Below are 96440 nucleotides of genomic sequence, written 5' to 3'. Positions count from 1 at the left end.
AGGGCCAAATCTGCTTCCACAGCGGCGACGAAGCCGACTTCATCGCCCGCCGGGAGACTTCTTCAACGGCCTGCTAGAGCGCGTTGGGCGAAAGTGTGAGCGGTTTCGCCCGCTAAACGCGCTCTAAATGTTTGAATCTAGGTCCTGTTCATCGAGATCAGATGATTCCATCTGATCCCGACAGGCTCTAACGCGCGAGCTGGAGCGCGGTGGCCTGGTGCGGTTTCTTCCTACTGGAGCCCAAGAGATTTGGGAGGCCCACGCGCCTTATCAAACAGGATAGACGTCGAGGACGGCCTACCGCCGTTTTGTCGATTTTCTTGTGGATCGACGATGTGGGATCTTCGCGCCGCCTTGGTTCTCGGCCGGGGGAAGCGATCAGGAAAGCTCGGTCAGGAGTCTTCGGGCTTTGCGCAGGTCACGCGTCTCGTATTCGCCTGCAAAGCGCTCACAGATTGAAGCCAGGTCGCTCAGGCATCTCTGCGCCAATCCCATACCTTGCGATAGCGACGCCAGGTCGCTCACGGCGCGAAGAGTCCAGGCGATAGAGCCGCTCATCCGCGCCGCCTCCACCGCCGAGGAAAGCAAGTCTCGTGCATGGCTCGTGCGGCCGTGCATCTGCTCAACCGCGGCCTTCAGGCGGAGGAGTTCGGACTTCCCCCAGGGTTCGGCGCTCGTGTCGAACACGTGCTGGATGACTTCGGCGGCGTCGCCTGTCTGACCATTGGCGATCATCGCGTCCGCGATCAGCGTGAAGCGCGCATCGTGCCGAATCTGAACGACTCCTTCGCGCACGCTGTAGAATGCGCTGCGGAGCCGCGCCGGATCGGGCTTCTGTCCGAGATAGGCGGCGATGGCCGCGGAATAGGTGTCCGCAACCGGGATCCACGCCGCGACGCCGTGACGATAGATGGCGCTTCGAAGCGTCTCGATGTGCGGCAGCACGGCTTCGTGCTCGCCGGCCTGTATGAGGGTCCAGACGACGCCCTGCGCCAGGCAGTGGACCAAGGTCAGGCCATGCTGGACCTGCTGCGCGTCCACGGCGGCCATCTCCGCGACACGGATGGCGTCACGCGAGCGACCGGTCAGCCAGCAGAGCGCCGCCAGCTGGACCTGAACGTTCATCTTCTGGTGGATCTGGAAGCTCGGGACAGCCCGCTGAGCCTCCCCCTGCATTTCCCTGAACAGACGTTGGACGCGCGCGTGAGCGGCGTCGAAATCGCAGATGCGTATCTCATACTGCGAGCGAAGTTGTTCCTCCTCCCAAAGCGCGGCGGGCTGGTTCGCTCGCGAAGCCGCCGGTCGCATGGCCATGAGCGCGCCCGCCACATTGTTCACGCGGCCGCGCATCAGCTCGTAAGTCGCGAACGCGCCGAGGGCGCGACACTCCGCCTGGGAATCTTCTGTTGCGCGCGCCAGCTGGATCGCTTTCTGGAAAAGAGCGCTGGCTTGGTCTGGGTCGGTGGCGAGGTAGGTGCTGACCGAAGCCAGCCCGACCACCAATCTAAGCTCAAGCGAGGGCTCACAAACGCCCAGGCGTCGGAGTTCCGAAAGGGCGAGTTCGCAGTTGGCGCGTATCTCGCTGCTGAGCGAGAGGTCGTGGCACAGCGGCAGCCCGGCGGCCACCAACTGGACTCCCAGAAGTCGATCGGCCGACCGATACAATGTCCAGTCGATCGCCTTCCGCATATCGTAGATCAGGTTGGCGTACGCCGCGCGCCAAGGGCGCGGCGACATCGAAGATTGGTCGGCCGCCGCCTGACCCAACATCTTGAGAACCCAGCGCGCGTGAGCGGAATAGGCCGAAGCCGCTTCATCACGGCGGTCGAGCAGAGCCGCAGCGAATGCGCGCGTGCTGTCGAGCAGGCGATAGGCCAATCCGCCCTCGTGGTGCTCCGCAGCGACCATCGACTTCGACCTGAGGCCGGAGAGCGCGTCGACGATTTCGATCGGCGAAAGCGCGACGCTCGCCGCCAGTTCCAGGACCGCCTCGGGCCCGAACACGCCGGCGAAGACCGAGCACGCTTGCAGCGCCGAGGCCTCCTGCGTCGTGAGCAGGGAATAGCTCCACTTCAGGGTGTCCAGCAGCGTGCGCTGGCGACGTGGTTCCGCGCCGTGACGTCGCCGCCGCAGGACCAACAGGTTGTCCTTGAGTTCCGCCAACGCCGTGATTGCGCCGCGTGCGGCGACGCGCGCCGCGACAAGTTCGATGGCCAGAGGCGAGCCGTCCACCTCGCGACAGACTTGGACGAGCGCTTGCGCGTCGGCGTCGTGAGGAGAATGGCCGCGCTCCTCATAGGCCCGTCGAACCAGGAGTCGCGGCGCGGCGTAGCTCAACACGGGTTCGATCTTGTCGAACTGGTCGCCGGACGGGACGGCGAGAGCGGTAAGCCACAGCACCCGCTCGGATCGAGCGCGCAGCACCTCACGACTTGTCGTCAGAATTCGCAGATGCGCGGTCCGCGCGAGCAGAACCTCGCAGATGTGCGAGACGGCGCTGAGGACATGCTCGCAGGTATCGAGCACAAGCAGCATCCTTTGCCGCGCCAGGATCGAGCACAAACCTTGAAGGCTGGCGCCGCCCGAGCTCACGCCGAGCGCCGTGGCCAGCGCGTCGGCGACGAATTCCTCGCGGCTCACCCGCGAGAGATCGACGAATGCGACGGACCCGCCGGGCTCCGCCGCCAGGTCGTGTGCGACCGCCCCCGCCAGGGTCGTCTTGCCAATCCCGCCGCCCCCCACGACCGACACAAGGCGGCTCACCTCGAGCAGGCCTTTGACGCGGGCGATCTCAGCGTCGCGTCCGATGACGTCGTGGAGCTGCGGAAGCGGCGTGGCGGCGAGCGTGGCGTCCTCGGGCGGATAGCCTTCCCCGGCCGAACCGTCAGCGCTGAGCCAATAGCCTCGCCCCACGACCGTCTTGATGAATTCACCTGCGGGCGCGTGGCGACGAAACGCGCGGCGGAGGTATGCGACCGTCACCTTCAGATTGCCTTCGTGAACGAAGGTGTCCGGCCAAGCCGCCTGCATCAGGTCCTGCTTGCGAACGAGCTGGCCTTGCCGTTCGGCGAGCGCCACCAGGACATCCATTCCGCGGCCGCCGATGCGGACCTCCTCCGGTCCGCACAGCAGTTTGCGGTGCAGCTTGTGGAGATGAAAAGGGCCGAACCCGACGATCTGGTCTCGTCCGCCCGCCGCCGTTTCGAAGGTCGGATCGTGTCCCAAGCGGCAGGAGCCCTCTTCCGCGCACGATGTCGCCTCAAGCTATCATGGTTGTTGGCGCGTCACAGAGCGGAACGAGCTTCGCGCGCAAGCCGCCCAGACCAATGCCGACTCTTTACCCCGTTTAACCCCGGCGCTTCGCGACCTCGGGCTAACCTGGCCAACGTCGGTTCCCGAGGACGCCGCGCTTGCCGGCCCGACGGGGAGAAAGCGGACGGAGGAAGATCATGTCGAAAGGCAAGGTGCTGGTCGTTGGCTCGAACGCCACGCGGATCGAAATCCAGGGCGGCGGCACGGGCCCGACCGGCCAATATCTGAACGAACTTGTCGTGCCGGTGATGGCGTTGTTGGCGGCCGGCTACGACATCGCGTTCGCGACCCCCAACGGGACCAAGCCGTTCATCGATCCGGTCTCTGATCAGGCCGTCCACTTCGACAACGACAAGGCCGCGCACGAGCGGGCGCAGGACTTCTTCGCCAACGATCGGGCCATGAACAGTGTGAAGACGCTGCGAGCCGTGCTCGACGGCGGGCTCGACCAATACGTCGCCTTCTTCACCCCCGGCGGTCAGGCGCCGGTCGTCGACCTCATGCAGGATCCTGAGCTGGGCGAGATCCTGCGCCACTTCCACGCGCACAAGAAGCCCACCGCCTACCTCTGCCATGGTCCGATAGCGTCGATCTCGGCGATGCAACACGCCCGGGAGTTCCGGGCCGCCCTCATCGCGCGCGACAAACCCAAGGCGGCGGAGCTCGCACAGGGCTGGCCGTACGCCGGCTACCGGATGACGGTCTATTCGGCGAGCGAGGAGAAGCCGATCGAGGACAACATCCTGCACGGCAAGCTCTACTTCGACATGCCGGAAGCGCTGACCACGGCGGGCGGCATCGTGGATGTCGGGCCCGATTTCGCTCCGCACGTGGTCGAGGACCGCGAACTGATCACGGGCCAGAACCCGCGCTCCGATCACCAGATCGGCAAGGCGCTGATCGCCGCGCTCAGCCGTGTCTCGGTCGACGCCTGATCGTGGCGCGAAGACCGCGTCTGGCCCCCAAGGCCGCGCCTAGGAATGGAAGACTCCGATGAAACAATTGCTCGCGGGTGTGCTCATGACCCTTGCCACTATTTCGTCGTCCGCGGCCCAGCCGAGGCCGTCGACCCAACCCGTCTCGATCGTGCTGGTGCATGGCGCCTTCGTAGACGCCTCGGGCTGGAGGGCCGTCTACGACATCCTGACCCATGACGGCTACGAGGTGCTGATCGTCCAGAATCCGACGATCACGCTCGAGGGTGATGTCGCGTCGACCCGCAGGGTCATCGCCGCGGCGACAAAGCCGGTTCTGCTCGTCGGCCATTCCTATGGCGGCGCGGTGATCACCGAAGCCGGGACCGATCCGAAGGTCAGGAGCCTAGCCTATATCGCCGCGTTCGCCCCCGACGCCGGCGAGTCGGTGTTCGAGCTCGCGACGCGACCCGCGCCGGAAGGCGGCGCACCGCTGCTCCCGCCAAGCGATGGCTTCCTCATCGTCGATCCGGCGAAGTTCCCGAGCGCCTTCGCGTCCGATGTCGATCCTGGCCTCACGCGCTTTCTTGCCGCGGCGCAGGTTCCGTGGGGGCTCGGCGCCGTCCAGCCCAAGCTCACGACGGCCGCCTGGAAGGACAAGCCGGTCAACTACATGCTGACGACCGAAGACCACATGGTCGCACCGACCACCCAGCGCTTCATGGCCACGCGGGCCAAGGCCAATCTCGTCGAGATCAAGAGCAGTCACGCGGTCATGCTCTCGCATCCCCGCGAGGTCGCCGCCTTCGTCGAAAACGCAGCGGCGGGGGTCAAATAGGCCAGGTCGGCGCCAGGCCGGCCGGTCGACGCCGATCGGAGAGCGCGCGTCATGACAGGCAGGGTGAAAACCATCGCTGTGCTCACCGCACGCCCCGGCAAAGCCGATGCGCTGCGGGACCTGATGGAACAACTGGTCGAACCGAGCCGCGCTGAGCCGGGAAACCTACGCTACGAACTTTGGGCCGCCCCGGCTCAACCAGGCCTGTTCGTGCTCGATGAGCTCTATGTCGATCACGTCGCGGTCGAGGCGCACCATGCCACGCCTCACTTCCAGAACTACCTCCTGCGCATTGCCGACTTGGCGGAGCGCTCCGTCTGGACGCTCGATGAAGTCGTCGTCGCCTGACCGGATCGGCGTGCGAGCCTGGCGCGCTGCGCCTTCGGTCTGTTCCGCGCCAGACGCGCCACAAGCAGACTCGAGGATCGCGCCAGGAAGCGGACCTTAAGATCGGCGCGTCGGCGCTCTTTTGCGTCCTTGCGAGGGGATATTTTACCGCTACCAATATCGCAACGACAATCAGGGGAGCCCAGGATGACCGCCAGATTCGATCGCCGCGCCCTCCTCGTCGGCGGCCTCGCCGCGTCGGCCGCTGCCGTGACGCCCCTCAGCGAGGCCTTCGCCCAGCGCCGCCGCGTGTCCGCCAACGACAAGGTCCAGGTGGGCGTGATCGGCTGCAAGGGCATGGGCTGGTCCAATCTCACCGCGATGGTCAAGGGCGCCGACGTCACGCCCGTCGCCCTCTGCGACGTGGACGCCAGGGTCCTCGCCGACCGCGGCGCCGAATTGCAGAAGGCCTCCGGCCGCGCGCCACGACTTTACGACGACTACCGCCGCATGCTGGACGACAGGTCGGTGGATGCGGTGATCATCGCCACGCCCGACCATTGGCACGCGCTCCAGCTCATCGACGCCATGTCGGCGGGCAAGGACGCCTACTGCGAAAAGCCGCTCGGCAACTCCATCGCCGAGTGCCGCGCGATGGTCGCCGCCCAGGCGCGCCACAATCGCGTTGTCCAGGTCGGCCAGTGGCAGCGCAGCAACCAGCACTGGGCCGACGCCATCGCCCACGTGCATTCCGGCGGCATCGGCCGGGTGCGGAAGGTCAAGGCCTGGGCCTATATGGGCTGGATGAAGCGCGTTGCGCCTCAGCCGGACCAGGCGCCACCTCCGGGCGTCGACTACGACCGCTGGCTGGGCCCGGCACCGCAGCGCGCCTTCAACCCCAACCGCTTCCACTTCAGCTGGCGCTGGTACTGGGACTACGCGGGCGGCCTGATGACCGACTGGGGCGTCCACCTGATGGACATCGCCCTGCTGGGCATGAAGGCCCAGGCGCCCAGTTCCGTCAGCGCGCTGGGCGGCGCGTACGGTTATCCGGGTTCGGCCATGGAGACTCCGGACACCCAGACCGCCATCTTCGACTTCGGCGACTATTCGGTGGAATGGGAGCATGCGGTCGGCATCAGTCGCGGCCCCTACGGCGGCCATGACCATGGCGTGGCCTTCGTGGGCGAGACCGGCACGCTGGTGGTGGACCGCAGCAAGTGGTGGGTCTCGCCGGAGATGCGCGACGGCAAGGCCCTGACCCCGGAAATTCCCGTAACCAGGGCTTCGGACAACGGGCTTGATCGGCACACGGCGGATTTCATCGCCTGCGTGAAGGATCGCGCCCGCACGCCGGCCTGCCCCATCGAATCGGCGGCCAACACCGCCACCGTCTGTCAGATGGGCAACGTCGCCTGGCGCACGGGCCGCAAGGTCCACTGGGACGCCGCGGCGAGCCAGTTCAAGGACGACGCCGAAGCCAACGCCCTGATCACGCCCCGCTACCGCGCGCCTTACCGCCTGCCGGTATAAGCAGCGTCACGGAGCCCCCCGGCGTCGCCCAGAAGGTAGAGCAGCTGTCGCCTATCGAAGCGCGAATCTGCGGATCGAAGGTCGAATTGCTCGGAACCTTGGCGTCCACGAGTAGCGTGGAATCAGCGGCTCTAGCGGCTCCGGGCTTTGCACGGGAATGGCGCGCCATGCTGAATGAAGCCGAGAACTATGCCTTCACTACGACACTATAAATCACGATTTTCTGTCATTTTTGTTGATAATGATTTCCCCTTAGAAGAATATCTTGCTTCCATATGGCCAAATCGGAATCCTAACAACTTTACCCTGGACCGAAGCAGGCACGCCTTAACCGCACAACTACATAGTCCATTGCTAGTCCGCGCCTCCGCCACCTTATAAGACGACCGCTTCGCGCCAAGAGGAGACATTGGCGTCGCTCCAGGAACTGAACATTCAGCGACCGGCGCGGCCAGCATCCGCTCGTCAGACCTTGCGATCGTTGGCCTCCTGAGGGCGGCGGCGCCACTCATGCCCTTCTCGCATCGAAGGCCGCACGTGCGGCCTCGATGCGTTCGATGTTCTTCTCCGCCCACATCCAAACGCCGCAGAAGGCCTCGGCCAGGGTCAGGCCGAGATCTGTCAGCCGGTATTCGACCTTGGGCGGAATCACCGGGTGGACCGTCCGGACGACAAGCCCATCGCGTTCCATCCGCCGCAACGTCTGGGTCAGCATCTTTTGGCTGATGTTTCCAACCCGTTCGCCAACGCGGGTGAAACGGGTCTCGCCATGCTCGGCCAAGACCTCCAGGATCAGCATGGTCCATTTGTCCGCGACCCTGCCGATCACCTCGTTGACGAGCGCTTCGACGCGCGGATCGGCATATTCGCCGGTTTCAGGACTCGCAATTCTCGCCGGCGGCGGAACCGTCATTCCAAATTCTTTCTGCTGGGTAAGTATGGCGACTTCCGGTGCCTACTTTCCAATGGAGAGTGACACTCATACCTGGTCTCCAGCGCTTGGGCATCCTCTTGGAGACAACCATGAACATCACCGGGAACACCATCCTGATCACCGGCGGCGGCAGCGGCATCGGCCGGGCCCTAGCCGAGGCCCTGCATGCGCGCGGCAACCAAGTCATCATCGCGGGGCGCCGCGAGGGCGTGCTGAAAGAAACCGCAGCCGCCAATCCGGGCATGGCCTGGGCGACGCTGGACGTGGAGGACCCTGCCGCCGTCGCCGCCTTCGGCGCTCGTATCGTCAAGGACCATCCAGGCCTAAACGCCGTGATCCTCAACGCCGGGATCATGAAGGCCGAGGATCTCACGGCCGAACCGTTCGATCTGGCGACGGTGGACGCGACGATCACGACCAACCTCCTGGGGCCTATCCGGCTGACGGCGGCCCTGCTGCCGCACTTGCGCGCCCAGCCGAAGGCGACGGTGATCACCGTGACCTCAGGCTTGGCGTTCATTCCGCTCGCGGCGACCCCGACCTACAATGCGACAAAGGCGGCCATGCATTCGTGGACCCAGTCGCTTCGTCATCAGCTCCGCGACACGGCCGTGGAGGTTCTGGAACTGGCGCCCCCCGCCGTCGCCACCGATCTGATGCCGGGTCATGCCGAGAATCCCAACTCCATGCCCCTGGCCGACTACACCACCGAGGTCCTGGGCCTGATCGAAGGGGGCGACACCCCGCGCGGCGAGATCCTGGTCGAACGGGTCAAGCCGCTGCGCTTTGCCGAGATCGGCGATTACGAGGAGATGTTCCACAGGTTGAACCGGGCTCACTGAAGGCGTTCGGGGAGCTGGAAGTCGCCGGAGCACGACGGCTTCCAACTCACCGAACAGATCCTTCGCCCCTGGTCGCGACAGCGCCAGAAGCGGAACTTGGCGCCACTCCGGGAACCAGACGCTCAGTGCGGGCAGAAGGCCGCCGGCGGCTCCCCAACCGGGTCAATATACTCGGCTCTACGGTTGCTCTTCAGCTTCCGGACGGAACGCCCCCGTCTCCCATCCGCGGATGGCGCCGTATCCTGCAGCAGCGCTGCATGGTGTCCGAGGACCTGTCCGCCGATCCGCGCTTCGCGGACAATCCGGCCGTCGTCGACGCGCCGCACTTTCGGTTCTACGCCGGTTGCCCGATCGTCGACCCCGACGGCTTCACGCTCGGTTCGCTCTGCGTGATCGACACCGAGCCGCGCACCCTGGACGAGACCCAGCAGGCGATCCTCACCAACCTGGCGTCCCTGGTGTCGGACGAGATCAAGCTGCGCGTCACCGACGGACGTCTGAAACGGGCCATGGACGTCCTGGATCGCAGGCCGCGCTCGTGATGCGTTGTTGTTGCTCCACGCGCCCGCCAGGCAGCGGGGCGTGGAGCACTCCAATCCATCAGACTGTCGGAACGGTCCCGCCATCGATGACAAACTCGGCGCCGTGGATCGCGGCGGCGCGATCCGAGGCCAGATAGGCGATGACGTCGGCGACCTCATGGGGGGCGGCCGGACGCCCGATTGGGATCCCGCCCAGGCTGTCGAGGACGACTTGCCGCGCCTCCTCGATCGTGCCGCCATTGGCGGCCTGCAGGCGTTTCAGCAGGTCCACGGACGACTCGGTCATGATCCAGCCGGGAGAGACGGCGTTGACCCGCACGCCCTTCGGACCCAGTTCCTTGGAGATGGACTTGCTGTAGGTCCTCAGCGCGGCCTTGGCGGCGGCGTAGGCCGTGGTCGCCTCGGGAAGGGGCAAGACCGACTGAATGGAGGTGACGTGCACCACCGCGCCAGCGCCCCGCTCGATCATCTGCGGAACCAGGAGGCGATCAAGGCGAACCGTGGCCAGTAGATTCAGGTTCAGTTCGGAGAGCCAGTGATCGTCCGTCAGGGCGACAAAGCCGCCGCCCGGCGTGGACGAACCGCCGATCACGTGGGCGAGGATGTCGACGCCGCCCAGACGCTCTAGCGCCGCCTTGGCCAGGACTTCGCCGCCCTCGGCCGTCGTCAGGTCCGCCTGGACGAACTCGACGCCATCGATGGGTTCCAGGGCTCCGCGGGCGGCGGTGATCACCCGGGCGCCGCCGGCCAGGAAGCGGTCGACGGTGGCGCGGCCCAAACCCTTGGTGCCACCGCTGATGAGCACGCGCTTTCCCGCGAACTCGGTCGGATCAGCCTTGATGGTCATGCCGTGATCTCCAACGCCTTGATGGCGTCGTTTTCGAGCGTGAAGCGGTAGGTGAAGCGGATTGGGCTGCCCTTGAAGTCGCCATGGGCGGGGCCTTCGACGACGACCTGACCGTCCTCGCGCCGGACGGTGTCCGGTGTGAAGATCGCCTTCACGGGGATCACAGCCTCTTCAAACAAGGCGCTGATTTCGGCATGGCCCCACAGAACGGCGCCGTTATCGCGAACGACGGCGTCGGCTGCGAAGGGTTCAAGCATGCCGTCAGCGTCCAGGCGGGCGTTGGCGGCCACATACGCGGCGATCGGGGATGGAAGGTCGAGCGACATTGGTCTTGTCCTGCTTGCTGCGGTCGCAGCCGCGGCGGCTGCAAGTGCGCTTGCCAGGCAAGGTAGCGATGGACAGCTGCATGATAATCAGGACAATTCGCGATGCTTCATCACAAAAATCGGGACAATAGTGCAAAGCAGCCTGACGGAATTGGACGCCGTTCTCATGGTCGCCCGGCGGGGCAAGTTCCGCACGGCCGCGCTTGAGCTCGGGGTTTCAACGACCGCGCTCAGCAATGCGGTCGGAAAGCTGGAGCGCACGCTCGGCGTAAGGCTTTTCAACCGGACGACGCGAAGTGTCTCCTTGACGGAGGCAGGCCAGCAATTCGTCGCGCAAGTCGCGCCCGCCGTGCGCGACATTCATGAGGCGATGGACGCTGCGCGCGCTCAACAGGCCACGCCTTCGGGCACACTGCGCATCAACGCCTTCCCGACAGCGGCGCGGGAGATCTTCTCCTGGCTCGTCCTGCCGTTCCTGCGCGCGCACCCTCAGGTCCACATCGACATCGTCACGGAGGGTCGTCTGGTGGACATTGTCGCGGGCGGCTTCGACCTCGGCGTCCGTAGCGCCGACCTTGTGCCGGCCGACATGATCGCACTGCCGTTGGGGCGCGCGCGGCGCAATGTCGTGGTGGGCGCACCGAGCTATTTGAAAGCGCACGGGACGCCCTTGATCCCCCAGGACCTCGCCGAGCATACCTGTCTTCGCGTCCGGCTTCCCAATGGCGCGATCTACCGCTGGCCTTTCGAGAAGGATGGACAATCGGTCCACATCGACGTTGAGGGCGCCATCACCCTCGACGAAGCGAGCCTCGCACGCACCGCGGCCCTCGCCGCCGTCGGCCTGACCCTGGCGATGGAGTCCGATGTGCGGGACGACATCGAGGCAGGCCGCCTCGTGCGCGTGCTTGAAGATTGGACGCCCACCCTGGCCCCCTTGAGTCTCTACTATCCGAGCCGGCGCAACCCGACCGCCGCGTTCAAGGCGTTCATCGACTTCGCGCGGCGACATGGTGGGACCAGCGACGCCCTTAGGCCGTTTATGGCCTGAGACGCGCCAGCGGCAGACATTAGCACCCGCCTGGTAAGCGGACTCCAAGATGGGCCCTAACGCGGCCAGCTATGGAGCCGATTGAAATGGGCCAAAGATTGCGACCACTCGATCGCCTTCGTCGCGGTTGTCGGTAATCACCTGCGATGGCTGGTCCCTCCTGGCGCGACCCGCACTACTACGTAGCCGGAGCGACTGCTCAGGCGATCCGTCAGGCGCTTGTTGGCCAGTTCGTTGGCCACCGACAAGCCCGTGGCGAATACCTCGCGCGGACCGGCATAGAGCCTGTGTCTGAACATCCGCTCGAGCGTGGTGATGCTGGGATGGGCCGCGTGGGTCACCCAGGTGCGAGAATGCAGCGCGCGGATCGCGTCAGGCCCCGTGGCGTCGAACATGCCGTGGTGCGGGGCCACCGCGACCTCGACCCGTCCGGCCGCCCGGGCGGCGGGGGCCTCCAGGCCGGCGCGGTGATCTATGCGGCGGAGCACGCCTCGCCAATCTTCCGCGGAGACATGGACATGGCTCGCGCGGAGCTTGAAGCGGCGCTCGGATCGGCGCCTCGACGATAGGCGCGCTCGCCCGATGACGGCCTGCCAGGACAGGTTCGAGGGAAAGGACCCTGGCGTCATCCAGCCCTAAGGCGCGTCTCGTCGTCGACTATCCGGCGTCAAGGCGACCATCACCTGATCGAACGCCCGACTGTCTCTAAACTATCAGCGATTTTTAGAATCTCCTGCACGCGGCACCTGATATTTAAGGTATAAATTCGAAACACAATACGGCACGCCAAACAGAATATATTTAAGATTATTCTTAATATGCCAAATTATATCCCTCAAACAATTACAAGTTGTGCAAACAACTACACATTTACCTAATCCATGATATTAATTTATGCATTTTCGCCCTAAATGAGCAGCCGATATCGATAAACAGCTCCCACCGTACATCTTATGGTTAACTATTTGTTGACGCCCCGGCTGCTCGCTCCACGGTACGTGCCACCTAGGCGGGAAAATTAAGCGATTTTGAGCGTCGCAGCAGTCACCGCCTGACGGGAGCTCAGAATAAAGATGATTGAAGTATTGGCGGGCCATTATTCCCGACGCCGGGCCTTCGCGGCCGTCGCCGGGCTCGCGCTCATCGGCAATCTCTGCGCCTTCGCCCCCCTCGCCGCCGCCGCGGCCGCGGCCAAGGCGCCCGCGAACGTCGAGGTCTTCCGCGAGCAAGCCAACAAGGTCGGCGCGCGGAGCTGCGCGGATCTCTACGAGGCGCTTGGCCAGGGCCTGACCCATGGCGCGACCTTCTCGGTGAAGACCGAGGCGGACAAGGCCGCGCCCGACGCCCATCTCGTCCAAGGCGTCCTGGGCATGACCTACGACCTGCCCGACCTCAAGGGAGCAGCGGGCGGGGTGGTGGTCGCCGCGCCCGGCGAGGGCGGATGCGAAGGTTACATGGTGCGCGTGGCGCCCTTCCAGAAGCCCTGCGCCGAGGTCGTCAGCCTCCTGCCGGCCGGAAGCACGGCGGGGCAAGCCCTTTCGGGCGTCTGGCGATACCAGCTGGCCGGAAGCCAGGGACAGGCGCTGATGATTCCCAGCGGCGCCGCCTGCGTGGTGGTGACCCTTTCTGGAATGACCCAGCGCCGGTGAAGTCCGCGCCCGCCAGCCGGGCGAGGCCAGCTTGCGAGAACGATCGTGCGGTGACTTGGCCCGCCCGCACGGAAGACGTGAACCGGGCCAAGTCACCGCGCTCGCCGACGCTCCAAAAAAGGGCTGGCCAGCCGACATTGAGGGATAGGGCCATGGTTACGGGCATGTCGAAGGATCACCGCGCCGGCTTCGCTCGCGACAGGATGGGCGGGGAAAACGGACGAGGCTGGTCGCGGCGACGCCGGCTGATGGCCATCCTGCGCAGAGCCCATCAGGTGCTCGGCGTCAAGCGCAGGGGCCGGGGGCTCGGAATCTTGGGCGTCGACGGCGGGCAGCGCCCGATCAGCGCCATCGGCGGCTTGGTCGCGATCATGGCGCTCGGCCTCTCCGCCCCGGCCCAGGCGCAATACAACGCGGGCGGCGCCATATCATCCGCCACCAACGCCATTGCTATCGGCAACATGGCCCAGGCGAATGGCCTGAGCAGCGTAGCCTTGGGCGACTCCAGCATTGCAACGGGCAACACTTCGATCGCCATCGGTTACTTGATGAGCGTCAATGGCCCCAACGCCATTGGCGTCGGCATCTCCGCGAAGGCGACCGGCGTCAACGCCCTCACCATGGGCAGCAACGCTCGCTCACTCACGGACGGCGCATCGGCTTTTGGTGTCAACTCCACTGCAAGCGGTGCGAACTCGACCGCCCTCGGCTCCACGGCCACGGCTGGCGCCGCCAATTCTGTCGCGATCGGCTACCTCAGCCAGGCGACGAACAGCGCCGCCACCGCCGTCGGACGTCAGGCCATTGCCTCTGGGGCCAACGGCGTGGCCATCGGCAGCTTGGCGCAGGCCACCGCAGGCAACGCCGCCGCCCTAGGCGTCCGCGCGGTGGCAAGCCAGGTAAACGCCCTTGCCCTGGGCGCGGACGCCAGCGCCGCCGGTGTGAACAGCACGGCGATCGGCGCTGCGGCGACCGCCACCGGAGCTCAGGCGGTCGCCTTGGGCGTCTATGCCAACGCGGGAGGCGTGGACGCGATTGCGGTCGGCAGATTGGCTAATGGCGGCGGGCTGCGCGCCCTCGCGCTAGGACTGAGGGCGAACTCATCCGGGATTGATTCGATCGCGCAAGGCAATTCGGCCGCCGCAAGTCAGCAGAACGCCGTAGCGATCGGCTTCGGAACAATCGCTTCAGGGATAAACTCAGTCTCTCTCGGCTCTCGCACCGCCCTCGGAACAGGCGCCCTCGCCGAGAGCGCCATCGCTATCGGCACGGATGTGACGGCCTCCGCGAATGACGCGCTTGCCGTCGGGCGCGCGAGCCAGGCGACCGTCGCGCGCGCCACCGCGCTCGGCGTTAGTGCTTCAGCGACCGGGCAGAGCGCGCTGGCCGTCGGCGACACGGCGGTCGCCAACAACGCCGGCGACGTGGCCCTGGGCTCGGGCTCGACGACCCTGGCGGCGGTGGGCACGGCCAGCACGGTGATCGGCGGCGTGACCTACGATTTCGCCGGCGCGACCCCGACCAGCACGGTCAGCGTCGGCGCGGGCGGGGCCGAGCGGACGATTACCAATGTCGCCGCCGGCCGGATCTCGGGCTCCTCGACGGACGCGGTCAACGGCTCGCAACTGTTCGCCACCAACCAGCAGGTGACCCAGAACACCACCGATATCGCCAACCTGGGGACCACCGTCACCAACCTTGGAAACGATGTCACCCAGAACACGACCGACATCGCCAATTTCGGCGGCGCGCTGACCAGCATCGCCGGCGACACGACCAGCGTCTATACCAACGCCAACGGCCAGGGCGTCCGCTACGCCCGCACCAACGAAACCGGGCTCGCGCAAAGCGACGCGTTCGCCCAGGGTGTGGGCTCGACGGCGGTGGGCTACGACGCCCTGGCCACGGCCGACAGCGCGCTGGCGCTGGGACGCGCCGCCCAGTCCAGCATCCTGGGCGGCGTCGCGCTCGGGTCCGGATCGGTGTCCGACCGCGCACTGGCCCCGACCTCGGGCAGCATTATCGTCGGAACCAACCTGGCGCCCTACAACACCAGCGACCTGACGCTGCTGGGCGCTCTGTCGGTGGGCAACGCCACCAGCTATCGCCAGATCACCAATGTGGCCGACGCCACGTTGGACCAGGACGCGGTGACCCTGCGGCAGCTGAAGGGGGCGATGAGCTCGTTCTCGGTGACGCCGATCCAGTACTTCCACGCCAATTCGACGGCGTCGGACTCCCTGGCCGTCGGCGCGGACTCGGTGGCCATCGGCCCGCGGACCACGGTCAACGGCGACAACGGCGTCGGGCTGGGCGACGGCGCGGTGGTCCAGATCACCGCGCCCGGCGGCGTGGCTCTTGGTCAGAACGCGACGGTGAACCTGGCCGACGGCGCGGCGCTGGGGACCAACTCGGTCGCCAACGGCATACAGGCCATCGCCCTGGGGGCCGGCGCCAACGCCAGCTTCGCGGGCAGCGTGGCCCTGGGCGCGGGCGCGACCACGATGGTGGGCTCGCGGACCGGCTATGCCGGCTACGGCCTGGCCGCCCCGCAGAACTCGGTGGGCGAGGTGTCCGTCGGCGGCCCCGGAGCCGAGCGGCAGATCACCAATGTCGCGGCCGGTTCGGCGCCGACCGACGCGGTGAACGTCAGCCAGCTCAACCAGGTGGCCCAAAACACCGCCAACGCCCTGGGCGGCGGGGCGACCTATGATCCGACCACCGGGACCTATACCGCGCCGACCTATACGGTCGCGGGCAATACCTACAACAACGTCAACGCCGCGCTGCAGGCGCTGAACCAGACGGCGGCCGCGCGGAACATCCAGGCCAACCGCGCATCGGCCGCCAACGTCCCGTCGAACGGCACGCTCAACGTGACCGCGGGCTCCAACACGGTGGTGACGCTCAACGGCGACCAGCTGCAGATCGCCATGGCGGACAACCCGACCTTCAGCGGCGTGATCAGCGCCAATGGTGGCCTCGCCGTCGGCCAGAACACCACCGTCGACATGGGCGGCAACCTGGTCCGCGACGTCGGGGCCGGCGCGGTGACCGCCACCTCGACCGACGCGGTCAACGGCTCGCAGCTGCACGAGGTCCAGCAAGTGGCCAGCAATTCGGTGCAATATGATGCCGGCGGCGGGTCCGTGACGTTCAATCCCGGCGGCCAGGCCGCGACGCTGCACAATGTCGCCGCCGGCGTCGCGCCGACCGACGCCGTCAACGTCCAGCAGCTCAACGACGGGCTTACGAACGCGATCTCGACCGCCAACGCCTATACCGACGCGCGGCTGCAGGGTTTCGTGGTCGACATGTCCAAGGCGCGACGCGAGGCCTTCGCGGGGAACGCGGGCGCGCTGGCGGCGGCCGGCCTGCCCCAGGCCTATGAACCGGGCCGCAGCATGCTTTCCCTGGGCGCGGGCACCTATGGCGGGCAATCGGCCTTCGCCATGGGCCTTTCGCGAATCATGGACGACGGCCGCACCATCCTCAAGGCGGGCGCGACCTACGACACCCAGGAACGCACCGGCGCCAATCTCGGCATCGGCTTCCAGTTCTGATCCGCATCGTTCATTCGATCATCCAAGGAGGACACGATGAAAGCCAAGCGCCTCCTCGGGCGTCAGGATCGGTCAGCGAGACCTGGCCGTCGGGCGAGGCCGCGACCCGCGCCTCCATGGCCTTGAGCATCTTCATCTGCTCGCGCAGCCGTTCGACCTTCTCCTTCAGCCGCTCCGAGCGCGCCTCGACGGCCTGGCCCTCCTGGCGGTCGGCGGTGTCCAGGTCGCGAAGATAGCGGGCGATGTGCTCGGCCACCTGTTCCAGGCGCTTCTTGAGCTTGTTGGCGGTGAAGTTCTTGTCGCGGGTGTTGACCCCTTGAACTTGCTGCCGTCGATGGCGACGAGAGCCGACCCCAACAGGCCGATCTGGCGGCACAGCACCACGAACTGGGCGCAGGCGGCCTGGATCGCCGGGCCGTTGTCTTTCCTGAAGTCGGCGATGGTCTTGTGGTCCGGCGCCAGCCGCCCCGTCAGCCACATCAGCTCGACATTGCGCCGCGCCTCGCGCTCCAGCCGGCGGCTGGACTGCACCCTGTTCAGGTAGCCGTAGACATAGAGCTTCAGCAGCATGGCCGGATGATAGGCCGGCCGGCCCGTCGCCGCCGGCGCCACGCCGTCAAAGCCCAGCGCGCCCAGGTCCAGGTCGTTGACGAACACATCGACCACCCGCACCGGGCTCTCCTCGGCCACGTAGTCGTCCAGACATTCGGGGAGCAGCGTCGGCTGCCGGCGGTCGCAACCCTCAACGAAGCGGCTCAACTCCACCTCCCGACGGCTAACGTCAGGAGTCTAGCTGATCTGCGAGGGTTCCACACAGCCTCGGTCAATTGCTGCCGTTAGCGCATCTCCGGAAACTGGACATTCAGCGGCGGCCGGCAGCGGAGATTGGCCAAGGCAACGGCCAGTTCGCGTCAGACTGACCGCGCTTCCGAGGCGCCGCAGCATCTGTCGGCGATGGGCGTTCATCGCCTATTTGACGGCGATGAAGATCGGATTGGCGTAAAACCACAGGTCGGACCACGGATCCTCGCCCAGCGGATCCGGCGACGGCTCGGCCTCGTCGCCACTCGCGCCACGGACCCGGATGTAGGTGGGACCGCGCACGTTCTTCAGCACGTGAACCATCGACAGCACCTCGCCCTCGCGCGCCCAGGACGTCGGGGTGAAGACTCGGACGACCCGGGTCGAGGGATTGGCGTCGAGCGTTCGATCCCCGGCCGGACCGGTGACGCCGCCCTGAATCAGGCCGATGTGGGCGACGCTGGGCGAGAATCCGCCGAAGTTCTTGCCCGCCGGATCGCGCACGCGGATGACCACCGTGACGTCCGAACCCGCCGGGACCTCCAGCCGACCGCCGATCTCGGCCTTGGCGCCGCCCGCGCTGGCGGTGACGTCGACCTCTGAAACCAGGTCCCCCAGGGTCACGAAGATGCGGCCGCTGCGCAGCCCATCCAACACGTCGTCATAGGTGTGGACGGCCTTCACATAGGTCTTGGAGTACTCGCCCGGCCAGAAGTCCTCCCCGCCATCGGTGTAGTGACGATGGGAGTCCGAGGTCGAGGTGACCCACCAGGACCGCCCCTCCCCCAGCATGGCGTCCCAGAACCCGCCCATCTTGGCGGTCATCTGATCGAAGCCGCCCATGGTCGGCGCGCGCGAATAGCCGCCGCGCTCGCCCCGAGGCTTCTGGGCGCCGTCGGGCTTCAACGCCGCCGCCTGGTGCCCGGGCGCGCCTTCCATGCCGACGGCTACGTCGGGCGCGGTGTCGTTCCAATTGCGCAGTTCGGACGGCGAGACCAGGCCGTAGCGACCAACCTCGGTCGCCGACCTGGACGGATGGTTGGCGATCACCACGGGCGGTCGCGGCAGCGCCTTCATGTGACGCAGAGCGTCCAGCATGAAACCCTCCTGGTCGCGCGCGGAGTCGGCCGGCCAGGGCTCACGCCGGTTGTAGCGGCTCTCGATCCCGAACAGGGCGTCGCGTTCACTCGCGGTGCGCGGCAGGATCAGGCTGGAGTGCTCGGCCGCCGGCGTATCCAGCTCCATGCCCCAGAACTGCAGGACGCCGGGTGTCTGGCGCCGCGAGCGCACCAGCTCTGGATAGGCCTCGTCCCGGTTCAGCTTGGAATGGTTCGGACCGCCGTGGTCGGTGGCGACCATCCACGAGAGACCGTGTTTGGCGGCCATGCGGGCGTTGGTGGTGATCGGATTGCTGGCGTCGCCCGCCTTGACCAGGACCGGCGGCCGCGACGGATCGGCGGCGGGCTTCACCGAGACGCTGAACCAGCTGTGGACGTGATGGTCGCCGGCCAGCCAGCGACGCTCGGAGGCCTTGGCGGCTCGGCCGGCCTCGCGCGCCGGCGCGATCGGCTGCACGGCATGGCCGGAATGGGCCAAGGCTGTCGTCGCCGAGACATCCGCCAGCAGGACCATCGCCATGACGGCGCGCGAAACGCCTTGTCGCGTCTTTGCGGAGAACATGGGCATGGAGACGTCCTATAGCATCGTGCGGAAAAGTGGTTGCCGGTTTTCCGCGAAAACGATGCGAAAACAAAAACCTAGAGCAAGTCGCGTGATTCCTATATCGCGCGACTTGCTCTAGCCGGCGGTCATGACAGTTGCGTCGCGACACCTAAACGACACGGGCCCGCGCGGCGAGACGCGGGCCGGTCCGAACGCGACGATCGGGTTTCAGGGCGGCTAGAACTTGGCCCGCAGGCCGAAGCTCACCGTACGGCCATAGTTGGTGTATCCGCCGAACCAGCCGCCCTTGATGAACTGCCACTGCGAGGCTTTCGTCAGGTTCTGTCCCTCGATCGCCGCCGTGATCCGCGGCGTGATCTTGTAGCTGACGCTGGCGTCCAGCGAGCCGAACGCCTTGTCGTTCAGCGCGGACAGCCCCGCCCCGCCGACGTCCTGCAGCACGTCGTCGATCCAGCTGTAGCTGCCGCGCGCGGCGAAGCGGTCCTTCTCGTAGAAGGCCGTCACGTTGAAGCTGTTCTTGGCGACGTTGACCATCTCGTCCTTCAAGCTCGGCGAATAGGTCGCTTCGGTGTCGGTGTAGGTGTAGTTGGCCAGGAAACCCAGGCCGTCGAAAGGCGCCGGCAGGCTCTTGAACAGGTGCTGGTAGGCCAGCTCGACGCCCTTGATCGTCGCCTTGCCGCCGTTGGTCGGCGAGGTCAGCACATAGGTCTGGCCATCCACGACGATGTTGGTGTTCTGGCTGTAAACGAAGGTCGTGATGTCCTTGTAGAACGCGCCGCCGATCAGCGCGCTGCCCGGCGCGAAGTACCATTCCAGGGTGGCGTCATACTGCCAGGCCTCGAACGGCTTCAGCAGCGGATTGCCGCCCACCGCCGTCAGCAGGGTCCCGGAGTTCAAGGTCAGGCGCGGCGCCAGGTCGGCGAGCGATGGCCGGGTGATGACCTTGGCGGCGGCGACGCGGATCTGCATGTCCTCGAAGGGTTCAAGCGCGAAGTTCACCGTCGGCAGGACGTCGGTGTAGGTCTTCTCGAAGCGGACGGGCAGCGCGGCCGTGCCGTTGTCGGCGTGACCGGCCGAGACCTGCTTGGTCTGCGCGACGCGTACGCCGACCTGACCGCGCAGGGCCGCGCCGAACAGGCTCGTGTCGATATCACTGAGCGCGTAGCCCGCCCCGATCTTCTCGGACACGCGATAAGAATTGCGCTGGTCCGCGCGGGCCGTGCCCCGTTGGTTGGGGTCGCGCAAGGCCCAGAAGGCGGCCGGATCCGGCATGGCCCAGGTCGCAGGCAGGCTGCCCGAGACGCCGCCCAGGAAGTCGCTGACCGGGAAGGGATCGAAATAGTCCGCCCCGAAGAACTTGCCGGCCAGATTGGTCGTGTAGTTGATGTCGGCGCGGTTATAGGAGCGCTCGCGCTCGCGGAACTTGACGCCGAACTGGAGGCGGCTGAGCGGCCCCCAGCTCACCGGCCGTTCGGCGTCGAACTGCAGTGCGGTCTCGTCGTCCGTGGCGTTATTGACCCGCCATTCGATACCGCGGCAGGGTCCCTTCGCCGTGCTCTGGCGCACAGGATCGTACAATCGGCGGGGTTGGCGCGCCATGCTGAATGAAACAGAGAACTACGCCCTCGCCATAGCACTCTAGGCTACAATTTTCCGTCATTTTCGGTGGTCATGATTTCTTCTTCGGCGGAGGTCTTGCTTTCAGATGATTTAGATCGCAACCCAAACCACTTGAAATTGGACCGAAGCGCGCACGTCTTAACCGAACATCGACCTGACGCACTACGGATCTTTGTCTCATGCGGTCTATCCGTGGGCCGCGCCCGGCGAAAACCGCGCCATCAGGTCATAGACTTCACCTGGAAATAGCAGCCGAACACAGGTGATCTGGTCATTGCCTCGCCACGTGCGCCGCTCCAGCGCCAAGCAAGCCGCACTGGGGTGGACGCCAAGCAAGGCGGCCGTGGCGCGCGAGACGTTGACGGCGCTGATGCGATGCTCGGCCTCGGTCCAGGCCACCGTCCCGAGCAGCCAGGCCCCCGGCGGCGCGCCTGAGAAATCCGCGTCCGCGGCGTCAGGCACGGCCGTCAGATTGATCACCCGTTCCTCAAGCGCGAACGGACGCTCGTTGGAGCGATGCAGGCACGTCAGGGCCAGGACCCTGCTGGAGGCGGCCAAGTCGAGCTTGGTCATCTCGACGCGATCGGGGCGTCGCAGCTGGCGTGAAAGAAGTTCGTAGCGATAGGCCGCGCCGCGTCCGGTGATCTCGTTCTGGATGTCGGGGATATCCAGAACGACGGAGTGGACCCTGGGGTGGCAGACAAAGGATCCGGCCCCGCGCTGTCGAGCGATCAGGCCCCGTTCAGCCAGCGGCGACAGCGCCTTGTTCACCGTCATCCGCGAGCAGCCGTACTGCGCCATCAGGTCGAGCTCGGACGGGATCCGATGGCCCGGCGGCCAGGCGCCGGATCGGATCCGCTCGCCGATATCGGCTCGGATCCGCTTATGCAGCGTCGCGGTCGTGTCGCGGGCCATGGCCAAGGTGATCTCATCGACGCAAGGGACAGGGGCGCGCGGGACGCCGCGCGCTAGCGTGAGCGCAAGCGCTCCAGTCCGTCCAGAGCCCAGGCGAAGTCCGATCGGCGGAAACTGCGAAGGAGCAGGATGACCCCGCTGAGGGTCAGCCACGCGACGCCCGTCGCCACCGTGATGATCAGTGGATGGTTGAAGCTGGTGCGGCTCGAATAGTCCATGATGTGCAGCATCCAGAACACGTCCCACAAGCGCCAGCTATCGGTCCGCCGCTCGACTACGTCGCCGGTGGCGGCGGCGACATAGAGCGTGGTGGTTTCGGCGTCGTCGAAGCTGGCCTTCCACAGGGGCAGGACCAGCCCGCGCGTCTCAAGACCGTGCCGGGTGACCGGCTCAACGGCGGTGATCCTGCCCTCGCCGGCATAGGCGGCGGCGGCCAGGCCACGCGCGGCGGCGGCGTCGACGACCACGGCCTGGCCAGTGACGGCGTCGACCATCGACGTCCCTGCCGCCGTTTTCACCTCGTAGACATAGCGATCGTTCAAGGGCCGAAGCTTGACGCCGACGACCGGCCCTCCGGCCGTCGGCGCCAGCTGGCCGACCGGCACGAGCTTGGCCGGCGCCGCCAGCGGAACGGGGTCGCGCACGCTGTGCTCGCCGGAGACCTTGTGGTGGTCGAGCAGGGCCATCATCGCCCCGCTGACCGACCACAGCAGGAACTGCAGGCCCAGGACCAGGCCAAACCATTTATGCAGGGTGCGGATCAGCAACATCTCGGCCTCACGCGGCGGCTTTGCGGGCCCGCCGGCGACGGCGGAAACTGAAGATCAGGAGCCAGGCGCCGCTGGCGCTGCTGACCACGGCGGTCCAGGTGGCGATGCGCAACAGGGTGTTGTTGACGTTCTCGCGCTCCTGGTAGTCCATGATGTGGAACATCCACACGAAGTCGAAGATGCGCCACAGATCGTGGCGCTTGGCGACCAACTCACCGGTCTGGGCCGAGATGTAGAGGGTCGGCCGCCACCAGCCCTGGAACTCGACGCGCCAGAGCGGCGCCGGACGACCGCGGATTTCCGGCGGGGCCTTGCTGAGTTGCTCGACGGCCTTGACCGCGCCGTCGCCGGCATAAAGCGCCCTGGCGCGGGCCTCCGCCGCGGCCCGACCCAGCGGCGACAGCTTGTCGCCGGTGCGGGCGTCGAACAAGGCGCGCTCGGGCCCGCCCGTCACGACATAGACCGGCCGGCCCAACTGGGTCTCCAGTCGCACGGCCTGGCCGGGGGCGGCCGTCATCACCGCGCCGGGCTCGACCAGGTCGGCGAGATCGAGCGGCGGCGACGGCGCATGGCGCACCAGGTGATCGCCATGGATGATGTCGAGATGGACGGCGGTCATGTACAGGCCGCTGAAGGTCCAAAGGACCGCCTGCACGCCGATGACGAGGCCGAGCCATTTGTGGGTGTTCCGGGCGAGGGCCGGCCAACGCATAGTCTTCACCTGATCGAGAGGCGCCTGGCCGGCCCGCGAGGCCGGCCAGGCAGGAGACGGGTTAGTTGAACTTGTAGCTCAGCCGCACATAGCCGCGCCGACCCAGCAGGTCGTAGGTCATGGTGTCGGTGTTGCCGTCGGTCCAGCTCTGGATGAACGGCGCCTTCTTGTCGAAGAGGTTGTCGACGCCAAGGGCGATGTCGGCCTTGTCGCCCAGCCGATAGGCGAACTGGGCGTTGTGGTAGAAGACGTCGGGCGACTTGTAGCCGATCTCGTCAGGCGCCGCGTTGAAGTCGGTCGCCTTGCCGATCCACTGCACCGAATAGGTTCCCGTCCAGCGCTCGGCCATCAGCGAGAGGCTGCCGTTCGAGCGCCAGTGGGGATAGCCGCCGTTGCCGCCGCCGATATGGCCGTCGAAGATGATCGGATCGGCGCCCTGGAACGGGGTCACGACATAGCTGTCGAGATAGGTGGTGTTCCAGTCGAGGCTCGCGCGCAGGCCGCCCAGGTCGAACTCGTAGCGGATGCCTACATCGACGCCCTTCATCGTCTCCAGGCCCGCGTTGGTCGGCTGGGCGGACAGATAGGTGATCTCCCCGGTCAGGGGGCTGCGCGTGAAGTTGGACGCGCCGCAGAACGGATGGGCCAGGTTGGGGGTCGCGTAGCAGACCGCCAGCTTGGTCGAACCCGGGATCGAGCGAATGGCGTCCTTGATCTCGATATCGAAGTAGTCGACCGTCACCGAGAGGCCCGGCACGATCGGCGGCTGCAGCACCGCGCCCAGGGTCAGGGTCTTGGCGGTTTCGGGGCTCAGGTTCTGGTTGCCGCCGACGGTGGTCAGCACCGTGTTGCCCAGTTGGACGTAGTTGGCCGGCACGCCGGTGGCCTGGCAGTTGGCGATCAGGGTGGCGTTGCCGCTGCTGGCGTAGCGGCTGCACGGATCGGTGGTCGTCAGGTTGCCCTCGGCCACCCCGCCGAACAGTTCGGGCACGCTGGGGATGCGAAAGCCCGTCCCGTAGGTGGCGCGCAGCCTCAGGCTTGGAACCACCGCCCAGTTCAAGCCAACCTTGTAGGTCTCGTTGGATCCGAACAGGTTGTAGTCGGAGTAGCGAACAGCGGTGTCCAGCTCCAGGCGCTCCACCATCGGCAGGTCGGCGAGCAGCGGCGCGGACAGTTCGAGGTAGGCTTCCTTGGCGGTCACCGAACCGGAGATGGGGTCCTGCTGGTTGGTGTTGGCGATGCCCAGCACCGTCAAGGCGTCCGGATCACGCCAACCCTTTTCCTGGCGATAGACGACGCCCGCGGCGACCGCCAGCCGGCCGGCCGGCAGATTGAAAAGCGTGCCGGTGACATCGGCCGTGACGCTCTTTTGCGCGTTGCCGCCGGTGTCGCGGGAATTGAACAGGATGTACTTCAGGGCCGCAGGCGTCACATCGCCGGCGCCGAGATAGTCGATACAGGGGATCGCCGCGCCGGGCGTGGTGCTGCAGACGCTGGTGTTGACCGAATTGCGCACACGCTCGAGGTTGGCGATGTTGCTCATCGCATCGACCCCGGTGTTGCGTCCCCAGTTGGCGGCCGCTTCCCAGGTCCAGTCGCCTTTCAGCGCGCCGCGGGCCCCGCCTACGAACCGATAGGTGTCGGTTTCCTGTGAGAAAACCCGCGGACCGGGTTCGGCCAAGCGGCGTTGCAGGAGGGTGATGTCCTGGCCCGTCGGATTGGTCGGATTGCCGGCCGAGATGGCCAGGTTGCGCAATGTGCCTGGCGTGGCGATCTGATGGCTCTCGCGGTGCGTGAAGAACAGCTCGCCAAACAGGGTGACGGAATCGGTCAGCCTGTAGTCGGCCAGGAAGGCGGTGCTGATCCGCTCGATCGGACTGACCGCATTGAGGAACGGGTTCGAGTTGAAGTTGTGCTTGGCGGCGCTGTAGGGCTCGTAGAAATTGCCGTCGCCGCCGGGGGTCTGGTTGAAATTGATCTGCTGGCCGCCGGGCAGCACGGCCCGGCCGCCGATCGTCGAGGCGCTTGAGACGCAGACCAGTTGTCCGCCGGACTCACCCAGGCCGCAGGGCGCGCGACTGGCCAGGTTCACCGCCTCGGTCTTCTGGTAGGTCAGCCCCGCGGTGACGCCGCCGCGCTCGTTGTGCAGGCCCCAGAGGACGTCGACGGCGTATTCCTGGCCGTCGCCCTCGTCGGTGACGCCGTACTTGCCCGAGAGCTTCAGCCCCTCGAAATTGTTCTGGGTGATGATGTTGACGACGCCCGCGACGGCGTCGGCGCCGTAGATCGCCGAGGCGCCGTCCTTGAGGACATCGATCCGGCCAATGATCGCCGTCGGGATCATGTTGAGGTCAGGGGCGCTATTGGCCCCTGTGCCGCCGTTGACCACCCGGCGGCCGTTGATCAGGGTCAGGGTGCGGTTGATGCCCAGGCCGCGCAGGTTCACCTGGGCGGCGCCGTAGCCGTTGCCGGTCCAATAGGCGTTGGTCTGGTTGCCGGCGGCGCCGGCCGAGGCCGGCAGCCGTTGCAACAACGTCTCCACGTTGGTCACGCCCGTCCGCTCGATCTGATCTTGCGAAATCACCGTCGCCGGCCCGACGCCGGCAATGTCGGCGCGCTTGATCCGGCTTCCCGTCACGATCAGTTCTTCGACGGTCGATGGATCAGTTGTCTGCGCGAAAGCCTGGCCGGCGCCGGCCAGCGTCGCCATGGCGGCGACGCCCGCCAGCAGAGTTCGTTTGTCGATCAGTTTCATGGCGATCCCCTCACCTCATGGCCCCGCACGCCGTCTCGTTGGCGCTCACGTCAGGCGAGGCTCCGGGTTCGGCCGGGATCAAGTCAATCTATGTATATACATTTGGAGACCATTTTCTGAGGATATTTATCCATAAAATCGCCAATAATTTCAGAAATTTGGGAATTTCCCGAAAGAAATGGACATTTTATGCCTTGAATCCGAAAAATAGACATGAGTTTGTATCTATTTCATAGAATTTCAGAATCTGCACATCAAGAACGCACCTGCGTAGAAATCACCATGAATCACATCGTCGGTGCTCCGAGATATATGATCATCACAATACTCAACATTACAATCATTGGAAGGTTTATCAGACCTCACATCGACCAATGAGCGCGATTCCACTATTGCTATACAGCGCCTCGAACCTACCAATGATGGCAAGGTTTGTCGTTATTTCATTTAACGACAAACGATCTGCAAACTGTGGGAAGGCCGCGGGTGTTGCGATAGTCGCGGCCGGGCCGGATTCGGAGGCCTCTTGGCTGGCCCACAGCCCGGCGGCGACACTATGAAAGGCCGGCATCGGATAGCTTCCGGTCCTGGGCGCGCACGCCCATCGCGCATCGCAAAAAACCGGCGGACCCGACGAGGGGTGCGAGCGTTGCGGAACGTACTGACCAGGACGAGGATGCCCACGCCGCATCTTGATCACCAGGCGCGCAGGACCGTGAATGATGAAGCAGTATGACCGTCGGCAGCTCCTGCGGGGCGCCGCCGTCGTCGGCGGGGGCCTGGCGGCCGCCAGCCTCTTTCCAGCTTGGGCGCAAAGCGCCGCTCCGGGCCTGATGTCCACCCTGCCCACGGTCTCGGGCCAGGACATCAAGCTGACCATCGGCCACGCCGAGGTGATGATCGATGGCAAGATGAGCCATGCGGTGACCATCAACGGCACCGTGCCGGGGCCGCTGATCCGGCTCAAGGAAGGCCAGACGGTCCGACTTTCGGTGACCAACACCCTGGCGGAGGAAACCTCCATCCACTGGCATGGGCTTCTGGTGCCCTTTCAGATGGACGGCGTTCCGGGCGTCAGCTTCCCCGGCATCCCGGCCGGCGAGACCTTCGTCTACGAGTTTCCGGTCAAGCAGTCGGGCACCTATTGGTACCATAGCCATTCGGGCCTGCAGGAGGCCGAAGGCCACTATGGCCCCCTCGTCATCGAGCCGGCCGGGCCCGATCCGATCGGCTTTGATCGGGAGCATGTGATCGTGCTCTCCGACTTCAGCTTCATGCACCCCCACCTGATCTTCAAGCGCATGAAGCAGCAGGCCGGCGTCTTTAACTACCAGAAGCAGACCCTCTCCAGCCTGATGGCGGGCAAGGACCAGACGCTCCAGGAACGGATGGAGTGGGGCAAGATGCGCATGGACCCCACCGACATTTCCGACGTCACCGGCGAGGTCATGACGTTCCTGGTCAATGGCCATGGCCCGGCCGACAACTGGACCGGCCTGTTCACCCCTGGCGAACGGGTGCGCCTGCGGTTCATCAACACCGCCGCCCAGATGATGTTCAATGTGCGCATCCCGGGCCTCAAGCTGACCGTGGTGGCCGCCGACGGCCAGGCCGTCCGGCCCGTCGAGGTGGACGAATTCCAGATCGGCAACGCCGAAACCTATGACGTCATCGTCCAGCCGGCGGAGGACAAGGCCTTCACCCTGGTGGCCGAGGCCGTCGACCGCTCGGGCATGGCGCGCGCCACCCTGGCCCCGCGCGCCGGGATGACCGCGCCGGTCCCGCCCCTGCGCGAACGGCCGCTGGCCACCATGAAGGACATGGGCATGGACATGAGCGCCATGCACGGCATGGACGCGGGCGGCTCCGGCGCGATGGCCGGCATGGACCACGCCGCGATGGGCCATGACATGTCGGCCATGGCCGCGCCGCCGGGCATGGCCGCTCCTAAGCCGCGCGGTTCGGACGTGATGGGCGACATGGGCGGCATGGAGATGTCGATGCGCGACGGGGCCAACGCGCCTCAGGTCAAGCTGGGACCCGGCGTGCAGACGATCGCGCCGATGCCCGTGGATCGCACCGGCGAGCCCGGCCAGGGCCTGGAAAGCGTCGGCCATCGGGTGCTGGTGTACAAGGACCTTGTCGCCCTGACACAAAACCCCGACGTACGCGCGCCGACGCGGGCGCTGGAGATCCGCCTGACCGGCAACATGGAGCGCTTCATGTGGGGGTTTGACGGGCGGAAATTCAGCGAAACCACCAGGCCCTACGCCTTCGAAAAGAACGAGCGTGTGCGGGTCACGCTAGTCAACGACACGATGATGGCCCACCCCATCCATCTTCACGGCCACTTCTTCGAGCTGACCCATGCGCCGGTCGGCTACGGCCCGCGAAAACACACGGTCATCGTGCTGCCCGGCGGCAAGGTGTCGTGGGACTTCACCGCCGACCCGGGCGATTGGGCCTTCCACTGCCACATGCTCTACCACATGCACGCGGGCATGTTCCAAGTGTTCAGCGTGCGGCCCCTCGAAGGAGCCGCGGCATGAAGACCGTAGCCTTGATCGGCCTCCTGCCGCTGATGCTGGGCGCGCCCGCGCTGACTCAGACCACGGACCACTCGATGACGCCGGGCATGCAGACGCCCGCCCCCTCGGCCAAGCCGGCGGCCAAACCGTCCAACCCGCACGCCGGCCACGACATGGGCGCGATGGCCATGCCGTCCAGCGACACGCCGGCCGACCCGCACGCGGGCCATGACATGGGGTCGATGGCGATGCCCGGGATGGGTCAGGGCCAAGCCACGGGCGCGATGGCCGACATGGGCGACATTCCCAACACCCCGCCGCCGCCCGCGCCGACCGACCATGCCGCCGACAAGGCCTTCGACCCGACGCGCATGGCCATGGCCCGCGCGCAGCTGCGCAAGGAACACGGCGGCGGTGTCACCTCGCTGGTGATGGCCAATTTCGCCGAATGGGCGCCCCGATCGGGCAAGGACAGCTATCGCTGGGAGGGCGAAGCCTGGTTTGGCGGCGACATCAACCGCCTGACGCTCAAGTCCGAGGGCGAAGGCGTCAGCGGCGAGGGGCTGGAACGCGCCGAACTGCAGGCGCTTTATTCCCGTAGCGTTAGTCCCTTTTTCGATCTCCAGGCCGGCGTGCGTCACGACTTCGAGCCCAAGCCGTCGCGGACCTATGCGACCGTCGGTTTCGAGGGCCTCGCGCCCTATTGGTTCGAAATCAGCGGCGCGGCCTTCCTCTCCAACAAAGGCGACCTGTCGGCGCGTTTCGAGGGCTATTACGATCAGCGCCTGACCCAGCGCCTGATCCTGCAGCCTCGCGCTGAACTCAATCTGGCGGCCTCGAACGACCGGGCCACCGGCGTCGGTTCCGGCCTGTCGGACGTCGAGCTTGGCCTGCGTCTTCGCTACGAGATTCGCCGCGAGTTCGCGCCCTATGTCGGCGTCACCTACGACCGCAAGTTCGGCAAGACCGCGGACTACGCGCGAGCCGCTGGCGAGGATGTCGAAGACGCCCGCGTGGTGCTGGGCCTTCGCGCCTGGTTCTAGGACGGCGTCAGCGCCCAAGGACTGGAAACCTGGATGACACGCGCGCCGCCAGACCAAAATAGTCCCGCGCTCCGGGCCCCGCCGCGAGGGGTTGGCGCGGGTCGGCGCGTAGACCTTTCAAGGATCACATGTCGAGCATACCGACGCCTGCCGACAAACCTTAGCCCCGCAGGCCTTGGCCTTGAATCCGCAGGACCTTTCGATGACACGTTCCAACTCCGCCTCGCCCATGGCGCGGCGCACCGTTCTACTGGGCGCGGCGGCGGCGGCGACCACCCTGCTCGCCGGCTGCGCCAAAGCCGCGGCTCCCCTCGCCATTCAGGTCTACAAGACGCCGGTCTGCGCCTGCTGCGGCAAGTGGATCGACGCCCTGGCGTCGGCTGGCCTCAAGCCGCGGGTCTCGGTTCTGGATGATCTAACGAAGGTGCGGGCGACCTATGGCGTGCCCGACGCGCTATCGTCCTGCCACACCGCGCGGATCGGCGGCTACGTCATCGAAGGCCACGTGCCGCCGGCCGACATCCTGCGCCTGCTGAAAGAGCGGCCCAAGGCGCTGGGCCTGGTGCTGCCGGGCATGCCGATCGGCTCGCCAGGCATGGAAATGGCGGGCGTGGCGTCCGAGCCCTACGCCACACTGTTGTTGCTGGACGCCAAGGGCGCCACCCGCGTCTTCGCGCGCCACGGCTGACTCGGCGCGGCGGCGCAAAGAAATCTCACGGCGCGCGAGGGGTTGGCTGCGAGCGGCGCGTATCCTCACTAGACGATCGGGGCGTCGTCTTCCGGAGACATGCAATGACCGACAAGACCACCTCGACCTTCCTAGCGACCATCGCCGCCGGCGCCATGCTCCTGGGCGCCTCCCAGGCGCTCGCCCACGCCAAGTTGGTGACCGCCAATCCGGCGCCCAACGCCACGGTCGCCGCCCCCAAGGCGCTGAGCCTGAAGTTCAGCGAAAAGCTGGAGCCGAAATTCTCCGGCTTCGAGATCGCCAACGCCGCCGGCGCGGCGGTCGCGATCAAGACAACCGTCGCCACCGACGGCAAGGGCCTGCAGGGCGCGCTGGCCGCGCCGCTCTCGCCCGGCGCCTACAAGGTCACCTGGCACGCCGTCACCGCCGACGCCCACCGCATGAACGGCGCCTACACCTTCATGGTGCGCTAGGGCGATGATCGAACTGGCCGTCGTTCTCGCGCGCCTGGTCCAGTACGTTGGCGCGGCGCTCCTGTTCGGAGCGCCGCTGTTTTGTCTCTATGGCTTGACCAGCGGCGGGGTCACGATGACCTGGCCGCGACGCCTGGCCCTGGCCGGCGGCGTGGCCGTGGTGATCGGATCGATCCTGGCGCTCTTGGCCCAGACCGCGATGATGGCCGGAAGCGCGGCCGACGCCTTTGATCGCGAAACCCTGGCGATGGTTGCGACCGGCACGCAATTTGGCCTGTCAGTGCTCGTCCGCCTGACCGTTGGCCTGGCGGCCGTGGTGGGCGCCTTGAGCGCTCGCCCCTCACGCGCCCTGTGGGCCGCCGCAGCCGCCTTGGGCGCCGTCGCCCTGGGCAGCTTCGCCTGGAGCGGCCATGGCGCCGACGGCGACGGCGTGGCCGGCGCCTTCAGGCTGATCGCCGACATCGTCCACCTGCTGGCGGCCGGTGTCTGGCTGGGCGCCCTGGCGGCCTTGGCGGCCTTGGTCGTTGGCGCGCGGGCCACGAGCGACACGGCGTTGCGCGAACTCCATCAGGCCCTGGAGGGGTTTTCCGGTGTCGGTTCACTGGTGGTCGCGGCCTTGGTGCTGACCGGTCTGGTCAATGTCTGGTTCCTCGTCGGACCGAGCCGGATCGTCCTGGCTGCCTCGACGGCGTGGGGCGCGGCGCTGCTCCTCAAGCTGGTGGTCTTTGGCGTGATGCTCAGCCTGGCCGCGCTCAACCGTTTCAGGCTGACGCCCCGGCTGGAGCGGGACATGACGGGTGGCAGGGCGACCTCGGCGCTCGCCGCCCTCAAGCGCAGCGTCGCTTTCGAATCCGCCGCCGGATTCGTAGTGCTCGCGCTCGTCGCCTGGCTGGGGACGCTGCCCCCGCCAGCGGCCCTCTAGAAGCCGCCGCACAATGGATACGGCCGGCAAAGCGCCGACACTTGCCGGGCTCGGCGGTCACCTCGTGCTCCCCTCCGTCCTTGGGGCCAAACCGCATCAGGGCGCTTCGAAATCGCCTTAGGCCGATCGCATGAGGGATGGACCCAACCGGACGCGTATCCCTTGTAGCGCTTCCTTATGAGACCTCCTGATGCATGGCCTGTGCTTACACGAGGGGACACTCCGAGCTGTGGCGCGCCAGCAGGCGGCGGCTTCATGGCGACGAGGTGTTCCGAGCCTGCACAGCGCCGGCAGAACACCGATGAAGTGGCTACGCCACCCCTCGTCGATCGCGCAGATCCAGCAAGTCCTCGTGAACCTCATGCGCAACGCCGTCGAGGCGATGGCGGACGCCTCTGGGTCGATGCGTTGCCGTGCGGCGGCGCGGCCTTCCGATTCACACTCATTCATGCGCGGGCGGACGAAGAGAAATGAGAGATAAGCGGATCGTTCATCTCGTCGATGACGAGGAGGCCATAAGAAAGTCCGCAGGGTTCCTGCTGCGGTCCTCAGGCTATCTCGTCCATAGCTACGCGTCCGGCGTCGAGTTCCTGAAGGTCGCCCGGAACGCCGAAGTCGGCTGCGTGCTTCTGGATGTGCGGATGCCTGACTTGGACGGGCTTCAGGTGCAGGCCCAGATGGCCGCTCGTGGGGTCAACATGCCCGTCGTGGTGTTCACCGGACACGGAGACGTCTCGGTCGCCGTGCAGGCGATGAAGGCCGGCGCCATCGACTTCCTCGAGAAGCCGTTCGAAAAGGAGGCCGTGCTCGACGCCATCGCGCGGGCGTTCGCCCGGCTCGACAACGCCGACGTTCGGGCGATGGAAGAGACCCAAGCGCTGGTGCGCGTTGCAGCGCTAAGCCCGCGCGAACAGGAGGTCCTGGAGGGTTTGGCCCAAGGCTACCCCAACAAGACCATCGCCTATGATCTGGGCGTGTCTTCGCGCACCGTGGAGGTTCACCGCGCGAGCCTGATGGCGAAGCTGGGGGTCCACAGCCTTTCCGACGCGCTGAGGATCGCCTTCGCCGCCGGCATGGGACGCCTCCCGAGCGCTGGAACGTCTACGTAGCGACCGCGCGGGACGGGTCTGAGATCGTATCTCGCCCCCTGCCTGTGCGAGCTTACGCAAACCACGCCCCCGACCACCGGCAATACGGCCGAGCAGCGCTTAACGATCCTGTTGTGCAAAATAGGTCGCCATAGGTCGCCGCGTCGCGCGCCATCCGGCCCACGCACCACTTGGCGTAAAATGGCGCCAGGAAGGGCCGGGGCGTGAATAAGCAGAGTCCGCAGAACTCTCGCCACCGCATTGACTTAAGAAAAGCCCGCATCCCTATCACCGAGGCGGGCCTTTCCTCCAAAGCAACGCCGTTTACATATGGCCCTTCATCGGCATGGGCGCGTCCGGCTTGTCGGCGGGCATGGCTGGCATGGCGGGCATCGTCTTGCCCTTGCAGCCGGCGCCGTCGCTGCAGCCCATCTTCATGTCCGACGAGGTCGGCGGGTCCTTCTTGGGCGGCATGCCGGCCATGTTCGCCATGCCCGCCGCATGGTCCTCCATCATCTGGTCGTGCATCTGGTCGCCGCCGTGCCGCATCCCTTGTTGATGCTGCGGGCACGGCGTGGAGTTGGCGGCCGCCGCCGGCTTCGCCGGTGCGGACATCTTCATGTCGTCTTCGGCGTGCGCCGCCGATCCCAGCGCCAGAAGGCTGAAGGCGGCGATCAGGAGTGATGTCTTGCGCATTGGGGTTCTCCAAGAAAATGGACCGTTTGTTGGCTGACGGAGCGTGGTTTCCGCCGCCGGCCAGCCTGCGGTCACCATGCGCAGCGGCGAGCGGCGGCCATATACGTGGAGTTCACATCGACGATGCTCGTTCTGCGGCCCCGCTAGAGCCACAGCCCCGAAACCTGTTCGGCCTCTCAATGACTGGCCATCGCCATCATCCTGCAGCTCGCCGCGCAGTCGCGGCAGCTGGCCCCGCATCGCTGCGTCCGCGCGTCGTCGAAGCCGGCGCAATCCTTCGCGCAGGCCTCGCAGGCCTTGGCGCAGGCGTCGCAGAGCACCGTATGGATCGGCGATCCCCGCATCATCGACGTCGCCGTCGCCTGGCAGAGGTCGGCGCAATCCAGGAGGATGGCGATATGGCCCGGGGCGGCGTGGGTGCCGCCCTTCTCCAGGCCATGCCGGGAAGCCTCCATGCACAGGCGATAGGTGGCGAGACAGGCGTCGATGCAGGCCTGCATCGACATGGCGCCCTGACCAGGGGCCATGGTCGTGGGCTGGGCCTGGGCGGCGGCGCCGACACCGGCGAGCGCCAAGCTCGAGATGAGAAGTCCGCGTCGGTCTTGCATGGGGTGTTCTCCGATCAGGTTGACGAGGGGGCTGTGGGCGGCGTCGACGATGCTCCTACCCTGCGCGCCCGGGTCACCCTCGCCGCCCGATCCGCGGCCGTGGCGGCCTCGCGGGCCATGCGCGTGTCCTGCCAGGGCCAATGGCCGTTGATCTCGACCCCCAGCGAGATGCTGAGGAAGGTGCGCACCAGAACCAGTCCGGCCAACACCATCAGGTCATCAAGGGTGGGGCTGATGACCAGCGATTTGACGATGTCGCCAGCGACCAGGAACTCGAGACCGAGCAGGATGCTGCGGCCCAGGGTCGAACGGAACGGGCTGTAGGCCTCGGAATGGTCGGCGCGCCAGGCGCGCTTGAGGAACAGGAAGGTGGCCAGGGCGGCCCCGGCCAAGATCGTCAGGGCGCCGGCCAGCTCAAGAATGATCACGGCCAGCTTGAAGAAGGCGCTGAGGGCGTCGCCGGTAAAATCAGTGGTGATCATACCAGCCTCGCCTGCGGATGTTGTTGAAGCTGTCGGTCGTGTGACAGGCGGAGCATTGATCGACGCGCGCCTTCTCCCCGGCGACCCGTTGCGACATCATGCTGAAATGCATCATCTGGTGACTGGGCGGCGGCTTGTGGCATTCGGCGCACTGGGTCGAGTTGACCGAGGGATGCCGGTACCCCTCGACGCGCCAACTGGTCACGCTGTGGCAACTGGCGCAGGTCTCGCCGAACAATCCCTGGTGCGGGTCCCGCATTGAATGGCAACTGGCGCAGTCCAGGCCGGCGGTTCCGGCGTTCCTGGCCGCCGCCGGAATTCCCATGGGATGCTTCCAGACCTTCGACTCCAGCAGCGCCGGATGGTTCATGCGGGCGAGGCTACGGCCGCCGTCGTGCTCGACGTGGCAGGAGGTGCACTCCGCGACCTTAGTGTGGAACTGGGTCGACTGCTTGCCGCCGAAATCCTGGCCGGCATGGCAGCTCAGGCAGGTCTTCGTCTCCACGCCCTTCAGCGGCGTATGGCAGGTCGTGCATTGCCCGGCGAAGCTCTGGTGGGCCGCGGAGAGCGGCCCCGGCGAAACAAGACTTTCGATCATGCCGCCGCCGGCCGGCGTACTCGTCCGCATGACCGCCGGGAGGCCGATCAGAACGACCAGCAGCGCCGCGATGAACAGGCCATAGAACAGCGTCGATCGCTTCATAGCCAACGCAGCCCGTAATAGAGGGCGGCGCCGATGTGGAGCAGGATCAGCCCATAGAGAATGACCCCGGCCACGATATGCAGCAGGCGCCACTTGGCGAACAGCGAACTGGTCGCGGCCTCCGCCCGCACGGCGTATTCGCTGTCCGACAGCGCCGCGGCCAGCGCGGCCTTGTCAGCGGGCGCCGCCGAGGGCGGCTCGCCCGGCCTGAACAGCAAGCGGGCCAGCCGACCGAGCGGGCGCGGCGGCGGCTCCACGCCCGTGGGCGGCGGCGGCAGGTTCAGATAGGCCGCCTTGAGCGAGGCCAGCTCGGTCTTGCGCCCGCGCAGCGCCCGCGCCAGCTCGGCCAGGAGAAATCGGCCGACGAAACCGCTCAGGACGGTGAGCATCAGAAGGCCGGTCAGCATCACCCCGAGGGGACTGTCGAACCTATGCGCGGCATGAAGCAGGGCGAGCAACGGCGCGAGCACGCCGGCGTAGATGTGGACAGCCAGCAGGGTCGGCTTGGTCACGAATCTCGACAGGAACCGGTCCACGACGCCGATATGCTTGGCCGCCACATAGGGAAGCGTCAGCAGCATCATCAGGACCGCGAGGACGCCCAGCATCCCCCCCGCCAGGCTCCCGGGGAAGCGCGGCGAGGCATGGATCACGAATCCCAAGGGGAAGATCATGATGAAGCCCACGAGCAGGGCCACGAGGATGTCGCCACGCTCGCGCATCAGGCTTCGACCACGAGCGGCTCGCCGGTCGTCTTGGCCTGGCAGGCCAGGATGTAGCCCTGGGCCTTGTCCTCCGGCGCGAGACCGGACTCGACGGCCATGGTGACCTCGCCGTCGATGAGCTTGGTGACGCAGACCCCGCATTCGCCGACACGGCAGGAATAGGGAATCTCGACCCCGGCGCCTTCGGCGGCCTCAAGTACGGTCTGGTCGGTGGGCAGGGGCGCCGACACCCCGGAGACCGAAAAGGTGATCGTGGCCGCGGCCGCGTCCGCCCCGGCGGCGGGCGGCGGGCCGGGCTGGGCCACGGGCGTCGCTTGGGTCGGCGGCTCGAGCGGATCGACCGGCATGGACGCCGGCCCGAACGCCTCCGTATGGAGCAGCGCCTCGGGGACCCCAAGCTCGGCGAGCTGCGCCTTCACGGCCGCCATCATGGCCGGCGGACCGCAAAGGTGAATGCGGCGGCGCGCGAGGTCCGGGACCGCGCTGGCGAGCATCTCCTTGGTGATCGGCCCTTCGGCCCCATGCCACACCGTGCCGGGCGCCCGATGCATGGTGGCGAAGACATGGAGGTTCTCGTGGCGGCGTTCGAGGCGCTCGATGTCCTCGCGGAAGGCGAACTCTTCGGTCGACCGTGCGCCGTAGAGGAAGAAGATCTCGCCGGGCCAGGCGGTGTCGGTGAGATAGCGCAGAACCGACATCATCGGCGTGATCCCGACGCCGCCGGCGATGAGCACGACGCTGTCGGCGTCGGTCCCGGTGAAGGTGAAGGCGCCGAAGGGGCCGGAGACCTTGACCAGGTCTCCGACCTTCACGTGATCGTGGAGGAAACGCGAGACGGCGCCCTGCTCTTCGCGCTTCACGGAGAGTTCGACATGGGCGCGCTGGGTCGGGGACGAGGCGATGGTGTATGACCGGCGGGCCGTCTTTCCCGGCTCGGGCTCCACCTCGACCTGGAGGAACTGCCCGGGAAGAAAGTCGAACGGCAGCCGATCTCCGGCGGGGTCGGCGAGCCGGAAGGTCAGGATGGTCGGCGTCTCGCGCAGGATCTGCGCGACCCGCAACGAGCCGGCCCAGCTTCTGGGCTTGCGCGATGTCGCGCCGGCCGGGTCCGGGACGCGGCTTGGGGCCACGGCCTTCGCCCCGCCTGGAGCGACTGTCGCGGCCGGAGTCGCGGCGGCTTTTCGTTCGTTTCCAGCCGCGGCCGAGACCGCCGAGGCGCCTGGCGCAGATGGCGCCCCGGCGACGATCTTGCGGATGCGTTGCAGGCGAAACAGCTGCAGGGCGATGAGGCTGGCGCTGACCAGCGTCAGAAACAACATCAGCAGCAGATGGGCCGGCGAAATCCCGAACGGATGCGCGGCGTGCTCGCCCGACAGGACCGTGCCGACCGAAAGCTGCGTCCGGAACCAGTTCGTCGCGACGCTCGGTCCTGAGGTCTCGCCTTCCAGAGCGCTCTTCGCGGCTGCGCTGCTGGCGTAGAGATCGGCGCCCTCCTGAAGCTTCCGCGCGGCCGCCGCGCGGGCGGTCGAATTGGAGGCGTGCATGCCTTCGGCCGCGCCCTCGCCCGCAAGCACAAGGCCGCGGTGAACCCGCGCCTCGGCGTCCCGCGCCAGCGCTTCGCGGGCCTTGGAATCGAGGCCCGGCAGGCCCAGGAGTCGCGAGAAGAACGGGCCGTTGTTCTGGCCGGGGCCGCAACAGCCCGCCATCTGGTCCATCTTCTCCATCATCCCCGCCATCCCCGCCATCCCCGCCATGGCGGCGTCCTGGGGCGCGCCCGCCGTCGGCATGGGGGTGGTTGGCATGACGGTTGTCGGCATGACGGCCACGGGCGCGGGCCCCGGCGCCATAGCGCCAGGCACGGCCGCCTCGGCGGCCGCGGGATGATGGGCGGCATGCTCGTCAGCGTCCTGCGCCCGCGCCGGCGCCGAGGCGGCGACGACCAAAAGCGCGACCGCGAGCAGACCTGAAAGGGTTGTCGGTAAGCGCATCGATGGCCCCCGCCCCCCAGGCTCACATGTGCTTCATCGGCGCGGCCGGGCTGTCGGCGGGCGGCGGCGCGTCGGGCTTGGCGGCGCCCGCGCGCATGTCCGCATGATCCATCGCTTGTTTGTGATGGCGTTCCATGTCGGCGACCTCGTTGCCGGTCTCATCGGCGGCCGGGGCCGACGCATCAGCGGTCGAAGGCGGCGGCGTCGATCCGACGGGGTTCGTCGTGCTCGCGGTGGCGGCCGGGGCGGTCGCGGTTGAGGTTGAGCTGTCGCGGTTGCAGCCGGCGAGTGCGAGTCCCGCCATGACCGCCACGCCGCCGAGCAGCAGCGATCGGCAGTTGCCGTTGATCGTCATCGAAGTCTCCCTTTTTGCGAACGTGTGGTCCGGGCGACCAGCGTGCTGGTCGCCCGGCGCCGATCATTTCGACTACCGCAGGATCTGCCGGCAGCGATCGTGCGAGAGGTTCATGGGGTTGCGCCCCTGCCCCTTCGTCTCCGAGTGATCGTGTCGGTCGGCGACACCCATATCGCTCTCCATCTGACGACAGCTGGCGATCTGGCTCTCGGTCGGCGGCGTGGTGGCGCAGGCGCTGAGAAGCGTGGCGGCTGCAAGGGCCGCGGCAATTGCATAGGTCTTCATGGTCATTCCTTCACGGTCAGGTTTCACGGCTATTCTTCCCCCTCGTCGTTTCTGGCTTCGCCGCGGCGCCGGCGCGGGGCCTCGCCGAAATGAAAGCCAGGATGGGGCAGTCGCGGGTCGGGGCCTCGCCCGGACGCGCCGCGGCCAACCCCTCTAGAATCGTCCGGATACGGTTGAGCTCGTCCACGCGCGTCTCCGCCTGGCGGATCTTGTCGCGCGTGATCGCGAGCACGGCCGACGCTCTGGCGGTGTCGGAAGTCTGCAAGGTGAGAAGCTCGCTGGTTTCGGCGAGCGTGAAGCCCAACTCCTGGCCGGACCGGATGAATCTGAGCCGCAGAAGGTCGTCGTCGCCGTAGAGCCGATAGCCCGCGCCCGACCGCCCCGGAGACAGCAGCAGGCCCGTCCGTTCGTAGTAGCGGATGGTGTCGCGGCTGACGCCCGCGGCCGCGGCGAGTTCGCCGATCTTGAGTTTTCCCATGGCATCCGGCCCTCCTGCGGGTTGGACCGTGATCCAAGGTCAAGCAAGGAATGCGGGTCGCTCAGAACCACTGAGCAGGCGTCCTCCATTCCCCGTTCGACCGCATAGAAGGGGGGCGGACGCATCCGCCCCCGATGGATCACTTCCGGCGAAGCTCGACGATGTCATGCTTGCTCGGCTTGCCGTCGGCGATGCGCACATGGGCGAAGTGGTCATCGAAGATGTGGTCGATCGTCACGTGGCCGACGAGATCACGGCGATAGGACGGGGACCCCTTTGCCGGGCCTGGAAGGGCCTTGATGCGATAGACCTCCAGCCTTTGGCCAACTTCAGCCCCGTCGGCCTTGCCGATGCAGATGACCGTGCCGGTGCTGTCGGCCTCGACGATCGAGCCCCGCATGAAGAAGCTATGGCCGACGCCCTGGGCGAAGACAGGCGTGGCGGCGAGCATCGCAACACCGGCCAGAGCGGCTAGAATCGACTTATTCACGATTATCTCCTTTGAAGGTGATGGCCGCTCGGAGAGACCGAGGGGAAGGAGGTTTCTTCCCCACCAGGACTAGGGTCTCAGGTCCCGGGTCCGAATACGTAGATGTCACATCGCGTATTCTGTTCGAGGTCTCTTCAGGGCGCCGACATTACGGCGCGGGCGCTTGTCGGCCGATTGGACGCGCGGGCCATGCGACCTAGGCGGTGGAGGGCGGGCGCGATCCAGGCCCGCCCTCCTGCCTTAGACTAACGTCACGCGGTAGCCGGCCGCCGCGACGGCGGCGACGATGGCCTCCGAAGTCACGCCGGTGTCGATCTCGAGGCTTCGGCCGGCCACGTCGGCGCGAACCACAGCGCTGGCGTCGACCCCGCGGACGGCCTTGCTGACGGTCGCGACGCAGTGGCCGCAGCTCATGTTCTCGATGGTGTAGCGAAGCATCTTGTTCGTCCTTGTTCGACTTCGCTGCGACAGATGGGGCTTCCCATCATGGCAAGGTCAAGGGGCGGCGCGCCGAAATCGCCGCGGAGGGATCGGCTTGGGCTGGCGCGTATCCTTCAGACCAAGGACGGCCCTCCCCGGTCGATCCGCCCGACTGGAGACAAACCGATGAAGACCCTTCTGTCCGCCGGCGCCCTGGCCCTGGCGCTCACCGGCCCCGCCTTGGCCCAGTCCGACATGAAGATTGGCGACATGAAAATGGGCCACATGGCGGGCATGAAACACGACGCCGCGCCCGCCCCGGCCAAGACGGCCGACGGTCAGGGCGTGATCAAGGGGATCGACGCCAAGGGCGGTACGGTGACCCTGCACCACCAGCCGATCCCCGCCCTGAAGTGGCCGGCCATGACCATGAAGTTCAAGGCCGCTCCGGCCCTGCTCAAGCCGTTCAAGGTCGGCCAGGCGGTCAATTTCAAGCTCAAGCCGATGGGCGGTTCGGCCGAGGTCGTGGCGATGTCGGCCAAGTAGCCCAGGACGGTTCGCCCGCCCCATCAAGGCGGCGGGCGAACCGGTCCGCTCGCCGGCGACGCCGCCGCGACGGGTGACGGATCGGCGACCTTGAGGTTGACGCTCGCGGCCGTGGGCGGCTCGCCCGCCGGCTGAAGGTGAAGGCCAGCACCCAGTCGCCGCTGGTGGGCAGGTCGGCGCGAAACCGAAGCCGGTCATAGTCGAGCGAAGGCTCGAAGAAGGCGGGAAAGACCGCAGTCCCGCGCCCCGAGGTCGAGCTGACTGTGGCGTCGCGCGCCGACAACCGCGGCATGATGCGGCCAGAGTCGACGGGCGCGACCTTCACCACGATGGTCGTGGCCACGCCGCGGGTGGGGTTTGGCGAGGCGGTCTCGAACCGGTAGTCGGCGGCCAGGGCCGTCAGCGGCCCGGCGATCAGGCAGACGCCGGGTAGCCAGGCCAGGGCCCGTTTCAGCGGAAACCCCGTGAACGGACCGGCTCGCGTCGGGGCGGCGCGCCCGAACCCAGGTCGGCCAGGATCGGGCAATCTGGACGATCATTCCCCGCGCAATCGCGCGACAGGTCGCGCAAGGTGTCGGCCATGGCCTGCATCTCGATGATCTTGGCCTCGAGGGCCTCGACATGCCCATCGGCGATCGCCTTGACCTCGCGGCTGGGCCGGACGCGGTCGCGCCACAGCGATAGCAGGTGAGCGATCTCCTCGACCGAAAACCCGAGCGAGCGGGCGCGACGAATGAACCGCAGCTCATTGACCTCGCGCTCGCCGAAATTGCGGTAGTTGCTGCCCGTGCGGCCAGCGGGCGTGATCAGCTTGATCTGCTCGTAGTAGCGGATCATCTTGGCCGAGACCCCCGACGCCTTGGCCGTCTGTCCAATGTTCATGCGTGAACGCTCCTTGGCTTGGCCGCCGGCAGGGGCGAGGTGAAGGCGCGCAGGCGCAGGGCGTTGGACAGCACGCTGACGACGCGCGAGACGCAGGATGCGCGGGTCATTCCGACCACGGGCAGGTCCAGGCTCTCGAGATTTTGCCCGGGCATCGGCGGTCTCCTGTTCTCGATGCCCGGCGCCGTCATCCCTCCCATCATGGGAAGGTCGAGGCGGTGTTCGGCGCGTCTTCACAGGGACTACGCGCGACCCGTCGCCCTCCCCTCATCGGAAGGTCGCCCCGTAGGCGTCCGGCCCGGACAACGGACTTGCGGGATCAGGGGGTTGCGCCACGTATAGACAGCAAGACAGCTCCGGGGGCGAAGGACCGAACATGACCTTGAACATCGATGATCTTGTCGATCGGCTGGCGACCCAGCCCTTGGATCGCTCGCTCGATGGGCTTGAGGGCGATATTTCGCGCGACATCGCCCGCCGTCGCGCCGACCTCAAGACCGGGGCCGCCCTGGCGCCCGTCCGGGTCGCCTCGGTCGGCCTGGCCCTGGCCATGGGCGTCACCGCCGGCGGCCTCGCCGCCGCCGGGGCCGTCTCGACGCCGCAACAGTTCGGCACCTTTTCGGTCTCGGCCCACCTGGCGCCGTCCACCCTGCTCGAGGGCGATCAGTGAGCGTCACCCGCAGCATCCTCCTGACGCTGGTGCTTTCGATCCTGGCGGCGGCGATCGGCGCCTGGGGCGGCGGACAGTATGTCGTGCGTCGAATGCACCACGCCACGCCGCTGCATCAGTTGGTGCATGAGAAACTTGACCTCACGCCGGACCAGGAGCGGCGGATCGACGGGCTGGAACGTGACTACGCGGCGCGGCGCAAGGCGCTCGAGGCTGAAATGCGCGCCGCCAACGCCGAGCTCGCCCAGGCCATCCAGGAACAGCACAGCTATACGCCCAAGGTCCAGGCGGCCATCGACCGCTTCCACATGGCGATGGGCGCGCTCCAGAAGGAAAGCATCCAGCACGTCATCGCCATGCGCACCGTGCTGACCCCGCAACAAGCCGCCCGTTTCGACGACACCGTCGTCAAGAACCTTACCGAACAGGCGCAGTGATCGCTGCGACGCCCAGCGACGAGGCGCTCGCGGCGCAGGCCGCGAGGGGCGACGAGCGCGCGTTCGCGCAGTTGGTCGGCCGGCACAAGGAAAGCCTCTACCGCCTGCTGCGGCGGTATACGGGCGACGCCGACGAAGCCTATGAGGCGGTCCACGAGGCGTTCATCGCCGCCTGGACGGCCTTGGACCGCTACGACACCTCCCGCTCCTTCGGCGCCTGGCTGCGCACCATCGCCATCAACAAGGCGCGCGACCGCGGGCGAAAGATGGCCGTGCGCCGGTTCTTTTTCGGGTCCGTCGCGCCCGACGACGCCCTGGCCCAAGCCATCGACCCCGGCGCGTCCGTCGACGACCAGTTGCGCCAGCGCCAGTCGATGAAACTTCTCGACCAGGCGGTGGCGAGACTTCCCGACGCCCTGAAGGCGCCCCTCGTGCTCACCGCCTTCGAAGGCCTGTCCCATCAGGAAGCCGCCGCGATCCTGGGCGTCTCGACCAAGTCCGTCGAGACCCGCGTCTATCGCGCGCGCAAAGCCCTGGCGGCCGCGTTGGATCCGGAAGCCTTCCATGATCGCTAGGGTGACCGCTGCTCGCAAGGGGGCCCTGGCAAGCCCTCTCCGCACCGATCGCCCCGGCCCCGTCGGCGACGATCCCCCCGGGTCCGGTACGCCGCCTAGGCGATTGAACAGGCTGGAATCTTGTCTGGATCAAATCGTCATCTGTGGCGTTGCGGCATATGGCCCGCGAAGCGGCGCGCGCCGTCCGCCGAAGACCAGGTGGGCGGCATAGCGGTCCGTCGGATCGGACTTGGCGTGGCTGTGGGCCTCGACCAAGAACATGGCGCCTTCGGTGATCGGCCGGGTCATTAAGGTGATCGCCACCGGCTTGTCCATGACGGCGCCTTCGCCTTGCCAGCATCCGTCCAACGCGCGCACCTGCGCGGGAACGACCGCCACCGCAGGGTCTTGGGCTAGCGCCGCAACAGGAACGACAGCGCACCACGGGCCTTCATCGCAAACTCAGATCGAAACTTCACCTTAGACCTATTGGCAGGGTCGCCGTCCGATTGCCACCCTGCTGGACAGGTCGGCCAGTCCGGATTTTCGGCTAGGCAGCGCCATACTCGGAACTCGGCGTCGCCCCAGGGCCGGACATTCGCTGGCCAGCGCCGATGACGACGTCCGCCCCTCGGAGCTGGCCAAGGTCCTGATGGGCTTTTCGCGGAAACTCGGCTCCTTCTCTCCGCGGCCCGCCATGACCCGGCGTAGCTCGAGGGCGGGGTTGGCTGAAAGGCGTCGTCCGATCACCTGCGAGTGCGTAAGCCCGCAGTTCAGCGATCGCCCCACTCCGAGTTGTGATATTCAGAAACTCTTGAACTGTGTGCAATTGTCGCACCACATCGTAAATTTAGTAAAATACAATCTGAGACAGACATAATATTATTTGCCCAATTAAGATGACGTTATCTAGTTATAAGTATTTTGAAGTCGTCATAATTTTACGGACAAGCTCATCAGAAAATCGAAAATATTTCGACAATCTTTTCCGCATCGCGGAGTCAGAAAGTTTATCCAATGAAGATCGCACTTCTTTTTGCAGTCGCGACTCTCGGCTTGGTCGCCGCCCAGGGCGCCTCGGCGGCGACGGCGACATCCAGCATCAGCGCCAGCGCTAGCGTGACGACCGTCTGCACCATGGATTCCTCTGCGCTGGCGTTCGGCGAAGTGGCGCTCACCGGCCCCACTCCGGGTACGGCCACCATCAACGTGACCTGCACCGGCGGCGGCGCCTATACTGTCGGTCTCGGCAACGGCCTGCACAATGTGGCCGCCCAGCGCAACCTGGTGAGCGGCGTCAATATCCTGGCCTACGACCTCTTCAAGGAGGCCAGTCACACCACGCGTTGGGGTGACGCCGGCGCGGGACTGGTTTCCGGCACCGGAACCGCGGTGCAGCAGACCCTGACGGTGTATGGACAGGTCACCACCGGTCAGACCCTCGTCTCCGGTAATGGCGCCCCCTACACGGACACGATCCTGGTCACTCTCACCTATTGAGGCGGTCGCCGAAGGAGACGCCCGATGCGACTTGAGCCTGTTCTGGCGGCGCTGACGGCCGCAAGTTGCCTGCTCTTCGGGACGGCTCAGGCGGCCGTTCTGGAGATCTCGCCGGTCACCATCGGCCTCGCCGCCGGTCAAGGCGCTACGGTGATAGAGGTCAGGAACCGCGGTGACGCGCCCGTCGCGGTGCAGGTTCGCGCCTATGCCTGGGCCCAGTCCGGGGACGAGGACGTCCTGACGCCGACCCGCGACCTCATCCTGTCGCCACCGATCTTCACGGTTCCTGCCGGCGGATCCCAGACGCTGAGGTTATTGGCGCGAGGCGGGGCGGCGGTCGCGGGCGAGCGCAGCTATCGGCTGCTGCTCGACGAAGTGCCGGCCATCAGCCAAGGCCAGCAGATCGTCATCGCGCTCCGCGTCTCGCTGCCGGTCATCATCGCGGCGGCGTCGCCGGCCCCGAAAGGCCTCCGGTGGCGGGTTGGCCGCGCGCCGGGCGGCGAAGCCGTCCTGTCGGCGACCAATGCGGGGTTGGGCTATGACGCCGTCCAGGCGATCGTGGTGACCCTGGCCGATGGCAGCCGGCGATCCGCGGTCGCTCGCGGCAAGAACCCTTACATCCTGGCCGGCGCCGAGCGCCATTGGGTCGTGGACGGCCACCGCCTGCCGGCGGGCGCGCTGCGCCTGAGCGTCACTAGTCGCAATGGCAAGAGTGAGCAAACTCTTGCGCTGGCACCTTGAACCGAACGTCGCCCTGGGCGCCGCCGGCTTGGTCGCGGCCCTGCTGGCGGCCGGCGCGGCCCTGGGAGCCGAACGCGCCCTCGTGTTGGAGGTGGTCATGAACGGCCGCGCGACGGGTCGGGTCGGCGAGTTCACCGATCGCGACGGCGTGCTTTACGCCAAACCCTCGGAATGGCTTGAGCTTGGCCTCGCTCTGCCCCAGGACGTCGCGGCGAGCGGTGAGCCGATCCCGCTTAGCGCACTGCCCAATGTCCGCGCGCAGGTGAACGAAGCGCGGCAAACCCTGCTGGTGGTGGCCGACGACTCCGGGCTGACGCCCACCGAGCTTCGTGGCCGAGCGTCCGTCCCTCTGGCGCCTCTGTCGCGCCCTGACTACGGCGCGGTGCTCAATTACGACGTGGTCGGCACCTTCGCCCGGGCGCAGGTCACCGGCGGCGCGCTGCTCGACGGCCGCGCCTTCGGCCCGCACGGACTGCTGCAGGGCGCGGGTTTCGTCAACTTCGCGCCCGGCGCCGGCGGAAAGCGCCTTGTGCGCCTCGAAACCACCTACACGAACACCCAGTTCGACCAGCTGCGCCGGTGGCGTGTCGGCGACGTCGTGGCGGGCGCTCTGCCTTGGACGCGAGCCGTGCGGCTCGGCGGCGTCCAGGTCGCCAGCGACTTTGGCCTGCGCCCCGATCTGGTCACCTATCCCCTGCCCCAGGTCAGCTCGACCGCCGCGGTGCCCTCCACCGTCAATGTGGTGGTGAACGGCGTTCGCCAGCTTAGCGAGCCGGTGCAGCCCGGCCCCTTCACCGTGCGGACGCTTCCCGTCGTCACCGGTGCGGGCGAGGTAGCGGTCGCGGTCGTGGACGTGCTCGGCCGAGAAACCCTCATCAATCTGCCCTTCTACGCCAGCACGGCGCTTCTGGCGCGCGGGCTGGGCAGCTATTCCGTCGAAGCCGGCGCGGTTCGGCGGAACTTCGGCCAGGCCGGCGACGGGTATTCGGGATGGGCTGCGAACGGATCGGCCCGCTACGGCCTGACCGACGCGCTGACGCTGGAAGGCCATGGCGAGGCCACGGCCGGCCTGGCGCTGCTCGGCGGAGGCGTCACCTCGCTGATCGGAACGCTCGGCGTGGCCAATGTGGCGATGGCCGGCAGTGTCGGGGGAAAATCCGGCTCCGCGAGTCCGAGCGGCGCCATGGTCTGGACCAGCTTTCAACGGGTTTCGCGGCGCGCCAGCTTCAGCGTCAGCGGCGGGTTTTCGACCGCGTCCTACCAGGACATCGCCTCGGAGAAGGGGTCTCCGGCGCCGAGATCGACGCTGGACGCCAACTTCGGATATCGGGCCGGCGGCTTGGGAAATATCGGCCTGGCCTACAGCCGCCGAACCGCTCGAACCCGTCCAGCGAGGTCTGGGCCAGGACGGCCCGACGACGGCGTGGTCGCCCGTCAACGGGACGAGTTCGTTACGGCGAGCTACAGCGTAAGTGTGGGTCGAGCTTCCCTCTACGCCACCGGCTTCAAGGATCTTCGTGATGCGCGCGCCTTCGGCCTGAATCTGGGCGTCAGCTTCCCCATCGGCGCCGCGAGTTCCGCGTCGGTCGAGACTTCCCGGGAGGGCGGGCGTTCGGCGTTGTCGGCGAACGTCGCCAAGACCGCGCTGGAGCCGGGCGACTACGGCTACCGACTGCGGGCTTCTGGAAGCGCCGACGCTCAGCTGTTGGCGGAGGGGGAGTTGCTCGGCCGCTGGGGCCGCGTATCCGCCGGCGTGGATCGTTCCGCCGGGCAGATCGCCGGTCGCGCCGGCGTCAGCGGCGCGCTCGTCCTGGCCGGCGGCGGCCTGTTCGCGAGCGATCGGATTTTCGACAGCTTCGCCGTGGTGAGCACCGGCGACGTCGCGGGCGTACCCGTGTTGTACGCGAACCGGCCCGTCGGCACGACCGACGCTCGGGGCAAGCTTCTGGTGCCTTCACTGCTCTCATACCAGAACAATCGGCTTTCGCTCGACGCCACCAGACTGCCCGCGGACATAGAGGTCGGACGAACCGCCGTGCTGGTGCGTCCCGCCGACCGATCCGGCGTGATAGTCGATTTCGGCGTGCGTAGGGTGGCCGCGGCCCTGCTGACGCTGCATGACCGCACGGGCCAACCCCTGCCGCCGGGGTCGGTCGTCAAGGTCGAGGGCGCGCAAGCCGAGCCGGTGGGCTATGACGGCGAGGCCTATGTGACCGGGCTGAAGCCGAAAAATCGCGCGAACGTGGTCTTTCAGGACGGAACGACCTGTCGTGTGATCTTCGATTTCAAGCCGGCGAAGGGGGATATTCCCCTCATCGGCCCGCTGGTCTGTCAGTAATGTTGCCCCGGTCAAAGCCTGTGCGACGGACTTGGCTGAGGGTTTTAGGGCTCTCCTTGGCGCTGGCCGCCGGGCCAGGCCAGGCTAGCGCCGCTGCAATTTGCGCCGTCTCATCCACGTCGCTCACGTTCGGCCAATATGTGCCCTACGAAGACATGCCGACGGACTCCACCGCGACGATCACGGTGACCTGCACCAGTTCCAACGTGGTTCCCGTCGTGATCAACGGATCGATCAGCTTGACCGGACCCGGCGCCCCATCCGACCGCGAACTCGTCGATGGGGCCAATCGTCTGCGCTATCAGCTGTTTCTGGATCCTTCGAGAACAATGATCTGGGGAGACGGCAGCAACGGCGACGCCAGATCCGTCATCGGGATCGCGAGCATCGCCGGGGCGTTCGAGGCGACGGTCACCGTCTATGCGCGCATCCCGGCGCGGCAGCCCGGAACCATGGTGGGCAATTACACCGGCCAGATCACCGTGGTGTTGAACTACTGAGTTCAGGGGCGGAAAGCGGCCGGATTCGTCACAACGCCCACCCCTCACAACCACGCGAACCTTCGCCTCCCCCGAACCCTCCTGACTTCGCCAACGATTGCCCATTCTGGCTAGGGGTGGAGGTTATGTGAAACCGCAGCGTCGGTTGAAAGCTGACGTTCAGACCGCGTGACCTAATCGGCAACGTCGCGCCAGAAGCCGACGTTGATATGGCTCCAAGAAGACGACGTTCGCGCCGCCGCGCTGGTGGCCTCTCGGCCCCATTCTTGCCTATTCCTGCTCCTGGGATTAGGTTGAGACGCTGGCTCTGGGATGATGCGGGCGGACTCGAATGGCGGACGATCTGGTGCATTCGGTCCTGCGCTATACGGACCGGCAGTCGGGCAAGAGCCCCTTCGCGACCGCCATCGCGGGATTCACCATCCTGCGCTCCGACCATCCCAGGCCGCTGTCTCACATGATCATCAAGCCGGCCCTGTGCATCACGCTGCAGGGCGCGAAGTGGACCGCTTTCGGCGCGCGGCGCTTCGACTATGGGGCCGGCCAGGCCCTGGTGGTCGGCGTCGAGATGCCCGCGGTCGGCCAGGTGACGCAGGCCAGTCCGGGCGAGCCCTATCTCGGTCTCGTCATCGAGCTGGACCTCGGCGTGATGCGCAAGGTGATCGAGAGCCTCGACAGCGCGCCGGTCGCCCTGGAGAGCGTCCGCCACGGCGTTTTCGTCAGCGACTTCGAGGGACCGCTCGCCGACTGCGCCGCCCGCGCCGTCCGGCTTCTGGAGACCCCGCGGGCCATCGCCCTGCTGTATCCGGCGGTGATGCGCGAGATCTGCTATTGGCTGCTGACCGGGCCGCACGGCGGCGAGGTCGTGAAGATGGCCCTGGGGAGCGACCGCACCCGCCGCCTGGTCGGCGCGATACACGCCCTGCGCGACCGCTTCGCCGATCCCGTCCGCGTCGATGAGCTGGCGTCGATCGCCCAGCTCAGCCCCTCGGCCTTTCATCGGCGGTTCAAGGCGCTGACCGCGATGACGCCGGTGCAGTATCAAAAGCAGCTGCGCCTCTTCGAAGCGCGCCGGCTCCTGGCGTCCGGCGAGACCAATGTGGAAGGCGCCGCCTTCCGCGTCGGCTATGAGAGCGCCTCGCAGTTCAGCCGCGAATACTCACGAATGTTCGGCGCCTCGCCCCGTCGGGACGTCGCTTCGCTTCGGCGTCTCGCGGCCTGACATCCAAACTCGGTGCGCGATGGCGCTGGCGGCCGCGCCGAATACGGTGACCGAGACCGGCGACGAGGCGCCCGCATGGCCAGGGTCATACCCGTCGCCGCATCACAAGCTTGAGCTTACCACGACCGCGCTTAGCGGGACGATCCCAGACGGTCCGCGATAAAGGCGTCCACCGCATCGGTATAAGCCCCCGGCGACCCGAGCGTCCGGTTGATGTCGGCGTGGGTCAGGGCCTGAGGCAGGACGGGCATGTCGCGTCCGCCCGCCCGGGCCTTGGCCTGGAACCGCCGCGCGTCGTCGCACGGATCGTCCGGCCGCCGGGTCGAGCAGACCAGCATCATCGGCACGGCCTTGGGCGTCCACTGGTCCATCGGCGAGGCCTGGGACCAATAGGCCGGATCGGAGCCGAACGCCCGGTCGTAGAACCCGGGATGGCGGCCGGCCATCGTCGCCGAGACCTGCATGGCCGCCGAGTCCAGCACCACCGTCCCCGCCCAGGGTCGGCCGACCATGTCGGGACGGGACGACACCAGCGCCACCAGGTGAGCCCCCGCCGAGTGGCCCATCAAGATGATCTTCCTCGGATCGCCGCCCCAGTCCCCGGCCTGGCCTTGCGTCCAGCGCACGGCCTCGGCGACGTCTTCGGCCTGCTCGTAGGCCATGGCGTCGGGTAGCATGCGGTAGTTGACGCTGACCACGATCCAGCCTCGGGTCAGCCAGCGCTTGAGCTTGTTCTCGATCGAACCGGTATTGGCCTTGTCGCCGATCATCCACGCCCCGCCATGCACCATGACCAGGATCGGCGCGTTGCGAGCGCCCGGCGGGATATAGACGTCCGCTCGCTGAGCGGCGTCCGCGCCGTAGGCGTCGGTCTGCTTGCGGGCGCCGGGCAGGATGGCCTGCAGATCGATCGGACGCTCTTCCTCGGCCTTCTTCTCCTCCAGGCGCTGGTGCAACCGCCCCCGTGGGCCCAGCCCCAGCTGGGCGGCCTCGACGGCGCCGGTCCCGGTCAAGACCGCCACCGCCAGCGCGGTCAGCAGGACCGTTCGACGCGCCGTCATTTCAGGCTCTCGAGCTGATCGCGGACGGCGGCGACCTCGTCGCGCGATAGGCGGCCGTCATGGTCGCGGTCGGCGCGGTCGAACATCGGGGCCAGCCCGTCGACGAACTCGGCCTGGGTCACCCGCCCGTCGCCGTCGCGGTCGCCGTGGGTGATCACCGTCTTCAGCGCCTGGGCCTTGGGACGGTTCGACCTGGCCAGGCGGGGGAATTCCGACAGCGTCACCACGCCGTCGCCGTTACGGTCGAGGCGTTCGAACTGGGCCGCGCGCGAAGCCTTGAACTCGTCGCGGGTGACATAGCCGTCGTGGTCGGCGTCGGCCTTGTCGAGCGCCGCGCCGGGTGCGCGCGAGGCCGCATTGGCGCTGGAAGCGGCCATGGCGGCCAGGCAGATGATGGAAAGGGTCGGGATCTTCATTCTCGGTCTCCGGAAAGCAGCCCGCCGCGCCGTTTGGGGGAGCGCGGCGCGGCGGGCCTGGACGCGTTCGATCAGGGGCGGGTCACCGTCCCGCTGACGGAACGCGTCGAGCCATCGTAACCGGTGCGCGAATGGTCGTAGCTGACCGTCCCATCATGGTTGTCGACGACATTGGTGCTGCGGCTGGCCGTGGCGCCGTTGTTGAACGTGCGGGACGCCCCGCCGTGATAGGCGCCGTCGCCCCAGCTGGCGTCGCGATTGCTGGCCACGCCGCGGCCGGAGTTGGTCTGAGTCGCGCGCGAGACCGAGATCGCGCCGGGCTGGCGGCTGACGTTGCGGCTGTGGACATAGCCGTGGCCGCGCGCGCCCTGGACGCTGACGATGCGCCCGTGCTGGCCGGCCTGGGCGGGCGTGGCGATCATGGCGGCGAGCGCCGCCAGGGACGAGAGGCCGGCGGCCAGGATGGAAGTCTTACGCATGATGGCTCCATGGAAATGGGTCGGTGTCCCTCGACATCGCCATCAGACCATCGCCGGCCAATCCGCGGTTTGCTGCCGCTCGACGAACTGTGTCGAAGTGTAAACGAGGCCGGTCGCGGCTTTCGCCCAGGCCGGGGTTGAGGCATTGGCTGATCATGGCCGACAACACGCTGATCGCGGTCGTGGAAGACGACGCCGAAATCCGGGACCTGACCCTGGGGCTGCTGCGCCGCGAGGGCTACGAGGTCGTGGGCTGCGCCGACGCCGAGGCCTTTGACCGCTTGGCCGCGCGTCGCCGGGTGGATCTGGTGCTTCTGGACATCATGATGCCGGGCGAGGATGGCCTGTCGGTCTGCCGTCGCCTGCGGGCGACCGGCGAGGTCGCCATCCTGATGGTCACCGCCAAGGGCGACGATATCGACCGGGTGATCGGCCTGGAGATCGGCGCCGACGACTATCTGGCCAAGCCCTACAATCCGCGCGAGCTGCTGGCCCGGGTGAAGGCGATCCTGCGACGCACCCGCGAGGTTCATCGGGTGGCCAGCACGCCGCCGGGCGAGGTGCTGGGCTTCGCCGGCTGGCGGCTCGACACCGCCAGCCGCGACCTGACCGATCCTGATGGAAACCCCGTCGTCCTGACCGGCGGCGAGCACGACCTGCTGATGGCCTTCCTGCGTCATCCCCAACGGGTGCTCAGCCGCGATCAGCTTCTGGACCGGACCCGGGGCCGCAGCGCCGAGCCGTTCGACCGCGCCATCGACGTGTTGCTCAGCCGCCTGCGCCGCAAGCTGGGCGACGCGCGAGGCGGCGGGGCCTTGATCAAGACCGTGCGCGGCGGCGGCTACCTGTTCAGCGCGCCGGCCGAGCGGCTCTAGCCATGATGCTGTCCGACAACCTCTCCACCCGCATGACGGCCATCCTGCTAGCCGGGCTGGCGGTGATGCTGGTGATCGGCGCGGCCCTGCTGGTCTGGCCGCAGGGCCGAGGTGAAGGCGGCGTGCGTTTCTACCAGTTGCCCAGGCCGTCCGAGGCCCTGGCGATCGTCGAGGCGGTCGAGGCCAGTCCCCGGGCGGCCCGGCCGAAGGTCGTCAAGGCGCTGGACACCGGCGTCATCCGCACGACCCTGAACACCGACTTCCCGCCCCCGCAGCTTCGCGCCCGGGCCGCCGGCGCGGGCGATCCCGGCTATCGGGCCTATCGCCAGGCGCTGGGCGATCGGGACCTGCGGATCGACATCCGGCGCGGCGGCCGGTTGCGCCAGGACGCCCCGCCCGGCCGCCAGGCCCTGCGGCTGTCCGTGCGGCTGGTCGACGGCGAGGTGCTGGTGCTGCGTCGTCGCGCGCCGGAGACGGCGCGGCAGTTCTTTAGCCGGGTCTCCCTCGCCGCCGCCGCCCTGCTGGTCGTCACCCTGCTGATGCTGGTCCTGGCGGTGCGCCAGACCACCCGGCCGGTCAGCCATCTGGCTCACGAGGTCGCGCGGTTCGGCGACGACCTGGACGCCAGGGCCCTGCCGCTGCGGGGCCCCCGGGAACTGCGCGAACTGTCCGCGGCCTTCAACACGATGCAGGGGCGGATCCGCGGCCTGATGGACGAGCGCACGCGGATGCTGGCGGCCATCGCCCACGACCTGCGTACCTATCTGACCCGCCTGACCCTGCGCGCCGAGTTCATCGCCGATGACGCCCAGCGCGCCAAGGCCGGCGCCGACTTGGCGGAGATGTCCCAGTTGCTGGACGACACCCTGCTGTTCGCCCGCCAGGACGCCGGACGCGGTGACGGCGCGCGGTCAATCAACCTCCGCCAGGAGCTTGAGACCCTGGTCGCGTTGCGTCGCGAGATGGGTCAGGCGGTGCTGTTGGCGCCCGAGGCGGCCGGCGCGGCCTGGGCCTCGCCCCTGGCCCTACGCCGCATGGTCGACAACCTGATCGACAACGCCGCCCGCTACGGGGGCGCGGTCACGGTCGAAGCCCGCCCGCTGGACCGCCTTGTCAAGATCATGGTGCTGGACGACGGGCCGGGCCTCCCAGTCGAGATGCTGGAAACCATGACCGCCCCGTTCGCGCGCGGCGAGGCCTCGCGCAACCGTCACACCGGCGGAGCGGGGCTGGGCCTGTCGATCGTCCAGGCCTTGGCCAAAGGCCAGGGCGGCGCCCTGACCCTGGTCAACCGTCCCGAAGGCGGGCTCGCGGCGACGATCGAGCTGCCCTCCGGTCCGCCTGACTAGAAAAGGACAAGGCGCGTCACTAGGGGCCGTGGACCGCATCGCTTAACATGCTGGGACATTTCCATTGATCATTTGGGACAGTTCATCAGGTCGGTTTCCATGGCCGCCTCCACTCGCCGCCCCCAAGACAGCCCCGCCAAGCCGGACGTCGCGGGGCAGATCGAAGCTCTGATCCGTGAAATTCTGCCAAATCACCGATGCTCCATCGAGCACGTGCGCCAGCGCCTCGCTTTGGATCGTCAAACGCTATCAAGACGATTGAAGGCACAAGAAAATACATACTCGCACATTCTGAATCGCATGTGCCGGGACATGCTCCATGACTACATGAGGCGCGATGATCTTTCCCTAACGGAGATTGCGAACCTCCTGGGATTCTCCAGCCTCCCAGCGTTCTCACGCTGGCGAAACCAGCATGATGACCAGCTTTGGCGGGCTCTGGCGTGGGCTAGCGTAGTCTGGCGTAGGCAATCGTACGATCGGCGGAGGATGGCGCCCACTGTTGGAAAAATCACATAACTATGTCTACGCCACAGCACTCTAGAATACGATTTTCCGTCATTCCTGGGTGTCCATGATTTCTCACATACAAAGTGTGCCGCCGAATGCTCAAAATCACAATCCAAACAACTTCAATTCGCACCGACGCGCGCACGTCTTAGCCGCATGTCAACTGTGCGCCCCAATCCCAGCCTAATGCGGCATCACTGAGTGGTACTATTGGGCGGGCATCAGGCGTTGGCGCATCGCTCCTGATTTTGCGCCCCTGACGGGTTGCGCCCGCCCATATGGTTGGATGGTCGCGCATTGCGACCTATAGTGGCGCTTGGATGACTTGGGGCTTGGCAGATGAATCGGTTCTTCGATCTGGAGGAGTGGCGTCGCGGCTTTCCGAGCCGCGCCTATGCTCGTTTGGATGATTTGGAGCCGATAGCTCAAGATGGCGAAGACGATCTGACGTTCGTGTTCGACGCCGTCGACGCGGGCTGGAAAGGCTTTGGGGCCGACGGTCCTTTCGACCTGGATGATCCGGAGCTCGCTGAGCGCATTCAAACGCAGTGGAAGCGTCGCATTGGCGGCGGCGACGGTGAGGGCTTCGATGGGCCCGACCCTTACGACGAGGTTCCAGTCTATCGGATCGAGTTTTCGCTGGCCCGCGACCATCGCTGGTTCGAGGCTACGCCGCGGACCGAAGAGCCTTGGGTCACGCTCAGCCTGACCGACGAAGAAACCGATGTTCCCGCGCTGGTCTATGGCGGCTTGTTCGCGCCGCCCACCCCCGCCTTTTTGCATCTGACGCCGAAGCGCTCTGCGCCATCGGCGGCCTTGGACGGTCTTTTCGACATGAAGGATTGGCCAACAGCCGATCCGGAGGCACTGGCAACAGCCCTGCAGCCCGCGTGCCAGGTGGAAAGCTTGGTTTGCTTTGACATCGGCCAAGGCTCGGCTTCGGCCCTGGTCTGCCAATGCGGCTTTCCGATCTACTATTTCGACGTCGGTTGCGGCTCAGGTCGCAATGCGCCCACCGCGCCGGCCAGGGTGGATTTCTGCACTTGTGAAAAGCCGCCGGTCATCCTTTCCCACTGGGACACCGATCACTGGGCGGGCGCACACAGGCAAACGGCGCTGCACGCCAGCACCTGGATCGTTCCTCGCCAGAAGATTTCCACGAGCCACACCCTACTGGCGAACGATATCCTCAAGGCCGGCGGCTCGGTGCTGGTCGTGGATTCCACCTTGCCCCCGATCCAGTGGACGGCCGGGACGCAAAACTACGACCTACGCGTTTGCATTGGTCCTGGGCGAAACGGCAGTGGCCTTGCCCTGGTTGTCACCAACCACGCGTTCGATTGGTCGCCTTCCTGGGTTCTGACCGGCGACGCCGCCTACAACTATCTTCCCCATCCCACGCCAAGCCACATTGTGGGCCTCGTCGCACCACACCACGGCGCCGATATGGGCGCTTCGAGCACGCCCTATCCACGTCCTGCCAGCGGCTATGCGCGCCTGTTCTATTCGTTTGGTCCCGACAACGCCCATGGCCCAAAGAAGCCGCCCACGCGTCATCCCACCAGCGCCGCTATCCGGGCCCACGCGATGGAGTCCTGGAATCACGGCGCATGGACACCTTCGTCCGCTGCTATGGCGGTGGCCGCCGCCGACGTCCTGGCGACGGCCACGCACACGGTGACCCATTTGGCGGGCGCGGCTGCCACCTGGCGCGGTGCGGCCCCGCCGCTGGGCCATCTATCCTCCTGCCGGCACGCCCTACCAGTGACCCAATGGTGAGGACTTCTTCGAATGGCCTATGACGTTCACGGCGCCCTGGCAGACCCGGCCAAATCCAAACTGTTCGCGGAACGGTTCTTGAGCGGATATCTGACACCCGCCTTTGGCGCTCGCTCAAAGACCGAGATCGACTTGCTGGTCTTCGAGGCGCTGGTCGTCGCCGGAGCCATCGATCCAGAGGGCCCGATCTACGACCTGGCCAGGACGTTCAACGTGCCGCCTTCCAAGGCCCGCAACCTCGTCATGAACTGGCAGCTACGGACCGCTGGCGATGAAGCCGCCCTCAAGGCCAAACTGATTGCAGCGCTGAGCGCAGTTCGGTTCGCCAAGGACGGAACACTGCTGACCTTCGGGGTGGAGAGCCCCTTGGTCCGAGAAGACATCATCGCCCGGCTCAAGCGCCGAGGCGTGTTCGCCGACGCCTCGTTCTCGCGTGAACTGGTCAGATTGCCGGTCGAGGCGTTCGTCGACTTCCTCGACGACCTGATCGATGCGGACACCAAGACGGCGGTCAAAGTCCGCTTGGTCAAGGACAAGCAGTTGCCGGACAAGAGCTTCAAGGCTCTGGCGACCGGTGTTTTGAGCAAGCTGGGAGAGAAGGTGGCGGGCAAAGCCAGGGAGGCGTTCGCTGACCAAGTCGTCGATGTAGGCGGCGCCATCGTCAAACCGGCCGCCGAGCGCATAACCGCCTTCTTGATCGGCTTGCTGCAAAAGGACGTCGATGCGGCTGTTGGCGCAGTGATGAGCGGCGAATACGCCGCCCCCTAGGTCCCCTAGCACGTGGAAGGTCATTCGACCGTCAGAGCAAATAAACCCGTTTGGCCATCTCGTACGACGGTTGCACGGATAGTGACAGCGCCTCGCGCAAACAACTTCACCTTGAGGCGGGAATCCTGCGCCCCAAGCTTGTCGTCCTTGTCGAGATGATCGTCGTTCTCCGCAGCCACGGCTAGCCGTTCTTCCAACACTGTCTGTTCGACGATTTGAAGGACGCTATCGATCTCCTTGGAAGACATGGTGATCGTGAACTCCTCACCGGCGTCCCCAACCAAAGTATAGAGCTTGTAGGGCCGCAACGTTGCGTCGACCGCGCTTGTCGCTTTAGACCGCGCATAGACCAGTGCATCGGCCAGCGACAGGTTTCCGTCGATGGCCGCCCCTCGGGCGATCCGCTGAGCCGTGGGGAGCGGGGGGGGGTGGCGGCGCGATTTGCGCAGACAGTTTGAAGTCGCTTGCCCCGTTCACCGGAGCGGAAATCTTGATTAAGAAATCCGCGCCCGCCTGGAGCCGCGTGACCAAAATACGCTTCGCGCCTCTAAAGACCGTGGGCCCATAGTCCCGGTCTTCGGTCTGCACGAAATCACGCCAAGGGTCATCGATTTGCGGTCCGGCTTCGATACGCAGGCCCTTCGCGCTGCTCAACAACTCGAATAGCGCCCGGGTGTCCGCCGTCGGCTTTACGCGAAAGAGCTTGTATGCAGCGCCGGAGAACGGGCTGATCGTGGCGTTGTCAAATGCCGAGGACAACGTCTTGGTCATGTCAAATTCGTCGATGTCCGGCAACTTGGGCAGAACAACGGCCTGAGCACGTAGCTTGTATGGCGCCAAGTCACCGGTAGGGCTATCGACGCGAAGCCGGTAAGTGCCAGTCTCCAGGATCGTCACACCATCCACTGCGGTGCGGCTCAGTATCGTTTTCGGCGCGATGACCTTGAGGCGTTTGTAACCTGCCTCGCCGCAGATACCCAAAGTGACGGTGGGCGTGATCCCGCCGGTACCTACCACCGTCAGAAGAACAGCATCGCCAGAGGTAAGTGCGACGTCGAAGCTTTCCAAACGCGTACGCTTATCAACGCGGGCGGCGTTTTCGGGCATCGTGCGATTGTAGTCGTGGTCGAGCTGGATAACTTCAGCCTTTTCCTTGCAGACATCATCAACCATTGGCGCGGTGGGCGGAGCCGAACCTGACGGGTCCGCGCTTGCGATCTGCGCCAACACCGGCGAGCTTGCCAGCCACAAGGCCGCGACAAACGCCAGCAAACCGCACGAGCATTGCCCCTGCTTTGAACCGGTCATTGAAGCTTCTCCGCCTTGATAGTGAACTCCCGGGCACCCGGTTCACGGCGTTCGCAGACGAGGTCACTGGGCGTCAGCGCGCCGCTTGGCTTCAGCTTCGTCACCACCAGGACTTGCTCAAGGGGGGAGAGGTCCGAAAGTACGGCGACGAAGGCTCGTCGATAGGCCTCGCTTCGGACTTGGTCCGTCGCATTGGCCGCATCAGGATTGGCGCTGTTCGCCTCGGATCACCTCCTCTCAGGCGCACTGCGGATCATCGCACTTTCTGGCTCGATCTGCCTCCTCGCACTGGCTCTGAAGAAAATTCGGACGGCGTACGACGCAATGGGCGAGGTCAAGAGGCGGTGGCGCGCGCTCGGCTATCTACTCTCCGGAGTCTTCCTGCCTGAAATCGCCGCAGTCGCGGCGGTCCTTGTTGCCTTGCTTGTGGCAATTTCAACGACGGCAGGCGAATTCGACAAGCGGCTGTTGTCGCGTTTCCGCCTGGATACGCAGAATCTGCCGGCCTACACGGTTATCATGCTCCACCATCTGCACTACTTCTCGTATGCTTATATTATTGTATTTTGGCTTATCAAAGAGGTCCACCTCAACCGGTTGCTGGTTGGACCTGCATTCTACGTCGGATGGATCGGCTATTACTTATTTACGCGTGTGACGCGGCGGCAGAGGTCGATTGTCATCGGCGGACACCTGCTCGCATCACGATGGCGACACGCTGCGCTGCGGGTCTGAAAGCGTCCGGCTGTTCGGCGTCGACGCCCCGGAAGTCCGCCGCGGCGCGACGCCGGCCGAACCCTTCGCTTACGAGGCGCGCGACGAACTCGTTCGTCTGACGCGCGGACGGGTCGGCTGTCGCTTCGTGGACAGGGACCGTTATGGCCGGTTCGTGGGTCGATGCTGGTCGGACGCCTCGCCCGACCTGAACGCGGCGCTGATCCGGTCGGGCTTCGCCACCGAGTATCGCCGCTACAGCAAGGGCCTCTATGCCGGGCCGGCGATCAGCCCGGAGATCATGATCCGGTTCGCCCAGGCGACCCGGGAGATGCTGCGCAACGAAGACGGCACCTACCGCCGCGACCTGCTTCGCGCGGTGGCCAAGCGCGTCGAGGTCCACGCGGCGAACGACGTCAGGGTGCTTGGGAACGATTAGGAGCTCGCGCGCACCGTCGCGGCGAACAATGGGGTACAGGGGGCGGCCCTTTCGGTGCCCAGAGTTGTACCGGGGTGGCGCCCACTGTTGGAAAAATCACATAACTATGTCTACGCCACAGCACTCTAGAATACGATTTTCCGTCATTCCTGGGTGTCCATGATTTCTCGCACACAAAAGTGTGCCGACGAATGCTTCAAATCACAATCCAAACAACTTCAATTCGCACCGACGCGCGCACGTCTTAGCCGCACGTCAACCGTGCACCCCAATCACCTCGGCGATAGTCTCTCGCCCATCTTGACTGAGTTCATATCCCGCAGGCTCGCCGCGTATGCTCCGCCCCTCACGGGGCTGTCCGTATTGCGCAACTGATGCGCAGTTGGTGAACACCGCTAGCAATCTATCAACGCGCGCTGAAGCGATTGCTTTGCCAATCACAGTTCAAGGTTGAAAAGGGAGTGATTTCATGCGGGAATAGCCAAGCTCTTGGGGGAGAGATGATATGCGCGTTGCCGCACTCGGCCTGGCCCTTCTGCTCGCAGGTTGCGCTGGCACGACGGTCCAGCCCATTGAATTTACGGGCGATCGAACGACAGATTTGGCCGCCGACAAGGGCGCCAAGGGAATTCGGTACTACGAGGGCGCACACTTTCTGATCGTCTATACCGACGGGAAAGGCGGCTTGAAGTCAGAGGTCAAGTTCCTGCCGGACCTGACCCAGAAGCGCTCGATCGATCCTTACGCCTATTTCGCCAAGAACAACGCCACCCTGGTCTTTGCCAACGGCATGCTAAGCCAAGGCAAATCCGAGATCGACGAAGCGGTCTTGCCCAAAGCGGCTATCAGCGTCTTGGAGAAGGTCGCCCTGGCCACAATCGCCGCAGCCAATGCGGTGGATGGCAAGGACGCTTACTACTTGCCCAATCCCGTCCTTTTCAAGATTCGCATCAGTCCCACCAGCGGCAAGCTAGAACTGCTCGAGGGCAAAACCACGCTTGCGGACGGAGACAAGGGCATCGAAGTCACGCTGGTGGAGCCGGAGAAATGAACCAGGCCCCGCTATCGCGCCTTACGCCTGCCGTCCTCGCGCTGTCTCTTCCTCTGCTAGGCGGGTGCATCACCACCCTGGACAGCGCGCCGGTGCCTTCCACGCCCGCCGCCGCGCTGAAGGCCACGGGCTATCGGTACGCCTTGCCTGCTCCCGTTCTTAAAGTATCGCCGCAACCCGACGGCACGATGGCCTTAGAGGTCCTCTACCTTCCCGATCCGCAAAACACCTACACACTTGAGGCGAAGTCCTTCCTCGGCGGCTACACCCTCGACGTGAAGCTCAAGGAAGGCTTGCTCGACACCGTCGGTTTCAACAACAATGGCACGACGATCGCCGAACAGGCGCTCAGCAGCTACGGGGAAGTTAGAAAGGCGGAGATCGCGGCCAAGGCCGAAGCGGATAAGCAGGTCGCCCAAGACGCCAAGGACAAAGCAGCGGGCGCCAAGGCTAAGGCCAAGGCCTTGACCGACGCCAAGATGGCGCTCGCCACGGCGGTCGCCAAACGCGACAAGATGATCGAACTGGGCGCGCCGCAGGAATTGTTGATCCCAGCTGAAATGGCCGTCATCGACGCTCAGGCGGCGCTCGATGTGCTTCAAGCGGCCGCTGACGCGGCAGCGGCGGCGATTGCCTCCAGCGGATCGATGAATTTGGTGAAGAGCGGTGCACCGAGTTTCACGGACAAGGCTGCCGGGCCGATCTTCTTCCGGATGGCGCCGCGAACCGATGGGACCGTGGATCTCGTCGCCGAGACGCTACAGGTCAAAGGGCAAACTTCGTCGCCCCCCAAGCCCGAACCTCCAGCCAAGCCGCTGGCCTATTCGCTCGTCAGCCCCGTTATTCGACCTGCTGCTCCGCAAGGCATCGTGGCCAAGGTCCGCTCCAATCAGCCAGTCTATCAAGTGGTTGAGGAGGACGTGAAGCTGACGGCGCGTGAAGGCGCGCAAACAATCCGGCCGCTCTCGATTTCCACGGACGTGGAAAATGGCGAAACCTATTTCATCGTGGTCTTCGCCGACAATCAGGCGCCGGGCAAGTACCGGCTGGCCATCCCCGTCATCCTGAAGAAGGGCGGCCAGACCGAGAACCCGAAGGCCGTGGATTTCGAAATCCGGCCACGTTACCCGAAATGATCAGGCTCGGCTGCGTGCTCGCCCGGCTCGGCGATGTCGCGCTGCCGACCTGGTTGACCGCCTCACCTGATCAATTGGCCACGGCCTTCAGCGAGGCCTCGGGCGGCGATATCGACCTGCGCATAGATCACGCGCGCCTGACGGGTCCACCGATATCCAGCGCATCGATCGTCGACGCCTATCGTCTGCATGAGACAGGACTGAAGTTAACCGGAAATCCATCGCCTCCGGGTCGCGTATCCAAGGTGGCTGTGATGTTCGCCGGTGCCTATCGTTATAGCGCCGATATCTTCGGGATCATGTTCGACCGCGGGTTCACGACGCCGGACGACCCAAACAGCAACGACAGCTACACCGAGCATCCCCGCGAGGGCTGCGCGATCTTCCTGGACAGCATTCGTGCGAGACGGGGGGGCGAGGCGTTCGAACGTGAGACCCGCTTCACGACGATCCACGAAGTGAGCCACCTGTTCAATCTGCAGCACGTCTCCGATCAATGCTACCTGGCCAGCAGCCAAGCGGCCGCTCCGTTCGGCGATGAGTACTTTCGGTTCACGGACGGCCAGCGGGCAACCCTGCGTCGATGCTCCACTTCGCCAAACGTATGGCCCGGTGGTTCCCGGTTCGAGGACCTCGGCGATGCTGCCACGACCAACCGAATCGACCGTCGCGCCGTCGATCCGGCGCAAGGCTTCGCACTCGCGATTACATTGCCGTCCGAGCGCTTTTGGCTTTTCGAACCCATCGAGTTGACCATCACCCTATCCTTGAGCGGAGAAGGCCCCGACGCAGTCGCGCCGGATAGGATTGATCCCGGCTACGAGCAGTTTCGGATTTGGATCGAGGAGCCGAACGGCGAGCGCCGGCTCTACCGATCCCCTCGACGCTATTGCGCCTTCCCCGCCACACTAGCCATTACACCGACCCAGCCGTTCATGCGGGACGTGAGCCTGTTTGCCCAAGCCGGCGGGTTTACCTTTAGGCGCGCTGGGATCCATAGGGTTTGGGCGGAACTGATGATCGAGGACGGAGTCTGGCTGACCTCCAATCGGATCGAGGCCGAAGTCTTGCCGGCTGATGGGTCCGACCTCTACGGCGCCGTCCACGCGATCCTTACTAAGCGTTCGGCCGCACGGCTTCTCTATCACCGGCAATTGCGACCGGGTTTGCGGCCCTTCCGGCTGGAGACCCTGGTTGAGGCCAATCCAAACTGGCGTGGCGCAGGGCGGCTCCAGTACGGCCTCGGCCGCGCCTATCTCGCCGCCGCCCGGGAGCGAACCGGCGAACGCGCGACCGACTATCGCCGCCGCGGCCAAGATCACCTCCAACGCGCCGTCGACCATGACGGACTAGGCGAAAACCAGCGTCGGCGCGCCGTGGAGGCGCTCGATGATCCCGACTTGTGAGACCCCACGGGCGGCCACCTAACACCTGCGCCTTCAGATAGAGATGCCGGCGGCGAAATCATCAGATGGCGAACATTAGATCCGGTTGAAGGATGTTACCTCGGTGCTCCCGTCCGTGTCCTTACAGTTGAGCGACAAGCAAGGGTCTGTATTCGGCGGCGGAGGCGAAGGCCCGCGCCGAGGGCAAAGGCGCATGGGCCGCCCCCCCAGCCCGTCCAGTCGAAACAGCCCGCTAGCCCCTGACCCACGACTTCGTGAGAGCGACGGCCGCCGACCAATCCGGACCCGAGACGTTATCGCCCGCGAGACTGGACGAGGACGGGAGACTCAGCATGATCGAGCGGACCTTCGAGCCCGGAGAACAGGTGCTGCGCAACGGCGCAGACCTGCCCCATCTCGGCGTTTTCAGCGGCTACCAGCTACGCACCACCGACAAACCTACCATGAAGTCCTGAGCGTCGACGTTGAGCCCGTTGACGAAGAATGGTGAAATCGCAACTCCCTCCTCTGATTGATGCGTGGCCGAAAGTGTCAGGTAGGCGGGTTCGGCTCGCTCGCCTGCCACGCGCGTGAACGAGCCGCTCACCACGCTGCTCAGAGACCAGCCCTCGGTCTGCACAGCCTGATAGCCGACAGCCCACTCCGTCTCGCCCGTGGAATGCCCGCCGTGGCGGGAACGGTAGCGCGTGTAGCCGACACTGGCGAGCAGGGCGCCGCCCCCAATGGACCGCTGCGCGCTCAGCTCGCCTGTCATCGACCAGGCACCGGCGCTGAAACCGGCGAGAGCGCGGTCTGCTGGACCACCGGACATGCCCGTAGGTAGGCCGACGCCGAGACGCATGCGGAGATGCGGCCGTGCACCGGCACCCTGAAAGACGCGGCTAAGCGAGATGGACACATCTCCGATTCCCGAGACGGTTTCCTTCCGAGTCTCGCCGAGGTCGGTCAGCCGACCGACACTGCGGTACAGCGGCACGTCGGCCGAGAGCGTCATTGCGGGCGTGAGGGCGCGGGAAACGCCCAGCTGCACGCTGGTGAACTGTGAACGCTGCCCACCGACGAGCGTGCTTGTCTGGTTGCTGAGGTAGCTGACGCTAGCCGAGACCTCGTGGCGAGGGGCAACTGCCGGGGACGATGCGCCCGTCTGTGCCACCGGCAACGTCATTTCAGACAGGCTTCGCAGATCGGACCAAGCTCCATCGGCCACGCCAAAACGCGTTGTCGCGTGGAAGCTGATGGCGTCGGCGTGGAAGCCGTCCGTGACAAGACGTTCCCCCGAGCCGAATTCCATCATGATAGGAGCTGCGCTTTCGATCCTAGCGACTGAAGCAAGCGGCACCGTCATGGGGCCGAAGCGCGCCGTTCGCATTGCCAGTTGGCCGTTGATGACCCCTTCAAGGACGCCCTCAAGGCGTTCGCCGGTCGACAGGGTGATGGTGCTTGCCTGGGCGCTGGGCGCACAGGCAAGCAGAGCCAGCAGGGTCCCCGCCGCGAGAGCGAGGACCACGGCCGGCGAGGACAATCCCCGCATCGGCATCACTTCTTCTTCTTGGGGAACAGCGCGGGGCTGATGAAGCCGGCCACCGCATAGCGGCCGCCGCCCATTGCCCCGGTGTCGCGGTTCTCAACGCTGGCGGTGCGCCAACCATCGGAGGTCGTCACTTTGACGCCCAGGTCGACCTTGTTACGCCGCCAATTTGCGTGGTCGACCTTGATGTTCCGGGAATCCGTCACCGTTGTAACCAGGGCCACATGCCCGGAGGCGCCTGCGGCGTAGGTCGCGTAGGTTGGGAACGCCCCGGCGTCGCCGCTGCCAGCGAAGACCATGATGGCTCCCTTGGAGGGAACGGCGCCCACGACCGAGGCGCCGACATTCCTCTTGGCTGAACGGACCCAGTTTCCGGCGTCGCCGGTTAGGCCCGAATAGTCGAGCGTCGGCCGTTGACGACTCAGCTCCGACTTGACGAAGGTCGTGCACTCGACAGCCTGCGCAGAAGACGCGATGGTTGAGCCAAGCAGAGCGATCGTGAGCGCTGCGACCAGCGCCGGCGAACCCGCGCTGCGAGAGCGACGCCCTTTCTCGGGGCGGAGATTGATATGCTGTTCCATGACCATTCCTTGATCCGGGCGCCACGGGATGCGGTCGCCTCAAGGAGCATTCGGATCAGGCGGCCAAGGGCGGACGGGACAGCCCATCGAAATATTTTTCGCGGGCGATGTCCGCGCTCCGCGCGCTTGAGCGATAGGTGAGCAGGGTCAGCTAAAGGGCCCCAACTGGGAGGAAGACGTGGCTGGCTACCGCCGACCGTTAAGACCCCCGTCGACCCCGTCGACCGGACAGGAACCCACCCCTCTCGCGCCCGTGGGCGCGGAAGCACCGCCAGGCCCGAACGATGACCAAGCCGACGGCGTCTACTCCTTCGAGGAGGTTCTGGCGTTCGTAAGAGAGGTCTGCGCCGATGAGCAGCGGCGCGCACACCTCAAGAGGACGGCCGGCATCGCGGCGGCCCGCATGGGCCTTTGGCGCTGGGGGATCGACGGGCCGGAACTCCTGCACGACGCGATCGACCGCGTATTGCGGGTCCGCCGCATCAAGCGGGTCTGGAGCCTGATGTACGGTCTTGAGCAGATCATATGGTCGCGTGCGCGGACGGAGATGGTTCAACGTTCCTGGCGGGACGCCCGCGCCGATCCGACGGACCTGCTGTTGAGCGAGGATCCTGGGGCAGACCGCCAAATCGCATCACGACAACAGGCGGAACAGGTCTTCGAGGCTTTCGCAGGAGATGAGGCCGCTCTGAGGGTCGTCGAGCTTCTGGCGACAGGGACCACCGCTGAGGAGATCAAACGGTTACTCGAGCTCACCGACAAGGCCTATGACACCATTCGCACCAGGATCCGGCGCCTCTTGAAGACGCGCTTCCCAAACAGACTGGACACCTGACATGCGCTCCAAATTCACCACCGAAGAGGTGCTTATCCGTCTGCAGCGCGCCGTGACCGATGACCCGGCCGCCGCTCCTCCGCCCGGCGCGGACAACCCTTCTCACGACAGTGTCGACCCCATTGAAGCCGCGATCCTCCGAGCGCTGGCGGGTATTTCGGCCCGAGCGCCGGATTACGACGGCGACGGCGAAATGACACTGTATCGGGTCGGCATGGGGCCGGTCCCCGCCTGGCTGAACCCGGACCAGGCCGTCAACGACGACCGGTTGCGTCCGGCGAGTCTGGCGGCGGCCCGCCGCGCCTCTGGCAGCGTAGCGGCAAGCAGCGATCATGGTTTGCCCAAGCGCTCCGCCGTGCTGCGGGTCGGCCAAGGAATGCTGGAATTCTTCGATGACGGGCTTCGGGTGCTCGCCGCCTTCCCTGAGGCGGCTGCCCCTGCGCGGCTGGTCATAGCGGGGCGGTCGATCGCGTTGCGTCCCGACGCTGTCTCCGGCCTCGCCGAGTTGGTCGGGGTCCGGCCCGACATGCTTGAAGACCTGTTCGACGCCTGGAGTGAGGACCCCGACAGCATCGCCGTCACGTGGACCTGAGATGATCGGCGATCCCAAACCAGGTCCGCTCGAGCTCTGGATCGATGGGCAGGCCCTCGGACTTGGCGCCAGACTCCTGCGCGCCGCCGGCCTGTCGACCATGAGCGAGCAACGCGCGGTCTTCAGCAGGCGATGGCCAAGGCGCACCGAGGTTCCGCCGGGATCGGAGGACCAGATCGTGGAGTTGCCGCCGTCGACGCTGGAGGCGTTGGCGGCGCTGACGCCGACGACCGCGAGCCTATGGAAGGATTATCTGCCGGTTTGGAGTAGGGCTTTGGCCCGCGCCCGCTGGGAAACTTCCAATCGACGAGCGATCTCCCCGATCGCCGGCGCCCGCATCCTTGCGCACCACATCACGGTTGGTCGGCACACAGGCGATCAGCTCATCAGGCTCGCCCGCCTCGAGCTTGGCCGAGACTGGGACGCCCGCGATCAGCTACCAGGGCTGCTCGAGAACCTGATGACGTCCTGGCAAAGCACCGAGCGTCTAGACGCCAGGGTCGAAGCCCTGGCGGTTCTACGACGCGGCGCGCCCCCACCCCGCTGGCGGATGGTGGAGAACTTCATGATTCAAGGCTTGTTTGCTTGGCCGCTGTTTCTGGTCGAAGCAAACGGCCCCAGGGGCGCAGCTGCGCATTGCACCCTGCCCATCGGCCTTGAACTGGTCATGGACGGCGCTTCGCAGGTCCGTTGCCCGCTGCCCGCGGATCCGAGATTTGGCGATTGGGGCGCCTCGTTCGCCACCGCCCTGGCGGCCGCCAAGGATATGTGGGCGCTCAACCATCGAGCCTGGGACCCGAGTTTCCGCAAATTAGTCGCCGGCGCCTCCCTGGTCGTGGATCTCAGTGTGTCCTCCACGATTTTTGGCCGGTTCCAATCGGAATGGTGTCTCAAGGTCCAAGGCCCCTCCCATGAGGCCTATCTCGGCCTAGTGATCTTGGGTCGCCTGCTCGGCGATCCGGCGATGGAAACGATCTGCGCCACGGGTCGCTTAGCGCAAGTGATTCCCGACGCCCCGTTCGACCCCGAGGCCGGGGCGGACTACCACATCGGCTGGGTCGACGGGGTTCAAGCGAAGGTCGAAAGTGCGCAGGAGGCCCTGTTCGACCAAGTGTTGGTCCCATCGGGATCGGCTCCCGCGTCCAGGAGCGACCGCATCAAGACCGGGGAGGGCGATAAGCTCTCAGGCTTCGCCGATCATGCCTTTGGGGATGGTTGGCGGCGTCACCGATGGGTGCGTTGTCCCGATTTGGCCGAGCTGTTCCGCGCTCAACCTTCCGACGCCGTTGAGCAAAAGCAAATTGAACATGTCCGCGAATTGCTGCGCAACTCGGACAGTCCGGTTCTGCGCCTGCCGCCTGACATCACCGGGGTGGCCGTCACCAAGGCGCTCTGCGGTGTGAACCGGGCCGCAGCAACCCTGCTCGACCGACGATCTCATCGGACCGAACGTCTCGGATCCTACATCTTCGTGCGCGCCGCCCCCAAGGAAGTTGGCGAGCGATTCTGGCGCGTGGTCTGGGATGCGATCCGAGGTGAGCCCGGCAAGCTGGAAGAGCTCTGCAACGCAGCGTCGGAAATAGTCCCCGCCAAATTGCTGGCTGACGAACTCAATCGGTATGAGCCGACGGCCCGGCGTCCGACGCGCGCACCGGACGTCCTCGTCATTCTTGGCGCGAGCCAGCTTAGCTGGCCCAGCACCATGCCCCACAGCCCGGATGGCCGCCTACGAATGAGCACCATCGAAAAGGCGCTCACCTCAAACCCGGATGCCGGCTTGCTCAAGCCAACTCCGACCCCGTGCCTTGGCCGCCTACTGGGCGCCACGCGCATCGTCTTGGTATCACAAGCCGGCACGCCGACCCGGACGATCGGCCGCCACCTCCTTCCAGCGCCTTTGAGAAAGGCCGTGCAAGACCTCAGTGTCTTCCAAAACGGGTTCTCCTTCGCCACGGCGCGCCGGATGCTGGGGGTGTCGGACGCCGCTTGTCAGGACATCTTGCGCGCACTGAGGGAGCCGCGACCGGACGGACAACCGGGAATCTTGGGTTACGGTCAATCGGGCCGGCATGCGGGACCGGAAGACGCCAGCTTCGAGTATTTCCTCCGGACCCGGGTTCCGCTCCTGACCAACGCAAAGGCCCAGGCGGACATTCATGATCGCGCCGCCCACGCCTTGGTCGACTTCCTGGATCGCTCCGGGGACGTGAGGCGGTTCGACGTCCGATCCGCCCTTCGCTCCGTCACGCTGCACGAAGCTCAATATCATCTCAGTGAGGTCCGGCGCCTCAGACAAGATCGGAGTCGACGGCCTTCGATAAACCGAGATCGACTGTCGCGGATCGCGGAACCCTTTAGCTGGTCGGCGATCCGCTGGGCGGCCACGGCGTCGCGGGCGTCCGCGCCGGACCTGTTGCTGGCCGCGTGCGACGAAGTCGAACGCCGTAGAGGCAATCACGAACCCGTCCATCCCATGGAATTGGTCTGGACGGCAAAGCTGGCCTACCGCCTGGAATTTCTCAAAGGCGCGAATGTGGATGCTCGGTCGGTGCGCGACAGGATGCTCGTCGATGCCTGGGAGGGTTCATCACTTTGGCCTTCCGGCGAGCGGGAGGCATGTCGCTTTGTGATCGCGACGACGCGCGCCACCATGAATATGCGGCTGGCGATTTGCGATGCGGACCTTGCGATCGCGCGCGAGGACAATGAGCAGGCGCTACAACGACTGCGTCATGCTCAGGAAATCTTCGACCCCTCGTGGTTCGAGCTCGCCGGGGACGCGACCCAAAACGATGCTCTGGCGGTCTACATCTACAGGCAGGGTTTTCTCAACCAACATATCCGGGGAATGGAAGGCGTCTATGTCCCACTAATGTTGAAGTACGCGGGCGCATGCTGGCGTGCGCGCCGTCCTCCGATCGCGGAGCTCGTGCCCGCTCTGTTCGCGGCGCCCGAGGCGGAAATTCGCAAAGTACGCGCCATGCAGGGCGTCCCGACGACGGGGCTGAGCTGGCGGGGAGTGGTGCAGCAACGCTGGTTGATCGGCCATAACCAGTTGAGCGATCGGTCAACCGACGCGGTGTTGGGCAGATCTAAACCTGACTTCGAACTAGCGCGACCTCAGTCAGCCAAAGTACGGGACCGTCGCGATCTCGCCCTTTCTCGGGCTTTCGAAACGTAAGCCGCTCCGGCTGCGGTCTAACAACAGCATCACAATACCGTTCGATGGATCGACCTGCTTCTAGTCTTGATTGTCGCTGCGTAATCGATCCGCTTCAAACCGGCGCGCTCGCATGTCCTCCAACCGCGCTTTCGGTCGCCCAGAACAAGGTTAAGCTGTAGCCACAATAAAACGGGCTGGCCGACATGCAGAACGCACCGACAAGTAACACCCAGACGCCGACGTCGTCCCAGACTTGGGCCGAATTCGTCCGCGCCGAGGTCGAGGCTACGGATCAGGCCTATCTAGCCAAGCCGGATTTTCTTCTCGGGCACGGGCGCGCGGAGAGAGGAACGACCCGCGACTATGCAGGTCGGGAACTGCTGGAGCTCGTCCAGAACGCCGCCGACGCGGCCGCTGAAACCGGCGTTCCCGGCCGCGTTCGCATCGAAATCACCGCGGGCGGGCTGATCGTCGCAAATACCGGGCAGCCCTTCCGGACCAGCGGGGTCCGATCACTGATGGCGGCCAACACCAGCGACAAACCAGGCCGGGCCATTCGGCTGATCGGCGCCAAGGGTCTTGGCTTTCGGTCGCTCCTGAACTGGTCGCCTGAACCCTTTGTCTCAAGTGGCGCGCTGGAGATCGCCTTCTCACGTCGTCACGCATGGGCACACGCCGAGCAGTTGGCCAAGCGCAACTCGCAGTTGGCCGCACTATTGCGCGGCGCGGATCCGGCGGCGCCAATCCTCGCCTTTCCGATGGTCGGCGACGAGGCAGCCAGACACCACGGCGAGGCGATGGCGCCGCTCGTCGCGCGCGCGCGCGCGCTGCGGGACGAGGGATACCAGACCGTCATCGCCGCGGGGTTCGAAACTCCAGCCCTGCTGCAACAGGCGATCGATCAGGCCGACGAGTTCAAACCCCAGTTCCTGCTGTTCGTCCCTTCGCTCAGTGAGATCGAACTGCAGGTCTCGGGCCGACCTCCAACGCGCTGGCGACGGCGCGCTGGAGACGGCGACCTCTTGCATCTGGAAATCACCCAAGGCGAGGCGAGCACCGAGGAAACCTGGAGCTGCCGCCGGCAGAGCGGAAACACCAAGGACCGCAATGGCGCGCCTTGGGGTTACGAAGCTGCCATCGCCGTTCCCAGTCACGCGTTCACAGGCGGCAACCTGCACGCCTATTTCCCGACCGATGTCGCCCTGCCTTTTCCAGCGCTTCTGCACGCGACTCTGGAACTTGACTCAAACCGCAAGGCGCTCAACGCCCACTCGACCGTCAACACCGCGGTCCTGGGTAAGCTCGCCAATCTCTTCGCCGAAACAATCGCCGCCTACGGCAAGGGCAGGTCACATGAGCCACTGACGCTTCTCGCCCGCCGCGCCGCGTTCCCGCCCGTGCTCCAGCCGTTCGAGCAGGCCGTCTACGCCGCCGCATCGAAATTGAAGATCATCCGCACCATGAAGGGTCCCCGGGCTGCGGCGGCTGAGACCCGTGTCGGCCCCAAGGGCTACGAGACCTTCTTCCCGCGCCGGCTGTTCGGAAATCTCGCATTGTGCAGGAATGAGGCCGACCGCGCCGTCCTGGAGCGGCTTGGGGTCAAGGAATTTGACACTCGCAAGGCCCTTACCGTCCTGCGAGGAGCGGAGCTTTCCTTGAAGGAGCGCGCGAACGTTATCGTCGGCGTCGCGCGAAAGCTCCCGCGCGACCTGCATGACAGGCGGCTCATCGTCGATCCGGAGGGGCGACCGCTGGCGGGCAATAACACCTGCTTTACGGACCCGGCCTCACGGCGGCCGCCCGCCCTTCCCTCTTGGGCGCGAGCGAAGTTCATGCATCCGGACCTGTGGCGGCTGGTCAGCAGCGAGCTTGAGGGCGCCCCGCGCGCGCGGATTGGTCAACTCTCTGGGTTCGGCGTTCATGAATTCAACGTCGAGGGCGTCATCACCTCGCTACGAGCTCAAGCAATGCTCGTTCGTGAGCGCGGGCGCCTCGACACCGAGCGCGTTCGCGTCGAACTGCTGCAGGCGGTCTTCAACCTGTTCATGGGCGAGGGCAGACAGGCCATCTACCCGGCAGGCCGCCTTGAGGTGCGATGCCAGGATGGAAAGTGGCGGGACGCGCGCGAGGTCCATCTGTCAAGTTTCTATGGCGGGACCGGCCCCCTTGTCTCCGCGCTCTATCAAGGCCGCCCCGACCTGCTTGTGGCTTCGCCAGAAGCGTGCGGCCTGTCGGGCGATCCGGCAGACCTGTGGCGTTTCTTCCAATGGATAGGCGTCAAGATCTGGCCTCGGCAAACAGGATTTCAGAGCGTGCCGTCCAAGCTCTGGACGACGCTGGTTTCGGCCCTGCCGGAAACCTTCGACGTGTCCGAAGGCAACTTTCAGGACACCATCAAGCGGAGTGAACTGTCCTATTGGGACGCCAACGCCACCTACGAAACCATCGAGGGTCTGGACGATATTCTTTCGTCGGCACCGAGCGAGGCGGTCCTGGCGTGGCTGGCGCAAGACCCACGCATGAGCCAGCCCTTCGTCACAAGACTGAGCGCCCGGACCGGTAGGAAGCAGCATCGACGATACCACGGCCCCTTGCCGGATCTGGTCCGCCACAGCATAGGCGCCACCGCCTGGCTCGCCGTCAGGAGCGGCGAACGTGCAGCGCCTTTCGACACCATGCAATCGCCAGGACGCCTCGGCGATCTCTTCCCCGCACCATCCCCACCGAGCGACGACTACGCCTTCGGTCTGGATCGCGAGACCTGGGCCAGGGCGCTACACTTGGCCGGATCGCCTCGCGGACTAATGGATCTCCGCGAGGGGCGGATCTTCGCCCTGCTTGGCAGCCTCGAACAACGGGGCGCGTCCACTGAACTGGTGCGCAGGCTCTACGGGCAGATCCTCGAGCTCGATGATTTTGACCCCAGGCGCGCGCCGGTTGAGGCCGATGTCTTCTTCCGCACGGGCCGTCTGCAGGTGCGCCGCGGAGCGAGCGTCGGATGGGCGGACGTTGGGCAGACCTTCTATCTGGATCGCGACAACCTGCCGGCCGCGGCCCTAGATCTGGTAGCTCTGATCGACCTGCCATCGCGGCGGAACGCCGCCGACACCCTCGCCCGCTTCGGGGCTGCGCCACTCAGCCGCCGCAGACTCAGGATGACGGTCATGGAGCGGCACGAGGAAGGCGGCACCATCACCGCGATCCTCCGGCGCCTGTGGGCCGCATCGCTTCCCTACATCCGTGCTCATCGCCGGGCGGCGAACTCCGATGCAGCCGCTTTTCGGCCGATCGAAAAATTTCGGCTTTTGATCTGCACGACAGCGATCATTCAGATCGACTTGGAGGACAAGACCCGCACGGCCGCCCTCGAACCCTGGAAGCAAGTGATCGCCGACGACGACCTCATCATTGTGGTTGATCCGCTCGCCCAGGAGTCAGACATCGTGTTCCTGGCCGCCGAGGTCATCGGTGACGCGGTCGCCGAGCGGCTCGGTCTGCAGTCCGGCGGCGAGTTCACCAGGCTACTCTCAGCCCCCAGCGATAGCCTGCGCGCGGTACAGCTCCGGCGCATGCTGACCCATCGCTCGGCTGAGGAAATAGAGGCGCTCATGGCCGAGCTGGAGCCTGATCCCGTCGAGGGTCTAAGCCACGGCGTAGACGCTGCGACCCTGGCCAGAGCACTGGCCCCTGCCCCTGCCCCTGCCCCTGTCCCGCCCGCGCCCGCTTCAACGCCGGCGCCATCAACGTCGCCGGGTGGCGGCATGCCGCCGACCGCAGCCAGTCCACCCACGCCTACGCAGCCCGGACCGGTGGTGGGAGTGACGGCCGGGCCCCAGCAACCACGACTTGGCGGCGGGGGCGGGGGCGGCGGGGGCGGGGGCGGCGGGGGCGGTCTGCGGGTCGGCGGGTTCACAGGAGCACTGGGCGCGCCGCGAGATCCCGATCATCCGGCGGACGCCGAGGCGTGGGCTGAGTTCTATGAGACGAGCGAGGGACGGTTTGCCCTCGATGTCAGCCGGCTTCAGGGTCGCGGTGCCTTTGGCTGCGACCTCCTCAGCTTCCCGACGAGCGAAGACCGCGACCTCTTCGCGTCCGATCCGTCACGGACGGACCTGATCGCCCGGTACATTGAAGTAAAATCCGGCGTCGTCCGGCTCGTCGCCAACGAGATGGACGCGGCTGCGTGTCATGGCGCGAAATACTTCGTATACCGGATCCAATTCGACGCGGACGGCCGTGACTCCGCCAACCTCGCCATTGTGTCGGACCCGCTGGCGCACGGCCACGCGCTGGCGCGCGAATGCGACATTCGCGTAGATGACATCCCATCGGCTCTGAACATCAAATTGAAGGCCGTGCGCGTCGCGGCCTAGTTCGGGTCGACAAACAGTGGCGTAGCTTGGCCAAATCGAACGCCGGTGCTTTGGGTAAGCCGTACCCCAGGAGCTCTGTGCGCCTACGCGCCCTCTAGGATTCAAAGGGAGCCCTGTTGGACACCACGGAGAACTACGGTTTCGTAATTTCGAGGTAATGCTCCGCGCGAATACACTGATATCGCTACAGATTAGACAAAACTGATCGTCCCGCACCGCCTCGACAACCTGCATTCCAACGCAGAAAGACGCCGAAACGCGCCATTTCTTCCCGCTGGATCCGCCAGCGAGGATACAACGCCCGAAGCAGACATCATGAACGTCGGTTCGCGGTGGGAGCCGGAATTGCTTGGGAGCCTGCTACGGGGATGCGTTAGCGCTTCATCAAGGCGGTCGGCTCCTCTATCGTAAACACGGGGGAGTTTATCGAATTGACGCTGCACACTTGTCCGCCACCAAAAAAAGCGATCAAGCGTTGGGTGACGCCTTATCCGAGCACCGAAGGCAACTACGGGCACCTTCTGCTCGAGCAGAAATGCGAATGCGACGACGAACTGGTCGATGACTTCATCGCCTATTTTGAGTCAGCGCATGCCGATGCCAGGGCCTATTTTCACACCCAGCTCGGCATCGAACTTCATCCTGATGCTGCCGACGACGGCGCGCATGCGGCCTATCCGACCTGCCTCCCCTCGATCACTCGCCGTGGCCTGTTTGGTGAAGTCATGGCGGGCATGCTCACCCAGCATTTCGACTATGTCGGCGGCCATGACTGGGTAATCCCGGTCTTCCTGTTTCGATTCCACGAGGACGCCGAGCAGTACATGTTCGAGCTAGCGCGGGACCCGGCTCGCAAGCGCGAAGTCTATGGCCGACGCGGCTCCGACTTTCTCGCACTCGCCATTGATGATGATGGGGCCGTCGTTCGCTTCATCGCTGGCGAGGCGAAGTGGCGAAAGAAGCTCCAGAAGGCGGTTGTGCACACCCTGATGCATGGCACCGAAGTCACCAACAAGGTCACTAAGGTCGTCAAGAATGATGGAAAGGGCATTTGGGCCCAGATCAACAAGGCGCCGCAGGTGCCACATGGCCTGCGGCAGCTCCAACGACTGCTCAAGGACATCGATCCCGAAGCGTATTCGGCCGCGATCCTGTCGCTTGATCGCGCGCTCGTCGTCCAGGGCGCAGAGGCAATACCGAGGACAAACCTGATTCTTATCGCCGGAAACGATGTGCCGAGCCGCAAGACGGCGCATCCGCTCATCCAATGGAAGCCAGTGCCGGACGAATACGCAGCGCCGCACGATCTGCAGGTGGTCGAGCTGATCCTCAATGACGGTGAGAAGCTGATTGACCGCATATATGATGCGCTCTGGGCGCAAGCCTGATGCCAGAGCACGATCAGGAACGGCTGAATGTCGCCAACGGCGTGCGCATCGGTCTCGCCACGGAGAATGAGTTATCCGCCGATCAGGCGCGCTCCTACGTTCGGTGCCTGCAGATCGGTTGGAATGTGGCGACCATCGCGTGGAGCCGCGATGATTCCCGCGTTCAGCTCGCCGAGGCTCGCCGCCTGCTGCAAGCGGCTGAAATCTTCGTCGATGTTGAAGGCGCGGGTTCGCCGCGTGCGATCGATTGCTACCGGCGTGCCGGTGAAGCCCTAGAATGGCTGTCCCGCTCAGCGGACAAAGTACGCCGGCTGGCGCCAATCACACTCCTCGCTGGCGCTGCATTTCAGCTTGGCGGTTTGCCGGCAATGGCGTCCGGGCTCCTCGCCCAAGTGGATCACGACGAGGAGGACGGCACAGAGCTGTTCGCGCGTTTCTTCCAGGCCGATTTTGACGGCGTACTGAAGCAGGCGATGGCGTTCTGGCGCGAAAACCCTGACCTGACGGATACTGCGGCCTCGCGTCGGATTTTGGCGGAGGCGGACGCCGACGACAGGCTGGCATGGTACTTCACGGTCGAGCTCGTACGAACCCTCGGCCTCTTCGCAGACTCGATCCGCCGCGGCGATGACGCGCGCCTCACCATGGCGTCCGCAAAGCTCAAGGCGCTCGATGCGATGGCGGCGCGAACCTTTAGCGACGACGTATCGCTGGTGGTGACGTTGCTCCGACAGGTCGCCGACCGATTTGTCGGCGCTAGCATCTACGGTCCAGCGCGTGCGCTCGGCGCGCTGAACGCTGAAAAGCTTCCCAGAATGCTTGCCTTTGCCCGCGAACAATTTGCTCGTGGCCGCGGGATCCTATGGTCGTCTCAGCAGGCTGGCCTGAAACGTTTGCAGGAGAATGCCTCTTTCGCGCTGTGCACGCCGACGGGATCAGGGAAGACACTCGTTGCCAATCTTGGCCTAGTGAGGGAATTGCTGCTCCGCGACCATGGAGACGTCGTTCCCCTTGCTCTCTACCTGGTCCCATCCAGGGCGTTGGCTGGAGAGGTCGAGGCAAAGCTCACCTCCGAACTGGGACGCGACCTGATTGTCACAGGTCTATACGGCGGGGCCGACTGGGGTATCACTGACTATTGGCTGAATGCCGACCGACCGACCGTCCTGATCGCGACCGTGGAGAAGGCGGACGCGCTGATGCGGTATCTCGCCCCGTTGCTGCTCAGCCGGCTTCGACTGCTCATTGTCGATGAGGCCCATCAGGTGCTTCCCGAAGACACCGACAACGGACGGGTGGCGTTTGCGGATCACAGCAGCCGCGCGCTCCGCTTGGAAAGCTTCGTTTCGCGTCTTCTTACACAGTCGCCCGACATCGTCAGGATCGCGCTCACCGCAGTCGCGGGAGGCGCCGCAGGTCCCGTCGCGCGCTGGATGGAGGGCAATGCGGAAGCGGAGGCGATCGGCCTGCGCTATCGCAGCACGAGACAGGTGATCGGGGTGCTGCGGACGACGCCCGAACGACGGTCGATCATGCATCTTGAGCTGGTGAATGGGATGCCCCTCCACGTTCAGGAGCGCGCGAACCCGGTTTACCTGAACCTCACGACACCGGCGATGCCTAAGCTGCCGGCGACGATGCGTTCGAGCCTCTATCGCTTCAACCAGCTCACGGTCCTCTGGACCGCGTTGCATCTGGCTGCAGCCGATCGCCGGATCCTGATCTCGGTCGCGCAGGAACCCGAGCAGACGATGGGCTGGTTCGTTCAGGCCTTCGCGCTGCCGACGTGGGCCAAGCTCCCCGCATTCAAGGCGCCTGATGGTTGGCGCGGCGAGCTGTTCGCCGAAGCCCGTGCCTGCTGCATCGATTATTGCGGCGAGGGCTCGTACGAATTGAAGCTGCTAGACTGCGGAATTGCTACCAGTCATGGGCAGATGCCGCAGAAGCTGCGGCGGCTGATGGTTGCCGTTATCGAAGCGAAGGTCTGTCCGATAACGGTTGCGACAGCGACGTTGACCGAAGGGGTGAACCTTCCATTCGATCTGATCTTCGTTACGTCGCTCAAACGCAGCGCGTACGACAATGTCACACGGCGACCAGTAATCACGCCGTTCACGCCAGCAGAGTTTCGGAACCTTGCAGGCCGCGCCGGACGGCCCGGTTCGACGAGAGGCATGGAAGGGATCACGTTGGTGGCCTTGCCAACGACGATCGTCACCACCGCCCCAGGTCAAAAAGCGACCCAGCGCGAGCAGCGAACCGGCTTGCAGGACGATTACGACAATCTGCGCAAGGCCCTTAGGGCCGACGAACTTGCTGGCGACGCATCGCTGAGCCCGCTGGTGATGCTGCTGAAGGAGTTGCGCGGGAAGGCGCGCCGCCTTCTCGGCATCGCGGGAGAGGAGGCGTTCCTTGCTTGGCTTGACCAAGTTTCCCCGGCGGAGCTTAGCGACGACGCCGGCAAGGGCGCGAACGACGGGCCGTCTCGCCTTGCCGATACCCTCGACGAGCTTGATGCCTTCGTGATGACCGCGCTTGAGGAGCTCAAGACGGTCGGCGAGGCGATGGGTTCTGCTGAGGCCGAAGCCCGTCTCGCCCAGCTCTGGCAGAAGACCTTTTCGTTCGCCGCGGCAGCGCAGGAAGACTGGCTTGAGCGCGCCATCATTCGGCGAGGGCAGGCTGTCGTGGAGCAGATCTACCCCGATGCGGAGGAGCGCCAACGTCTGTATCAATATGGCTTCTCGCCACTGGTCGGTCGTCGTTTTGAGGCGGTAGCGCCGCGGATCGTGGACCTTCTTTCAGCGGCTGGCGACTATGGGACCGAGACCGCCGCGCAGCGTGTGGCTCATTTCGTGGCGATCGGAGAGTTGCTACAGAACGATCGCGGCTTCGGGTTCAGGGTACGCGATACCGTGACCGACGCGAACATGCTCGAGAATTGGACTGGGATTCTTGATTGGTGGATGCGCGTGCCGGGTGTTCACCATCCGGCCGCTGGCGATCTTCGCGCACGCCAGCGTTTCGTCGCGGACAATCTTGAATTCCGCTTGGGCGTGGCGATCGGCGCAGTCGTCGCGCAGAAGTGGACTGCCGGCGCCGATGATCCGCTCGCGATCCCTTCGCTCGAGGCATGGAAGACGACGACCGGACTTCCCTGGTTCGGCTTTTGGGCGCGCGAACTTCTGCGGTGGGGGACCCTCGATCCCTTCGTAGCCTTTGCGCAGGCGCAAGGACGGGCGCGAACCCGTAAAGAGGCAGAGATCTTGCGCAAGGATTTTGAAACCTGGCTAGAAGACGAGATTGACGACCCGACGAGTGACGACCTGATCGATCCGCAGCGCTTCCTTGCCTGGGAAAAGACCCTGCCGGCGCGTGCAGTTGACCAGGCCGCCGCCCTGCCTGAAGAAGCACGATTGACTGGCACCGAGGGGGCGAAGCGGCGGTACAATGTGCTGCCGGTGGCCGGTGACGACGAGGTGCTATGGTTCGATGCCGCTGGCTACGAACTGGCGCGCTCAGAGGACGTGCTCGGGGCTTACGACGCAAGCGGCACTGAACATGATTATGTGCTGACCACTATGGGCCAGCCAACCGTCAACCGGGTGTTCAAGAAGCAGGGCAAGGCATAATCATCTAGAGAGATCGGGCGGCTGTTTGCTCATGGTAAATCTACCCGAATGGTTATTCGACTGGCGCCAAGTTGAACGGCGCCCGCTTGGATGATGACACCTGATGGTTTGTAGTAGCTTGGCCGGTTCGAACGCCGACACCTGTCTGAGCAAGGTCCGGTGCCTGGGTCATCCGCATGCCGAGACGCCTAGGCCGGTTTCACTGTTCCGGCAGGACGAAGACGCTGCCCGCCGACGCGAAGCACGATAGAGCAGGCTCATGCCTGCTCCCCTGCTCCTCGCCGCCGCCATCATCGCCTGCAACGCGCCCAAGATTCACGACGGCGACACGCTCCGCTGCGGATCTGAAAGCGTCCGACTGTTCGGTGTCGACGCTCCCGAGGTGCGTCGCGGCGCGACGCCGGCCGAACCGCTGGCCTATGAGGCGCGCGGCGAGCTCCTGCGCCTGACGCGAGGACGGGTCGGCTGCCGCTTCGTCGACCGGGACCGCTACGGCCGGTTCGTGGGCCGCTGCTGGTCGGACGCGTCGCCTGACCTGAACGCGGCGCTGATCCGCTCCGGCTTCGCCACGGAGTATCGCCGCTACAGCAAGGGCCTTTATTCGGCAGCGGAAGCCAAGGCCCGCGCCGAGGGCCGAGGGGCGTGGGCCGCCTCCAAGCCCATCCAGCCGAAACAGCCCGTCACGCCCTGACCCACGAATTCGCGAGGGCGACGCCCGCCGACCAATCGGGACCCGAGGCGTTATCGACCGCGAGACTGGACGAGGACGGGAGACCCAGCATGATCGAGCGGACCTTCGAGCCCGGAGAACAGGTGCTGCGCACGGGCGCGGACCTGCCCCATCTCGGCGTTTTCAACGGCCAGGTTTACGAGGTCGAGGACTTCGCGCGCCACCATGCCGAAGGCCTCTATGTCCGGGGCGTGCCCGAGGGCCTGGACCCGGCCTGTTTCCAGCCGCACGAACTCTAGCGCTCGCGGCCCCGGGGGGCCTTCGCTAGGAAAGATTGGCGAGTCCCGGGCGGCGAGCCCCGCCGTTGTCGGTCAGCACGGGCAGGATGTCGGCGCGCCGCATCGCCTCGGCGCGAACAGCTTTGACATGCCGGGTGTGGGCCTCGCACGGATTGTCCCTGACGTTCAACGGCAAGGAAAGGCCCGAGGCGAGGATGCTCCGCTCCAGCAGCCAGGGCCGATCGGTCTCCTGCCAGGTCACGAAAGCATGTTGGTCCATCCAGCTATCCAGGACCTGTTCGCCGGCGTTGCCGAACGTGTAGCGCTCGCCCGATCCGACGCGCCGCAAGGCGATGCCCAGGGTGTCGCCGAGCAGGCAGCCCAGCGTCTTGCGCAGCGTCGAGCCGGCAGCGTTGCCCGCATAGTGGGTGCGCAGCCGCTGGCGCAGGGTTGATCGGGACGGCGCGCGGCCGTTGGCCGGCGGCTCCTTGGGCGAGATGCCGACATAGAGCAGGCAGAGATCGCCGTTCCGGTGGCAGCCGCTCCGATCGACCGCGCCTGGAGGGCCATCGAAGTACCAGGCGTAGACACCTGCCGCCGCCGGCGCGGGGGATGGCCTTGCGAGGACCTCCTGGCGCGACCACAGCCGCGCGCCGGCGCCGATGCCGGGAAAGATCGCCAGGTTCAGCACCGATCCGAGAACCGGTCATAGGCTTCGATCCGCCGGCTGAGCAGGTCGACCTCCCCGCGATAGATCTCCTTCTGGAGAAACGACAGTTCCTCATCCTTTTGCGCGTCGGCCACGTCGATGTACCAGCAGCGCGGCGGCACGCCATCGTCGCCATTCCAGCGATAGCCGCGAGCCTTGAGCAGGTCCTTCATCGCGAACGGCGAGTTCTCGGCCCAGATGCGCCAAGTGGGCGTGCGCGCGGTTTCGAGAAGCTTGGCCAGCGCCGGAACGCCGCTCTTGGGCAGGTCGGTCGCCAGCAGTTCGATGGCCGCCGCGCAGTCGTTGACCGCCCGGTGGCGGTCGTAGAAGAAGCCGGCGCCAGCGGCGAGGTAGCCGAGTTTCACCCCCTCGTGGCCCTCGGCGCTCCAGTCGACCTGGGTCATGGAGCAGGCCCAGGGCTTGGTGCGGAACACCTCGCAGAACCGCTCCAGGAAGCGCCGGTCGAAGGCGGCGTTGTGGGCAATGACCAGGGCGGCCGGCGCCGCCGCCGCGGTCACGGCGTCTAGATCGATGGACTTGCCCGCCACCATGGCGTCGTCGATGCCGGTCAGGGCGGTGATTTCCGCAGGGATCGGCTCGGCCGGCTGGCGAAAACCGTGGAAGGGTTCGCCGGTCTCGTAGATCCGTCCGTCGAGGCCGTAGCGGAAGGGGACCATCGCCAGTTCGATGATCTCGTCGCGGCGCGGATCCAACCCCGTGGTCTCGACGTCGACGAACAGGCCCCAGCGGGTGGCGATCCCATCGGGAACGACAATCCGCGGTCTTGGGCCCAGAAGACGCAACACCCGGTATTCGCCGCTCGCCCGCAGGGCCGCCGCCATCGCCTCCAGATCCAGGTCCTGCTCCGCCATTCCCTCCGCATATCACCGCTGACGCGGGCCAGACCAGCCGCGCGCCGCACGCCCTGCGGAGGTTTCGCGCTCCGGTCGATTGACTCCGGTCGATAGTTTAGAACATTTGGAGAACATTCTGGAAATCCGCCATGTCCCCTCCCCCTCGCCGTGGGCGCCTCGCCGCGCCCGCCGGCCAGCCGCCTCGCGTCTGGCGCCGCTGCATCGAGATGCTGACCCGCCAGCGCGAGCGAACGGGCGATCTTTCGAGCCGGACGCTCTATTTCACCTTCCCGGGGGCCAATGGCCATTCCCGCAGCCGCGTGACCTTCGTCTCGCCCGAACACGTCCCCGATTTCGCCGGCGAGACGGCCTGGTTCGAGATGGAACTGACGGCCGGGGTTCCCTGGTCCTATTGGCGCGCCGTGCGTCAGGTCGATCCGCCCGCGTCCTCGTCGACCGCGAAACGCAAGGTCCCCTGATGAGCCTTCAGCCCAGCCTCTTTGACCTGCCACCTTCCCCGCCAAAGGCCATGCCCGCAGGCTTCCGATACCAGCCCGACCTGATCACCGCCGAGGAGGAAGGCGATCTGGCGCGCCGGTTCGAGGACCTGGACTTCAAGCCCTACGAACATCTGGGCTATCTGGGAAACCGGCGCGTCGCCGGGTTCGGCTGGCGACGGGGCGCCGACGGCGCCTTGGTCGAGACCGGTGAGGCCCTGCCCGATTTCCTCGTCCCGCTCCTGGAGCGGGTCGCGGCGTTCACGGGTCTGGCCCGCGAGACCTTCCGGCACGCCCTGGTCACCGAATATGCGCCGGGGGCCGGGATCGGCTGGCATCGCGACCGGCCCCCGGCCGTCGCCATCGCCGGTGTCTCGCTGCTATCGACCGCCACCTTCCGCCTGCGCCGCAAGATCGGCGACAGGTGGGAGCGCGCCTCGATCCTGGCCGCGCCGCGTTCGGCCTATCTGATGAGCGGGTCCTCTCGCAGCGACTGGCAGCACAGCATCCCGCCGGTCGAGACCCTGCGCTATTCGGTGACCTTCCGGACAGTTCGCGCCTGAGGCCAAACCGCCGATGGATGTTCCCCTTTGGTTCGCATACCGCTACACTCGCTTCCATGGCCGGCGACGGGATTCGCAAGATCATTCATATCGACATGGACGCCTTCTATGCGTCGGTCGAACAGCGCGATGATCCCAGCCTTCGAGGGCGTCCGCTCGCGGTCGGCCATGGGGCCAGGCGCGGCGTCGTCGCCGCCGCCAGTTACGAGGCCCGGACGTTCGGCGTCCGCTCGGCCATGCCCTCGACAACCGCCCTGGCCAAGTGCCCCGAACTCATCTTCGTGCCGCCGCGCTTCGAGGTCTACAAGGCCGTCTCCCGGCAGATCCACGCGATCTTCGCCGACTACACCGACCTGATCGAGCCGCTGTCGCTGGACGAGGCCTATCTCGACGTCACCGAAAACCGGCGCGGCCTGACGACCGCCACCGACACCGCCCTGGAGATCCGGGCGCGCATCCTGGACACGACGGGCCTGACCGCCTCGGCCGGGATTTCCTACAACAAGTTCCTGGCCAAGCTCGCCTCGGACCAGAGAAAGCCCAACGGCCAGTTCGTGGTGCCGCCAGGCAAGGGCGAGGCCTTCGTCCAGTCGCTGCCGATCGGCCGGTTCCATGGGGTGGGCGCCGTGACCGAGGCCAAGATGAAACGGCTGGGCGTCCATACCGGCGAGGACCTGCACCGCCAGAGCCTGACCTTCCTGCAACACCATTTCGGCAAGTCGGGGCCGTGGTACTACGCCATCGCGCGCGGCGAGGACCATCGCGCCGTCAATCCGGACCGGGTGCGCAAGTCCTCGGGCTCGGAGACCACCTTCGACCAGGACCACACCGAACCCGAACCTATCGAGGCCGGCGTCCTGGCCATGGCCGACGACGTCTGGGCCTAGTGCGCGAAGACCGGCGCCCGGGCCCGCACGGTGACGGTCAAGATCAAATGGGCCGACTTCCAGCAGGCGACCCGCAGCCGCTCCCTCCCCTCGCCCGTCGCCGACCGCCAGACGCTGCGCCAGACGAGCCTGGACCTGATCCGCTCCGTCTATCCGCCACGCCTGGGCATCCGCCTGGTCGGCGTCACCCTGTCGAACTTCGATCAGGAGATTGCCCTTCGGGACGAGCAACTGGGGCTGGGTTTCGATGCGACCCGCGTCGATCAGCCGACAATGCAGGCCGCCCATCATGCTTAAGGTTCAAACCATGCCGCCAAGACGCCGCCCGACCGCCCGCCTGCTCACGCCCGTCGGCCTGGCGGGCCTGCTGGCGGTCGCCGCCCTGGCCGCCGTCATCGGCCTTAGCCTGATGGTCGTCTTCCAGCCGCGCTAGCCGAAATCCGACACGCGGCGCGCGGCGCTCAACGGATCGACCAGGGTTTGACCGCCGCCAGCATCAGGCCGAGCGACACCGCATAGGCGACCGCCACGACACCCGGCGGCGCCTGCTTGAACACCAGGGTCCAGCCGCCGACGATCACCCCGGCCGGCAGGACGGCGACCAGCAGACAGCCGATCCACATCATCGGCGGGATCACCCACGCCGGCAGCCAAGCCTCTTCCTCGTCGTCATACCAGCCCATGGCCGCCCCCGGATCCACAACCCGGAAGAACAATACACGCTTGAGGTGATCTGAACATCGCCTCACGGCCCGGCGTGAACACGGCCCCGCCAGGGCGGGGCCGAACCGCTCAGTAGTCCTCGGCCAGCATGATCGTCAGCACCCGGCGCGTCACCGCAGGATCAGCCGGATCGGGCGAGCCGAACGCCAGGGCCAGATCGTAGTAATCGATCTTCCAGAACAGCGCTCGGCCCTCGACCGTCACCGCGCCGAAGTCGTGCTCCCCATAGGGGTCGTCCTCGGCGTCGAAGCAGTCCTGGGCCAGCACGGCCCGCACCGCCGCGCCGATGAAGGCCAGACCCAGGGCCTGGACCCCGGCGGTCATTACCCAGCCCGGACCCGGCTGGCGGCGGAAGGCGTCGTTGAGGACGGCGATGGCCTTGGACTTGGCGTCGGCGGCTTGGGGATCGGCGGACATGACTTGCGCTCCTTTCGGGCGCGCCCCTGTGGCGCGCCGGACGCAAGCGGGTCCGGCCGGCAAAGCCGGCGCCGGCCAGACCGGGCCGAAGGCCCGCCGCGAAGCGGGGCGCGCTGCACGCAGCGAAGCGGAGGAAGCAAGCCGCCTTGCGGGCGCCGGCGCCGCCGGCCAGGGACCAGCGTCCGGCGCGCCGCAGGGGCGCGCTTCGCGCTCAAGCCTCTCGTAAGGATCTCACGGCCAGCGCGTCAGCCCTCAGGCCCGTCCACGCTCGCCGCCACCGACCGATCCAGCGACCGCCCAACCCGCCGCGTCACAGGTCGGCGGGAAGCGCTTTAGTTTGCCCTCTGTCGTTGTAGGGTGAAGCTTCAAGCGCGCCTTCCCGGCATGGCCTGAGGATCGAGGACACCCACGTTGAACGTCTTGTTGTTCGCCACAGCTTGGGGACCGCTGCACGGCGGCATCAACGCCTTCAATCGGTCGCTCGCCATCGCTCTGGCCGGCGAACTTGGCGACGGCCATGTCTACTGCGCCATTACCGATCCTGGGCCGCCCCCGATTGAGCAGGCCCGGCGATCCGGCGTCACGCTTGTCCCCCTTTCGGGGGAAAGCGGAACCACGGAAGTTGATGGCGACTGGGCCGTCGCGGCGCGCGATCGCCTGAACGCCCTTGGTGTCGAGCATGTCGATCTCTGCATCGGCCACGACACGATCACCGGCGACGCCGCCGTCGATGCCGCGGCGCTCCTTGGCGCGCGTTCGGCCGTCATCCACCACATGGACTACCGCAGCTACCACGGCGTGAAGGGAGAACCTCAACGGACCGATACGCTCAGCGGTGGGCAGGCCGACCTGCTGCTTCGCGCCGACCTGGTTTTTTCGGTGGGTCCTCTTTTGGGAGAGTCGGCGCGGCGTCTGGGAAAAGGTCGTTCCGTCATCGAATTGATCCCAGGCCTGGAAGACGCCCCCGCGCAGACCTCCTCGGATCACCAGCTCGAGGTGGTCACCTTCGGACGCTTCGATAACGCCAACCGCGTGATCAAACAGGGTCGCCTGGCGGCGATGGGCTTCGGCCTCGCGGCCCGGACGGCTTACGAAGCCAAGGCGTACGGTCCGTTCAAGGGTGCGCCGCTTTCGATTGTAGGCCTTGATCCGAAGAAAAAGGATGAGGCCCAAAAGCTCCAGGAACTGGCGGATAGCGCAGCGAACCGGGTCGTCAACGTCCTGCCCCTGGCGTTCTCGCCGGATCCTGTGGCGATCATGGAACGCCTCGCCAGCAGCAATTTGGCTTTGGTTTTGTCGCTGCACGAGGGCTTCAGCCTAACGGCCTGGGAAGCGATCGCCGCGGCGACCCCACTGATCTTGACGGAAAACAGCGGAGTCCATCGCCTCCTCAAGCAGGAGCTGAGAGGCGCCGCGCTGGGCTGCATCAAGACCATCGACATCCAAGGATCGCGGATCGAACCCTTCGTCAACGCCGAGGACCAAAGGGCTGTCGCGGAGGCGATCGGTGACATCGCCAGAGATATTCGCGGGGCCAAGGACGACGCGATCCGGCTACGCGATCTGTTGCGGGAGAGGATCGGATGCAGTTGGTCGGACACGGCGCGTCAGGTGCTGCAGACCCTTAGCTCAGGGCCGCCCGCGACACGCTCGCCTTCCCGTCCCCGCGCCCGCGTCACGCAACCTCGCTCAACCGCGCCACATCGTCCGGTGACGGTCAGCCAGGTCGTCACCAATCCGCTTCCCAGGTGCGCCCATATATCCCTTACGCAGACCCAGGGCGGCCATTCGCTTTCGTACGACCTCGTGCCGGAGGTGCGGTTCGGGCGCCACGTGATGAGACTGGACGGCTTGGAGGTCACATGCGCCCTGAAGCGCGCCGATCTGGCCTTGTCGCTTGAAGGCTGCGAAATCCTTCCCGGCGAGAGGCTTGGTGACCGGCCCTCCGCGTCGCCGAACATCATCTCCGAGCCGCCAAGCCGATGGCGGATCGAGGGGCCGCTGGTGAACAATCTGTTGGCGCCACGCCCGCTTGGCGACGAGCGGCTCTGCGCCATCGGTATGAATGATAGCCAGGCCGTCGCGAACTTTTCCATCACCTGTCACCGCCGGGATATCAGCTTTCAGTACGACAGGCGCTTGCCCGGACTGAACCCGGCGAAGAAGAAGATCATGAACCTCTTCCTGACCAAGTGCCTGCCCGGGGGCGAGGAGCCAGAGATCGTGCTGAGCACGGCGGCCCTCCATCTGACGGTCGACGACGAATGAGGCTGGACGAACAGCAACTGCGCGTCTGGCGCCGGCTTCGCGACAGCGAGGCGCGTGATTTCCAGAGTCTCGTGCACATCGCGCGCCTCGATCCCGCGCGTGACTTCAAGGGCGCGGACTTGGCGGAGGTCGATTTCGGGACGGCGGACCTTCGGCGCTACAATTTCGAAGGCGCCGATCTGCGCGGGGCCAACCTGTCGCGGGCGCGGGTGACGATGGGCGGCCTGCGGGGGGCCTTGCTGGCCGGCGCCAAGCTTCCGCCCTCCTCCAACCTTACCGACCTGCAGGTGGAGATCACCAGCACCATCATCGAGCATCTACGTCAGCAACATGACCGCGCGCTGGTAACCGCGCCCCAGGGTGTGGGGATTTCCAGGGTCGTGACCGAGCTGCTTTACGAGTTCGTCGTCAACGCCACCGGGACGATGGCTTTGGTGCTGACGCCGTCTAAATCGATGGCTCAACAAACGTTCGAGCGTCTCAGAAAGAGCGATGTCGAATCGGTCGACCTGCTGACCAACCTCTCGCCCGGCGCTCCGGCGGCCAGAACCTATGTGGCTGACTACGGCTCGTGCCTGCGGTTCCTCAGAGATTCCGACAGCTTTCCTCACGGGCCGCTCAAGGGCGGCGCCTTCACCCATCTCATCTGCATGGCGGCCAATCAGACCAAACCCCAGATCGTGAGGGACATCCTCGAGAAGACCTCCATGCTCAACCAGGTCGCCTTCCTCGTCGGTGATGGTGACATCGGCTCGCCCCTGGCGAGCCACTTCGCGAACAATGACATCTTCGAGTTCGACATCGAGGGCGCTCGCACCGCCGGTTTCCTCCCGCCACAGAGGATCACGGATCTTCGCGCCGTCGTCTCAGGATCCCCCGGTTCGCCCGCGCCCCAAGGCAAGTCCATCACCAGGCGAGCGATGCGGGACTTCATGGATCGCCTCGACGACGCGGAACTGCTCCTGGAGAAGTCGCTCGTCCTTTGCGCGTCCCGGGCCCAGGCCGAGGACGCCGCTGACGAACTCAACAGACTCTACGGCGAGCGTGGCATGGTCGCCGGCCCCGATACCCCGCACGATGTGGCCGTCACCGCCAATTCACGCGAGGAGGCCGAGTACCTGCTCGGTGAGCAGAGCGAGCCGTTCGTCCTGTGCTGCACCACTCACGCGCTCGAAAGCGAGTCCTATGCCGAGCTGCGCGCCATCGCAGTGCTCGTCAAAACCGCGAGCGGTCGCACTCGGCATCTTTGGGAATTGGCGGGACCGCGGCATGGCGGCGCCGATCCCCTCAGAATATTCGACTACGCCGGCGCGGCCGTGAGATCCACGAGACGATAGGACCGAGCCGCGCGCGCCAGCAGGCGACGATCTACGGGCGCGCGCTTCGCTCGCGGCCTATCGCAAGAATCTCACGGCCAGCGCGTCAGCCCTCGGGCCCGTCCATGCTCGCCGCCACCGACCGGTCCAGCGACGCCGCCGAGATGATCGCCCGGAACTCGTCCAAAATTTCTGGGTGTCGCGAGCGCAAATAGCGCTCGATCTCCTCGTTATTGACCAGCCTGGCCAGATAGCCCGACGCGATTACCAGATGCAGCACGTCATCGCCGTAGGAGGCCTCGAGCGCTTTGAAGTCCTGGGTCAGGGACGACATCTCCCGCTCCATCCGCGCCATCTGCTCGGAGGTCATGCCGCCGATCTTCTTGGGCTTGTCCGGGTTCACGAGATCGAGCTGCCGTGTCGCGGCCAACAGGGCCTTGGCATAGGCGGAGGTGAAGTTCCCGGCCGAGATCATCAGTTCGGCGACCTCGATCTGGCGCATCGCCTTCATCTTGCGCAACACTTCGAAGGTGACTGGATTGACCGACCGGTCCTTGAGGAGTTCGATCACCTCGGGCGCGACACCGTCGAGAAGGTTCCGACGGCGCTTGATGGACCGGACGTCGACGTCCAACGCCCGCGCCAACTTCTCCTCGGAGACCCCGCGCTCCAGCGCCCTGACGATCATGTAGTGCTCCTGGATGGTCGCCAGGCGGTTGACACGCTTGTTGTAGGTGAAGGCCTCGTCATCAGCCGCCAGCAGGCACCGGGTTTGCCGTTCGCCGAGGTCGCGCAGGATGGCGTGGCGAACATGCCCGTCGAGCAGCATGTAGGGCCCGCCGCCTGGCGAGCGGACAACGACCAGCGGTTCGATGACGCCGACCTCGGCGACCGACTGGGCGATGCGGCGATACTTGACCGACGCCCTGACCTTGTCGGCGAGCTTGCGCATCGGCAGGATTTCATCGAGCGGAACGGTGAGCAGATCCCGCTCGAAGGCGACCTTGACCTCGTCCACCGTCAGGCTCCGGCCACGCCGAGCCGCTCGGCCAGCGGTTTGGGCAGGGTGTGCATCGCCTCGGCGCGCAGCAGCGTGACGAAATGCTCGTCGCCAAGCAGGCGGCGCAGGCCGTTGACCACGAACAGCAGCCGGCTCTGGGCCAGGGCCGCCTTCTTGACCAGGAGCTTCTGGCGATCGGTTTCCTTGCGATAGGCGCGGACCAGGGAGTCGGCCGTCACCCGCACCCGCAGGCCGCCGCCGCGCGAGCCGCTGTGGCCGGCCTTACCGCTGGTCTTGCGCTGCTCGATGATCCGGCGGATCGCCAATACCTGATTGCCCGGCAGCGCCTTGTTCTCATAGGCCTCGGTCAAGGCGCCCTGCACCTCGGCGTCGCCAGCCTTGGCGATCTCCATGGCGACGCTGTGCGGGATCAGGCCCCGTTCGACGGCGTTGATCAGCCGCTCCTCGCCGTTTTCCAGCAGGAAACAGATGGCCCAGATGTATTCGGGGCTGAAGTCGGTCTTGCGGGCGATCTCCGCCGTCGAATAGCCGCGCTCCTTGAGGGCGCCGATCTCACGAACCAGTTCCAGCGGGGTGTGCTGACGCCGGGCGAGGTTCTCGACTAGGCTCATCACGAAGCAATCCTCCTGCGAGGCCTCCACGACGATGGCCGGGATTTGCGACTGACCCAGCGCCAGGAAGGCTTCCAGCCGGCCCTGACCGCAGATCAGGTCATAGCCCGAGTCATCCGGCCGCCGGCTGACGGTGATCGGCTTCTTCAGGCCCAGATTGGCGATGCTGGTCACCAGTTCCTGGAACACCCGCTTGTTGCGCGAGCGCGGATTGAGAATGGTGATGTCGGCGATGGCGATCGACTGGATTTCGGGGGCGTGGTCGCTCATGCCGCGCTCCTCAGGCTGGCGCGCCGCGTCAGGTCAAAGAAGGGATCGAGGTCGTCGAAGCGATAGGCGTCGAGGAAGACGCCGTTCTCCTCGCTGAGCCGCAACTTGGCCGCCGCGCCCAGATCGATCCACGGCAGCAGGTAGTAGTCCTGGACGGCGGCGTTCTCGCCATCCATGCGCGCGACGATGGTGATGTCGGGCTTGAGGCTGGTGTCGAGACGGATCTTCCATCGCGAATGGCCCGCTGCGGTGCGGGCGCAACGCACGATGGCCAGGGAGGCCGAAAACTCCTCGTTGATGGTCAGCAGATCGGTGACGGGATCGACGCGGACGCTGGCCCCGAGCGCCTCGATGCTGGCGATGGTCCGCTCGACGACCTGCGGATGCAGCAGGCGCAGGGCCCGGTTGGTCTCCAGGTAGCGATAGTCGCGGCTCGTGGCGTAGCCGACCATCTGATAGGCGCGGACCAGACTGCCGAAGCGGTGGCGATAGGTCGAACTGGACGGCATGTCCTCCAGTTCGTCAATGATCAGGCCCGAAAGGCACCCCCGCTGCGCCAGCAGCCCGGTCAGACGTTCCAGAAGCTCGGCGTCGGTGAACCGGCGGCTGCGCTCCTCGATGATCCGGCGAGCCGCGATGAAGAAATCCGGATCGACGATGCCCTCGAACGCGGCCTCGGCCCGGATCCATTGCTCCGGCTCGTTGACCACCCGCCGCTTCTTCAGCTTGAAGGAGACGCGGTTATAGACGTTGTTGCCGACATATTTTTCGTTGGTCAGGACCTGATGGACGGTGCCGCGTGTCCAGGGCCGTTCAAGATCGGTCAGGACGCCCTCCCCGTTCAGCAGCAGAGCGATCTCGCGCTCGGACCGACGGTGCAGCACGAACATCCGGTAGATGCGCTGGACGACCTCGATCTCCTCGGCCGGACCGGGAACGAGCACGACCCGATCGGTCTGCAGGCTCTTGTGCTCGCCGCGATCCAGCAGCGCCTTGGGTCGGCGGTGCTCATCGACCAGTTGTCGGCGCAAACCAAAGCCGGCGGGGCCGCCCTGACGGAAACCGAGATTGATCAGTCGGCACTGGCCGGTGAAGACCTTCACCGACAGCTCGCGGCTGTACTCGCCGGCCATGGCTCGCTTCATGCTCTTGATGATCGTGGCGCTGAGGCTGCCGTCGTTCTCGAACTGCTCGGCGCAGTAGTGGATGGTGATCCCCGCCTCGCGGCAGAGAAATTCGTAATAGGCGCCCTCATCGGCGTCCTGGAACCGTCCCCAGCGGCTGACGTCATAGACGAGGATGGCGGAGAAGTCGGCGCGACCGGCCTGGACGTCGGCGATCAGCCGTTGGAGCGCCTCACGGCCATCAAGCCGCAGGCCGCTCTTGCCTTCGTCGGCATAGGTCTTGACGATCTCGAAGCCTCGGGTCTCGGCATAGCGCTCGATGATCTGGGCCTGGTTCTCCGTCGAATACTTCTGATGTTCGGTGCTCATCCGGGTGTGCAAACGGAGGGGCGGCTTCGCGGGGACCCGGCTGCAGGGCGTGACCTCCCTTCCCGCCTGGCTCTCCTGGCCACGACCGAAGCTGGGCGGAAGCCGATCCGAAGTGCGCCGAGGGCGGAGCCCTAAGCCCCGGCCGCGGAGCGGCCAGACAAAACCTCTTGGGCCGCGTCAGCGGCCACCAACAAGAATGAAGCCTGCACAGGAGCCCGCGCGAAGCGCGTGGCGGGAGGCGGCGTCGAGCGGCCGGCGGCGCCCCAAAGGCGCCCGCCAGGCGTCACGCCCGTAGGAGCGGCGAAAGCCGCGGGACCGAGCGTGACCGCCGGCCGCTCACCCGATCGGGTGGAGCCGGGCGCGAAAGCGCCCGGCGGGAACCCCTGGCCATGGTTCGAACGGAGATCTGGACTCTGGAAACAGGGTCACGCGCCTGAAACGATCCGACCGCGAAATCACCTTGGTCGCGCCGTTGCAAAGCCCCGTTCGCCGCCCAATCTCTTCCTCGACGCGGACAACCCGGCTCCCTTCCCCCCGGCCGGCCTCAGCGTCCAAAAAGCGAAAGCGCGCCGCCCGTGCCTCTCCCCCGGCACGGGCGCCGTTCGTTCTAGGCGTAGGCCGCCGAGGGACCGCCGGCTTGACGCCAGGCCGCCTCCAGCACCGGCTCCAGCCGCTCTTCATCGACACTGGCCAGGCGCACGCGGGTCACGCCGCGCTTGCCGCGCCCGCCCGGCTCCGGGGACAGGCCTTCGCACGCCTTCATCAGGCGGGCCTGCTCGGCCGGCGTCAGTTTCACCACCGCCCAGCCAGCTTCAGGCCATCCCAAGGTGGCGAACACCTTGTCCTTGATGCGGAACTCCTGCGATCCCAGGATCGGTCGTTCCTGGGCGCGGGGAAAGCTCAAGGCGAGGGCGCGGAAGGTTTCAGGCGTCATCATCAGGATCATGCGGCGGCGCGCCCAGCGCGCTCGGGAGATGCTCATGAGGATCATGAGTCGCGCGCTCTAGCGGAAGCCTTCCAACACTTCCGACAGACCGTGCGAAACCCGCTTATTCCCTGCCTTTCCACCCTGCGGCACGCCGCGCCGGGCAGGCGCCTTGCCTATGCGGCCCGCCGCGTTCAACCATCACGGCCATGCCCCGCCGCACGCGCCCCGCTCGCCGCTCATGGCGCTATCCCGACGATCTCTTCGACTATCTGAAAAATAATTCTCCCGAGCCACTACCAACCAAGGCCGCGGCGTTCGTCTCCATCGTAGTCACGGACGACTGGCCCGCTGTCGTGCCCATCACCGATCGCGAGGTCCAGGTCACCGAGGCCCACCTGGAGCGGGTCCTGGCCGAATTGTTCGGGCCCCTCCCCTAATCCTGGGAGACCGACATGGCCCGCAAGCCCAAGCCCAGCCCGCGCGAAACGCCCAGGGCGGCGCTTTATCTTCGCGTTTCGACCGGCCGCCAGGCCGAGGGCGATCTTTCCATCCCCGATCAGCGACGCCAGCTTCAGGCCTACTGCGCCAACAAGGGGTGGCCGGTCGCGGCCGAGTTCGTCGAGCCCGGCAATTCCGCCACGGACGACCGTCGCCCCGCCTTCCAGGCGATGATCGACGCGGCGACGGCCAAGCCGACGCCCTACGAGATCATCCTGGTCCATTCCTTCTCGCGGTTCTTCCGCGACCAGTTCCAGTTCGAATTCTACGCTCGCCGGCTGGCCAGGAGCGGTGTGCGGATCGTCTCCATCACCCAAGAACTGGGCGAGGATCCGATGGGCCTGATGATGCGCCAGATCATGACCCTGTTCGACGAATACCAGTCCAAGGAGAACGCCAAGCACACCCTGCGGGCCATGAAGGAGAACGCCCGCCAGGGCTTCTGGAACGGCGCCCGGCCGCCCCTGGGCTACCGCACCTATGTCGCCGAACAGCGCGGCGCGAAAAACAAGAAGAAGCTCGAGATCGACCCCATCCAGGCCGAGAAGGTCCGCCTGATCTATCGCCTGGCGCTCTATGGTCACGAGTCCTCGGGCCCGCTTGGGGTCAAGTCGATCGCCGTGCATCTCAATGAACGCGGCCTGTTCACCCGCGACGGCGGGCGCTGGGGCGTCTCCAGCGTCCACCAGACCCTGACCCGCACGACCTACATCGGCAAACATCCCTTCAATTCCCGCCACTTCAAGACGGGGGAAGCCAAGGAGGAGGCCGACCAGGTGATCATGGATTGCCCGGCGATCGTCTCCGCCGAGGAGTTCGACGCCGTCCAGCGCATGATGTCCCAGCGCAATCCTCGCGCCATGAGCCCCAGCTTTACCGGCGGCCCAACCATGCTCGGCGGCATCTGCTTTTGTGGACTGTGCGGCCGGGCCATGACGCTGCGGACCGGCAAGAGCGGCAAATATCGATACTATACCTGCTCGACCCTGGCCCGCGCGGGCAAGACTGGCTGCGGCGGCATCAGCGTCCAGATGGATCGCCTCGACGACGCGGTAGCCAATCTCCTGGAAATCCGGATCCTCGACCCCGTGCGCCTAGCCGCCCTCGTCGGCAACATCCTGGATCACCGCGACCAATGGCTGGAACGCCGGCGCGCCCATCTTGCCGATCTCAGGAAGATCGCCACCGAAGCCGAGGCCAAGCTGCAGCGCGTCTACATCGCCATCGAGGACGGCCTGACCGATCCGAGCGATCGGTCTCTAAAGGATCGGATCAAGGAACTGCGCACCAAGCGCGACGCTGCGGAGGAAGATGCGGCCCGCGCGGCCTCGGCGATCGACAATCTCGGGCCGGCGATCAGCCCGGAGATCATGATCCGGTTCGCCCAGGCGACCCGGGAGATGCTGCGCAACGAAGACGGCACCTACCGCCGCGACCTGCTTCGCGCGGTGGCCAAGCGCGTCGAGGTCCACGCGGCGAACGATGTCAGGGTGCTTGGGAACGATTGGGAGCTCGCGCGCACCGTCGCGGCGAACAATGGGGTACAAGGGGCGGCCCTTTCGGTGCCCAGAGTTGTACCGGGGTGGCGCGCCCTGCTGGATTCGAACCAGCGACCGCTCGCTTAGAAGGCGAGTGCTCTATCCAGCTGAGCTAAGGGCGCGGACTCCAGGAGGAGAATTTTGAGACGGAAGTCCTAGTGGGTCCAGGGCTGCTTGCGGCCGGCGGCGAAGTTGTCGGCGTAGGCCTTGATGATCCGCTTGGGCGTCTTGGGCTCGAACAGCTGGAACGAGATCTCGTGACGCTGGGCGTAGGCCACGGCCTCGTCGCGGGTTTCGAAGTTCAGGCGCACCTGGCCGTTCATGTCGCTCGACTGGGTCCAGCCCATCAGCGGGTCGGAACGTCTGGCCGAGGCCGGTTCGAACTCCAGCACCCAGTCCTTGGTCTTGGCCTTGCCGGACTGCATGGCGGTCTTGGCGGGGCGGTAGATGCGCGCGAGCATGAAAGCCTCTCCAGGTCGATCGTCGCCCCGAACGGGGGTCTAGGTGGTCGGAGCGGCAGGATTTGAACCTGCGACCCTCTGGTCCCAAACCAGATGCGCTACCAGGCTGCGCTACGCTCCGAAACACCGAGCGGCTGCTCTACAGGGCTTCGTCGCCGGGAGCAAATGGAACGGGCGCGCTTCAGCCCTTCAAGAAGATTTTGTTGAGCACCCGGTCGCCCGGCAGGATGCCCAGCTGGGCGGCGCGGCCGCCGGGGATCTCCAGCACGCCGCGGACGACGCCGCCCGAGGGGATCGGCGTCTCGTCGTGCGGCACGGCGTTGCGGGCGATCGACAGCACCCGGCCGTCGGGGCCGATGTAGAGGATGTCCAGCGGGATCAGGGTGTTCTTCATCCAGAACGCGGCCCGCTGAGGCGGGTTGTAGGGAAACAGCATGCCGCGGTCGGGGGCCAGCGACTTGCGGAACATCAGGCCCCGCGCCTGCTCGGCCTTGGTCACGGCCAGTTCGACCGTGAACTTGACCCGTCCCCGGCTGGTCAGGATCTCGACGGTGTCGAGCTTGGCCGAGGGCGTGGCGGTCGCCGCCGGCCCAGGCCTGGCCTGCCAGGCCTGGGCCGGCGGCGCGATCAGGGCGCTCGAGACCAGGGCCATGGCGACAAGCGCCAGGACGCGCCGTCCGATCGTCATCATCAAGGTCACACGCGCCTCGCCATCCTCGCCGCGTCCCGCGACGCCGCGATCCTACGAGGTCGCGATGGCGAAGGCCATTCCTCCGGCGCTACTCCTCGCCGGGCGCGATCTCGGCGACGACCAGACCCTTGGGCCCTTCGGCGAAACGCACCATCACGTCGTCGCCCGGCTGCAGGTCTTCCAGTCCGCCGCGACGCAGGGTCTCGATATGCACGAAGATGTCGCCCGGTTGGCCGTCGCGAACGACGAAGCCGTAGCCCTTGGTGCGGTTGAACCACTTGACCTTCGCCCGCTCGGCCGGCCCCACGGGCTCCAGCGTCTGGCGGCCGCTGTCAATTCCCGACCGGAAGCCGTGATCACGGCGCAGGCCCATGCCGCCGTCGCCGAACGTGCGCTTGGGCCGCTCCATGGGGACGCTGGCGGCGCTTTCGTCCAGGTTCACGACCTCGGACACCTGCCAGCCCTTGGGGCGCTTGACCACGTCGCAGACGATGATCGCCCCCTCCAGGGCCGTCTCCCGGCCGCAGTTGCGCAGGGAGGTGACGTGCAGCAGCACGTCCTTCAGGCCCGTCTGGCCTGGATCGTCGGGGACGATGAAGCCGTACCCCTTGCCGGTATCAAACCACTTTACGCGACCGCTGATACGCACGAATTCCTCATGCGATCCCGAGTCCTCGAAATCGAAACCAGACATTCCGCCCCTCTGGCTCGCCCAGACAGCCCAGGGGGCGAGCACCACAGAATAACACTGTTCTCGCGAGGCGAGAGCCGTCAATAACCAATTGACGTCATGGGACGGCCGAAACCCCCGCGCGACATTTCGTCGCAGCGTCTAGACCGACATAAACCTGAAATGTCCGTGGTGGGTGGTAGTCCCTAGGGGAGTCGAACCCCTCTCTCCAGAATGAAAATCTGGCGTCCTAACCGATAGACGAAGGGACCACGGCGCCTGCATTAGGCGGGTATTCGCATGTAAAGTCCAAGTACGCTTCGCGGTGGTAGTCCCTAGGGGAGTCGAACCCCTCTCTCCAGAATGAAAATCTGGCGTCCTAACCGATAGACGAAGGGACC

The 96440-nt window shown here is 66.0% G+C and carries 91 protein-coding genes, 4 tRNA genes and 5 pseudogenes; 50 read left to right on the top strand and 50 right to left on the bottom strand.

Going from position 1 to position 96440, the window contains the following annotated elements; genetic code table 11:
• Nucleotides 1-378: 378 nt before the first annotated feature.
• Nucleotides 379-3225: an ATP-binding protein gene (locus tag AC07NX_RS17470; RefSeq protein ID WP_494643502.1), complete on the bottom strand. Its 2847-nt coding sequence runs from the start codon at nt 3223-3225 to the stop codon at nt 379-381.
• Between the two features lie 224 nt (nt 3226-3449).
• Here AC07NX_RS17470 and AC07NX_RS17465 point away from each other — a divergent pair, with 224 nt between their 5' ends.
• The 4 genes from AC07NX_RS17465 to AC07NX_RS17450 all read left to right on the top strand — a co-directional run bounded on the left by AC07NX_RS17465 (nt 3450) and on the right by AC07NX_RS17450 (nt 6924).
• Nucleotides 3450-4247, top strand: a complete 798-nt coding sequence (locus tag AC07NX_RS17465) for a type 1 glutamine amidotransferase domain-containing protein (protein WP_494643500.1) — start codon at nt 3450-3452, stop codon at nt 4245-4247.
• A 58-nt stretch (nt 4248-4305) separates the two neighbouring features.
• Nucleotides 4306-5064: an alpha/beta hydrolase gene (locus AC07NX_RS17460; protein ID WP_494643499.1), complete on the top strand. Its 759-nt coding sequence runs from the start codon at nt 4306-4308 to the stop codon at nt 5062-5064.
• Nucleotides 5065-5127: 63 nt separating this feature from the next.
• The gene (locus tag AC07NX_RS17455) at nt 5128-5412 is read left to right on the top strand and encodes a putative quinol monooxygenase (protein ID WP_494643497.1); all 285 of its coding nucleotides are present in this window, start codon (nt 5128-5130) and stop codon (nt 5410-5412) included.
• A 186-nt stretch (nt 5413-5598) separates the two neighbouring features.
• On the top strand, nt 5599-6924 hold the full coding sequence (locus AC07NX_RS17450) for a Gfo/Idh/MocA family protein (protein ID WP_494643495.1): 1326 nt from the start codon (nt 5599-5601) through the stop codon (nt 6922-6924).
• Nucleotides 6925-7432: 508 nt separating this feature from the next.
• Here AC07NX_RS17450 and AC07NX_RS17445 read toward each other — a convergent pair.
• The gene (locus AC07NX_RS17445; RefSeq protein ID WP_494643494.1) at nt 7433-7837 is read right to left on the bottom strand and encodes a winged helix-turn-helix transcriptional regulator; all 405 of its coding nucleotides are present in this window, start codon (nt 7835-7837) and stop codon (nt 7433-7435) included.
• 110 nt (nt 7838-7947) lie between these two features.
• Between AC07NX_RS17445 and AC07NX_RS17440 the strand changes: the two genes are divergently transcribed.
• Together AC07NX_RS17440 and AC07NX_RS17435 are read left to right on the top strand one after the other, a co-directional pair.
• The gene (locus tag AC07NX_RS17440; protein WP_494643492.1) at nt 7948-8700 is read left to right on the top strand and encodes an SDR family oxidoreductase; all 753 of its coding nucleotides are present in this window, start codon (nt 7948-7950) and stop codon (nt 8698-8700) included.
• Nucleotides 8701-8825: 125 nt separating this feature from the next.
• Entirely contained in the window at nt 8826-9242 is a 417-nt protein-coding gene (locus tag AC07NX_RS17435; protein WP_494643491.1) for a GAF domain-containing protein, read from the top strand.
• A gap of 58 nt (nt 9243-9300) precedes the next feature.
• Here AC07NX_RS17435 and AC07NX_RS17430 read toward each other — a convergent pair whose 3' ends face one another.
• Together AC07NX_RS17430 and AC07NX_RS17425 are read right to left on the bottom strand one after the other, a co-directional pair.
• On the bottom strand, nt 9301-10089 hold the full coding sequence (locus AC07NX_RS17430; protein ID WP_494643490.1) for an SDR family oxidoreductase: 789 nt from the start codon (nt 10087-10089) through the stop codon (nt 9301-9303).
• A complete protein-coding gene (locus AC07NX_RS17425) occupies nt 10086-10415 on the bottom strand; it encodes a nuclear transport factor 2 family protein (RefSeq protein ID WP_494643489.1) in 330 nt (109 codons plus the stop codon). The genes AC07NX_RS17430 and AC07NX_RS17425 overlap by 4 nt, the downstream gene beginning before the upstream one ends.
• Nucleotides 10416-10545: 130 nt before the next feature.
• Here AC07NX_RS17425 and AC07NX_RS17420 point away from each other — a divergent pair, with 130 nt between their 5' ends.
• The gene (locus AC07NX_RS17420; protein WP_494643487.1) at nt 10546-11466 is read left to right on the top strand and encodes a LysR family transcriptional regulator; all 921 of its coding nucleotides are present in this window, start codon (nt 10546-10548) and stop codon (nt 11464-11466) included.
• 137 nt (nt 11467-11603) lie between these two features.
• On the opposite strand, the gene AC07NX_RS17415 is transcribed toward AC07NX_RS17420, so the two are convergent.
• Entirely contained in the window at nt 11604-11954 is a 351-nt protein-coding gene (locus AC07NX_RS17415) for a hypothetical protein (RefSeq protein WP_494643486.1), read from the bottom strand.
• Nucleotides 11955-12539: 585 nt separating this feature from the next.
• Here AC07NX_RS17415 and AC07NX_RS17410 point away from each other — a divergent pair.
• A complete protein-coding gene (locus AC07NX_RS17410; RefSeq protein WP_494643485.1) occupies nt 12540-13115 on the top strand; it encodes a hypothetical protein in 576 nt (191 codons plus the stop codon).
• 271 nt (nt 13116-13386) lie between these two features.
• On the opposite strand, the gene AC07NX_RS17405 is transcribed toward AC07NX_RS17410, so the two are convergent.
• The gene (locus AC07NX_RS17405) at nt 13387-13653 is read right to left on the bottom strand and encodes a hypothetical protein (RefSeq protein ID WP_494643506.1); all 267 of its coding nucleotides are present in this window, start codon (nt 13651-13653) and stop codon (nt 13387-13389) included.
• Between AC07NX_RS17405 and AC07NX_RS17400 the strand changes: the two are divergent.
• Together AC07NX_RS17400 and AC07NX_RS17395 are read left to right on the top strand one after the other, a co-directional pair.
• Nucleotides 13577-14323 (top strand): annotated as a pseudogene (locus tag AC07NX_RS17400) (hemagglutinin); the annotation flags it as partial. The gene AC07NX_RS17405 and the pseudogene AC07NX_RS17400 sit on opposite strands and share 77 nt — an antisense overlap.
• A 66-nt stretch (nt 14324-14389) precedes the next feature.
• Nucleotides 14390-16678 carry a YadA family autotransporter adhesin gene (locus AC07NX_RS17395; RefSeq protein ID WP_494643504.1) on the top strand — a complete coding sequence of 763 codons (2289 nt, stop codon included), beginning with the start codon at nt 14390-14392 and terminating at the stop codon, nt 16676-16678.
• A gap of 46 nt (nt 16679-16724) precedes the next feature.
• Here AC07NX_RS17395 and AC07NX_RS17390 read toward each other — a convergent pair.
• The 7 genes and pseudogenes from AC07NX_RS17390 to AC07NX_RS17360 form a co-directional block, all read right to left on the bottom strand.
• Nucleotides 16725-17437 (bottom strand): annotated as a pseudogene (locus AC07NX_RS17390) (transposase); the annotation flags it as partial.
• Nucleotides 17438-17647: 210 nt separating this feature from the next.
• Nucleotides 17648-19165, bottom strand: coding sequence for a CehA/McbA family metallohydrolase domain-containing protein (locus AC07NX_RS17385; protein ID WP_494643483.1), 1518 nt, complete (start codon nt 19163-19165; stop codon nt 17648-17650).
• Nucleotides 19166-19378: 213 nt separating this feature from the next.
• Nucleotides 19379-20770: pseudogene (locus tag AC07NX_RS17380) on the bottom strand (TonB-dependent receptor); the annotation flags it as partial.
• 198 nt (nt 20771-20968) lie between these two features.
• Complete coding sequence (gene hutC / locus AC07NX_RS17375; protein WP_494643482.1) at nt 20969-21697, bottom strand: histidine utilization transcriptional repressor HutC; 729 nt, start codon at nt 21695-21697, stop codon at nt 20969-20971.
• 53 nt (nt 21698-21750) lie between these two features.
• Nucleotides 21751-22467 carry a PepSY domain-containing protein gene (locus tag AC07NX_RS17370; RefSeq protein WP_494643481.1) on the bottom strand — a complete coding sequence of 239 codons (717 nt, stop codon included), beginning with the start codon at nt 22465-22467 and terminating at the stop codon, nt 21751-21753.
• Nucleotides 22468-22474: 7 nt separating this feature from the next.
• Nucleotides 22475-23179 (bottom strand): hypothetical protein, encoded by a 705-nt coding sequence (locus tag AC07NX_RS17365; protein WP_494643480.1) that lies wholly within the window; start codon nt 23177-23179, stop codon nt 22475-22477.
• A 61-nt stretch (nt 23180-23240) separates the two neighbouring features.
• The gene (locus AC07NX_RS17360) at nt 23241-25934 is read right to left on the bottom strand and encodes a TonB-dependent receptor (RefSeq protein WP_494643478.1); all 2694 of its coding nucleotides are present in this window, start codon (nt 25932-25934) and stop codon (nt 23241-23243) included.
• A gap of 719 nt (nt 25935-26653) precedes the next feature.
• Here AC07NX_RS17360 and AC07NX_RS17355 point away from each other — a divergent pair.
• From AC07NX_RS17355 to AC07NX_RS17330, 6 genes are all read left to right on the top strand, one after another.
• Complete coding sequence (locus AC07NX_RS17355; RefSeq protein WP_494643477.1) at nt 26654-28483, top strand: copper resistance system multicopper oxidase; 1830 nt, start codon at nt 26654-26656, stop codon at nt 28481-28483.
• On the top strand, nt 28480-29505 hold the full coding sequence (locus tag AC07NX_RS17350; protein ID WP_494643476.1) for a copper resistance protein B: 1026 nt from the start codon (nt 28480-28482) through the stop codon (nt 29503-29505). Before AC07NX_RS17355 ends, AC07NX_RS17350 begins: the two co-directional genes overlap by 4 nt.
• A 202-nt stretch (nt 29506-29707) precedes the next feature.
• The gene (locus AC07NX_RS17345) at nt 29708-30193 is read left to right on the top strand and encodes a DUF411 domain-containing protein (protein WP_494643475.1); all 486 of its coding nucleotides are present in this window, start codon (nt 29708-29710) and stop codon (nt 30191-30193) included.
• A 104-nt stretch (nt 30194-30297) separates the two neighbouring features.
• Nucleotides 30298-30666: a copper homeostasis periplasmic binding protein CopC gene (gene copC, locus AC07NX_RS17340; RefSeq protein WP_494643473.1), complete on the top strand. Its 369-nt coding sequence runs from the start codon at nt 30298-30300 to the stop codon at nt 30664-30666.
• Nucleotides 30667-30670: 4 nt separating this feature from the next.
• Nucleotides 30671-31588, top strand: coding sequence for a copper homeostasis membrane protein CopD (gene copD / locus AC07NX_RS17335; protein ID WP_494643472.1), 918 nt, complete (start codon nt 30671-30673; stop codon nt 31586-31588).
• Between the two features lie 470 nt (nt 31589-32058).
• A complete protein-coding gene (locus AC07NX_RS17330; RefSeq protein WP_494643471.1) occupies nt 32059-32697 on the top strand; it encodes a response regulator transcription factor in 639 nt (212 codons plus the stop codon).
• 303 nt (nt 32698-33000) lie between these two features.
• Here the strand turns inward: AC07NX_RS17330 and AC07NX_RS17325 are convergent, their stop codons facing one another.
• From AC07NX_RS17325 to AC07NX_RS17275, 11 genes are all read right to left on the bottom strand, one after another.
• On the bottom strand, nt 33001-33372 hold the full coding sequence (locus AC07NX_RS17325; RefSeq protein WP_494643469.1) for a hypothetical protein: 372 nt from the start codon (nt 33370-33372) through the stop codon (nt 33001-33003).
• A 176-nt stretch (nt 33373-33548) separates the two neighbouring features.
• Nucleotides 33549-33980: a four-helix bundle copper-binding protein gene (locus AC07NX_RS17320; protein ID WP_494643468.1), complete on the bottom strand. Its 432-nt coding sequence runs from the start codon at nt 33978-33980 to the stop codon at nt 33549-33551.
• 14 nt (nt 33981-33994) lie between these two features.
• Nucleotides 33995-34462, bottom strand: coding sequence for a DUF1622 domain-containing protein (locus AC07NX_RS17315; RefSeq protein WP_494643466.1), 468 nt, complete (start codon nt 34460-34462; stop codon nt 33995-33997).
• Entirely contained in the window at nt 34449-35165 is a 717-nt protein-coding gene (locus AC07NX_RS17310; RefSeq protein WP_494643465.1) for a cytochrome C, read from the bottom strand. The genes AC07NX_RS17315 and AC07NX_RS17310 overlap by 14 nt, the downstream gene beginning before the upstream one ends.
• The gene (locus tag AC07NX_RS17305; protein ID WP_494643463.1) at nt 35162-35887 is read right to left on the bottom strand and encodes a hypothetical protein; all 726 of its coding nucleotides are present in this window, start codon (nt 35885-35887) and stop codon (nt 35162-35164) included. Before AC07NX_RS17305 ends, AC07NX_RS17310 begins: the two co-directional genes overlap by 4 nt.
• Nucleotides 35887-37692, bottom strand: a complete 1806-nt coding sequence (locus AC07NX_RS17300; protein WP_494643461.1) for a 2Fe-2S iron-sulfur cluster-binding protein — start codon at nt 37690-37692, stop codon at nt 35887-35889. Before AC07NX_RS17300 ends, AC07NX_RS17305 begins: the two co-directional genes overlap by 1 nt.
• 208 nt (nt 37693-37900) lie before the next feature.
• Nucleotides 37901-38233, bottom strand: coding sequence for a hypothetical protein (locus tag AC07NX_RS17295; RefSeq protein WP_494643459.1), 333 nt, complete (start codon nt 38231-38233; stop codon nt 37901-37903).
• Between the two features lie 72 nt (nt 38234-38305).
• The gene (locus tag AC07NX_RS17290) at nt 38306-38518 is read right to left on the bottom strand and encodes a hypothetical protein (protein WP_494643457.1); all 213 of its coding nucleotides are present in this window, start codon (nt 38516-38518) and stop codon (nt 38306-38308) included.
• Between the two features lie 16 nt (nt 38519-38534).
• The gene (locus tag AC07NX_RS17285; RefSeq protein WP_494643455.1) at nt 38535-38996 is read right to left on the bottom strand and encodes a heavy metal-responsive transcriptional regulator; all 462 of its coding nucleotides are present in this window, start codon (nt 38994-38996) and stop codon (nt 38535-38537) included.
• A 139-nt stretch (nt 38997-39135) separates the two neighbouring features.
• A complete protein-coding gene (locus AC07NX_RS17280; protein WP_494643453.1) occupies nt 39136-39486 on the bottom strand; it encodes a hypothetical protein in 351 nt (116 codons plus the stop codon).
• A 240-nt stretch (nt 39487-39726) separates the two neighbouring features.
• Entirely contained in the window at nt 39727-39924 is a 198-nt protein-coding gene (locus AC07NX_RS17275; RefSeq protein WP_494643451.1) for a heavy-metal-associated domain-containing protein, read from the bottom strand.
• 168 nt (nt 39925-40092) lie between these two features.
• Here AC07NX_RS17275 and AC07NX_RS17270 point away from each other — a divergent pair, with 168 nt between their 5' ends.
• Nucleotides 40093-40452, top strand: coding sequence for a copper-binding protein (locus AC07NX_RS17270; RefSeq protein WP_494643449.1), 360 nt, complete (start codon nt 40093-40095; stop codon nt 40450-40452).
• 450 nt (nt 40453-40902) lie between these two features.
• On the opposite strand, the gene cueR is transcribed toward AC07NX_RS17270, so the two are convergent.
• Both cueR and AC07NX_RS17260 read right to left on the bottom strand, forming a co-directional pair.
• The gene (gene cueR / locus AC07NX_RS17265) at nt 40903-41334 is read right to left on the bottom strand and encodes a Cu(I)-responsive transcriptional regulator (RefSeq protein WP_494643447.1); all 432 of its coding nucleotides are present in this window, start codon (nt 41332-41334) and stop codon (nt 40903-40905) included.
• Nucleotides 41331-41489 (bottom strand): hypothetical protein, encoded by a 159-nt coding sequence (locus tag AC07NX_RS17260; protein WP_494643446.1) that lies wholly within the window; start codon nt 41487-41489, stop codon nt 41331-41333. The genes cueR and AC07NX_RS17260 overlap by 4 nt, the downstream gene beginning before the upstream one ends.
• 221 nt (nt 41490-41710) lie before the next feature.
• Between AC07NX_RS17260 and AC07NX_RS17255 the strand changes: the two genes are divergently transcribed.
• The 3 genes from AC07NX_RS17255 to AC07NX_RS17245 are packed head-to-tail and all read left to right on the top strand — an operon-like array spanning nt 41711 to nt 43016.
• The gene (locus tag AC07NX_RS17255; RefSeq protein WP_494643445.1) at nt 41711-42004 is read left to right on the top strand and encodes a hypothetical protein; all 294 of its coding nucleotides are present in this window, start codon (nt 41711-41713) and stop codon (nt 42002-42004) included.
• Nucleotides 42001-42441 (top strand): Spy/CpxP family protein refolding chaperone, encoded by a 441-nt coding sequence (locus AC07NX_RS17250; protein ID WP_494643443.1) that lies wholly within the window; start codon nt 42001-42003, stop codon nt 42439-42441. Before AC07NX_RS17255 ends, AC07NX_RS17250 begins: the two co-directional genes overlap by 4 nt.
• The gene (locus tag AC07NX_RS17245; RefSeq protein WP_494643442.1) at nt 42438-43016 is read left to right on the top strand and encodes an RNA polymerase sigma factor; all 579 of its coding nucleotides are present in this window, start codon (nt 42438-42440) and stop codon (nt 43014-43016) included. Before AC07NX_RS17250 ends, AC07NX_RS17245 begins: the two co-directional genes overlap by 4 nt.
• A 129-nt stretch (nt 43017-43145) precedes the next feature.
• Here AC07NX_RS17245 and AC07NX_RS17240 read toward each other — a convergent pair whose 3' ends face one another.
• Nucleotides 43146-43331: a hypothetical protein gene (locus AC07NX_RS17240; RefSeq protein ID WP_494643441.1), complete on the bottom strand. Its 186-nt coding sequence runs from the start codon at nt 43329-43331 to the stop codon at nt 43146-43148.
• Nucleotides 43332-44012: 681 nt separating this feature from the next.
• Here AC07NX_RS17240 and AC07NX_RS17235 point away from each other — a divergent pair.
• The 5 genes from AC07NX_RS17235 to AC07NX_RS17215 all read left to right on the top strand — a co-directional run bounded on the left by AC07NX_RS17235 (nt 44013) and on the right by AC07NX_RS17215 (nt 49296).
• Entirely contained in the window at nt 44013-44495 is a 483-nt protein-coding gene (locus AC07NX_RS17235; protein ID WP_494643440.1) for a Csu type fimbrial protein, read from the top strand.
• Nucleotides 44496-44519: 24 nt separating this feature from the next.
• Complete coding sequence (locus AC07NX_RS17230) at nt 44520-45236, top strand: fimbrial biogenesis chaperone (protein WP_494643438.1); 717 nt, start codon at nt 44520-44522, stop codon at nt 45234-45236.
• A complete protein-coding gene (locus tag AC07NX_RS17225; RefSeq protein ID WP_494643437.1) occupies nt 45208-47574 on the top strand; it encodes a fimbria/pilus outer membrane usher protein in 2367 nt (788 codons plus the stop codon). Before AC07NX_RS17230 ends, AC07NX_RS17225 begins: the two co-directional genes overlap by 29 nt.
• Before the next feature lie 56 nt (nt 47575-47630).
• Nucleotides 47631-48074, top strand: a complete 444-nt coding sequence (locus tag AC07NX_RS17220; protein ID WP_494643436.1) for a spore coat protein U domain-containing protein — start codon at nt 47631-47633, stop codon at nt 48072-48074.
• Nucleotides 48075-48405: 331 nt separating this feature from the next.
• A complete protein-coding gene (locus AC07NX_RS17215; RefSeq protein ID WP_494643435.1) occupies nt 48406-49296 on the top strand; it encodes an AraC family transcriptional regulator in 891 nt (296 codons plus the stop codon).
• A 131-nt stretch (nt 49297-49427) separates the two neighbouring features.
• Here AC07NX_RS17215 and AC07NX_RS17210 read toward each other — a convergent pair whose 3' ends face one another.
• The 3 genes from AC07NX_RS17210 to AC07NX_RS17200 form a co-directional block, all read right to left on the bottom strand.
• Nucleotides 49428-50357, bottom strand: a complete 930-nt coding sequence (locus AC07NX_RS17210) for an alpha/beta hydrolase (protein WP_494643433.1) — start codon at nt 50355-50357, stop codon at nt 49428-49430.
• Nucleotides 50354-50773 carry an EF-hand domain-containing protein gene (locus AC07NX_RS17205; protein ID WP_494643431.1) on the bottom strand — a complete coding sequence of 140 codons (420 nt, stop codon included), beginning with the start codon at nt 50771-50773 and terminating at the stop codon, nt 50354-50356. The genes AC07NX_RS17210 and AC07NX_RS17205 overlap by 4 nt, the downstream gene beginning before the upstream one ends.
• A 71-nt stretch (nt 50774-50844) precedes the next feature.
• The gene (locus AC07NX_RS17200; RefSeq protein ID WP_494643429.1) at nt 50845-51252 is read right to left on the bottom strand and encodes a hypothetical protein; all 408 of its coding nucleotides are present in this window, start codon (nt 51250-51252) and stop codon (nt 50845-50847) included.
• Between the two features lie 155 nt (nt 51253-51407).
• Between AC07NX_RS17200 and AC07NX_RS17195 the strand changes: the two genes are divergently transcribed.
• The 4 genes from AC07NX_RS17195 to AC07NX_RS17180 all read left to right on the top strand — a co-directional run bounded on the left by AC07NX_RS17195 (nt 51408) and on the right by AC07NX_RS17180 (nt 56533).
• Nucleotides 51408-52127, top strand: a complete 720-nt coding sequence (locus AC07NX_RS17195; RefSeq protein WP_494643427.1) for a response regulator — start codon at nt 51408-51410, stop codon at nt 52125-52127.
• 2 nt (nt 52128-52129) lie between these two features.
• Nucleotides 52130-53476 carry an ATP-binding protein gene (locus AC07NX_RS17190; RefSeq protein WP_494643425.1) on the top strand — a complete coding sequence of 449 codons (1347 nt, stop codon included), beginning with the start codon at nt 52130-52132 and terminating at the stop codon, nt 53474-53476.
• A gap of 849 nt (nt 53477-54325) precedes the next feature.
• Nucleotides 54326-55765, top strand: coding sequence for a ComEC/Rec2 family competence protein (locus AC07NX_RS17185; RefSeq protein ID WP_494643423.1), 1440 nt, complete (start codon nt 54326-54328; stop codon nt 55763-55765).
• 12 nt (nt 55766-55777) lie between these two features.
• Complete coding sequence (locus AC07NX_RS17180) at nt 55778-56533, top strand: hypothetical protein (protein ID WP_494643421.1); 756 nt, start codon at nt 55778-55780, stop codon at nt 56531-56533.
• Nucleotides 56534-56553: 20 nt separating this feature from the next.
• On the opposite strand, the gene AC07NX_RS17175 is transcribed toward AC07NX_RS17180, so the two are convergent.
• Nucleotides 56554-56841 carry a hypothetical protein gene (locus tag AC07NX_RS17175; RefSeq protein WP_494643419.1) on the bottom strand — a complete coding sequence of 96 codons (288 nt, stop codon included), beginning with the start codon at nt 56839-56841 and terminating at the stop codon, nt 56554-56556.
• Between the two features lie 25 nt (nt 56842-56866).
• A complete protein-coding gene (locus AC07NX_RS17170) occupies nt 56867-57841 on the bottom strand; it encodes a hypothetical protein (protein ID WP_494643418.1) in 975 nt (324 codons plus the stop codon).
• A 207-nt stretch (nt 57842-58048) separates the two neighbouring features.
• Between AC07NX_RS17170 and AC07NX_RS17165 the strand changes: the two genes are divergently transcribed.
• The 5 genes from AC07NX_RS17165 to AC07NX_RS17145 all read left to right on the top strand — a co-directional run bounded on the left by AC07NX_RS17165 (nt 58049) and on the right by AC07NX_RS17145 (nt 62587).
• Complete coding sequence (locus tag AC07NX_RS17165; RefSeq protein ID WP_494643416.1) at nt 58049-58576, top strand: hypothetical protein; 528 nt, start codon at nt 58049-58051, stop codon at nt 58574-58576.
• Nucleotides 58518-58994, top strand: coding sequence for a thermonuclease family protein (locus AC07NX_RS17160; RefSeq protein WP_494643414.1), 477 nt, complete (start codon nt 58518-58520; stop codon nt 58992-58994). The genes AC07NX_RS17165 and AC07NX_RS17160 overlap by 59 nt, the downstream gene beginning before the upstream one ends.
• A 505-nt stretch (nt 58995-59499) precedes the next feature.
• Nucleotides 59500-60045, top strand: a complete 546-nt coding sequence (locus AC07NX_RS17155; protein ID WP_494643412.1) for a hypothetical protein — start codon at nt 59500-59502, stop codon at nt 60043-60045.
• The gene (locus tag AC07NX_RS17150) at nt 60042-61181 is read left to right on the top strand and encodes a hypothetical protein (RefSeq protein WP_494643410.1); all 1140 of its coding nucleotides are present in this window, start codon (nt 60042-60044) and stop codon (nt 61179-61181) included. Before AC07NX_RS17155 ends, AC07NX_RS17150 begins: the two co-directional genes overlap by 4 nt.
• Nucleotides 61178-62587 carry a hypothetical protein gene (locus AC07NX_RS17145; RefSeq protein ID WP_494643409.1) on the top strand — a complete coding sequence of 470 codons (1410 nt, stop codon included), beginning with the start codon at nt 61178-61180 and terminating at the stop codon, nt 62585-62587. Before AC07NX_RS17150 ends, AC07NX_RS17145 begins: the two co-directional genes overlap by 4 nt.
• A 412-nt stretch (nt 62588-62999) precedes the next feature.
• On the opposite strand, the gene AC07NX_RS17140 is transcribed toward AC07NX_RS17145, so the two are convergent.
• Both AC07NX_RS17140 and AC07NX_RS17135 read right to left on the bottom strand, forming a co-directional pair.
• Nucleotides 63000-64124, bottom strand: coding sequence for a hypothetical protein (locus tag AC07NX_RS17140; RefSeq protein WP_494643407.1), 1125 nt, complete (start codon nt 64122-64124; stop codon nt 63000-63002).
• On the bottom strand, nt 64124-64696 hold the full coding sequence (locus AC07NX_RS17135; RefSeq protein ID WP_494643405.1) for a CHAP domain-containing protein: 573 nt from the start codon (nt 64694-64696) through the stop codon (nt 64124-64126). Before AC07NX_RS17135 ends, AC07NX_RS17140 begins: the two co-directional genes overlap by 1 nt.
• A 178-nt stretch (nt 64697-64874) precedes the next feature.
• Here AC07NX_RS17135 and AC07NX_RS17130 point away from each other — a divergent pair, with 178 nt between their 5' ends.
• The 8 genes from AC07NX_RS17130 (at nt 64875) to AC07NX_RS17095 (ending at nt 79645) form a co-directional block, all read left to right on the top strand.
• Complete coding sequence (locus tag AC07NX_RS17130) at nt 64875-65531, top strand: hypothetical protein (protein WP_494643403.1); 657 nt, start codon at nt 64875-64877, stop codon at nt 65529-65531.
• A 1-nt stretch (nt 65532) separates the two neighbouring features.
• Nucleotides 65533-66123 carry a hypothetical protein gene (locus tag AC07NX_RS17125; RefSeq protein WP_494643401.1) on the top strand — a complete coding sequence of 197 codons (591 nt, stop codon included), beginning with the start codon at nt 65533-65535 and terminating at the stop codon, nt 66121-66123.
• A 1-nt stretch (nt 66124) separates the two neighbouring features.
• Nucleotides 66125-69304 carry a hypothetical protein gene (locus AC07NX_RS17120; RefSeq protein WP_494643399.1) on the top strand — a complete coding sequence of 1060 codons (3180 nt, stop codon included), beginning with the start codon at nt 66125-66127 and terminating at the stop codon, nt 69302-69304.
• A gap of 185 nt (nt 69305-69489) precedes the next feature.
• Nucleotides 69490-73659 carry a sacsin N-terminal ATP-binding-like domain-containing protein gene (locus tag AC07NX_RS17115; RefSeq protein WP_494643398.1) on the top strand — a complete coding sequence of 1390 codons (4170 nt, stop codon included), beginning with the start codon at nt 69490-69492 and terminating at the stop codon, nt 73657-73659.
• 431 nt (nt 73660-74090) lie between these two features.
• Complete coding sequence (locus AC07NX_RS17110) at nt 74091-75047, top strand: aminotransferase (protein ID WP_494643397.1); 957 nt, start codon at nt 74091-74093, stop codon at nt 75045-75047.
• On the top strand, nt 75047-78676 hold the full coding sequence (locus AC07NX_RS17105; RefSeq protein ID WP_494643395.1) for a DEAD/DEAH box helicase: 3630 nt from the start codon (nt 75047-75049) through the stop codon (nt 78674-78676). Before AC07NX_RS17110 ends, AC07NX_RS17105 begins: the two co-directional genes overlap by 1 nt.
• A gap of 259 nt (nt 78677-78935) precedes the next feature.
• The gene (locus tag AC07NX_RS17100) at nt 78936-79367 is read left to right on the top strand and encodes a thermonuclease family protein (RefSeq protein WP_494643393.1); all 432 of its coding nucleotides are present in this window, start codon (nt 78936-78938) and stop codon (nt 79365-79367) included.
• 89 nt (nt 79368-79456) lie between these two features.
• Nucleotides 79457-79645 (top strand): hypothetical protein, encoded by a 189-nt coding sequence (locus AC07NX_RS17095; protein WP_163230752.1) that lies wholly within the window; start codon nt 79457-79459, stop codon nt 79643-79645.
• A 25-nt stretch (nt 79646-79670) separates the two neighbouring features.
• Here AC07NX_RS17095 and AC07NX_RS17090 read toward each other — a convergent pair whose 3' ends face one another.
• Complete coding sequence (locus AC07NX_RS17090; RefSeq protein WP_494643392.1) at nt 79671-80315, bottom strand: GIY-YIG nuclease family protein; 645 nt, start codon at nt 80313-80315, stop codon at nt 79671-79673.
• Nucleotides 80309-81205: a 3'-5' exonuclease gene (locus AC07NX_RS17085; RefSeq protein WP_494643390.1), complete on the bottom strand. Its 897-nt coding sequence runs from the start codon at nt 81203-81205 to the stop codon at nt 80309-80311. Before AC07NX_RS17085 ends, AC07NX_RS17090 begins: the two co-directional genes overlap by 7 nt.
• A gap of 131 nt (nt 81206-81336) precedes the next feature.
• On the opposite strand from AC07NX_RS17085, the gene AC07NX_RS17080 reads away from it, so the two are divergent.
• The 5 genes and pseudogenes from AC07NX_RS17080 to AC07NX_RS17060 all read left to right on the top strand — a co-directional run bounded on the left by AC07NX_RS17080 (nt 81337) and on the right by AC07NX_RS17060 (nt 83567).
• Complete coding sequence (locus AC07NX_RS17080) at nt 81337-81666, top strand: hypothetical protein (protein ID WP_494643388.1); 330 nt, start codon at nt 81337-81339, stop codon at nt 81664-81666.
• Between the two features lie 50 nt (nt 81667-81716).
• On the top strand, nt 81717-82247 hold the full coding sequence (locus AC07NX_RS17075; RefSeq protein WP_494643387.1) for an alpha-ketoglutarate-dependent dioxygenase AlkB: 531 nt from the start codon (nt 81717-81719) through the stop codon (nt 82245-82247).
• Nucleotides 82248-82303: 56 nt separating this feature from the next.
• On the top strand, nt 82304-83134 hold the full coding sequence (dinB, locus tag AC07NX_RS17070) for a DNA polymerase IV (protein ID WP_494643386.1): 831 nt from the start codon (nt 82304-82306) through the stop codon (nt 83132-83134).
• Nucleotides 83135-83152: 18 nt separating this feature from the next.
• Nucleotides 83153-83431, top strand: a pseudogene (locus AC07NX_RS17065) (DinB/UmuC family translesion DNA polymerase); the annotation flags it as partial.
• 10 nt (nt 83432-83441) lie between these two features.
• Nucleotides 83442-83567: a hypothetical protein gene (locus AC07NX_RS17060; RefSeq protein WP_269141710.1), complete on the top strand. Its 126-nt coding sequence runs from the start codon at nt 83442-83444 to the stop codon at nt 83565-83567.
• Nucleotides 83568-83595: 28 nt separating this feature from the next.
• Here the strand turns inward: AC07NX_RS17060 and AC07NX_RS17055 are convergent, their stop codons facing one another.
• Nucleotides 83596-83850, bottom strand: coding sequence for a hypothetical protein (locus AC07NX_RS17055; RefSeq protein ID WP_494643385.1), 255 nt, complete (start codon nt 83848-83850; stop codon nt 83596-83598).
• A 76-nt stretch (nt 83851-83926) separates the two neighbouring features.
• Nucleotides 83927-84274, bottom strand: a complete 348-nt coding sequence (locus tag AC07NX_RS17050; protein WP_494643383.1) for a DUF3768 domain-containing protein — start codon at nt 84272-84274, stop codon at nt 83927-83929.
• Nucleotides 84275-84685: 411 nt separating this feature from the next.
• On the opposite strand from AC07NX_RS17050, the gene AC07NX_RS17045 reads away from it, so the two are divergent.
• On the top strand, nt 84686-86542 hold the full coding sequence (locus tag AC07NX_RS17045) for a glycosyltransferase (RefSeq protein ID WP_494643381.1): 1857 nt from the start codon (nt 84686-84688) through the stop codon (nt 86540-86542).
• Nucleotides 86539-87879, top strand: coding sequence for a pentapeptide repeat-containing protein (locus AC07NX_RS17040; RefSeq protein ID WP_494643379.1), 1341 nt, complete (start codon nt 86539-86541; stop codon nt 87877-87879). Before AC07NX_RS17045 ends, AC07NX_RS17040 begins: the two co-directional genes overlap by 4 nt.
• Nucleotides 87880-87964: 85 nt before the next feature.
• Here AC07NX_RS17040 and AC07NX_RS17035 read toward each other — a convergent pair whose 3' ends face one another.
• From AC07NX_RS17035 to AC07NX_RS17020, 4 genes are all read right to left on the bottom strand, one after another.
• Nucleotides 87965-88876 carry a plasmid partitioning protein RepB C-terminal domain-containing protein gene (locus AC07NX_RS17035; protein WP_494643377.1) on the bottom strand — a complete coding sequence of 304 codons (912 nt, stop codon included), beginning with the start codon at nt 88874-88876 and terminating at the stop codon, nt 87965-87967.
• A gap of 2 nt (nt 88877-88878) precedes the next feature.
• Nucleotides 88879-89760 carry a plasmid partitioning protein RepB C-terminal domain-containing protein gene (locus AC07NX_RS17030; protein WP_494643375.1) on the bottom strand — a complete coding sequence of 294 codons (882 nt, stop codon included), beginning with the start codon at nt 89758-89760 and terminating at the stop codon, nt 88879-88881.
• Nucleotides 89757-91253: a recombinase family protein gene (locus AC07NX_RS17025; protein ID WP_494643373.1), complete on the bottom strand. Its 1497-nt coding sequence runs from the start codon at nt 91251-91253 to the stop codon at nt 89757-89759. The genes AC07NX_RS17030 and AC07NX_RS17025 overlap by 4 nt, the downstream gene beginning before the upstream one ends.
• 607 nt (nt 91254-91860) lie before the next feature.
• Nucleotides 91861-92235, bottom strand: a complete 375-nt coding sequence (locus tag AC07NX_RS17020; RefSeq protein WP_494643372.1) for an MmcQ/YjbR family DNA-binding protein — start codon at nt 92233-92235, stop codon at nt 91861-91863.
• A 398-nt stretch (nt 92236-92633) separates the two neighbouring features.
• Between AC07NX_RS17020 and AC07NX_RS17015 the strand changes: the two are divergent.
• Nucleotides 92634-93734 (top strand): annotated as a pseudogene (locus AC07NX_RS17015) (recombinase family protein); the annotation flags it as partial.
• Between the two features lie 204 nt (nt 93735-93938).
• On the opposite strand, the gene AC07NX_RS17010 reads toward AC07NX_RS17015, so the two are convergent.
• The 8 genes from AC07NX_RS17010 to AC07NX_RS16975 form a co-directional block, all read right to left on the bottom strand.
• On the bottom strand, nt 93939-94226 hold the full coding sequence (locus AC07NX_RS17010; RefSeq protein WP_494643370.1) for a hypothetical protein: 288 nt from the start codon (nt 94224-94226) through the stop codon (nt 93939-93941).
• Between the two features lie 36 nt (nt 94227-94262).
• Nucleotides 94263-94339 (bottom strand) — tRNA-Arg (locus AC07NX_RS17005).
• A gap of 33 nt (nt 94340-94372) precedes the next feature.
• A complete protein-coding gene (locus AC07NX_RS17000; RefSeq protein WP_035079271.1) occupies nt 94373-94678 on the bottom strand; it encodes an ETC complex I subunit in 306 nt (101 codons plus the stop codon).
• A gap of 44 nt (nt 94679-94722) precedes the next feature.
• Nucleotides 94723-94799 (bottom strand) — tRNA-Pro (locus AC07NX_RS16995).
• 60 nt (nt 94800-94859) lie between these two features.
• Nucleotides 94860-95369 (bottom strand): DUF192 domain-containing protein, encoded by a 510-nt coding sequence (locus AC07NX_RS16990; RefSeq protein ID WP_494643503.1) that lies wholly within the window; start codon nt 95367-95369, stop codon nt 94860-94862.
• An 88-nt stretch (nt 95370-95457) separates the two neighbouring features.
• Nucleotides 95458-96063: a stationary phase survival cold shock domain protein CspD gene (gene cspD, locus AC07NX_RS16985; RefSeq protein ID WP_494643368.1), complete on the bottom strand. Its 606-nt coding sequence runs from the start codon at nt 96061-96063 to the stop codon at nt 95458-95460.
• A 173-nt stretch (nt 96064-96236) separates the two neighbouring features.
• Nucleotides 96237-96311 (bottom strand) — tRNA-Glu (locus tag AC07NX_RS16980).
• 54 nt (nt 96312-96365) lie between these two features.
• A tRNA-Glu gene (locus tag AC07NX_RS16975) sits at nt 96366-96440 on the bottom strand.

This window comes from Caulobacter sp. GW821-FHT09A05 (genome assembly GCF_059418465.1).
The sequence above is the reverse complement of the archived record's forward strand: the minus strand, read 5'-3'. Positions and strand labels throughout refer to the sequence as shown.

What these genes read in the sequence shown, in the direction of transcription:
- AC07NX_RS17290 (WP_494643457.1), bottom strand. Translation starts at nt 38,518, where the DNA reads ATGAAGACCTATGCAATTGCCGCGGCCCTTGCAGCCGCCACGCTTCTC.
- AC07NX_RS17210 (WP_494643433.1), bottom strand. Translation starts at nt 50,357, where the DNA reads ATGACGGCGCGTCGAACGGTCCTGCTGACCGCGCTGGCGGTGGCGGTC.
- AC07NX_RS17260 (WP_494643446.1), bottom strand. Translation starts at nt 41,489, where the DNA reads ATGCCCGGGCAAAATCTCGAGAGCCTGGACCTGCCCGTGGTCGGAATG.
- AC07NX_RS17025 (WP_494643373.1), bottom strand. Translation starts at nt 91,253, where the DNA reads ATGAGCACCGAACATCAGAAGTATTCGACGGAGAACCAGGCCCAGATC.
- copC (WP_494643473.1), top strand. Translation starts at nt 30,298, where the DNA reads ATGACCGACAAGACCACCTCGACCTTCCTAGCGACCATCGCCGCCGGC.
- AC07NX_RS17450 (WP_494643495.1), top strand. Translation starts at nt 5,599, where the DNA reads ATGACCGCCAGATTCGATCGCCGCGCCCTCCTCGTCGGCGGCCTCGCC.
- AC07NX_RS17235 (WP_494643440.1), top strand. Translation starts at nt 44,013, where the DNA reads ATGAAGATCGCACTTCTTTTTGCAGTCGCGACTCTCGGCTTGGTCGCC.
- AC07NX_RS17350 (WP_494643476.1), top strand. Translation starts at nt 28,480, where the DNA reads ATGAAGACCGTAGCCTTGATCGGCCTCCTGCCGCTGATGCTGGGCGCG.
- AC07NX_RS17270 (WP_494643449.1), top strand. Translation starts at nt 40,093, where the DNA reads ATGAAGACCCTTCTGTCCGCCGGCGCCCTGGCCCTGGCGCTCACCGGC.
- AC07NX_RS17315 (WP_494643466.1), bottom strand. Translation starts at nt 34,462, where the DNA reads ATGATCACCACTGATTTTACCGGCGACGCCCTCAGCGCCTTCTTCAAG.
- AC07NX_RS17180 (WP_494643421.1), top strand. Translation starts at nt 55,778, where the DNA reads ATGGCCTATGACGTTCACGGCGCCCTGGCAGACCCGGCCAAATCCAAA.
- AC07NX_RS17155 (WP_494643412.1), top strand. Translation starts at nt 59,500, where the DNA reads ATGCGCGTTGCCGCACTCGGCCTGGCCCTTCTGCTCGCAGGTTGCGCT.
- AC07NX_RS17230 (WP_494643438.1), top strand. Translation starts at nt 44,520, where the DNA reads ATGCGACTTGAGCCTGTTCTGGCGGCGCTGACGGCCGCAAGTTGCCTG.
- AC07NX_RS17150 (WP_494643410.1), top strand. Translation starts at nt 60,042, where the DNA reads ATGAACCAGGCCCCGCTATCGCGCCTTACGCCTGCCGTCCTCGCGCTG.
- AC07NX_RS16990 (WP_494643503.1), bottom strand. Translation starts at nt 95,369, where the DNA reads ATGATGACGATCGGACGGCGCGTCCTGGCGCTTGTCGCCATGGCCCTG.
- AC07NX_RS17275 (WP_494643451.1), bottom strand. Translation starts at nt 39,924, where the DNA reads ATGCTTCGCTACACCATCGAGAACATGAGCTGCGGCCACTGCGTCGCG.
- cueR (WP_494643447.1), bottom strand. Translation starts at nt 41,334, where the DNA reads ATGAACATTGGACAGACGGCCAAGGCGTCGGGGGTCTCGGCCAAGATG.
- AC07NX_RS17365 (WP_494643480.1), bottom strand. Translation starts at nt 23,179, where the DNA reads ATGCGTTGGCCGGCCCTCGCCCGGAACACCCACAAATGGCTCGGCCTC.
- copD (WP_494643472.1), top strand. Translation starts at nt 30,671, where the DNA reads ATGATCGAACTGGCCGTCGTTCTCGCGCGCCTGGTCCAGTACGTTGGC.
- AC07NX_RS17330 (WP_494643471.1), top strand. Translation starts at nt 32,059, where the DNA reads ATGAGAGATAAGCGGATCGTTCATCTCGTCGATGACGAGGAGGCCATA.
- AC07NX_RS17200 (WP_494643429.1), bottom strand. Translation starts at nt 51,252, where the DNA reads ATGCGTAAGACTTCCATCCTGGCCGCCGGCCTCTCGTCCCTGGCGGCG.
- AC07NX_RS17075 (WP_494643387.1), top strand. Translation starts at nt 81,717, where the DNA reads ATGCCCGCAGGCTTCCGATACCAGCCCGACCTGATCACCGCCGAGGAG.
- AC07NX_RS17360 (WP_494643478.1), bottom strand. Translation starts at nt 25,934, where the DNA reads ATGAAACTGATCGACAAACGAACTCTGCTGGCGGGCGTCGCCGCCATG.
- AC07NX_RS17305 (WP_494643463.1), bottom strand. Translation starts at nt 35,887, where the DNA reads ATGCGCGAGCGTGGCGACATCCTCGTGGCCCTGCTCGTGGGCTTCATC.
- AC07NX_RS17465 (WP_494643500.1), top strand. Translation starts at nt 3,450, where the DNA reads ATGTCGAAAGGCAAGGTGCTGGTCGTTGGCTCGAACGCCACGCGGATC.
- dinB (WP_494643386.1), top strand. Translation starts at nt 82,304, where the DNA reads ATGGCCGGCGACGGGATTCGCAAGATCATTCATATCGACATGGACGCC.
- AC07NX_RS17425 (WP_494643489.1), bottom strand. Translation starts at nt 10,415, where the DNA reads ATGTCGCTCGACCTTCCATCCCCGATCGCCGCGTATGTGGCCGCCAAC.
- AC07NX_RS17125 (WP_494643401.1), top strand. Translation starts at nt 65,533, where the DNA reads ATGCGCTCCAAATTCACCACCGAAGAGGTGCTTATCCGTCTGCAGCGC.
- hutC (WP_494643482.1), bottom strand. Translation starts at nt 21,697, where the DNA reads ATGGCCCGCGACACGACCGCGACGCTGCATAAGCGGATCCGAGCCGAT.
- AC07NX_RS17040 (WP_494643379.1), top strand. Translation starts at nt 86,539, where the DNA reads ATGAGGCTGGACGAACAGCAACTGCGCGTCTGGCGCCGGCTTCGCGAC.
- AC07NX_RS17020 (WP_494643372.1), bottom strand. Translation starts at nt 92,235, where the DNA reads ATGAGCATCTCCCGAGCGCGCTGGGCGCGCCGCCGCATGATCCTGATG.
- AC07NX_RS17300 (WP_494643461.1), bottom strand. Translation starts at nt 37,692, where the DNA reads ATGCCAACCACCCCCATGCCGACGGCGGGCGCGCCCCAGGACGCCGCC.
- AC07NX_RS17030 (WP_494643375.1), bottom strand. Translation starts at nt 89,760, where the DNA reads ATGAGCGACCACGCCCCCGAAATCCAGTCGATCGCCATCGCCGACATC.
- AC07NX_RS17060 (WP_269141710.1), top strand. Translation starts at nt 83,442, where the DNA reads ATGCCGCCAAGACGCCGCCCGACCGCCCGCCTGCTCACGCCCGTCGGC.
- AC07NX_RS17320 (WP_494643468.1), bottom strand. Translation starts at nt 33,980, where the DNA reads ATGCAAGACCGACGCGGACTTCTCATCTCGAGCTTGGCGCTCGCCGGT.
- AC07NX_RS17085 (WP_494643390.1), bottom strand. Translation starts at nt 81,205, where the DNA reads ATGGCGGAGCAGGACCTGGATCTGGAGGCGATGGCGGCGGCCCTGCGG.
- AC07NX_RS17135 (WP_494643405.1), bottom strand. Translation starts at nt 64,696, where the DNA reads ATGGAACAGCATATCAATCTCCGCCCCGAGAAAGGGCGTCGCTCTCGC.
- AC07NX_RS17215 (WP_494643435.1), top strand. Translation starts at nt 48,406, where the DNA reads ATGGCGGACGATCTGGTGCATTCGGTCCTGCGCTATACGGACCGGCAG.
- AC07NX_RS17325 (WP_494643469.1), bottom strand. Translation starts at nt 33,372, where the DNA reads ATGCGCAAGACATCACTCCTGATCGCCGCCTTCAGCCTTCTGGCGCTG.
- AC07NX_RS17310 (WP_494643465.1), bottom strand. Translation starts at nt 35,165, where the DNA reads ATGAAGCGATCGACGCTGTTCTATGGCCTGTTCATCGCGGCGCTGCTG.
- AC07NX_RS17190 (WP_494643425.1), top strand. Translation starts at nt 52,130, where the DNA reads ATGATGCTGTCCGACAACCTCTCCACCCGCATGACGGCCATCCTGCTA.
- AC07NX_RS17385 (WP_494643483.1), bottom strand. Translation starts at nt 19,165, where the DNA reads ATGCCCATGTTCTCCGCAAAGACGCGACAAGGCGTTTCGCGCGCCGTC.
- AC07NX_RS17445 (WP_494643494.1), bottom strand. Translation starts at nt 7,837, where the DNA reads ATGACGGTTCCGCCGCCGGCGAGAATTGCGAGTCCTGAAACCGGCGAA.
- AC07NX_RS17355 (WP_494643477.1), top strand. Translation starts at nt 26,654, where the DNA reads ATGATGAAGCAGTATGACCGTCGGCAGCTCCTGCGGGGCGCCGCCGTC.
- AC07NX_RS17140 (WP_494643407.1), bottom strand. Translation starts at nt 64,124, where the DNA reads ATGCCGATGCGGGGATTGTCCTCGCCGGCCGTGGTCCTCGCTCTCGCG.
- AC07NX_RS17000 (WP_035079271.1), bottom strand. Translation starts at nt 94,678, where the DNA reads ATGCTCGCGCGCATCTACCGCCCCGCCAAGACCGCCATGCAGTCCGGC.
- AC07NX_RS17240 (WP_494643441.1), bottom strand. Translation starts at nt 43,331, where the DNA reads ATGGACAAGCCGGTGGCGATCACCTTAATGACCCGGCCGATCACCGAA.
- AC07NX_RS17145 (WP_494643409.1), top strand. Translation starts at nt 61,178, where the DNA reads ATGATCAGGCTCGGCTGCGTGCTCGCCCGGCTCGGCGATGTCGCGCTG.
- AC07NX_RS17185 (WP_494643423.1), top strand. Translation starts at nt 54,326, where the DNA reads ATGAATCGGTTCTTCGATCTGGAGGAGTGGCGTCGCGGCTTTCCGAGC.
- AC07NX_RS17460 (WP_494643499.1), top strand. Translation starts at nt 4,306, where the DNA reads ATGAAACAATTGCTCGCGGGTGTGCTCATGACCCTTGCCACTATTTCG.
- AC07NX_RS17405 (WP_494643506.1), bottom strand. Translation starts at nt 13,653, where the DNA reads ATGGCGATCGAAGTGTTGCCCGTTGCAATGCTGGAGTCGCCCAAGGCT.
- AC07NX_RS17295 (WP_494643459.1), bottom strand. Translation starts at nt 38,233, where the DNA reads ATGACGATCAACGGCAACTGCCGATCGCTGCTGCTCGGCGGCGTGGCG.
- AC07NX_RS17095 (WP_163230752.1), top strand. Translation starts at nt 79,457, where the DNA reads ATGATCGAGCGGACCTTCGAGCCCGGAGAACAGGTGCTGCGCACGGGC.
- AC07NX_RS17115 (WP_494643398.1), top strand. Translation starts at nt 69,490, where the DNA reads ATGCAGAACGCACCGACAAGTAACACCCAGACGCCGACGTCGTCCCAG.
- AC07NX_RS17170 (WP_494643418.1), bottom strand. Translation starts at nt 57,841, where the DNA reads ATGACCGGTTCAAAGCAGGGGCAATGCTCGTGCGGTTTGCTGGCGTTT.
- AC07NX_RS17120 (WP_494643399.1), top strand. Translation starts at nt 66,125, where the DNA reads ATGATCGGCGATCCCAAACCAGGTCCGCTCGAGCTCTGGATCGATGGG.
- AC07NX_RS17345 (WP_494643475.1), top strand. Translation starts at nt 29,708, where the DNA reads ATGACACGTTCCAACTCCGCCTCGCCCATGGCGCGGCGCACCGTTCTA.
- AC07NX_RS17105 (WP_494643395.1), top strand. Translation starts at nt 75,047, where the DNA reads ATGCCAGAGCACGATCAGGAACGGCTGAATGTCGCCAACGGCGTGCGC.
- AC07NX_RS17430 (WP_494643490.1), bottom strand. Translation starts at nt 10,089, where the DNA reads ATGACCATCAAGGCTGATCCGACCGAGTTCGCGGGAAAGCGCGTGCTC.
- AC07NX_RS17370 (WP_494643481.1), bottom strand. Translation starts at nt 22,467, where the DNA reads ATGTTGCTGATCCGCACCCTGCATAAATGGTTTGGCCTGGTCCTGGGC.
- AC07NX_RS17255 (WP_494643445.1), top strand. Translation starts at nt 41,711, where the DNA reads ATGACCTTGAACATCGATGATCTTGTCGATCGGCTGGCGACCCAGCCC.
- AC07NX_RS17205 (WP_494643431.1), bottom strand. Translation starts at nt 50,773, where the DNA reads ATGAAGATCCCGACCCTTTCCATCATCTGCCTGGCCGCCATGGCCGCT.
- AC07NX_RS17100 (WP_494643393.1), top strand. Translation starts at nt 78,936, where the DNA reads ATGCCTGCTCCCCTGCTCCTCGCCGCCGCCATCATCGCCTGCAACGCG.
- AC07NX_RS17050 (WP_494643383.1), bottom strand. Translation starts at nt 84,274, where the DNA reads ATGTCCGCCGATCCCCAAGCCGCCGACGCCAAGTCCAAGGCCATCGCC.
- cspD (WP_494643368.1), bottom strand. Translation starts at nt 96,063, where the DNA reads ATGTCTGGTTTCGATTTCGAGGACTCGGGATCGCATGAGGAATTCGTG.
- AC07NX_RS17440 (WP_494643492.1), top strand. Translation starts at nt 7,948, where the DNA reads ATGAACATCACCGGGAACACCATCCTGATCACCGGCGGCGGCAGCGGC.
- AC07NX_RS17195 (WP_494643427.1), top strand. Translation starts at nt 51,408, where the DNA reads ATGGCCGACAACACGCTGATCGCGGTCGTGGAAGACGACGCCGAAATC.
- AC07NX_RS17285 (WP_494643455.1), bottom strand. Translation starts at nt 38,996, where the DNA reads ATGGGAAAACTCAAGATCGGCGAACTCGCCGCGGCCGCGGGCGTCAGC.
- AC07NX_RS17080 (WP_494643388.1), top strand. Translation starts at nt 81,337, where the DNA reads ATGTCCCCTCCCCCTCGCCGTGGGCGCCTCGCCGCGCCCGCCGGCCAG.
- AC07NX_RS17410 (WP_494643485.1), top strand. Translation starts at nt 12,540, where the DNA reads ATGATTGAAGTATTGGCGGGCCATTATTCCCGACGCCGGGCCTTCGCG.